Source organism: Streptomyces sp. NPDC026522 (assembly GCF_055567555.1).
On the sequence record NZ_JBVHQF010000001.1, the window covers coordinates 57672 to 170768 of the forward strand.

At 71.7% G+C, this 113097-nt stretch carries 99 protein-coding genes and 1 pseudogene (1 of these 100 cut by a window edge); 56 read left to right on the forward strand and 44 right to left on the reverse strand.

Going from position 1 to position 113097, the window contains the following annotated elements:
• Positions 1–305: 305 nt before the first annotated feature.
• A complete protein-coding gene (locus ACZ4M3_RS00205) occupies positions 306–998 on the reverse strand; it encodes a response regulator transcription factor (protein WP_467730074.1) in 693 nt (230 codons plus the stop codon).
• 11 nt (positions 999–1009) lie between these two features.
• Entirely contained in the window at positions 1010–2257 is a 1248-nt protein-coding gene (locus tag ACZ4M3_RS00210) for a sensor histidine kinase (protein ID WP_467728728.1), read from the reverse strand.
• Between the two features lie 139 nt (positions 2258–2396).
• On the opposite strand from ACZ4M3_RS00210, the gene ACZ4M3_RS00215 reads away from it, so the two are divergent.
• Both ACZ4M3_RS00215 and ACZ4M3_RS00220 read left to right on the forward strand, forming a co-directional pair.
• Positions 2397–3596, forward strand: a complete 1200-nt coding sequence (locus ACZ4M3_RS00215; RefSeq protein WP_467728730.1) for a serine hydrolase domain-containing protein — start codon at positions 2397–2399, stop codon at positions 3594–3596.
• Positions 3597–3658: 62 nt separating this feature from the next.
• Positions 3659–4831 carry a serine hydrolase domain-containing protein gene (locus ACZ4M3_RS00220; protein ID WP_467728732.1) on the forward strand — a complete coding sequence of 391 codons (1173 nt, stop codon included), beginning with the start codon at positions 3659–3661 and terminating at the stop codon, positions 4829–4831.
• A 373-nt stretch (positions 4832–5204) separates the two neighbouring features.
• Here ACZ4M3_RS00220 and ACZ4M3_RS00225 read toward each other — a convergent pair whose 3' ends face one another.
• From ACZ4M3_RS00225 to ACZ4M3_RS00245, 5 genes are all read right to left on the reverse strand, one after another.
• Positions 5205–5693: a CorA family divalent cation transporter gene (locus tag ACZ4M3_RS00225; protein WP_467728734.1), complete on the reverse strand. Its 489-nt coding sequence runs from the start codon at positions 5691–5693 to the stop codon at positions 5205–5207.
• A 238-nt stretch (positions 5694–5931) separates the two neighbouring features.
• On the reverse strand, positions 5932–8952 hold the full coding sequence (locus tag ACZ4M3_RS00230) for a pPIWI_RE module domain-containing protein (protein ID WP_467728736.1): 3021 nt from the start codon (positions 8950–8952) through the stop codon (positions 5932–5934).
• Positions 8953–9034: 82 nt separating this feature from the next.
• Positions 9035–12706, reverse strand: coding sequence for a pPIWI_RE_Z domain-containing protein (locus ACZ4M3_RS00235; RefSeq protein WP_467728737.1), 3672 nt, complete (start codon positions 12704–12706; stop codon positions 9035–9037).
• Positions 12699–13934: a pPIWI_RE_Y domain-containing protein gene (locus ACZ4M3_RS00240; RefSeq protein ID WP_467728739.1), complete on the reverse strand. Its 1236-nt coding sequence runs from the start codon at positions 13932–13934 to the stop codon at positions 12699–12701. Before ACZ4M3_RS00240 ends, ACZ4M3_RS00235 begins: the two co-directional genes overlap by 8 nt.
• Positions 13931–15583 carry a PD-(D/E)XK nuclease family protein gene (locus tag ACZ4M3_RS00245; protein WP_161291185.1) on the reverse strand — a complete coding sequence of 551 codons (1653 nt, stop codon included), beginning with the start codon at positions 15581–15583 and terminating at the stop codon, positions 13931–13933. Before ACZ4M3_RS00245 ends, ACZ4M3_RS00240 begins: the two co-directional genes overlap by 4 nt.
• A 160-nt stretch (positions 15584–15743) precedes the next feature.
• On the opposite strand from ACZ4M3_RS00245, the gene ACZ4M3_RS00250 reads away from it, so the two are divergent.
• Entirely contained in the window at positions 15744–17291 is a 1548-nt protein-coding gene (locus ACZ4M3_RS00250) for a serine/threonine protein kinase (RefSeq protein ID WP_361602083.1), read from the forward strand.
• 8 nt (positions 17292–17299) lie between these two features.
• On the opposite strand, the gene ACZ4M3_RS00255 is transcribed toward ACZ4M3_RS00250, so the two are convergent.
• Positions 17300–19378: an N-6 DNA methylase gene (locus ACZ4M3_RS00255; protein WP_467728741.1), complete on the reverse strand. Its 2079-nt coding sequence runs from the start codon at positions 19376–19378 to the stop codon at positions 17300–17302.
• 723 nt (positions 19379–20101) lie between these two features.
• Here ACZ4M3_RS00255 and ACZ4M3_RS00260 point away from each other — a divergent pair.
• Positions 20102–21199, forward strand: a complete 1098-nt coding sequence (locus tag ACZ4M3_RS00260; RefSeq protein WP_467728743.1) for a hypothetical protein — start codon at positions 20102–20104, stop codon at positions 21197–21199.
• 48 nt (positions 21200–21247) lie between these two features.
• On the opposite strand, the gene ACZ4M3_RS00265 is transcribed toward ACZ4M3_RS00260, so the two are convergent.
• Both ACZ4M3_RS00265 and ACZ4M3_RS00270 read right to left on the reverse strand, forming a co-directional pair.
• Positions 21248–21745, reverse strand: a complete 498-nt coding sequence (locus ACZ4M3_RS00265; protein ID WP_361602092.1) for a very short patch repair endonuclease — start codon at positions 21743–21745, stop codon at positions 21248–21250.
• 167 nt (positions 21746–21912) lie between these two features.
• On the reverse strand, positions 21913–22971 hold the full coding sequence (locus ACZ4M3_RS00270) for a serine hydrolase domain-containing protein (RefSeq protein ID WP_467728745.1): 1059 nt from the start codon (positions 22969–22971) through the stop codon (positions 21913–21915).
• 210 nt (positions 22972–23181) lie between these two features.
• Between ACZ4M3_RS00270 and ACZ4M3_RS00275 the strand changes: the two genes are divergently transcribed.
• Positions 23182–24204: a phosphotransferase gene (locus ACZ4M3_RS00275; RefSeq protein ID WP_467728747.1), complete on the forward strand. Its 1023-nt coding sequence runs from the start codon at positions 23182–23184 to the stop codon at positions 24202–24204.
• Here ACZ4M3_RS00275 and ACZ4M3_RS00280 read toward each other — a convergent pair.
• The 7 genes from ACZ4M3_RS00280 to ACZ4M3_RS00310 form a co-directional block, all read right to left on the reverse strand.
• Positions 24201–25286, reverse strand: coding sequence for a glycosyltransferase (locus ACZ4M3_RS00280; RefSeq protein WP_467728749.1), 1086 nt, complete (start codon positions 25284–25286; stop codon positions 24201–24203). The genes ACZ4M3_RS00275 and ACZ4M3_RS00280 overlap by 4 nt on opposite strands.
• The gene (locus ACZ4M3_RS00285) at positions 25283–25900 is read right to left on the reverse strand and encodes a hypothetical protein (protein WP_467728751.1); all 618 of its coding nucleotides are present in this window, start codon (positions 25898–25900) and stop codon (positions 25283–25285) included. Before ACZ4M3_RS00285 ends, ACZ4M3_RS00280 begins: the two co-directional genes overlap by 4 nt.
• On the reverse strand, positions 25894–26790 hold the full coding sequence (locus ACZ4M3_RS00290; RefSeq protein WP_202515217.1) for a PIG-L deacetylase family protein: 897 nt from the start codon (positions 26788–26790) through the stop codon (positions 25894–25896). Before ACZ4M3_RS00290 ends, ACZ4M3_RS00285 begins: the two co-directional genes overlap by 7 nt.
• The gene (locus ACZ4M3_RS00295; protein WP_467728752.1) at positions 26787–27518 is read right to left on the reverse strand and encodes a glycosyltransferase; all 732 of its coding nucleotides are present in this window, start codon (positions 27516–27518) and stop codon (positions 26787–26789) included. The genes ACZ4M3_RS00290 and ACZ4M3_RS00295 overlap by 4 nt, the downstream gene beginning before the upstream one ends.
• Positions 27515–28426, reverse strand: a complete 912-nt coding sequence (locus tag ACZ4M3_RS00300; RefSeq protein WP_467728754.1) for a phosphotransferase — start codon at positions 28424–28426, stop codon at positions 27515–27517. Before ACZ4M3_RS00300 ends, ACZ4M3_RS00295 begins: the two co-directional genes overlap by 4 nt.
• Entirely contained in the window at positions 28423–29283 is an 861-nt protein-coding gene (locus ACZ4M3_RS00305) for a glycosyltransferase family 8 protein (RefSeq protein ID WP_467728755.1), read from the reverse strand. The genes ACZ4M3_RS00300 and ACZ4M3_RS00305 overlap by 4 nt, the downstream gene beginning before the upstream one ends.
• Before the next feature lie 192 nt (positions 29284–29475).
• Positions 29476–29868 carry a hypothetical protein gene (locus ACZ4M3_RS00310; protein WP_362066731.1) on the reverse strand — a complete coding sequence of 131 codons (393 nt, stop codon included), beginning with the start codon at positions 29866–29868 and terminating at the stop codon, positions 29476–29478.
• Between the two features lie 166 nt (positions 29869–30034).
• Between ACZ4M3_RS00310 and ACZ4M3_RS00315 the strand changes: the two genes are divergently transcribed.
• Together ACZ4M3_RS00315 and ACZ4M3_RS00320 are read left to right on the forward strand one after the other, a co-directional pair.
• Positions 30035–31309, forward strand: coding sequence for a Tat pathway signal protein (locus ACZ4M3_RS00315; protein ID WP_467728757.1), 1275 nt, complete (start codon positions 30035–30037; stop codon positions 31307–31309).
• A 23-nt stretch (positions 31310–31332) separates the two neighbouring features.
• Positions 31333–31911, forward strand: a complete 579-nt coding sequence (locus ACZ4M3_RS00320) for a GNAT family N-acetyltransferase (RefSeq protein WP_467728759.1) — start codon at positions 31333–31335, stop codon at positions 31909–31911.
• A gap of 537 nt (positions 31912–32448) precedes the next feature.
• On the opposite strand, the gene ACZ4M3_RS00325 is transcribed toward ACZ4M3_RS00320, so the two are convergent.
• The 3 genes from ACZ4M3_RS00325 to ACZ4M3_RS00335 all read right to left on the reverse strand — a co-directional run bounded on the left by ACZ4M3_RS00325 (position 32449) and on the right by ACZ4M3_RS00335 (position 34945).
• Positions 32449–33327, reverse strand: coding sequence for a DUF2637 domain-containing protein (locus tag ACZ4M3_RS00325; protein ID WP_467728761.1), 879 nt, complete (start codon positions 33325–33327; stop codon positions 32449–32451).
• 29 nt (positions 33328–33356) lie between these two features.
• On the reverse strand, positions 33357–33980 hold the full coding sequence (locus ACZ4M3_RS00330; RefSeq protein ID WP_467730076.1) for an ATP-binding protein: 624 nt from the start codon (positions 33978–33980) through the stop codon (positions 33357–33359).
• A gap of 71 nt (positions 33981–34051) precedes the next feature.
• Positions 34052–34945: a hypothetical protein gene (locus ACZ4M3_RS00335; protein ID WP_467730078.1), complete on the reverse strand. Its 894-nt coding sequence runs from the start codon at positions 34943–34945 to the stop codon at positions 34052–34054.
• A gap of 240 nt (positions 34946–35185) precedes the next feature.
• Between ACZ4M3_RS00335 and ACZ4M3_RS00340 the strand changes: the two genes are divergently transcribed.
• From ACZ4M3_RS00340 to ACZ4M3_RS00350, 3 genes are all read left to right on the forward strand, one after another.
• Positions 35186–35470 (forward strand): helix-turn-helix domain-containing protein, encoded by a 285-nt coding sequence (locus ACZ4M3_RS00340; RefSeq protein ID WP_467728762.1) that lies wholly within the window; start codon positions 35186–35188, stop codon positions 35468–35470.
• A gap of 119 nt (positions 35471–35589) precedes the next feature.
• Positions 35590–35907 (forward strand): helix-turn-helix transcriptional regulator, encoded by a 318-nt coding sequence (locus ACZ4M3_RS00345; RefSeq protein ID WP_467728764.1) that lies wholly within the window; start codon positions 35590–35592, stop codon positions 35905–35907.
• Positions 35908–35950: 43 nt separating this feature from the next.
• Entirely contained in the window at positions 35951–37198 is a 1248-nt protein-coding gene (locus ACZ4M3_RS00350; RefSeq protein WP_467728765.1) for a tyrosine-type recombinase/integrase, read from the forward strand.
• Between the two features lie 61 nt (positions 37199–37259).
• Here the strand turns inward: ACZ4M3_RS00350 and ACZ4M3_RS00355 are convergent, their stop codons facing one another.
• The 3 genes from ACZ4M3_RS00355 to ACZ4M3_RS00365 form a co-directional block, all read right to left on the reverse strand.
• The gene (locus tag ACZ4M3_RS00355; protein WP_467730080.1) at positions 37260–37889 is read right to left on the reverse strand and encodes a restriction endonuclease; all 630 of its coding nucleotides are present in this window, start codon (positions 37887–37889) and stop codon (positions 37260–37262) included.
• A 53-nt stretch (positions 37890–37942) separates the two neighbouring features.
• Positions 37943–38155, reverse strand: coding sequence for a hypothetical protein (locus tag ACZ4M3_RS00360; RefSeq protein WP_161298244.1), 213 nt, complete (start codon positions 38153–38155; stop codon positions 37943–37945).
• A 399-nt stretch (positions 38156–38554) separates the two neighbouring features.
• Entirely contained in the window at positions 38555–39652 is a 1098-nt protein-coding gene (locus ACZ4M3_RS00365; RefSeq protein WP_467728766.1) for a magnesium and cobalt transport protein CorA, read from the reverse strand.
• A 136-nt stretch (positions 39653–39788) separates the two neighbouring features.
• On the opposite strand from ACZ4M3_RS00365, the gene ACZ4M3_RS00370 reads away from it, so the two are divergent.
• Entirely contained in the window at positions 39789–40919 is a 1131-nt protein-coding gene (locus tag ACZ4M3_RS00370) for a winged helix DNA-binding domain-containing protein (RefSeq protein WP_467728767.1), read from the forward strand.
• 43 nt (positions 40920–40962) lie between these two features.
• On the forward strand, positions 40963–42642 hold the full coding sequence (locus ACZ4M3_RS00375; RefSeq protein WP_467728769.1) for an AMP-binding protein: 1680 nt from the start codon (positions 40963–40965) through the stop codon (positions 42640–42642).
• Positions 42643–42710: 68 nt separating this feature from the next.
• On the opposite strand, the gene ACZ4M3_RS00380 is transcribed toward ACZ4M3_RS00375, so the two are convergent.
• A complete protein-coding gene (locus ACZ4M3_RS00380; protein ID WP_467728770.1) occupies positions 42711–43199 on the reverse strand; it encodes a glutathione peroxidase in 489 nt (162 codons plus the stop codon).
• A gap of 42 nt (positions 43200–43241) precedes the next feature.
• The gene (locus tag ACZ4M3_RS00385; RefSeq protein ID WP_467728772.1) at positions 43242–44108 is read right to left on the reverse strand and encodes a hypothetical protein; all 867 of its coding nucleotides are present in this window, start codon (positions 44106–44108) and stop codon (positions 43242–43244) included.
• Between the two features lie 258 nt (positions 44109–44366).
• Between ACZ4M3_RS00385 and gcl the strand changes: the two genes are divergently transcribed.
• Positions 44367–46154: a glyoxylate carboligase gene (gene gcl / locus ACZ4M3_RS00390; RefSeq protein WP_467728773.1), complete on the forward strand. Its 1788-nt coding sequence runs from the start codon at positions 44367–44369 to the stop codon at positions 46152–46154.
• A 500-nt stretch (positions 46155–46654) separates the two neighbouring features.
• Here the strand turns inward: gcl and ACZ4M3_RS00395 are convergent, their stop codons facing one another.
• The 4 genes from ACZ4M3_RS00395 to ACZ4M3_RS00410 form a co-directional block, all read right to left on the reverse strand.
• Entirely contained in the window at positions 46655–47008 is a 354-nt protein-coding gene (locus ACZ4M3_RS00395; protein WP_467728775.1) for a VOC family protein, read from the reverse strand.
• A 1099-nt stretch (positions 47009–48107) separates the two neighbouring features.
• Entirely contained in the window at positions 48108–49565 is a 1458-nt protein-coding gene (locus tag ACZ4M3_RS00400) for a catalase (RefSeq protein ID WP_467728777.1), read from the reverse strand.
• A gap of 235 nt (positions 49566–49800) precedes the next feature.
• Positions 49801–50700, reverse strand: coding sequence for a 2-hydroxy-3-oxopropionate reductase (locus tag ACZ4M3_RS00405; protein ID WP_467728779.1), 900 nt, complete (start codon positions 50698–50700; stop codon positions 49801–49803).
• A gap of 75 nt (positions 50701–50775) precedes the next feature.
• The gene (locus ACZ4M3_RS00410) at positions 50776–51609 is read right to left on the reverse strand and encodes a TIM barrel protein (protein ID WP_467728781.1); all 834 of its coding nucleotides are present in this window, start codon (positions 51607–51609) and stop codon (positions 50776–50778) included.
• Positions 51610–51735: 126 nt separating this feature from the next.
• Between ACZ4M3_RS00410 and ACZ4M3_RS00415 the strand changes: the two genes are divergently transcribed.
• From ACZ4M3_RS00415 to ACZ4M3_RS00445, 7 genes are all read left to right on the forward strand, one after another.
• Positions 51736–51990, forward strand: a complete 255-nt coding sequence (locus ACZ4M3_RS00415) for a hypothetical protein (protein ID WP_467728783.1) — start codon at positions 51736–51738, stop codon at positions 51988–51990.
• Positions 51987–52385 (forward strand): helix-turn-helix domain-containing protein, encoded by a 399-nt coding sequence (locus ACZ4M3_RS00420; RefSeq protein ID WP_467728785.1) that lies wholly within the window; start codon positions 51987–51989, stop codon positions 52383–52385. Before ACZ4M3_RS00415 ends, ACZ4M3_RS00420 begins: the two co-directional genes overlap by 4 nt.
• A 155-nt stretch (positions 52386–52540) precedes the next feature.
• Positions 52541–53053 (forward strand): 2-oxo-4-hydroxy-4-carboxy-5-ureidoimidazoline decarboxylase, encoded by a 513-nt coding sequence (uraD, locus tag ACZ4M3_RS00425; RefSeq protein ID WP_453354641.1) that lies wholly within the window; start codon positions 52541–52543, stop codon positions 53051–53053.
• Positions 53050–53481 (forward strand): hydroxyisourate hydrolase, encoded by a 432-nt coding sequence (uraH, locus tag ACZ4M3_RS00430; RefSeq protein WP_467728787.1) that lies wholly within the window; start codon positions 53050–53052, stop codon positions 53479–53481. The genes uraD and uraH overlap by 4 nt, the downstream gene beginning before the upstream one ends.
• Before the next feature lie 5 nt (positions 53482–53486).
• Positions 53487–54410 (forward strand): factor-independent urate hydroxylase, encoded by a 924-nt coding sequence (gene pucL / locus ACZ4M3_RS00435; protein ID WP_453354639.1) that lies wholly within the window; start codon positions 53487–53489, stop codon positions 54408–54410.
• 190 nt (positions 54411–54600) lie between these two features.
• Positions 54601–56004, forward strand: coding sequence for an 8-oxoguanine deaminase (locus tag ACZ4M3_RS00440; RefSeq protein ID WP_467728789.1), 1404 nt, complete (start codon positions 54601–54603; stop codon positions 56002–56004).
• A gap of 411 nt (positions 56005–56415) precedes the next feature.
• A complete protein-coding gene (locus ACZ4M3_RS00445) occupies positions 56416–57807 on the forward strand; it encodes a nucleobase:cation symporter-2 family protein (protein ID WP_467728791.1) in 1392 nt (463 codons plus the stop codon).
• Positions 57808–57903: 96 nt separating this feature from the next.
• On the opposite strand, the gene ACZ4M3_RS00450 is transcribed toward ACZ4M3_RS00445, so the two are convergent.
• Complete coding sequence (locus tag ACZ4M3_RS00450; protein ID WP_467728793.1) at positions 57904–58986, reverse strand: Lrp/AsnC family transcriptional regulator; 1083 nt, start codon at positions 58984–58986, stop codon at positions 57904–57906.
• A 128-nt stretch (positions 58987–59114) separates the two neighbouring features.
• On the opposite strand from ACZ4M3_RS00450, the gene ACZ4M3_RS00455 reads away from it, so the two are divergent.
• A complete protein-coding gene (locus ACZ4M3_RS00455) occupies positions 59115–61085 on the forward strand; it encodes an ATP-binding protein (RefSeq protein ID WP_467728795.1) in 1971 nt (656 codons plus the stop codon).
• Between the two features lie 121 nt (positions 61086–61206).
• A complete protein-coding gene (locus tag ACZ4M3_RS00460; RefSeq protein ID WP_467728797.1) occupies positions 61207–62319 on the forward strand; it encodes a saccharopine dehydrogenase in 1113 nt (370 codons plus the stop codon).
• Here ACZ4M3_RS00460 and ACZ4M3_RS00465 read toward each other — a convergent pair.
• From ACZ4M3_RS00465 to ACZ4M3_RS00485, 5 genes are all read right to left on the reverse strand, one after another.
• Positions 62267–62899 carry an ATP-binding protein gene (locus ACZ4M3_RS00465; RefSeq protein ID WP_467728798.1) on the reverse strand — a complete coding sequence of 211 codons (633 nt, stop codon included), beginning with the start codon at positions 62897–62899 and terminating at the stop codon, positions 62267–62269. The two genes, ACZ4M3_RS00460 and ACZ4M3_RS00465, sit on opposite strands and share 53 nt — an antisense overlap.
• A gap of 57 nt (positions 62900–62956) precedes the next feature.
• On the reverse strand, positions 62957–64147 hold the full coding sequence (locus ACZ4M3_RS00470; protein ID WP_467728800.1) for a GDSL-type esterase/lipase family protein: 1191 nt from the start codon (positions 64145–64147) through the stop codon (positions 62957–62959).
• A gap of 291 nt (positions 64148–64438) precedes the next feature.
• Complete coding sequence (gene aceB / locus ACZ4M3_RS00475) at positions 64439–66067, reverse strand: malate synthase A (protein WP_467728802.1); 1629 nt, start codon at positions 66065–66067, stop codon at positions 64439–64441.
• Positions 66068–66330: 263 nt separating this feature from the next.
• Positions 66331–66960 (reverse strand): nucleotidyltransferase family protein, encoded by a 630-nt coding sequence (locus tag ACZ4M3_RS00480; protein WP_467728803.1) that lies wholly within the window; start codon positions 66958–66960, stop codon positions 66331–66333.
• Positions 66909–67190 (reverse strand): hypothetical protein, encoded by a 282-nt coding sequence (locus ACZ4M3_RS00485; protein ID WP_467728805.1) that lies wholly within the window; start codon positions 67188–67190, stop codon positions 66909–66911. The genes ACZ4M3_RS00480 and ACZ4M3_RS00485 overlap by 52 nt, the downstream gene beginning before the upstream one ends.
• 86 nt (positions 67191–67276) lie before the next feature.
• Between ACZ4M3_RS00485 and yczR the strand changes: the two genes are divergently transcribed.
• Complete coding sequence (gene yczR / locus ACZ4M3_RS00490; RefSeq protein ID WP_467728806.1) at positions 67277–68764, forward strand: MocR-like transcription factor YczR; 1488 nt, start codon at positions 67277–67279, stop codon at positions 68762–68764.
• A 5-nt stretch (positions 68765–68769) separates the two neighbouring features.
• Here yczR and ACZ4M3_RS00495 read toward each other — a convergent pair whose 3' ends face one another.
• Both ACZ4M3_RS00495 and ACZ4M3_RS00500 read right to left on the reverse strand, forming a co-directional pair.
• Complete coding sequence (locus ACZ4M3_RS00495; protein WP_467728808.1) at positions 68770–69399, reverse strand: response regulator; 630 nt, start codon at positions 69397–69399, stop codon at positions 68770–68772.
• Complete coding sequence (locus ACZ4M3_RS00500) at positions 69399–70625, reverse strand: sensor histidine kinase (RefSeq protein ID WP_467728809.1); 1227 nt, start codon at positions 70623–70625, stop codon at positions 69399–69401. The genes ACZ4M3_RS00495 and ACZ4M3_RS00500 overlap by 1 nt, the downstream gene beginning before the upstream one ends.
• A 134-nt stretch (positions 70626–70759) precedes the next feature.
• Between ACZ4M3_RS00500 and ACZ4M3_RS00505 the strand changes: the two genes are divergently transcribed.
• Both ACZ4M3_RS00505 and ACZ4M3_RS00510 read left to right on the forward strand, forming a co-directional pair.
• On the forward strand, positions 70760–71842 hold the full coding sequence (locus ACZ4M3_RS00505) for an ABC transporter permease (protein WP_467728811.1): 1083 nt from the start codon (positions 70760–70762) through the stop codon (positions 71840–71842).
• Complete coding sequence (locus tag ACZ4M3_RS00510; protein ID WP_467728813.1) at positions 71839–72522, forward strand: ABC transporter ATP-binding protein; 684 nt, start codon at positions 71839–71841, stop codon at positions 72520–72522. Before ACZ4M3_RS00505 ends, ACZ4M3_RS00510 begins: the two co-directional genes overlap by 4 nt.
• Before the next feature lie 85 nt (positions 72523–72607).
• Here ACZ4M3_RS00510 and ACZ4M3_RS00515 read toward each other — a convergent pair whose 3' ends face one another.
• Complete coding sequence (locus ACZ4M3_RS00515; protein ID WP_467728815.1) at positions 72608–73411, reverse strand: IclR family transcriptional regulator; 804 nt, start codon at positions 73409–73411, stop codon at positions 72608–72610.
• 329 nt (positions 73412–73740) lie between these two features.
• Between ACZ4M3_RS00515 and allB the strand changes: the two genes are divergently transcribed.
• Both allB and alc read left to right on the forward strand, forming a co-directional pair.
• Complete coding sequence (gene allB, locus ACZ4M3_RS00520) at positions 73741–75081, forward strand: allantoinase AllB (protein WP_467728817.1); 1341 nt, start codon at positions 73741–73743, stop codon at positions 75079–75081.
• Positions 75082–75083: 2 nt separating this feature from the next.
• Positions 75084–76199, forward strand: coding sequence for an allantoicase (alc, locus tag ACZ4M3_RS00525; protein ID WP_467728819.1), 1116 nt, complete (start codon positions 75084–75086; stop codon positions 76197–76199).
• Between the two features lie 102 nt (positions 76200–76301).
• On the opposite strand, the gene ACZ4M3_RS00530 is transcribed toward alc, so the two are convergent.
• Both ACZ4M3_RS00530 and ACZ4M3_RS00535 read right to left on the reverse strand, forming a co-directional pair.
• Positions 76302–76655: a maleylpyruvate isomerase mycothiol-dependent enzyme family protein gene (locus tag ACZ4M3_RS00530; RefSeq protein ID WP_467728821.1), complete on the reverse strand. Its 354-nt coding sequence runs from the start codon at positions 76653–76655 to the stop codon at positions 76302–76304.
• Positions 76656–76677: 22 nt separating this feature from the next.
• Positions 76678–77010, reverse strand: a pseudogene (locus tag ACZ4M3_RS00535) (maleylpyruvate isomerase family mycothiol-dependent enzyme); the annotation flags it as partial.
• Positions 77011–77018: 8 nt separating this feature from the next.
• Between ACZ4M3_RS00535 and ACZ4M3_RS00540 the strand changes: the two are divergent.
• The 4 genes from ACZ4M3_RS00540 to ACZ4M3_RS00555 all read left to right on the forward strand — a co-directional run bounded on the left by ACZ4M3_RS00540 (position 77019) and on the right by ACZ4M3_RS00555 (position 80899).
• Positions 77019–77936, forward strand: a complete 918-nt coding sequence (locus ACZ4M3_RS00540; protein WP_467728823.1) for a LysR family transcriptional regulator — start codon at positions 77019–77021, stop codon at positions 77934–77936.
• Between the two features lie 64 nt (positions 77937–78000).
• Positions 78001–78618, forward strand: a complete 618-nt coding sequence (locus ACZ4M3_RS00545; RefSeq protein WP_467728825.1) for a dihydrofolate reductase family protein — start codon at positions 78001–78003, stop codon at positions 78616–78618.
• A 120-nt stretch (positions 78619–78738) separates the two neighbouring features.
• A complete protein-coding gene (locus ACZ4M3_RS00550) occupies positions 78739–79653 on the forward strand; it encodes a DMT family transporter (RefSeq protein ID WP_467728827.1) in 915 nt (304 codons plus the stop codon).
• Between the two features lie 55 nt (positions 79654–79708).
• The gene (locus ACZ4M3_RS00555) at positions 79709–80899 is read left to right on the forward strand and encodes a cytochrome P450 family protein (RefSeq protein ID WP_467728828.1); all 1191 of its coding nucleotides are present in this window, start codon (positions 79709–79711) and stop codon (positions 80897–80899) included.
• Positions 80900–80966: 67 nt separating this feature from the next.
• Here the strand turns inward: ACZ4M3_RS00555 and ACZ4M3_RS00560 are convergent, their stop codons facing one another.
• On the reverse strand, positions 80967–81971 hold the full coding sequence (locus ACZ4M3_RS00560; RefSeq protein ID WP_467728830.1) for a Gfo/Idh/MocA family protein: 1005 nt from the start codon (positions 81969–81971) through the stop codon (positions 80967–80969).
• A 195-nt stretch (positions 81972–82166) separates the two neighbouring features.
• On the opposite strand from ACZ4M3_RS00560, the gene ACZ4M3_RS00565 reads away from it, so the two are divergent.
• The 12 genes from ACZ4M3_RS00565 to ACZ4M3_RS00620 all read left to right on the forward strand — a co-directional run bounded on the left by ACZ4M3_RS00565 (position 82167) and on the right by ACZ4M3_RS00620 (position 92165).
• A complete protein-coding gene (locus ACZ4M3_RS00565) occupies positions 82167–83186 on the forward strand; it encodes a sugar ABC transporter substrate-binding protein (protein WP_467728832.1) in 1020 nt (339 codons plus the stop codon).
• Complete coding sequence (locus ACZ4M3_RS00570; protein WP_453354415.1) at positions 83183–84214, forward strand: ABC transporter permease; 1032 nt, start codon at positions 83183–83185, stop codon at positions 84212–84214. The genes ACZ4M3_RS00565 and ACZ4M3_RS00570 overlap by 4 nt, the downstream gene beginning before the upstream one ends.
• The gene (locus ACZ4M3_RS00575) at positions 84184–85086 is read left to right on the forward strand and encodes an ATP-binding cassette domain-containing protein (protein ID WP_467728834.1); all 903 of its coding nucleotides are present in this window, start codon (positions 84184–84186) and stop codon (positions 85084–85086) included. Before ACZ4M3_RS00570 ends, ACZ4M3_RS00575 begins: the two co-directional genes overlap by 31 nt.
• Entirely contained in the window at positions 85083–86255 is a 1173-nt protein-coding gene (locus ACZ4M3_RS00580; RefSeq protein ID WP_467728836.1) for an ROK family glucokinase, read from the forward strand. The genes ACZ4M3_RS00575 and ACZ4M3_RS00580 overlap by 4 nt, the downstream gene beginning before the upstream one ends.
• Positions 86252–86845, forward strand: coding sequence for a hypothetical protein (locus ACZ4M3_RS00585; protein ID WP_467728838.1), 594 nt, complete (start codon positions 86252–86254; stop codon positions 86843–86845). The genes ACZ4M3_RS00580 and ACZ4M3_RS00585 overlap by 4 nt, the downstream gene beginning before the upstream one ends.
• A 38-nt stretch (positions 86846–86883) precedes the next feature.
• Positions 86884–87516: an MBL fold metallo-hydrolase gene (locus ACZ4M3_RS00590; RefSeq protein ID WP_467728839.1), complete on the forward strand. Its 633-nt coding sequence runs from the start codon at positions 86884–86886 to the stop codon at positions 87514–87516.
• A 30-nt stretch (positions 87517–87546) separates the two neighbouring features.
• A complete protein-coding gene (locus tag ACZ4M3_RS00595) occupies positions 87547–88326 on the forward strand; it encodes an exodeoxyribonuclease III (protein ID WP_467728841.1) in 780 nt (259 codons plus the stop codon).
• A 70-nt stretch (positions 88327–88396) separates the two neighbouring features.
• Positions 88397–88837, forward strand: coding sequence for a DUF6278 family protein (locus tag ACZ4M3_RS00600; protein ID WP_453352985.1), 441 nt, complete (start codon positions 88397–88399; stop codon positions 88835–88837).
• Between the two features lie 105 nt (positions 88838–88942).
• Positions 88943–89686 carry an amino acid ABC transporter ATP-binding protein gene (locus ACZ4M3_RS00605; protein WP_467728843.1) on the forward strand — a complete coding sequence of 248 codons (744 nt, stop codon included), beginning with the start codon at positions 88943–88945 and terminating at the stop codon, positions 89684–89686.
• Positions 89687–89698: 12 nt separating this feature from the next.
• On the forward strand, positions 89699–90619 hold the full coding sequence (locus ACZ4M3_RS00610) for a glutamate ABC transporter substrate-binding protein (RefSeq protein WP_467728845.1): 921 nt from the start codon (positions 89699–89701) through the stop codon (positions 90617–90619).
• Positions 90620–90636: 17 nt separating this feature from the next.
• Positions 90637–91281, forward strand: a complete 645-nt coding sequence (locus tag ACZ4M3_RS00615; RefSeq protein ID WP_467728846.1) for an amino acid ABC transporter permease — start codon at positions 90637–90639, stop codon at positions 91279–91281.
• Positions 91278–92165: an amino acid ABC transporter permease gene (locus ACZ4M3_RS00620; RefSeq protein ID WP_467728848.1), complete on the forward strand. Its 888-nt coding sequence runs from the start codon at positions 91278–91280 to the stop codon at positions 92163–92165. The genes ACZ4M3_RS00615 and ACZ4M3_RS00620 overlap by 4 nt, the downstream gene beginning before the upstream one ends.
• A 35-nt stretch (positions 92166–92200) precedes the next feature.
• Here ACZ4M3_RS00620 and ACZ4M3_RS00625 read toward each other — a convergent pair whose 3' ends face one another.
• Positions 92201–93805, reverse strand: coding sequence for a CocE/NonD family hydrolase (locus ACZ4M3_RS00625; RefSeq protein WP_467728849.1), 1605 nt, complete (start codon positions 93803–93805; stop codon positions 92201–92203).
• Positions 93806–93998: 193 nt separating this feature from the next.
• On the opposite strand from ACZ4M3_RS00625, the gene murJ reads away from it, so the two are divergent.
• Positions 93999–95687: a murein biosynthesis integral membrane protein MurJ gene (gene murJ, locus ACZ4M3_RS00630; protein ID WP_467728851.1), complete on the forward strand. Its 1689-nt coding sequence runs from the start codon at positions 93999–94001 to the stop codon at positions 95685–95687.
• 47 nt (positions 95688–95734) lie between these two features.
• Positions 95735–97042 (forward strand): cytochrome P450, encoded by a 1308-nt coding sequence (locus tag ACZ4M3_RS00635; RefSeq protein ID WP_467728853.1) that lies wholly within the window; start codon positions 95735–95737, stop codon positions 97040–97042.
• Here the strand turns inward: ACZ4M3_RS00635 and ACZ4M3_RS00640 are convergent.
• On the reverse strand, positions 97002–97727 hold the full coding sequence (locus tag ACZ4M3_RS00640; protein ID WP_467728855.1) for a hypothetical protein: 726 nt from the start codon (positions 97725–97727) through the stop codon (positions 97002–97004). The two genes, ACZ4M3_RS00635 and ACZ4M3_RS00640, sit on opposite strands and share 41 nt — an antisense overlap.
• Positions 97728–97840: 113 nt before the next feature.
• On the opposite strand from ACZ4M3_RS00640, the gene ggt reads away from it, so the two are divergent.
• From ggt to ACZ4M3_RS00675, 7 genes are all read left to right on the forward strand, one after another.
• The gene (ggt, locus tag ACZ4M3_RS00645) at positions 97841–99643 is read left to right on the forward strand and encodes a gamma-glutamyltransferase (protein ID WP_467728856.1); all 1803 of its coding nucleotides are present in this window, start codon (positions 97841–97843) and stop codon (positions 99641–99643) included.
• Positions 99644–99661: 18 nt separating this feature from the next.
• Positions 99662–100042 (forward strand): PPOX class F420-dependent oxidoreductase, encoded by a 381-nt coding sequence (locus tag ACZ4M3_RS00650; protein WP_467728857.1) that lies wholly within the window; start codon positions 99662–99664, stop codon positions 100040–100042.
• A gap of 1383 nt (positions 100043–101425) precedes the next feature.
• Entirely contained in the window at positions 101426–102166 is a 741-nt protein-coding gene (locus tag ACZ4M3_RS00655) for a hypothetical protein (RefSeq protein ID WP_467728858.1), read from the forward strand.
• Between the two features lie 168 nt (positions 102167–102334).
• The gene (locus ACZ4M3_RS00660) at positions 102335–103177 is read left to right on the forward strand and encodes a nitrilase-related carbon-nitrogen hydrolase (RefSeq protein ID WP_467728859.1); all 843 of its coding nucleotides are present in this window, start codon (positions 102335–102337) and stop codon (positions 103175–103177) included.
• Positions 103174–104472, forward strand: coding sequence for an aspartate aminotransferase family protein (locus ACZ4M3_RS00665; RefSeq protein ID WP_467728861.1), 1299 nt, complete (start codon positions 103174–103176; stop codon positions 104470–104472). Before ACZ4M3_RS00660 ends, ACZ4M3_RS00665 begins: the two co-directional genes overlap by 4 nt.
• A 14-nt stretch (positions 104473–104486) precedes the next feature.
• Complete coding sequence (gene hydA, locus ACZ4M3_RS00670) at positions 104487–105887, forward strand: dihydropyrimidinase (protein WP_467728863.1); 1401 nt, start codon at positions 104487–104489, stop codon at positions 105885–105887.
• Positions 105888–105896: 9 nt separating this feature from the next.
• A complete protein-coding gene (locus ACZ4M3_RS00675) occupies positions 105897–106898 on the forward strand; it encodes a TIGR03842 family LLM class F420-dependent oxidoreductase (RefSeq protein WP_467728865.1) in 1002 nt (333 codons plus the stop codon).
• Positions 106899–106900: 2 nt separating this feature from the next.
• Here the strand turns inward: ACZ4M3_RS00675 and ACZ4M3_RS00680 are convergent, their stop codons facing one another.
• Positions 106901–107632: an SDR family oxidoreductase gene (locus ACZ4M3_RS00680; RefSeq protein ID WP_467728867.1), complete on the reverse strand. Its 732-nt coding sequence runs from the start codon at positions 107630–107632 to the stop codon at positions 106901–106903.
• 95 nt (positions 107633–107727) lie between these two features.
• On the opposite strand from ACZ4M3_RS00680, the gene ACZ4M3_RS00685 reads away from it, so the two are divergent.
• The 4 genes from ACZ4M3_RS00685 to ACZ4M3_RS00700 all read left to right on the forward strand — a co-directional run.
• Positions 107728–108576, forward strand: coding sequence for a LysR family transcriptional regulator (locus ACZ4M3_RS00685; protein ID WP_467728868.1), 849 nt, complete (start codon positions 107728–107730; stop codon positions 108574–108576).
• 269 nt (positions 108577–108845) lie between these two features.
• Positions 108846–110852: a prolyl oligopeptidase family serine peptidase gene (locus ACZ4M3_RS00690; protein ID WP_467728870.1), complete on the forward strand. Its 2007-nt coding sequence runs from the start codon at positions 108846–108848 to the stop codon at positions 110850–110852.
• A gap of 96 nt (positions 110853–110948) precedes the next feature.
• A complete protein-coding gene (locus ACZ4M3_RS00695) occupies positions 110949–111773 on the forward strand; it encodes an inositol monophosphatase family protein (RefSeq protein WP_467728871.1) in 825 nt (274 codons plus the stop codon).
• 91 nt (positions 111774–111864) lie between these two features.
• Positions 111865–113097: the 5' portion of a phytoene desaturase family protein gene (locus ACZ4M3_RS00700; RefSeq protein WP_467728873.1), read on the forward strand. Its footprint extends 186 nt past the window's final position; 1233 of the gene's 1419 nt are visible here — the first part of the coding sequence; its start codon is at positions 111865–111867; the stop codon falls past the right edge of the window.

Sequence of the window (113097 nt, forward strand, 5' to 3'; positions counted from 1 at the left end):
TGCCCCTGCCCCCGCGTCATCACCGCCCTCGCTGCCCAGCGTGCGCCCGGAGCAGCGTCCCCGAGCCTGCCGGCCCGCGGAACCCACGAGGAGATCTTCTTGAAGTCGTCACCCTCACACCGCTGACCTGCGGAAATCGCCTGAAGAGTCGCCCTGACCTGCGGCGATCCGTCTCTCTGGCCCTTTCGCGGCGCTGCCCGTTGGGGCGGTTGATCCTCCCCAGCCGCTCCCCGACACGGCGTCATTCTCCCCGGATTCTCCCCAGCCACGGCTGCCGGGCGGCCGCGAAGAGGAGCGGAAGCCGATCAGTCGGCGAAGCCCGGGACGACCAGGCCGGACTCGTACGCGATCACGACCGCATGGGTCCGGTTCTGCGCGCCGAGCTTGGTCAGCACGTTTCCGACGTGGGTCTTGACCGTCTCCAGGCTCACCGTGAGGGATTCCGCGATCTCCGGATTGGAGAGCCCGGTGGCCATGAGGCGCAGCACCTCCTCCTCCCGGCCGGTCAGGGCGGCCTGCGGCAGGGCCTTGGCGGAGCCCAGCGGGCGGGGGGCAACCATGCGGCCCAGTGCGGCCGGGAAGAGGACCGCTTCGCCCGCGGCCACCACCCGGACCGCTTCGGCGATCCGGCGGACGGGGAGGCGCTTGAGCGCGAAGCCGCTGGCGCCCGCGCTGAGCGCGGCGGTGACGTAGCCGTCGTTCTCGAAGGTGGTGATCACCACCACCTTCGGCGGTTCGGCCATTTCGGCCAGCAGTTGGCGGGTGGCCTCGATCCCGTTGAGGCGCGGCATCCGGACGTCCATCAGGACCACGTCCGGCCGCAGGCTCCGCGCCCGTTCGAGCGCCTCGACGCCGTCGGCTGCTTCTCCGACCACCGTGATCCCGGGCTGTGCAGCGAGCAGCATGCGCAGGCCGCTGCGGGTGACCTCGTCGTCGTCCGCGATCAGGAGGGTGACGTCGGGGCCGGTGATGGCGGGCAGCGCTACGCCGTCACCCATGTCGGACCCACTCACGCGGACACGCGTACCGGCAGCCGCACGGCCAGCCGCCAGTGCTGCGTCCCGTCCGGGCCGGCTTGGAACTCGCCGTGCAGCAGCCGGACGCGCTCGGCCAGTCCGGGCAGACCGTGGCCGGAGGTAGGGAAGACTCCCCGGGCCGTGCCCGGCCCCGTCCGTGCCCCGGTCCGGTTGACCACCGTGAGATCCAGTCCGCCCGGCCCGGCCGCCACCCGGACCTCGATCGGGCCGCCGGCCCCGTGGCGCAGCGCGTTCGTCAGCGCCTCCTGGAGTATCCGGTACGCCGCCCGGGAGAGCGTCCCCTGGACCTGCGCCCACGCGCCCGACAGCTCCGGTTCCACCACCGCCCCCGCGTGGCGCAGGCGGTCCAGCAGCTCGGGGAGGTTGGCCAGGGTCCGGGTCGGCGCTGTCCCCGACTGTTCCTCGCGCAGCACTCCGAGTACGTAGTCCAGGTCCTCCAGGGCGGCCCGCGTCGACTCCTCGATGCTGCGCATGGCGGCCCGCGCCGCCGCCGGGTCGGCGGAGAGCACCTCACCCGCCACCGCCGCCTGGATGGTGGCCGCCGTCAGTGTGTGCCCGATCGAGTCGTGCAACTCGTGGGCGATCCGGTTGCGTTCGGCCAGCAGCAGCTCCCGCTCGGCAGCCAGCGCGAGCCGCTCGGCGGCCGACGGCCCCAGCAGCCGCGGCGCCGACCACCGCAGGGCCTTCGTCACCAGTACGCAGACGGCCACCGCCAGCAGAATGCACACGGCGGCCACCACCCAGCTCCACCCGCCCGACACCCGGACCGACGTGCCGAACAGACTCGCCCGCACCTCGCCGCCGAGCCAGTTCCCCGGCACAGAAAAGCCCATGACGAAGAGCACCCCGCTCGCCAGCGCCCCCGTCCACCCGACGGCCACGTGCAGCACCAGCCAGAGCGGGGTCCGCCAGCGGCCGAGGCCGAGGGAACCCGGAGTCCGGCGACCGGCCACCGGATTCGGCAGCGGCACCCGCAGCAGCCGGCGGGCGGACACGACCAGCGCCCGCCGTACGGGGCGCGCCAGTCCGACCACGCCGACCAGTACCGCCCAGACCAGCAGGGCCATGGCGATCTGCACGCTCTGCGGTGCGGATCGCCACGACAGCGCCGGCAACAGGGCGAGAGGCAGGAGCGGAAGGCTCGCCAGCGCGCCGCAATAGGCGAACAGCACACCCGAATACGTGGAGCCGCGGAGCAGCAGCCGAATTCCCCTGATCATGGTCGCCAGTATCGCCGGGCAGCCCACCGGCAGCCTCCCCCGATCGGGGGAGCGATTTCTCCTGCCTTCCCGTGATGCGGTCGAAGGGCCCTGGAAACCAGGATCGTGCCCAGACCCCACGATTCCCAGGAGTTGACTCATGCGTGCCCAGACCAGGCAGCGCCTTCGTTCCTCGATCCGGCAGCAGGGCGGCAGGCGGCGACGAGCAGTGTCGGCCGCGACCGTGATGGCCATCGGCGTCATGACGCTGGGCGTCCTCGCCCCACCCGTCTCCGCCTCCAACTCCGCCGCCTCCGCTACTGCCGCCGCCAGGCCGGACGCAGTTCAGCAGGCCCTGAACGTACTCGTGCGCGACGACGGGATGCCCGCCGCGCTGGCGAGCGTTCAGGGCCGTGACGGCCGCCCCCGCACCTACACCGCAGGAGTCGGAGATCTGACCACCGGCTCGAAGGTGCCCAGGGACGGCCAGGTGCGGATCGGCAGCAACACCAAGACGTTCACGGCGGTCGTGGTCCTGCAGCTGGTCGGCGAAGGGAAGATCGGCCTCGACGCCACCGTCGACACCTACCTGCCCGGCCTCGTCCGCGGCGAGGGGATCGACGGGCGCCACATCACCGTCCGACAGCTCCTCCAGCACACCAGCGGGCTCCCCGACTACGGCATCCACGTCGACGACGGCGAGATCAGGAACCGGTACTTCGAGCCCCGAGAGCTGCTCGACATCGCCCTCCGGTACAAGGCCGACGCGACTCCGGGGACGACGTGGGGGTACAGCAACACCAACTATGTCCTGGCCGGCCTGATCGTACAGAAGGTCACCGGCCGCCCCCTCGCCGAGGAGATGGACCGGCGCATCATCAAGCCCATCGGGCTGAGCCGCACCTACTTCCCCGCCCCCGGGGAGGTGACCATCCGAGAGCCGCACCCGCAGGGTTACCACCGCAGCCCGCAGGACGGGCCGCTGCGCGACTTCACGGAGATGGACCCCTCCGCGGGCTGGGCAGCAGGCCAGTTGATCTCCACCAACTCCGACCTCAACCGCTTCTTCACCGCGCTCCTCGCCGGCCGCCTCCTCCCGGCGGCCCAGCTCGCCCAGATGCGCACGACCGTCCCCGCCGGGACCTCCGGCCTCCGCTACGGGCTGGGGCTCACGAGCAGGCCGCTGTCGTGCGGCGGCGTCTACTGGGGCCACGGCGGCGACATAGCGGGCTACGAGAGCCGGGGTGGTGTCACCGAAGACGGCCGGCGCGCCGCCAACGTCACGGTCACCAGCATCCCGACTGAGGAGGCAGCCGTGCAGCACGTCAAGGACGCCGTGGACAAGGCCCTGTGCGGATGAATCAGGCACCCGGCAAGCCGGCAAGCCGAGCAATAGCCCAATGATTCATCAGGAGTTGACTCATGCGTGAACAGACCCGGCAGGGCCTTCTTTCCTCGGCCCGGCATCAGGGCGACAAACGGCGTCGGGCCCTGCACGCGGCAGCCGGGGTGGCCATCGGCATCATGACACTGATCGCCCTCGCCCCGGCCGCCGCCTCCGCCTCCCCCAGGCCGGACGCCGTACAGCAGAGCCTGAACGCGCTGGTGCGCGACGACGGGATGCCCGCCGCGCTGGCGAGCATCAAGGACCGTGACGGCCGCACCCGGCCCTACACCGCAGGGCTCGGCAACCTGACCACCGGCGCACCGGTACCCGTCGACGGACAGGTGCGGATCGGCAGCAACACCAAGACCTTCGTCGCGGTCGTCGTCCTCCAGCTCGTCGCCGAGCGGAGGATGGATCTCGACGCCACCGTCGACGCCTACCTGCCCGGCCTCGTCCGCGGGGAGGGGATCGACGGACGGCGCATCACCGTCCGCCAGCTCCTCCAGCAGACCAGCGGACTCCCCAACTACAGCAACTACCTCGGGGACGACGTCAGGTACTACACCCCCCGCGAACTGCTCGGTACAGCCCTCAAGCACCCGGCCGAGTTCGCGCCCGGGACGAGTTGGAAGTACAGCAACACCAACTACGTGCTCGCCGGCCTGATCGTCCAGAAGGTCACCGGCCGCCCCCTGGCCGAGCAGATCGACCGGCGCGTCATCAAGCCCATCGGGCTGCGCCACACGTACTTCCCCGCCCCTGGTAACGCGAGCATCCGGGAGGCCCATCCCCACGGCTACTACCGGGAATCGGCGGACGCGCCGCTGCACGACATCACGGAGATCGACCCCTCCTGGGGCTGGGCGGCAGGCCAGATGGTCTCCACCGGCTCCGACCTCAACCGCTTCTTCAGCGCACTCCTGGCAGGCCGTCTCCTGCCCTCCGCCCAGCTCGCCCAGATGCGGTCCACCGTCCCCGCCGAAGCGACCTTCGGCCCCGGCGCCCGCTACGGACTCGGACTCGTCAGCAGGCCGCTGCCGTGCGGCGGCCTCTCCTGGGGCCACGGCGGCAGCTTCCCGGGGTACGAGACCCGGGGCGGCGCCACCGACGACGGCCGCGCCGCCAACATCGCGGTCACCATGCAGCTCACTGACGAGGCGGCCCGGAGGAACCTCGAACGCGCAGTGGACACCGCCCTGTGCCGCTGAACCCCGCCGAGGGCATCCCGTGAAAACGACCGACGGGCCCGACGTGACGTCGGGCCCGTCGGCCTCATGTGTGTGCACAGCCGCCACATCGACATCGTCCACGACGTCGACCGGGGCGACCTGGAGGGCCGCCGCCCGGTCCGCTGCCTCGTGATGGGAACTCTCGACGGCCGCAGGGTCAACAAGGGGCGGCCGGCTTCGCCGGCAACCTCGCCCTCGGCATCCTCTGCGAGGCCCCTGACATCAGCGTCCCGATCACGGTCCTGCCGTACGTGAACACCGCCCGTCCGGCCCTGGCAGAACAGCAGGCGAGGAAGCAATGGCCCCGTTCCCCGGTGCTGCTCACCCTCCCACCCCGGAGCAGCGAACTGCGCTACAGCCAGTCGCGCTTTTTGAAGATGACGTACAGGCTGACGCAGACCACTGCCATCAGCAGGAGCGCGAAGGGGTAGCCGGCTGCCCACTTCAGTTCCGGCATGTTCTCGAAGTTCATGCCGTAGATCGTTCCCACCAGCGTGGGGGCGAAGAGGATGGCGGCCCAGGAGGAGATCTTCTTGAAGTCGTCACCCGCACGCCGCTGAACTGCGGAAATCACCCGAACGGACGGTCCGACCTGCGGCGATCGGCCTTTCCGACCCTTTCGCTGTGCTGCCCGTTTGTACGGCCGATCCTCCCCAGCCGCTCCCCAACGGGCCTCATTCTCCCCGGATTCTCCCCAGCGGAGGCTGCTTGGATGGAGGCTTTCCGCTGGCCGGGCGACGATCTGAGCGACGGGAAGGGTTACGCGATGTAGTGGTGGCGGGGCGGGAGTAGACGGCAGAGGTGGCGCCGGCGGTCTGTTACTTTGCCCACCACTCATCATCTGCTCTGAGCGGCCCCGAACAGCGTTGCTACGTCCTCACGGTCCCGCCCCGCCGCCAGCGCGGCCACTGGCCGGAGCTGCAGGACCTCCTGCGTGGACGGCAACGGATTGCCGTCCAACCACCCATAACCCGGACTCTTTCGGATCCGCATCTTCTCGAAAGCGTTCCCCGCTCTGCCGTCGCGGAGCGGGGGACCCACCCGGTCGGCTTCACGATGCGGGTGCTGGCCGTGGGTGGTCAGCTGTCGAACAGCGTCAGCTGGTCGGCTGTCTCGACTACGTCCGCCTCCTCTTCGAGACCCGGTGCCTGGCCCTGTGCAGGGTCGGAGTCTTTGACCGGGTCAGAGATCTCGGAGACTTCCGAAGAGGTCTCAGGAGACGCACGATGCGGCAGCACGTAGTCCTGGCCGAGACCCGCCAAGTGCAGTGGGAGCGGCAGGGACAGAGCCTCCGGGTAGTCCGGGGGCTGCCGGAGCAGGTGGACTGCGGAGGCGAAGGACTCCGGGGCGTCGCCGGCTTCGAGGTGGCAGCCGAGGACTGCGATCTCCAGGAAATCAGGAGTCCATCCGACCATTCCGGTGTCGATGGTGGGCTCACCCTTGCGCTTGCCCATCCGGATCGGGCGTGGCGCGAGCTTGTCCGCTTCGACGGCGGAAGACTTGAACTGCACCGGCTTGGAGTTGGCCGAGTGGAAGACCCGCCCATCGGGGCCATGACCAGCGGGCAGCCACAAGCCGGCTGCAATGCCGTTCGCCCCGCCGCCTGGATGGACGCCCCACCACTGTGGGGTCTCCCTGCCGCGCCCCGTGCGGACGCGCACGAGACGAAGATCGGGGTCGAGGCGCCGGGAATCCGCCTCACCGTCCCGCATGCGGTCGGGTTCGGTACGGCCGTCCTGGAGCCAGGTCCAGTGGGAGCGGGCGTTCTGGGCCTCGGCCAGGAGCAGAGTGGGTTCGCGCCGGAGAGAGGCGCGGATTCGCTGCAGCCATTCCTCGGCGCGACGGCGCTGTTCGGCACGGTCGGCGTGCCAGCTTCGGCGCTTGGGGGCGTCTTCCTCGTCACGCGGCCCGGGCAGCAGAGGACGTACCTCGGCGAGCCGGGTCAGCCTGATCAGCATGGTCGGGTACGGGACCCAGGCCCCTGCGCCGTCGTCGGCATTCGGGTCCCACCCCTGGATCCGGGCCAGCCCCGCGCCCTCGGGGGTCACCAGGACCGCCACCGGTACATCGGTGGCCCACCGGTTCCTACTGGTGCGGTTCCTACGGACCATCCAGACGGCCGCATGGCGCAGGCCGCCGGGAAGACCACTGGCGATGCCGAGCTCGGGATATACCCGTGCGCCGAGCTGGCGCAGCCCGTCGTCCCAGGCCATGCGGGCGCGGTGGTGCTGGTTGTCGACCGTGTTGTAACCCTTGACCTTCTTGGGTACGGCGAGGAACTGGGTGACGTAGCCCGCGTCGGCGAAGCCGAGTCGCAGTGCGAACTTCGGATCGTGTTCGGTGCTCGCGAAATCGTCGGCCCGGTCGATTTCTACCAGCGCGAGCGCGGGAGGCGAGCTCGCCTTCGGCGCACGTCCCTTGACGCCGTTGAGCCAGTCGGCGATCTCTGCCCGACGGGAGTACAGAGCGGCTGACACGACGGCTTCCGGACGCCGCGGTCCTTCGGGGAGCTCCAGGCCGTCGGTGAACGAGACCGTGCTGTCGTCGGCTCGACGGTGGACGGGCCGATAGCAGTTCAGCCGGACGGCTAGTTCAGAGGTGACCCATTCCAGTACAACGGGACTTTCGGCACGGGCGTCGAGATGGGTCGCCTCGTCGTGTTCGGGCGCTGCCTCGGGCAGACCGAGCAGCTCCACGAGCGCCGAGATCGTGGTCTCCCGCAGCTCGGAGGTCTGCCACACCAGCTGAAGTTCGAGGACCGGCCTGTCGTCTTCGTCCGGGCCGTTGTAGGCAGAGACCGCGAGGGCGGCGGCGCGCCGCCGTTCGGCCGTCCTGCGCGCCTCATCGGCAGTCCTGTCCTCGGGCTTCACGTTCGTCGGAGGGGCATTGACCGGGCGATTACCAGACAGGACGGACCGGGAGTGGGGTTGTGCGGCGCCGAGCCCTTCGGGCACCGCCTGCTCCGCCCATTCCGTGAGCCGGGAGACCTGGTCCGGCATCAGACCGGGTCCCACCTCGTGACGGCCCATCGCCGTGCGGTAGACGATGCTGGCACGCATCCCGTCGGTGAGCCATTTTTCGGGAGAGGTGAGTAGGTCGTCGACACCGGGGAGTTCGTCACCGAGGACGACTCCACCGAGGAGCCTGGCGGGGCCTCCGTGTGACCAGCGCTCCGAGAAGGTGCCCGTCTCGCGGTCGCGGTACCGCTCCAGCTGAGCGACGGCGAAGCGTTCGCTCAGCGGCACGCCCGGGAGGACAGGAACCCTGGGGCGCAGCAGTACGGTCGTGCGGCTGCCATAGGGAAGGTGCAGGCGCCCGCTCTTTCCGCTCACGCGCGTCGCCCAGCGGCGGATGCTCCAGTGCAGGTGGTAGCGGGGGAGGGGGTCGAAGGGGACGGTGTGCAGGGTGATGTTGAGGACGATCGCGAACCACCACGTGCCCTTGGAGCCGCCCGGCTCGTACGGAATCGGCTGAGAGACGAGTTCGGCGCCCTTGTCGCGGGGCCCGCGAGGCATGGCCCGGAACCGGAGCGCACCGCCTTCGAACGGGTAAGGGCCGAGATCGAGCACGCGGCGGGCCAGCCAGTCGGGGGTGAGCGTGAACTGGTGTCCGGCCGGGGCGGCGGTGCCCCCGTCGGTGTGGCCACACGCGACGAGTTCACGACCTACGGACTCCCACTGCGGGGTGTGCGCGGCGAGTTGGGCACGCACCTCACGGAGCAGGCCGCGGTGCTCGGGTTCGGGACGGATGTCGCGGAGCCAGTGGGCGATGAGAGTACCGAGGACCTCGGGGGGCAGCGGATCGGCAAGGTCGGCGTCCGCGTACAGCCAGCGTGCCGAGTCACCTTCGGTGCGGGAGCCGAAAGGCCGCGGCATGGCCAGGACATCGGGGGCGTAAGCCTGGATCGCCTGTTCCAGGGCTCGGGTGGGGGCCGTGCGCCAAGGCTCGGAATCCTTGTCGCGGCCGGCGTTGCAGAGTTCGAGGACGCTGTCGCGCCACTCCTCGGGGAAGGGCAGGGCCCGGTATCGGCCCATGACGGAGATGTCCTGGCGGTCAGGGAGCCAGGCCGTGGTGCGCACGTGGCGGTAGTTCACGGGCATGTCAGGGTCTTCCTATGAGGTCGGGACGCACGACGTCGAGGCGTCTGCCGTCCGGTGTGGGAAGGAGCCGTGGGTGCTGTTCTCAGGTGGTGCGGTTGAGATGGTCGATCCGACCGAGGGCGCTGTAGAGCGGGGCGTACAGCAGACGGGCGACTGCGGCGTCGGCCGGGTCCGCCGCTCCGGATTCGGCTCCGGGCGACGAAGTGCCGACGAAGTACGGGGCGAGCACGGACCGCACGGCGTGGAGGAGGCCGGGGCCGGGCCGACGGCCGCCGATGGCCCTGAGCGCGGGGGCCGAAGCCCACGCAGCGGCCGGGGCGAAGGCCGCGTCCACGAAGAGGACCCGGGCGGGTACGCCGCCGCGTACCAGGCGGCCGATGACCTGCCACATGGTGACCATTTGGTCCCAGGCGAAGGCGCGCTGTTCCCAGGGACGGAGGGCGGAGTAGGCGTAGCGGCGGGAGAGCAGCCGACGCCATTCCTTGCGGGCTTCCTGACGCAGCGCATGGCCTGCCTGGTCCAGGTTCTCCGCATTGCGGACCAGATCGGTGAAAGTGGCAGGGCCCACGAGGTCGTCGTTGCGTGATTGGTCGCGGATGAAGCGGGTGATCCAGTCGTTGAGGGCGTACACGGACAGGGACAGGTCGTCGGGCCGGGGATGCGGCCGGGCGAGGAAGACGGCGGTGCCGAAGGCCGCCCTGCCCTGGCCGTTGAGAATGTTGTGGCCGCGTTCCACGGCCATCAACGGGGCCACCAGGATCTCGGCCATGCGGTCCTCGGCAAAGGCGGCGAGGTCGCCCCGGCGGAGGCTTGCCAGCAGGGCCGGGCCATCCACGCCGGGCAGGTGACCCAGGTCGGCGTCGTCCGGCACGAGGACGCGGACCCGGCCCTTCCACCGTTCCGAGCGCTGTCCGTCAATGGTCTCGGCTACGGCGTACGCTTCGCGATAACTGCCGACCAGGACTAGGACGCGTCGGCGGTGGTCGTCGGCGATGCGGGCGAGCTCTTGGTCGAGGACGCTGCCGGCACCTCCGGCGCCGGGCCGGGCGAGCCGGTCGGCCATGGCACGAGCCTGGGGGATCCGAGCTTCGAGCTCGGTGCCGGAGAGCCGCATGGGCTCCCCTGCGGCGTCGTAGAGGAAGTGGGTGGCGAACCGGGTCTGCCCGACACCTTCGAGGGACTTCTCCGACGGCATCAGGACGGCGCCGACAGGAGCGAGGATGTGGGCCCGGGTGGATTCCCCAGCCCAGCTGGTACCTGACATCAGGACGACGTTGGGGCCAGGGCGGCCGATCGCACGGTCCTCGCCGAGACCGGTGAGGGAGAGCAGCAGCTCGCGGCCGACCCCCGTGCAGCGGAAGAAGCGCAGGGTGCCGCTGGTGCGCCCCACCTCGTCGTAGGTGTCCTCCTGGGGCTGGTACTGATAGCCGAGAACGTTGCCCATGGGGGCTTCGGGGATGATCGGCGCGTAGTCGAGCGGTGCGCGGCGGGCCAGTTCCTTGCCCTGCCGGTCGAGGCGGAGAGCCGCTTCCACCATGGGCCACAGATAGGTCAGCCGGTCGAGGCGCTGATGGAGAACGGAGAGGAGGAGCACGAACTCCAGGCGGTCACGGGTGATGCGCTTCCACTCGTCCCGGTCTTCCGGAGTCAAACGGTCGAGGACTGGCGTTCCTGCGAGGAGCGCGTCGAGCAGGGACTGGACCCGGGTACGGGAGGCCGCCGGCGACAGTGTGTACAGCAGGTCCTTCGCGGCGGCGGACAGAGTCGTGGAGAGCGGGTCCGTGAAGTCCCCGTCGCCAAGCGGATCGTCCCGGAAGTCGTCGAGGACGGCGGTGAGCGCGGCACGACGAGGATCGGGCTCCGGCATCGCCGCTGTGGAGTCCTCCGCCCCTTCCGAGTCGTCCTCGTACCCTTCGTAGAGGCTCCGCTCGTCTTCGACTGCCCCTTCGAAGGGTTCGGGGTGTTCCGGATGGCGCGGTAGCTCGAACCATTCCGCGATCAACTTCTCCTGCAAGGCCCAGGGGCTGAAGTACTCCTGGTCCACCCACTCGCGGAGGGTGGTGTCCGAGATGAGCCGTTGGTAGATCCGATCGGCGGCAGTGGCGACCACGGAGAGCGCCGCGTTCCACTGCTCCACGTCCCGGTCGGCGAGCAGAAGCCTGCCACGCCTGCTCAACTCCTCGATCTTGTGCGTGTGCAGCTGGTCGAGCCAGGATTCGGTGCCAGGCTTCACCAGGGTCGCGGAAGGAGCGAAGAGTTCGTCGAAGCGCATCTGGACGGAGTCGGCCTCGTCGACGAAGACCAGGTTGCTGCGCAGACAGGCGAGTTCCAGCTGGCGGAGCCGTTCGTCGTTGAGGTGCGCGGGTACAGGGCTTTGGACGAGGCTGGACGGGTTGGCAACCCAGATGAGTCCGTCGACCTGGTGGCGGGCGGCTCGGTGCCGGGGGCACCGTGACCACAGGGGGCAGCCGTGCGGAGTCGCCAGGGCGGTGCCGTTCGGGCCCCGGTCGGCGGGTTGGCGGGCTGGTGCCGACTGCACGCCCGAAGGGCGCCATGGCGCGGGCAGCGATGCGGCTTCCGTAGTCGTCCCGGCCTCTTGCGTCTCCTTCTCCGGGTGCAGTCGGGTGCACGGCGCATCGCTGTAGGCGAGTGGTTCGATCGCCTCGTTGCCCCGCAGGGCGTCGGCGATGCAGATGGTGCTGAGATTGTCGAAGGCGGGCGCGTGGTGGTCGAGGAGGTTGTCGTGACCGCGGGAGGCGAGTCTGCGGTGGAGGCGCTGTACATGGGTCTCGCGGGTGGAGACGCCGAGCACGGGGACGGCGGGCAGCCCGACGGTTTCGAACAGCTCGCAGAGCCTGAGCTGTTCGGCCGCGTCGCCCACTACGAGAGTGGTCCGCATACCGCGTCGGGCCGCGGTGGCGGCGGCCAGGACCATGAAGGTGCTCTTGCCCGCCCCGACCATGCCGACCAGGTGCAGTGTGCCGTCCAAGACGATGCGGTCGTGCTCGGTGAAATCTCGGCCGTCGGCGTCACGCGGGGCGATGCGTACCTCGGTGAGTCGTTGCTCCCAGCGGCCCGGCCGTACGACGCCCTCGTCCTCCTCTACCTCGTCCATCCACCGTGCGGTATCAAGGAGTTGTTCGCGGGTGATCTCGATCGGGCCCGATCGGACCGGAGGTCCGGCGCTGAGTTCGTGCCCCTCGATGCCGTCCTCGATCAGGTCGGCCGGAAAGCGCACCGACGCCGCCCGGTTGCCCTCCTGGAACTCGCTGCGTCCTGCCGGCGCGAGCGGCAGCGGGCGGCGCACGAAGTCAGGTACCCGCGAGAGCGCCTCGCCGTAGACAGCATGGCGGTCGGCCGCCACGGTGGGGACGATGCGCCGGGGCGGGGTCTGCGCACCGGGTTCCGGCAGGTGGTACGCCCGTAGCCGGTCAGGTACGCGCTCGTACCGGGAAAGGGCCTGACGCCATGCGTGGCTGCGGCGCAGTGTCCACAGCAGATGCCGGCCGGCGATGAGGGCCGTCCGATGCTCCTCGCTGGTGACCAGGCCCGCGGCCTCGGCGTACGGGTATCCGCCAAGGAGGACGTATGCGCTCTCGGCGGGCTGGTCCGGGGCGACGAGTTCGAGAAGGTGCAGGGCCAGTTCAACCTGGCAGAGATGGGAGGGTTTGAGGCCTTCGAGACCGGGGTCCCCCGACCAGACTCTCTTCAGTTCCCGGACGACGGATCGGTTCCACTCGATCTGGTCACGCATGGCGGGCTCCGTCGGGGGTGGTTCGATTCGTGCGGGTCGTGGTGAGTCCTGCGGCCCGGGGGCGGGGGCGCGGGGTCCCGATCTCGCGGAGCCGGGCTGTGGCTCGTGAGACCAGGGCGCGGTCGGTGAGCAGAGGCAATCCGCGGGCGCGGGCCGGCCGGGCACGGGCGAAGGCGGCCAGGTAGCCGGGCCGGGCGGCAACCCGGTACTGGGGAACAACCCAGAACCCGTCGTCGTACGGCGGGTCGGCGGGGACCGGGCGGGCGGAGCGGCCGAGGAATACGGGATGGGCCCAGTCCTTGACGTCGATGGCCCAGCGGTGCCCGTCGGGGAACGTGACCAACAGGTCGTAAGCGTCGTACCCGGGCCACATCCGCACATCGAGACCCAGGTCGAGTAGCTGTCGCTCCAGATCGGCCTCGGCCCGTCCCGGTCCGGTGACGAACTGCCTCAGAGGGCGCTCGAGTTGGACCGGTCGTCCGGTCGCCGCCCGTTCCAGTCGTCGTCCCAGCGGCGCCGGCCCGGTCCGGCGGCAGCGGTCCCGTTCGCACCACCATGAGCCGTCGCGTACGGGAACCAGCAGGGTCAGGCAGCGCCCGCAGGTGGTGTAGTGGTCGTTGCGGAGGTAGCTGTCGGGCACGTCCTGGTAGATGCGCATGATCAGTTCGTGGACGGGTTCGAGGACCAGATCTCCACCGAGAGCCGACAGCTCGGCAACGGTGAGCACCGGGCGCCGCACGAGGAGCCTCCTGAATTCTGTGTACGCCTCCTCCTCGCCGTGCTCCCGGCACAGCCTCAGCGCGGTGTGCACGATCATGCGGTCGCGGAACCGGGCAGCGGTGTCGGGACAGCGCTCGGCCCACTCGTGGCACAGGTCACCGGGCCTCCCCGACACCGGGTCGAGAAGCATGTCCTGCGGGCCTGCCGCGTCGGCGGGCAGGTCGAGGGGCCACTCGGCGAGGGGCAGGGTGCGGCAGCGGTCGATCAGCTCGGCGAGCGACGCGGGTGGTTCCTCACCGCGCACGAGGCAGGCGAGAGCCGTGCGGTCCAGCGCGCGCCGGGCTTCGGCGGGATAGGGCAGGGTGAAGGACTCCAGGTCGGCGGTGTCCTCCAAGATGAGCAGCGCCTGGGCGAGCGTCTTCAGCAAGGGCACGCCCTCGTGGGCGGCCCACTCCTCGGCGGGCAGTGGCAGGAAGTCGTCGCTCATGGGGGCGTTCGGGCGGGTCATGCCGCACCGTCCACGGTGTTGGTGCGTTCGCGGCCCGTGGCGCACCAGCCGTGAACGTCGCATGAGCGGCAGTCGGTCCCGGAGGAGGGCGCGGCCTGGTAGCCGCGGTCGGCGGCCCAGTCGGCAACGAGCTCGCGGAGCAGCGCACGGGCGCGGCCGACGGTACGCGAGTCGTGGGGGTCGAGCTCTTCGAGGCGGGCACCGTCGGGGCGCAACACCTCCAGTTCGACGCGGGAGCGGAGGGCGTCGCCGCCGAGGGCGCCACCTTCGACGAGGAGGACAGCGAGGGCCAGTTGTGGGTACTGCCGCATCAGTCCTCCGCCGTGGGTGTAGCTGCTCGTGGTCGTCTTCGTCTCGCGGACCACCACGCCACCCCGGTCGGTGTGGATCAGGTCGCAGTCCGCGACGAGCACCACGTCGGCCTGTGGGTCGTAGGCGACGATCCGCCGTTGAGGTTCGACCGTCTCGTGATCGGCCAGTCCGTCGAAGGGGCAGTGGGCCCGGTGCTGGTGGAGCATGGCGAGGGCTTCGTACTGCTCGTCGGCTGTGAGACCGGGCAGGTGCTCGGGCAGGGGCACCGCACGGCAGGATCCACGGGCGGGATCTGCATGCCGCCCGTTCAGCCAGGCGTCAACCGCCCTTCCCCGGCGGATGGCAGCGCTCTCAGTGCGTCCGTCGCGGAGCTTGAGTACGCGGGTGGCGTGGTACTGCTCGGCGCAGTTCCCGTAGGCCCGAAGGTCGCTGACGGACAGACTGCGACGTTTCCTTGGAGTGGCGGCCACGCCGAGGAGTCCCGGAACCCGCGGGACGGCCACGCAGTCGGGCAGTCCCACACAGCGGACGCAGTCGGCGCTCGGGCGGGCCTCGGTGGCGTCGGCGAGGTCGGCCATCGAGGCAGCGACCTCGGCTCTCAGATAGCGATGCTCGGTCTCCTCCGCCGTCCAGTCGGCGAGTGTCTCCGTACCTCCGTCGGCGAGCCCTACTCCGACCACACGGATCCGCTCCGGCCGGACGTGAGGTCCGGGGAGGGGACTGGAAGGGGCGCCGAACGGCGTCAGGGAGGGTGTGCCGGTCAGCAGGACGTGGGCGACCGCGGCGATCTCCACCGCCGGCCTGTCCCGCTTCACGGTGCCCAGGGAAGGGATCCAGATCTCGCGTACACGCCCGTCCCGAGAGGCGTACCCTCGCCCCCACACGGTGCGTTCGTACTGCGTCACCCCACGGGCATCCGGCTGCGCCAGCTTCTTGCTCCCGGCGACCCAGGCAGGGGCGACCGGCAGGAGGGGGGACTGGCCTGCTGCGCCTTGCGAAGCTTCCCGGTCGGTCCTGGCCGTCAGGTAGTGGTGGGCGGCCTCGCGGGCCCAGGCGACATGGACCGGGGTGCACTTGCGGAAGTTCGCCGGATCTGCAGCAGCCTCGACGAGGCTCCGGCCGCCGTGTTCGACAGCGTCGAGGAGAGCGAAGAACGGCTTGAAGGAGAAGTCCTCGACCGGCTTGGCAGGGAGCCGTCCCGGCGCCTTGACCAGGGCCCTGGCCCGCAGCGCGCGGCCCAGGGGGCAGCCGGCAGGGTCGGGGCGCACCAGCGAGGCGCCGATCCGCAGCAGGGTGCTGTCCCCGATGGAGTGTGGCGGCTTGCGGAACGCGGTCATGGGCCGCTCCTCGTGGCTGGTCGTCGGTTGGTCCCTCGGTCGACTCTGGAAGAACCATGGCGTGGTGCTGTGAACAAAGTCAAGCGATGCCGTGAGGGTGCGTCAGTTTCCGCTACTCTGTGCCTCGGTCTGGATCACCCAGGAACGGGGAGGCGTCCACGTGGAGCGCGGAAAGATCGTTGATGGACGTTTCCGGATCGACGGAACCCCATCCGTAGGCGGGATGGGTGCGGTATGTCGTGCGACCGACCTGACGGACAACTCCGTTGTCGCCGTCAAGTTCCTCATTCCCGACGCCGCAAGGTCCGCCCTGGACAGCTGGAGCGTCGAGCCGACGCTCACGGAGTTGCGGCGCTTCGAGCGAGAGATTCGTTTGTATGACCGTCTGGGTGGTGAAGGCGTCCCGTTCCTGGTGCACCACGGCCGTTTTCGGCGCCGCCCCTATCTGGTGATGCAGTACATCGAGGGAACTGACCTGCGGAAATACCTGAATACGAACCGCAGGCACGTCGGAGTGGCGGTCTCCGTCGCTGTCCAGATCCTGGAGACTCTGACCCGAGTACATGAAGCGGACACGGTGCACCGTGACGTCAAGCCCCACAACATCCTCTTGGAAGATGCCACCGGTCGTGCCTACCTGGGTGACTTCGGCATCGCCCTGCTCACCGATCACGACGCGACCCGGTACACCGAGGGGCAGACCCCCGGCACGATGGGGTACAAGGCTCCGGAGGTCCTGGACGGGGAGGAGAACCCCACGGGTGCGGCGGATGTCTATGCCGTAGCCTGTCTGTTCTTCGAACTGGCGGCAGGTCGACCAGTCTTCGTCCACCCGGCAAGTGACATCCAGATGGCGCAGGCCCATTTGCATGAACCACCGCCCCGTCTCGACCGGGTTCTGCCTGGCTTCCCCTCCCAGGTGGCAGATCTGGTCGACTGGATGCTCGCCAAGGACCCTGCTCGGCGTCCTTCTGCGCGCAGTGCCGCCGAGGCGTTGCGGCCGTACCTGCCCCAGCCCGACGACCCCGAGCCGGACCCGGCGGTCTACCCCGACCTCACTCTTCCCTTCCGGCGGCCGGCACCTTTGGCTCATCACCAGCCGAAGCGCGCCGCACGTCAGGGGGGCCGTTCCCGGGTTCGGCGCCCCGGGGGAGCAGTTGACCGGGACGGCCTCAAGCACGCTCTCGCCACGGCCTACGACGAGATCCACGGTGCTGGCTCAGTGCCGGGTCCGGTGGCCGAGCGGCTGACGGAGTTGCTTTCTCCGGCACAGAGGCGCTGGGGAGTGTTCGATTCCGATGTGCTCACGGCGCGCGTCCTCGTCGCTGACCGGGAGCGGATCCATCATGACGGAGTTGGCGCGGACAAGCGGTACCGGGACGTCGTCCGTGACCTGAGGGGAGTGGCTCAGCCCGGCGAGCCGGCGTTCGCGGCGCTACTCGCGGCCCGCCTGGGGTTGGTGGAATGCCGAGTGTCGTTGCCCGGCCAACGGGACGAGGCTCTCGCCGAGTGGGCGCGGTGCGCGGCGCAGGTCTGGAGTGCACCTGTAGACGGACTCCTCGGGCAGCGCCACCTGCTGTCGCTCATCCGCGAGCTCGGTGCGTTCATGGCCGAGTGCCCGGAGAGGGACTGCTCGCACTCCGAATGTCGTCCCCCGGAACTGATCGAAGTCGTCCTGAACGACTTGCCGGAGGCAGGTCAGGGCTGAGTCGACGCTCAGCGATACGCCAGGCGCCCCGTCGCCAGGAGCGCGGACAGCCCGTCGCTCAGCTCTCGTCCGACGCCCCCCAATTCCGCGAGTGCCTTTTCCATCTCGACCAGCTTCCTGTGTACTTGGCCGTACGCCTGCTGTTCTTCCAGCGGCAGCCGCAGCGCGTGGAGTCGGCGGACGTCAACCCGCGAGGTGTTCGAAGCGTGGGTACCGGCTCGCCTGGCATTGGACCTCTCCCGCAAGCAGGCGGCTAGGAACCACGGGTCGAGGCGTTCTGGATCGACCCGGAGGCGGTACACGTGGTGGCCCAGAGCTCGCGGAGCGGCCGTCTCGACCCATGCGTCGAAGCCGTGCGCGGTCGCTACGACGACCACGTCACCGAACGACGTCAGCGGGAACAGCCCCTCCTGGTCCGCTTGTTCGGCAGCAGTCCGGTCGAGCCACTGCTGTTCTTCCGGGCCGATCGCGAGGAGACCTGTGACCAGTCCGACCCCGTCGTCCGGGACGTCGCCCCGCCGTACCGTTTCCTCCGGCAAGGCGATGCCGGAGAGGATGCTGAGGGCCTTCGCCCGTTCCAGTTCGGCGACGCTCACGGTCCCCAGACTGACGGTGCCCTGCACCGCAGAGAGTTCGCGCAGGGACCTCCCCGCGTCCTGGGTGGCGAGCAGCCCCTTCTCGTACCGGGTCCAGAGGCGACGCAGGTCCACCGGCCTCGTCGGTCCAGCGGCCGCGGCGTGCCGGGCCGGCGTGAGGTCGGTCTCCTCGCCGAGCAGGTCGGTCACTGGAACGGACACGCTGCCAGGCCCTTCACCGCCCTGAAGTGCGTTGAGGATCCGGTCTCCTATCGCATCCCAGTCGATGGCCGGTAGGCGGGGGGTCGAGACTGTGGATGGTGTGTGGCGGCAGTCCGACGCGTCCACCAGGACCACCGAGTCTTGGGAGCGCGGCGCGGGCGCGGCGAGGACCCACAGGTGGAGTCCGATTCCGTAGGGCGGCGCGGCCCCGGCCGGCAGAGCGACCACTGCGCGGATCACTCCAGCCCGGAGCAGGCCTGCACGGATGCGCCGCCCGGCGCGGCGGGCTGCCACCCCCGGGGGCAGGAGGACCACGGCCACACCGTCGTGCCCGGTGACGCCGGCGCCCTTCCCTTCGTCCAGCATGGAGACGACGTGTTGTACCCATGCGAGTTCTGATTCCGTGCGGGGCGGTTGTCCGTACGTCCAGCGCCGGTCCGTGGCGAGTTCCGTGTGGCCCCAGTCGCGTTCGTTGGCGGGCGGATTGCAGAGTACGACGTCGACCGGTTCGGACGGCGGACGGAAGGTGTCCCGCAGCGTGTCCATGGCGGTGACCGAGACCAACGCCTGCTGTCCGGCCTCCAGGATCAGCCTGGCGTCTGCGATCGAGGACAGAACCGGGTCGCGATCGTTCCCCAGGAGCCCAAGAGGGCGGAGGTCGCTCCCCGCTTCTGGCTCGGACCATCGGCGAGCCGCGGCGAGCAGCAGCGTGCCGGTGCCGCAGGCGGGATCGGCGACCGTCCGCACCGGCGCCGCCCCGCGCGCCGCAGCCGCGATGGCAGCCATAAGGGTGGCGAGCGGGGCCGGCGTGGTTGCGATCTGCCGGACGTGCGTGCCAAGCCACCGGTCGAGCAGGAACCGGAAGGTCTCGGCTCCGCCCTCGGTGCCAGCCATGCGCACGGCCTCGTCCACGAGCGCCTGCTCCGCCGGGTCCAGCGCTACATCCTGCTCCGTGCGGCCGGTCACCAACTCCCCGTCAGCCGCCGGAGCACTTGCGAGTCGTGCGCCGACACCCGCGACCACTCGGCCCATCCGGTCCCGATCACTCAGGTCCGCGACCCGCGGCCACAGCCGATCCAGCGGACCGGCGGTCGCCGCGATCTTGTCGTTCTGCTTCAGCCATTCCTCGACAGCCTCGAGGGCGAACTGAGGGCTGGCATCGGTGCCGCCGACGGGCTCGGGGAAGTCGGGGTGCCTGCGCCGCCAGTTGCTCACCGCCGCGCGACCTACCCCCGCAAGGCGGGCGATCGCCGCTAGGGTCACCGACACTTGATCCGTACGTTGGGCCATCTCGCTCCTCCCGGAACGCCAGGTGCCGACAGCCGTCCGGCATGAGCAAGAACCGGCACGTAATCTGTAGCTTGACTTTGCTTTCAGTATATCGATCCAGGGTGCCGGGCACATCTACCGGATCCGGTGTTCCGACTCACCCGCTCGTTGTGTGTGCCCTTTTCCCATACGGGTGTACAGGATGACGCAGAGACGCCGCTGAGTGGTCGGATGGTGTCCTGGAACCGGCGCAGACTGCGATCTTGGACAGCGCCACGCCAGCCGCCGTTGGGTCGAGCGCCTGCCGCGCGGTGCCCCGACTTCTGCCGGTCCGTGGGGTGCCACTCGTTCACCGGCTTCGCCGCGTGCACCAGCGAGCGGTGATCGCTCAGGCTGTCGTGTCCATCGCCGGTCAGGTCGGCGACCGGGAGGGGGGTCGGCAGCAAGCAGACGGGTGGTGCCATGCGGATGATGGCCAGGGGAGCGACAAGTAGGCGCTTGACGCGATGCAGGGTCACCACCGCTCGGCCTGCTGACGAACCAACCAGAGGTCTGGGAACCCCTTTCGGTGCTGATGGCCGATGATGCCTCGGGTGCTGGCGGTGTACGACGGGAGATTCTGGCCGAAGCGAGGGTCCACGAACGAGCCGGTTCTGTCCCCGTACCTCAGTTCCGTCTGCCAGGCTCGGAGTTGTGACGTACGTAGTGACGGCAGACATCTGTAGCCCGGAAGGCGCGTCGGCGATGGATCCGCTGCAGCGTGCCGGAGCCGCGGCGCTGATCGAGAACGGCTTCGCCTCGATCGACGGCATCGAGGGACCAGACGGCATGGAGGTGGACCTCCTCGACACGATCGTGGCCGTACACCCGAGCGGGGCAGTGCTCAAGGTGTTCGTCGACGCCGAGGCGCTCGAGTTCGCGGAGGACGCGGTCCGGGAAGTGGTAGGCGAGGTGCTGACGCGGTCCGAACTGCTCGCAGACTGGGAGGTGAAACGGTGCGAGGTCGACCTGCATCCGGAGCTCGCCCAGGAGAGCCTCACTGGGGCTGACGGCCCCGACGTTCCGCCAGACGATCCCGCGGCCCGGAAAGCACGTCATTCCGAACCACCTCCAGCTGTCGAGGGAAGCGAATACGACGCTCCGGCGAAGGTTGAGGAAGTGCGTGCCCGGATGCTCGTATTGGCAGACGAGCTGCGTTCCTTCCCACCCGTCATGTTTGGTGTACCCGATGACCTCGAGGGCGAGGACGGCAACGATCGGGACTTCGTCGTATCGCCCGAGGACGCTCGCTTGGCTGCCGGCGCCCTGGTCTACGCCATCGATGTCGTGATCGACGAGTTGTTCGATGACGTGCACACCCTGGAAGGGGAGGAGAGCACCGTCGGGGAGTGCGACGGCTCCCTGTGGCACCTGGAGGACCTGCCCGAGAGGTACGTCCTGCAGTACGACACCCGATTCGCCCGCCGCTTCCTGGTGACAGTGATCGCCATGACCACCCGGTTCACGGCCGGGAACTTCGGCCAGCTGAGTTGCATCGCCGAAGAGCTGGCCCTGAGACTGCTGCTGCGTCAGGCGAATGCGAACCTCGAGCTGTTCGGACTCCTCGAAATGGGCGTTTCGGCTGCCCTTGCGACCTTCGCCGACAGCGTGTACGAGGACATGGACCACGAGTGGCTGTACGACGATTCGATGGACGGCATCGACGAGAGCGTGGTCGGCTCCACCCTGGGGGTGGCGCCCATGTCGTTCGATGCTTGGTTCACCCCGTTCAATGAGGGCAGGTACGTGCACCCGTCAGCGGCAGACGAACCGGGTGCTTCAGCGGGAGCCGTATCGTCCTAGTCAGGGCGATGACGCCGTCGTCCGTGGTGGTGCTGTTCCGGCCTGGTGTCACGTGTCGACGTCCCGGGCGTCCAGCCGCAGGGCCAGGGGATGGCCCCGGGTGGCGAGGGCCGCCGTCACGCGCCGAACAGCACCGTCCACGCTTTCGTGCTCCCAGATGCGGAGTGGTAGCCAGCCCAGGAGCGCGAGGTGCGCATCGGTCTCCTCGTCCCGGTGAACGTTGGTGTCGAACTTCCTGCGCCACCACTCGGAGTTGTGCTTCGGAGCGTGCTGATGTGTCGGGCAGGCGTGCCAGAAGCACCCTTGGACGAACACCGCCGTCCGCCAGCGTGTGAAGGTGACGTCAGCGCGCCGACGCGGCATTCCTGGGATCGGCAGGTCCACGCGGTAACGGAAGCCCAACGCGTGAAGGGCGCGGCGCAGCGCCAGCTCCGGCGCAGTGTCCCGGTTGCGTTGGGCGGTCATCACCTTCCGGACGTTGGCGTCCCGCGGCGCTGGCACGCCCCTACGACTGCCTCTTGTTTCCACCTCCGGACAACTACTCATTGTTCATTCGGTAACCCCGCGGGGTCGCGCTCCCGTGCCTGGTCGGGGTGGAGGCCGCCGCACCGCTGCCGTGGCGTATCAATTCGGACCAACGCAACAAGAGCGACGCGCTACAAAGGACCCTCAGTGAGTTGACGCCTGCGTAAGGCACGCGGACGCAGTTGCAGTCAGGCTTGGATCCTCGGAACATCCACCGGGAATGCGCTGAGACGGTAGCCGTTGCGGATCTCCGCCAGGGGTTCGCGGTCGCGGTTGTAGCGGAGCTTGTTGGTGAGGAGGACGGCCCAGCGGTCCTGGGCCGGGCTGATCCACATGCCCGTGCCGGTGAAGCCGTAGTGGACCCAGATGTCCTCGGCGGGGTCGGTGCCTGGGGCGGGGTGCCAGAAGAGGCCGCGGGCAGGGGTGAGGGCTCCGGTCTGGAGGCGGAGGGAGTCCTTGATCCAGGTGGGGCCGAAGGTGGCCTGGGTGGGGGCGAGCATGTGGTGGAGGAAGAGGGCGAGGTCGTCGAGGACGGAGAAGGTGCCGGCGATGCCGCAGACGCCGCTGAGTAGGCGGGCGGAGAAGTCGTGGGCGGTGCCCTTGAGGTGGGTGCCGGTGGTCTCGTCGTACTCGGTGGGGGCGCAGCGGGCCACCTCGGTGGTGGGGAGGGGGCCGAAGCGGGTGCGGGTCATGCCCAGGGGGTGCCAGACGCGGGCGGTGGCGAGCTGTTCCAGGGGCTGGCCCGAGAGGTGTTCGGCGAGGTAGCCGAGGATCAGGGCGGCCCGGTCGGTGTACTCGACGGCCTCGCCCGGCGGGCGGTGGAGGGCTTCGTGGAGGACGCCGTCGCGGATGTCCTGGGGGTCGGTGCCGTAGAGGTTCTTCAGGTTGGCGCGCAGGGGCAGGCCCGCGGTGTGGGTCAGGAGGTGGTGGGCCGTGGCCCGGGCCAGGGGGTGGCCGGCGACCTCGTCCCAGACGGTGCCCAGAGGGGCGTGGAGGTCGAGCTTGCCGTCTTCGGCGAGCGTGCCGATCGTGGACCAGACGGCGAGGATCTTGGTGAGGCTGGCCACGTCGAAGACGGTGTCCAGCCGCATCGGTTCGTCGGGCCGGTCGGGATCGAGGAGGCCGACGGCTCCGCTTGCGCGGATGCCGTCGGCGTCACCGACCGCCCACACTGCGCCGGGGTAGACCTCCTGGTGAACGCCGGTCTGCAGTAGGTCCTCGATCCGGGCGGTGGAGCGCGTCGTCATGGTCTCCCGATCGTCGTGCGGCCGCGGGTGGTCCGTCGGTCAGGGTAGTGAGGCCGCCAGGACTGTTCCGGCTCCGCCACGGGCGGAGTCAGGCGAGCTGGTGACGGAAGCGATCTCGGCTCGCCTCTCCCTCCGAACTCTCCGTCTCTCCGTGGGGATCCGGGTGACGAATTCGGGTGCGGGATTCGGTGTCGGCGTACCGTGCTGGGGGTGACGGATACGACTCGAGAAGATGCTCTGACGGCAGTGCTGCCTAGCCTGTCCGACGCGTTCGGGCTGGGCGCGGTAAGTGATCGGAGGTTCCTTGCCCACGGCCTGATGAACCAGAACTGGCGGCTTGTGACCGCTGCTGGAGTGTTTGCGCTCAAGGAGATCACCGACGTTCCTCTGCCGAAGGTCCGCAGGAACCTTGCGGTCCTCCTGGACCTGGCTCGCGAGGGCATCCCCGTGCCGGCGCCGCTGAGCGCGGCCAATGGTGACCTCGTGGCGGAAGTCGGTGGTCACGGCTACTGCGTCCTGCCGTGGGTGGACGGCGAGCACCTTCAAGGGACGGATCTCCCGCTCGACCAGGTGCGCGATCTCGGTGCTCTGCTGGGCCGCCTCCACGAGGGCTTGCGGCGGCATGGTCCCGGCCCACTCCCGGAGCAGGCGCCAGTGGCGAAGGTCCGCGATGTGACCGAGGCCGACCGTGCGGCTGCTGCCCTCCTGAGCCGCTTGCCTTCCGCTCCGGTGACGGACTTCGACAAGGCCGCCGCCGAGGCCCTGCACGGCCGCCGCGGCCTCCTCGCCCGGTACGCCGATGCCCGACCGGACGGCGAGGTGCCGGCCGGGCCCTGCGGGTGGACGCACGGCGATTTCCAGTACCGCAACCTGCTTCGCCGCGACGGCCGGGTGGTGGCGGTCCTGGACTGGGACCGGCTCGGGGTCCGTCCGTACGGGGAAGAGGTCGCGCGGACCGTGCAGGTGCAGTTCGGGGTCGGTGGTGTCTTCGACCTCGACCGCATCGCCGCGTTCTGCTCCGGATACCGGTCCGTGATCGATCTGTCCGAGGGGGACCTCGCCGACGCGGTGCAGCGGCTGTGGTGGAAGCGGATGACCGACTTCTGGCAGCTGGAGTTCTACCTCGACCGCCAGGACCCCACCTTCGGCGAGATGTTTCTGACGGACGAGGCACTGCTGAACTGGTGGACCGACCGCGCCGACGAGGTGCAGGCCGCCTACGCGGCCCGTTAGCCGGCGGCTGCTGCCGCCGGGATGAGTCCGGCGGCAGTCAGCTCGGGCAGGCACGGCCGGACCAGCGGCGCTGCCCCGGCGCGGGCCCTCGAGCGGAGGCCGGTCCGGTCGGCCGACTCGATCGCCTGCAGCCAGCCGTCCACGTCGTCGGGGTGGAGGATCACTCCGCCGTCCCTGACCGCCTCGGGAATGCCGCCGCGGGACGAGCCGATCGTGGGGACGCCGTGGAGCCCGGCTTCCACGATCACCCGGGGGAAGGCGTCCTCGACCTGGGAGGGCACGAGCAGCAGGTCGTTCGCGGCGTAGATCGGGCCCATGGCGTAGGTGCGGGGCACCCAGTGCACGTTCGGGTACGCGGTGAACTCGCTGGCCGTGTCCCACCAACCCTCGACGAGGGTGAACCGGAGGGCGGGCAAGCGGCGGATCAGCTGGTGCAGGAGGGCCGCGCCCTTGGCGGGGATGGGATTGACCATCAGCACGCCGCCGGGGACGCGGCCGGCTGTGCCGCGCCCCGAGGCAATGAGGGGTCCGGCGCCTTCGGCCGCCGCGAACGGCGGGTAGAAGACGACTACCTTCGTGTCGGTGTGGGCCTGGGCCCGTCCCGCGACGAACTCCGATGTGGCGAGGGCGACGTGCGGTCGGCCGTGGAGGACTCCCATGCTGTTGGCCGAGACCGAGTGCAGCCATCCGGCGACGCGCGAGGACCGGCGGGCAAGTGCGGCGAGGTCGGCGGCCCGTTCCTGCGAGGTCACTACCAGGTCCGGCCGGGCCTCGGTCAGGAGGTCCTTGAGGGTCGCTTCCACCCTGTCCTGCGGCACGGCCCGGCACGAGACGCCGTTCCACCGGTAGCGGACCTCCCCGCCGGCCTCCTCCCACACGGTTCCGTGGGCCCGGAGGTGGGCGCGCAGGTGGCCGATCTGGGCGGACCCGTTCCAGGGGGCCTGATGGCTGCCGAGGTAGACGACCTGCCACCCGGCCCGGACGAACTCTTCCGCCAGAAGCTGCTGGGAGACCTCCGCGCCCCCGATCAGTAGCGGTGGCGGGGTCCGCCGCCATACGAACACCACCGTCGGGCCGGTCACCGGACACCCGCCCAGTACGTGAAGAGGGCCTGCACCACGGCGGCCGTCTCCTGCCGGTCGCCGTCCCCGGAGGCGATGGCCAACTCCGCAGTCGCCGGGCGGTGGGCCGGGCGGCAGAAATAGTCGCGGAAGTGCGTGAGGAAGGTGGGGTCGTGGAGGAAGTAGTCCGGCTCGACCTCGTGGTGTCCGGCCGCCTTGCGCCGCAGGTGTAAGAGCTCGGGCGTCACGTCCAGGTACAGGGTGTGGTCGGGCCTCAAGTGCGGCATCTCCTCGGCCTGGCGGGTCAGTTCGGGCAGGACGTTGAAGCCGTAGATCTCGTCCATGGCGTGGGCGTGGGCGAGGAGGGTGTCGACGGTCCGGTCCAGGACGACCAGCCCGCCGTGGCGGCGAGCTGCGTCCACGCGCTCGCCCTCGATCTCCATGAACGTCATGAACGCCTTCACCTGCTCGGCTGCCGACCGGGTGGAGGGAGTGGGGATGTCCTCGCGGCGCGCGAACGACTTCACGTAGCAGGAGATGAACAGCGCGTCCTGCATCGCCGCCACCCGGCGCAGCCGCCCCAGGGCAGAGGTCTTGCCCCCGTACGAGGGGCCTTCCAGGCCGAGGATCACCACGACCCCCCGAGCCGGTAGAAGCGTTCCGCGAACTGGCCCCGCGGGCGGCCGTCCGGGTCGGGCAGCAGGTTGGCGGCGACGGTGTGGGCGTGCCGGATCGGCCGGTACATCTTCCGTGCGGGGTGCATCTGTGAGCCGTGCATGTGTAGCAGGGTCACCTTGTCCAGGACGGTGGCCGTGATGTCCTCCAGTTCCGGTTCGAGGACGTCGCGTACCCGCTGGCGGAACAGCTGCCGGTCGCATCCGGACAGACCGTAGGTGGACCAGAAGGCGGCGTCCTCCCAGAACCACCGGCAGCCCAGGCGCCGCGCCGCCTCGTGAACGGCGAGGTGGTCCGGGTGGCGCGTAACGGCGGCCGGTGCGAGCAACTCCGCGTCGCCCATCCCGTCCAGCACCTCGGCGAGCTCGGAAGTGATCCGGTCCACCTGGGCGGGCTCGGGTGCCCGATAGGGCTTCTCGGCGTCCTTGTGCTCCAGGCCGACCCGGGCCGCCCCGAGGGGCAACAGGGACTGGGCGGCTTCGCGGTCGCGGAGTCCGGAGACCACCTCCACGCTGTTATAGGTGTTTTCGAGGGAGGGGTGGACGCTGCGGGAGCGGGTAAAGACGGTCACCACGGTCAGCGGTCGGGGACGGGCGAGGAAGGTTCCGGAGGCGGACAGGACGAAGTCGTCGTGGTGGGGTTCGATGACGACCACCGGCCGCCCGGACGGCTTGCGCGGCTCGATCCAGTACGGCGCGAGGGTCAGCGGCGCCGTCAGCGTCATGATCTCCTTCGCCCCGGCCAGGGAGTCCATCCAGGCCCGGTGCGCGGTCAGGAGGTCGGTGGGGAAGGTGTAGATGCCGTCGGCGTCCGGCAGCGGAAGGCGGGTCACCTGGGGTTCTCCGATCATCGGACGGTGGTGGCGTACCAGTTGCGCCAGAAGCGGGGCGAGGTCAGGCCGAGGCGGACGATCACGGGGTTCTGCCACCAGAGCATCCGGGCCGTGGACCAGGCGTCGTAGCGGCGGGTGGAGGGCCGCACGCGGAGGTCTTCGAGGACCGCGACCGGCCCGCCCGTGCGGTGGCCGTAGGCGGTCAGGCGGGCGAAGAACTCCATGTCCTCGCTCATGAAGTAGTCGGGGCGGTAGCCGTGCACTGCTTTGAAGGCGTCCCGGGTGCAGAACTGGTTGACGCCCTGGGCGCCCCCGTGGCGGGAGCGGTGGTGGTCCCAGTAGGCGCAGAGCAGGCGGGCCCCGAACCGGACGGGGGTGTAGAGCGGTGGGATCGCCCCGCCGACGGCCCCGGCGTCCATCGCGGCGACGGCGGCCGTGATCCCCTCCAGCGGCAGGGCCACGTCGGCATCGACGAAGAACAGCATCCGGCCCTCGGCCTCGCGGGCTCCGGTGTTCCGGGCCAGGCCGATGCTGCGGACCAGCTCCGTCACCACCCTGGCCCCCAGTTCCTTCGCGACGGTCGTGGTGTCGTCGGTGGAGGCGTTGTCCACCACGATCACCTCCCCCACGAGGTCGGAGGTGGCTTCCCAGGCCCGGAGGGAAGCGAAGACGGTGGGCAGGTAGCGGGGCAGGTACTCGGCCTCGTTGTAGGCGGGGATGATCACCGACAGATCGGGGTCGGTCACAGCGCGGTCCTTCCTGAGTGTGGGGACAGGGCAAGGTGCAGGCGGGCCGCCCAGGCGTCGCGGTCGCGGCCTTCCCGGTGGGCGGCATAGGTCCAGCCGCGTACGGCCTGGAAGGCCACGTAGGCGTCCAGGAGTCGGGTGTCGACGGGCCGTCCGTAGCCAGCGGCCACGAACAACCGGTCTGAGGGCTCCAGGGCGTCGCAGGTCACGAGGGTCTGGGCGAGGTCGTACTCGGGGACCTCCACGGTCGCGGCCTCGAAGTCCACGAGGTAGTCGGGGAGGCGGGCCCGGCCGTGTTCGCCGACGGTGAGGCGTCGGTCGCCTCCGCAGATCACGTTCTCCAGGTGGAGGTCTCCGTGGCACCACACGAGTCGTTCCAGGCATGCCCCGGCCGCGATGACCTCCAGGGCGGGAGCGAGCCGGACGAAGACCTGCTTGGGGCAGTGGGCGGCCAGAGCACTGACCTGCTGGCCGATGCCTGGCGCCAGGGGGACCCCGGCCGGGGCCTTGACGCTATGGAAGGCAGCCATCAGCAGGGCTAGCCTCAGCAGTGCCGCCGGACGCGGCATCTGCCCGGCTCGGACGGCATCCCCCAAGGTGCTCGTTCCGGCATCGGTGGTGACCAGGGCAGAGACGGTCAGGCCGGGAACCGGCCCGTACCCGATCACGGTCGGCACCCGCACCCGCCCAGCGGCGGAGACCGCGGCCAGGAGGCGGGCCTCGTCGACGGCGCCGTGGGTGCCGTCGACCGTGAACAGCTTGACCACCACAGGGCGGCCGTCGGCGAGCCGGACCCGGTAGACGGCCGTCTTGGGTCCGCTGCGGATGCGGACCGTCTCAGCCGGAGCCGACCCGGCCAGCTCCGCGCAGGCCCGCTCTACTGCTAGGAACGTGCCGCCGCCGGTCACCGTACGCCCGCCCCGGCCAGGTGCCGCAGCGTGCGGTGCATTTGCTGCCGGTAGGCACGCACGTCCTCCGTGCCGGGGCACGAGCGCATCCACGGCTTCTGGCCCCCGACGAAGTGCACCACGTGCCCGTCCCGGCGGGTGACCGGGCGTCGGAGGACCCGGCGGACCCAGTCCCCCCGCTCGAGGAACCGGTCCACCTCGAACCGGTTGAACACCGGCCTGACCGGGTGCGCGGCCCCGGAGGACAGCAGCCACAGGTTCAGGGCGCACTGGTCGTTGTGCTTGATGTACTGCCGCCCGCCGACCAGGGCCCGCTGGACCCCGGCCCGCATGGGGGCGAGCATCGGCGCGGGGACCCACAGCATCCCGGCGTTGAAGTAGGTGCGCCCGACCAGGTGGGGCCAGCGCTCGGCGACCCCGGGCAGTGCCGGGCACTGGCCGACGGCCGGGTTGAACTCGTCCTGCACTGCGCCGACCCGATTCGCCAGCAGCCCGTTCAAGGGCGTGGAGAGGTCGCCGCGCACGTGCACGTCGGCGTCCACGTAGATCAGGAACGGCCGGTCGAGGAAGCCGGGGGTGAACCCGAACCTCAGGTAGGTGGCGACCGAGATGTAGGTGGTGTCCGCCATAACGCTCTCGGGCGGCGGGGCCTGCCAGCGCAGGTCGAAGGAGCCGAACCCGCAGCGGCGGGCGAAGGACTGCATCACGGCGGCCTGCCCCGGGGACAGGCCGTTGGTCAGTACCCGTACCGCGCTCTCGTGGCGGTCGGCCACCGGCAAGTGGTCGGCGACCGATCCGAGCGTGACCAGGGCGGGTAGCAGGTAGCGGGCATCGACGCACATGCCGATCGCGTACACGCGGGTGCCTCCAGGGCGAGGTTCGACGGGACTGGCCGGCAGGGCCGGGGCATGGTGGCCGACTCCTCGCCCGTATTTGGGGGAGCCGACCGCCTCACCGGTGTCGGCGAGGTGCTGCAGTCATCTGCTGTGGCCGGGCAGGTGGAGGGCTTCCGGCGCCGACGCCCCAGGCAGACCGGCGCCGGAAGCGGTTCAGACAAGCCGCAGGAGGTCCGTGTTCCGGGCGAGGTGGGCCACCGACTTGGCCAGCAGCCGCAGCGCTATCGCCGGATCGCTCCCGCAATCCCGGGCGACCTTGCGGGCGAACCGCACGGTGCCGGCCGCGATGTCCTTGTCCCGGCTCTCCGGCAGCAGGGCCGCGTACCGTTCGGCGGGCACCGCGAGGGTGTGGACGTGCTCGCGCAGCCGCTCCCGCAGCCGTACGGCCGCCTCCCCAGCCGGGTGGTGGTCGGCGAGGGTGAGGGCGGCCTCGACGTCCCCGGCGACGGCGGCAGCCGCGGAGGCGATCACGGTCTTCTGGTTGGCGGAGGTGACCGTGGGCACCTCCGCCGGGGCTGCCGCCATTTCGTGCGCGAGTACGGTCACGATCCCGCTCCCATCCGCCTGCTGCCGGTTCGGCTGTGCGGACAAGTAACCCGTGTGCGAGCCGTGTTGGACATGACGAATCCGCTCGCAGCTACTCGCGTGACCACTGACGAAAAGTCCCGACCTGCGCTACCTCGGATGGCGGCCCCACCTCTACCGTGACTGCATGGTGCGGAAGCGGAACGCGGAATTAGAGACCTGGATGAAGGAACACGGGCTCAGTGCGGGCGCTCTTGCCGAGCAGGTCAACGACGCCATGGCAGACCTCAACGGCCATCGCGGCGTCGTCACCGAACGGACGGTCTACCGGTGGCTGTCGGGAGAGAACCGCTCGCCACAGGACCGCCAGTGGCATGCCCTGGAGGTCGTCTCCGGGCTTCCTGCGACCGACCTGGGGTTCGTGCCCCGAGCCCGCCCCCGCCCCGCAACGCCCTCAGCACGACTGGAGAACCCTGTGCTTGGCCGTCGAAGCTTCATCTCCGTAGCCACCGGCGCCGCCGTCGCCGTGTCCACCGGCACCGCGACCGCAGCCACCCGACCCACCGTCGGGCACTCCGACGTCGACCGCCTGCGCGGTCTGTTGGCCGAACTGTGGCTCCTGGACGACCAGAACGGCGGCGGTCCCGTCCTGGAGAAACGCGCCGCCGACCTCGCCGCCCGCACCATCAGCCTCCAGCAGCACGGCTCCGCCAGTCAGCGCGTCCGCTCCCGCCTCTACGCCGTCGCCGCGTCCTTCACGGCCTTCGCCATGTTCTCCGCCATCGACGCCCGCCGGCTGGGGGAGGCCCAGCGCTACCTGGAGCAGTCCGTCACCCTCGCAGGGCTTTCCGGAGACGGTCAGGTCCAGCACCAGACCTGGCGGTACGCCGCCATGCTCGCCGGACAGCGCGGCCGGTACGCCGACGCCCTCGCCGCGGCCGAAGCCTGCACGGGCACTCGGGTGCACCGCACCGACCCCCTCTACGCCTCGCTGACCCACTCCCGCATCGCCCTGACCGCCGCCAGCCTCGGTGACAAGACCCGGGCCCTCCGCGCCCTGGACCGGGCCCACGGTGCCTACGATCGAGCCGACCCCGCCGAGGCCCGTCCGTCCTCCGTCGCCTTTTACACCCGGGGCGAGCTCCACGGCCTGACCGGCATCACCCACTACCGGCTCGGCGAGGCGGAGAAGGCCGAGTTCCACGCCCACCGGTGCATCGCCGACCTCCGCGACGACCAGCACCGCAACCGCGCCTACTACCTGTCCCAAGCGGCCCTCGCGCAGGTCGCGCAGGGGGACGTGGAGCAGGCCGTGGCCACCGCCACCCGCGTCATCGCCCCGACCGGCGCCGACGCCGGCCGGGTTCCCCACCTCCTGGGCAGCTTCACCTCCGCACTCAACCAGGCGGCCCCCAAGGCCGCCGTCACCCGCCAGTGGAACGACCGCACCCGCACTGCCTGAACCGTCACGCGACAAGGAGCACCATGCCCGCCCCGGAGATCACCCTTCACCGCTACGGCACCGACCAGCTGCCCACCATCCGCCCCACCCTGGTCGGCGTGTACGCCGAGGTGTACGAGAAGGAGATCGGCGAGGACCCGTTCTTCTCCGTCGACCGCTTCGAGGGTCGTCTCACCGGCCACTCCTCCCGCCCGTCCTGGGAGGCCGTGGTCGCCTACGACCGTGGCGAGGCCGCCGGCTACGCCTACGCCGCAGCCCTGCCCCAGAACACCGGCTGGTGGGCCCACATGCTCCAGCCCCTTCCCGAGGCGGACACGATCGAGGACGGCACCCGCACCCTCGCCCTCTTCGAGATCATGGTCCGGGCTCCCTGGAGGGGCACGGGCCTGGCGCACCGCATCCACGAGGAATTCCTGGCAGGCCGCACCGAGGAGCGCGTCACGCTGCTCGTCGAGCCCGGCCACCCGAAGGTGAAGGCCCTCTATGAGGGGTGGGGGTACCAACACATCGGTGACCAGCAGCCGTTCCCCGACGCCCCGGTGTACACCACCATGCTCCGCGCGCTCAGGTGTGATGGCAGTACATCTGCAGGGCGATCCTGAGGCCGGGGACCGCCTTGTGGGTCGCTCGGGCGAAGAAGCTGGCGACGCCGACGGTCGACGGCCCTGGCGGCGGTCGCGACGAGCGCGTGCTCGGCGTCGTGCAGACAGACGCTGCACGCTTTGGAGCGCTGGTCGTCCCTGTGGTGCGTCGTCGTGCACGCGCTTTGGCGGGGTAGCGGAGGTGACGCGGCTTCGCACGCAGGCTGCTGCTCTTCCCTCGGCTGCGATCCGTCCTCGGTCGCTGCCTGGTGGTGCCCCCTGGCTCCGGTCCGCTCCCGCCACTCCAGGGGCGGGATCGGCCGAGATGCTCTCCCCCGACGGGGAAGAGCGTCTTGGCCGATAACTTGCTCCGTCTCGGGCTCGGGTAGGGGTCGCCTGCTGGTGGTCGTGGGGTCTCGTGGTTGTGGGGTCGTCGTGCAAGAGCGTGCCTCCTGGTAGTCGGGCTGGAACGGCTTCGGTGCTGTGGGGATGGGGCGTACGAACGCCAGCTCGCCCCGCGACGGATGCACGGGTGAGCAGCCTGACTTCGGACGGGGCTCACGCGGCATCCGCCCTGCCGCTGTCGAGTTCGACCTGGACCTGCCGGGTGATCTTGTCCCGGCGGTCCCTGCCGATGGAGAGGCCACATGCGCGGACAGCCGTCTCGATGTGGCGGCTTGACGCGCGTCCATCGCGTCCGAGCGGGGCGGTGCGGGCGATGGCGCGGAGTTCGTCGTCGGTGGCGGCGGGCTTGCGACCGGTGCGCTTCTTCGGCGGGACGTGGGCTTCCGCCACTTGAGCGGCCTCTTCCGCCACATCGCCTGATGCGTCCTGTAGGGCGTCAGCCGGAGCGAGGCGGCCACCCTCGCGTGGAGGGCTGTGAGGGTCCACGGGCCCTTCTGGGTAGGGGAGCTGCTCCGTGGCGGGGTGCGCGCGAGGACCGTCCAGGTCCGCGGGATGCGCTGACGATTCCCCTGCCGGACGGCGACTGTGGCGGGAATCGTCGGCGGCGACGTGGCGGTGGATCTGCCGCATGAGGACGCCGAAGGCGAAGAGCGCGGCTGCTGGAGGCACGGCGGCGACGACGTAGTCGAGGGCCGGGGCCGGGACGCCGTTGGTGCTGCTGACGCCGGCGACGTTGAGGGCGATGGACCCCAGCGATCCGGCAGCGGTGAGGGCGATCGCCCACCCGTCGGTTTCCCGGCGGAGGCTGGCCCGGAGCATGAGTACTTCCCCGGCGACGATGAAGGCATCGAGCGTGGCGGGCCACGCCCACTGGCGGGCTGGGGAAGCGCTGAGACCGTGCTGCCCCGCGACTTCGGCGAGATGGGCGTAGGAGAGCCAGAATCCTGCTGCGGTGAGCGCGACGATGACGCAGCCTGCGACGGCCAGGGCGTACCGCTCAGCCGTGTGCGTGCGGTGGGAGGTGGTGGTCAAGCGGGTGGTGCTCCAAAGGGTGGGCGCGTTCAAGCGGCAGGGGAGGTGCGGCGGCGGTCGGCGCCGTCGAGGACGATCCGGTGGGTCATCTCGGCGAGGCGGGACGCGACGCGGTCGCCGAGGGCGGTGCGGAGCTGGGGGATGGGAAGGTTGGTCGTGAGCAGGGTGGGGCGCAGGTACTCGTACCGGTGGTTGATCAGCCGGTAGGTCAGCTCCTCCGTCCACTCGCTGCCCTTGGCGGCGCCGATGTCGTCCAAGAGCAGCAGTGGGCAGCGGGCCAGGGTGTGCAGCTCACGTTCCGCGTCGAGGCCGGGGCGGGGCCTCAGGCGGGCGTACAGGTCAGCGGCTGTGACCGCCTCCCAGCGCAGGCGGACGCCGGCAGCGAGCAGGGCACGGACGGCCCCGTAGGCCTGGTGGGTCTTGCCGGTGCCAGTGGGACCTGCGATCAGCAGCGACGGGCCCTCTGCGATGCCCCGCGTCCCGCTCGGGCCGGGGCGCCCGGCACACACGATCTCGTCCACCCAGGCGGTGACTTGGGGGTGATCGGCGCGGGCGTGCCGGTATCGCGGAGGGATCCGGGCGTCGGCCAGTTCCAGTGCGCTGACAGGTTCGGGCGTGGGCTCCGGTTCCTCCGAGCCGATGACGGGGTCCATGCCCCGGCGGGCCAGGATGCCCGCCACGGCCCGGACGGCCTGACCGGAGGGCTGGGGCAGGGTGGTGGCGGTCAGAGCGCACCCCCGTAGGCAGCGGCGACGTCGATGGGGTTGGTCCAGGGACGGTGGGGGACGGCGGTCGTCGGCGCCCCCGCGTTCATGACCTCGTGCACGACACTGGCCAGGGTCTTCGGGTGAAGGCCCTTCGTCCGCTGGCGGTCCAAAACGGCTCGTACGTGGGCGGGGTCGATGCCCTCGGCGAGGAGCTTCGCGGCTTCCCGTCCGAGTTGCCCGAGCACGCTTGCGGGCGGACGGTGTTCGCAGGCTGCGGCGTACTCGGTGAGGAGGTCCTTCGCCGAGACGGTCTGGGGCGCGGGGGCGCTCGCGCCCCCCAACGGGGTAGTTCCTAGTTCCCTGTTCCTAGGTCCTAGATCCGGACGCTGAGGGTTCACCGCGGCCTTTACGAGCCCTCCCTGAGTATGCGCTGACGACTCACTGAATCGCCCCTGACCAGCAGAGTCTCGGCTCATGGTGGGCTCCGTGTCTTCTCCCGGACCTTTCACGGAAGCCTCAGCGACTGCTCCGCGCATAGGCAGTGAGGTCTCACGAGGAAGGCCGAGGTCGTGGTGCGGGCAGTCCGAGATCCTGCTGGCGCTGGGGCGGTTGATCTTCTGGTGGCGGCCGAAGGCGACGATGTGCAGGTACTGCCTTCCGTCCTCGCCTTCGTAGCGGCAGATCAGGCCGGCAGCGTCGAGCTGCGTCAGGTCGTCCTCGACCTCCACCGGGCCGTGCTCGCGGCGCAGCGACCACAGCTGTCCGGCGATGACGGCGGCCTGGTCGCGGATGCGGCCTTTGTCGTCGGCTTGGGTGAGCAGGCCGAAGAAGGTCCGCTCGGCCGTCAGGGACACGGCCGCCAGGGACTCGGAGGCGAAGGCCTCGGGCTTGATGGTGCGGATACGGGCGATGAGGACCGACCGCCTTTCGAAATTGTGGGCGTGGAGACAGCGGGGCAGTGGTGCGTGGACAACACAGCCACACCCCTCCCCCGGAAGTCCAGAGCTGGTTCTAGGACTCCTGAAAGGTTTTCGGCTGCAGGGTAGACCTGAAATCCCGGTCGCCGAAATCTCCCCTGAAATCTGCTGGCATCGCTCACAGCAGACAGGAAAGCCTTCCGAAGGCTTGGGCGCGCAAGCTACAACACAGCAATGCCGCCACGCCCCCTTGAAATCGGACCCGCCGGACGGGCCGCCGCCCACGCCATCGAACGCACCCGCGTCGCCCGTGGCTACTCCCAGCGCCAGCTCGCTGCCCGCGTCACCGCACTCGGTCGCCTCATGACCTTCACCGCGCTCTCACGTATCGAACGCACGGTCCGGCGCTGCGACATCGACGACCTCGTCGCCATCGCTGCCGCCCTCGGAACCCCTCCGCAGATCTTGCTGGCGACGGTGCCGATCCACCCGGCTCCCGTCGGGGTGGGCGGAATATAGCCGACGATCCCCGATTTCCGAAACCGGGAATTCTCCGGACCATTCGTGGTCCTGTACGTCTTCGCCGCCCATGGCGGCGGGGCGCTTTCATCCCCTTCGTCTGCCTTAAGGATTCTCGCTTGTCTCCTGTTGATCCGGTCTCCTCCGTCAGTGCTGCCGAATTCTGTCACCGTCCGCCCATCAGTCGCGCGTTTCTCGGGGTGCAGGACGCGGCTGAATATCTCGGTATTTCGCCCAAGACGCTCTACGTATGGCGTCACCGGCGCCAGGGTCCGCCGAGTTTCCGCATGGGTGCCCGCGGGCGAGTGACGTACCGGATCGATGCGCTCGATGCCTGGATACGGGAGCAGGAGCAGGCGGATTCCCGATCCAACCCCGCCCTCAACCCGGTGAGCGCCGCACCGCAGCGGCGCGCCGCCTACTTGGCAGTCGTCTGACGCCTCCCGGCCGCCCTCCCGCCCCCTACCTGCAAGGAAACACTTGGCCGGCTACATCGAAGACCGCTGGATCAACAAGAAGAAGGACCCCGTCACCGGCAAGCGCGAGCGCACCGCCCGGTACGGAAAGGGGAGTCGCTACCGGGTCGCGGGCACCCCCGGTGTCCGCGGCATGTCGTTCGACACTCTGGAGGACGCCAAGACGTGGCTCCGCAGGGCCGGCACCGACAGCGAGCGGGGCGAGTTCGTCGACCCGCGCGACGGCTCCATCACCCTCGCCGACTACGTCACGCGCCACTGGCAGGCGGGCGTCCGTGGAGCACCGGGCACGGTCAAGCGGGTCGATGAGCGCGTGCGCCTCCACGTCCTTCCGCACATCGGCGACGTAGCGCTGCGGGACGTCTCCGCGGCCGTCCTGCGCGGCTACATCGCCACGCTCGAAGGCGAGTGCGCACCTCGCTACGCCCGGCAGATCCTCACCACCCTCTCGAACGTCTTCGAGACGGCGATCGACGACAAGCGTCTGGTCCGCAACCCGATGCGCGCCAAGTCGGTGCGCTGGCCCAAGGCTCCCGAGGACCAGCGGGAGGCGTGGCTGCTGGAGACCGCGCAGCGGGTACGGGACGTCATCAACCAGCAGTACCGGATCGCCGTCGTTGTCGCCCTCGGGTGCGGGCTGCGCCAGGGGGAGGTCTTCGGGCTGCCGCCGGCGGACGTCGACTTCGAGCGCGGCCTCATCCGCGTCCGCCGACAGGTCCAGCTCCTGTACGGCCGCTTGTACTTCACCTTTCCCAAGGGTGGGAAGACGCGGGTCGTCGACATGCCACCATCGGTCGCCACCGAGCTGCGCGCACACGTCCTGCAACACCCGGCTGTTGAGGTCGAGCTGCCCTGGGGCGGCCCCGAACCCGACCGGGAGAAGTGCACCTTTCCGCTGGTCCTGACCACGACCTACGGCAACGCGATCCGCGCCAACATCTTCAACGACGAGGTGTGGAAGCCCGCCCTCGCGAAGGCCGGAGTGATCCCCGTGCGGGAGAAGGGCCAACGCTGGAAGGCGTCCCGCAAGGACGGCTTCCACGTCCTCCGGCACACCTACGCCTCGGTCATCCTCGAAGCGGGCGAGTCCGTGGTCACCCTCGCCCGGTGGCTCGGCCACTCCAGCCCAACCATCACCCTCGACCACTACGCCCACTTCATGCCCGAGGCCGGAGGCAAGGGTCGCGCGGCCATCGACGCACTGCTCGGAGTGGCCCCTCAGTACGTCCCGGAAGACCTTGCCCTTACCTGAGAACGGGTGGCACAGCACATACTGTGCCACCCGTTCTCGTTGGCGGGTCACGCGCTGAGTCTTATGCCGCTCGACGCCACGGCAGGCGCGCGCGTCTTGCGGGCAGGCAGAGGAGTTCGTGCAACGCCTTGCCCTCGTGGGCCCAGTGGTTCAGTCGGTCGCGGTCCACCCACCGCACGCCGTGACGGTCGCCCCACGCCATGGCGTCGCGGGTGAATGCGCCGTTGGTGACGACGACCGCGTGGTCCGCCCTGTGTGCGGGACCCGCCGTTCCGTTCACCTGGTACATCACCGACGAGCCGACCTTGCCGCCGACGCGGGTGTGCTTCGCCTGCACCACGATCCGCCCGAGGGGTATCCGGACGCCGATGACGTCCGCGGCCTGGTCTCCGCCACCGCCCACCCTCCTGGCCGCCCAGCCGTCGCGGACGAGGAGGTCGCGCAGCGCGTACTCGAACTGCTGGTCGTCCATCGCGTCCAACTCGGACAAGGTGATGCGCAGACGGGCCAGTCTCTCGCTGTCCGCGCGATGCCGACGGGAGCCCCGTACCCGGAGGCAGGCCAAGCCGACGGCGAGGGCGAGACCGGTCAGGACCAGCAGCGGCCAGGCCGCAGCGACCCTCGTCAGGAGGCGCGATGCGGCCTGTGCGATGGCGACCGCGAGAGCGAGGGCAACGGCTGCCGCACCCAGGACGTCTGTGGTACTGCGCGGTCGCCACCGGATGCTTCGCCGCCGTCGGGCCGTCACTGTCCGCCCGCTGGCGCGGAGACGGCGGGCTTCGGCGCGGGCTGCTGCTCGGCGGAGCTGTCGCCGAACCCGAAGATCTGCCCCCAGAGCCACACCACCGCACACAGGCCGGCCACGGCCCAGACGCTCAGGCCTTTGGCCTTCCTGGGACCTGGCTTGCGGCGGATGTAGCTGCTCACGCGCACGTATCCGTCCGGAACCTTCGGCATGCTGAATCCCTCCCCATCGGTCCGCGCCGTGCGGACCTCCAGATCGGTTGTAGCCGCGGCCACTGACAGAACCTGATGCACCGTCATGATCGTGTCGGCGGCAAGGGCGCAAGTCGGCCATGCCTTCGCGAGTCCCCGGCTGACTGCATGGCCCGCTGGCCTGCGACTGGGCTTTCCGGCTGTGTGTCACGTAGCGGAAATGCAGGGCGGACCGAATGGCCAGTTCCTGCGGAGCGCGGCAGGCGACGACTGCGCCGGGCGCCGCCCCCGTTGAGGCGGGGCCACTGAGCGTGGCCGATCTTCTGCCGCGGATTCTCCCCAGATTCTCCCCACGAGGCCACCGAGGGCTTGATTCGTGGTTCGCTTGCGCTAAGTCGATCAAGCTCGTGCGGTGGATCGCTACAGCCAGTCGCGCTTCTTGAAGATGATGTACAGGCTCACACAGACCACTGCCATCAGCAGGATTGCGAAGGGGTAGCCCGCCACCCAGTGCAGTTCTGGCATAGTTTCGAAGTTCATGCCGTAGATAGTTCCCACCAACGTGGGTGCAAACAAGATGGCGGCCCAGGAGGAGATCTTCTTGATCTCTTCGTTCTGTTCGAAGCCGGCCTCCGCCAGGGCGCGCATTTCGGCGTTCTGCTGTTGGGAGACCAGGGTGGCGTTGACCGTCAGGATTTCGGTCAGGGCCTGGCGGAAGCCGTCCACGCGTTCGCTGGTGTGGGTGACGTGGTCGGCGACGTCGCGGAGGTAGCGCTGGAGTTCCTCGTCCGTGCCGTACTTGGCGAAGCCGGCCATCAGGCCGTGGAGCATGCCGACCAGGGGGCGGGTGGCGCGCTGGAACTCGACCATTTCGCGGGAGAGTTCGTAGATGCGGCGCGAGACCTCGGGGTCGCCGCGGAAGACCTCGGTCTCGATCTCGTCCATGTCGTTCTGGACGCCCTCCACGACCGGGGCGTAGCCGTCGACCACCGCGTCGAGGATGGCGTACAGGGCGGCCTCCGGGCCCAGGGAGAGGAGTTCCGGGGCCGCCTCCATGCGGCGGCGCACCGCCGAGAGGTCGGGGGCGGCGCCGTGGCGGACCGTGATCAGGAAGTCCGGGCCGACGAAGACGTGGAGTTCGCCGAACTCCACCTCCTCCGGGGCGTCCAGGTAACGGGCCGCGCGCAGGACGACGAACAGGGTGTCGCCGTAGCGCTCCAGCTTGGGGCGCTGGTGGGCCTCCAGGGCGTCTTCGATGGAGAGCGGGTGCAGGTTGAACTCCGATGCCAGGGAGTGCAGTTCGGCCTCCGTCGGGCGGTGCAGGCCGATCCAGGCCATCCCCTCGGGCTGTGCGCGCAGCTGCCGGAAGGTGTCGGCGAGGGTGGCGGGGGAGGCCACGCGGCGGCCGTCGCGGTACACGGCGGAGTCGACCACGCTGCGGTGGTCCGACGGTGTCGGCGCGGAGGGTCGCGGTCGGCCCGTGCGCGGCGGGGGGCGGCGGTCTGGGCGCTCCGGCATCGCAGTCAGCTCCCGTTGCTTGGTGAACATACGTTTACGGGCAAGAAGCAGGATATAGGGGCGAAAGGGCACCTCGGGGGCGGTGCCGCCGAAGTCGCGGACCGAAGGTGTCCGCAAGGCGCGTTAGCGTGCGGCCATGGCCTCCACGACCACGCATCCGGTACTCGGCACCCGTGCGCTCAACCGTGCCACGCTCGCCCGCCAGCTGCTGCTGCACCGCGCCCCGATGCCGGCGGCCGAAGCCGTCGCGCACCTGGTCGGGCTCCAGGCGCAGAACGTCCGGCCGCCCTACTTCCAGCTGCACGCCCGCCTCGCCGGCTTCCGTCCCGCCGAACTGGCCGGGCTGATGGAGTCCCGGGAGGTGGTCCGTATGGTCACGATGCGCTCCACCCTGCACACCCACACCGCACACGACGCGCTCACCCTCAGGCCGCTCGTCCAGGCCGCCCGCGACCGGGAGATCGGGAACTTCCGCTCCGGCCTCACCGGGGTCGACCTGGACCGGCTGGCGCGGACCGCGCGCGCCTTCGTGGAGGCCGAGCCGCGCACCATGGGGGAGATCCGGGAGGAGCTCCTCGCCCACTGGCCGGGCGCCGACCCGCAGGCCCTGTCCGTGGCCGCCCGCTGCCGGCTCCCGCTCGTGCAGGTCACGCCCCGCGGCGTGTGGGGCCGCAGCGGCCAGGTCCGGCTCACCACCGCCGAGCACTGGCTCGGGCGTCCGGCCGGGGAGCCCCAGCGCCTGGACGACGTCGTGCTGCGCTACCTCGGCGCGTTCGGGCCCGCCTCCGTCAAGGACATGCAGACCTGGGCGGGCCTGACCCGGCTCCGCGCGGCCTTCGAGCGGCTGCGCCCGCGCCTGCTCGCCTTCCGGGACGAGAACGGCGTCGAGCTGTTCGACCTCCCCGACGCGCCCCGGCCCGGTCCGGACACCCCGGCCCCGCCCCGCTTCCTCCCCGAGTTCGACAACCTCCTGCTCTCGCACGCCGACCGCACCCGCGTCGTCCCCCCGCAGCTCAAGGGCCGCAGCTGGGCGGGCAACCAGGCCTTCCGCACCCTCCTCGTGGACGGGTTCCTCGCCGGGCTCTGGGCGGCGGACGCGGGGGTGCTCACCGTCGAGCTGCTGACCGCGGTGCCGAAGGCGGCCGAGGAGGAGATCGTCGCCGAAGGGGAACTGCTCCTCACGGAGATGGCGACGGCACCGGATGCGTACGGGGGCCCCGCCGGCCCGGGCCGCGTCCGCGTGCGCTTCGGGTCAATCCGCGGCTGACGCCGTCTAGTGATCCACAGCGCCACGCGGCACGATTCCTCACATGACGGAGAACAGCGCCACCGCACAGTTCCTGGCCGCCCGCGACTTCCTGCTCGAACGCCGCGGGGACTACGAAGCCGCCCGGGCCGGCTTCACCTGGCCCCGCCCCGAACGTTTCAACTGGGCCCTGGACTGGTTCGACCACATCGCCGCGGGCAACGGGGCCGACGCCCTGCGGATCGTGGAGGAGGACGGCACGAGCCGGGGGGTCTCCTTCGGGGAGCTGGCCCTGCGCTCGGACTCGGCAGCGAACTGGCTGCGCGCCCAGGGCGTCGCCGCCGGTGACCGGATCCTGGTCATGCTCGGCAACCAGCGCGAGCTGTGGGAGGTGATGCTCGCGGCGATGAAGCTGCGCGCGGTCGTCATCCCCGCCACCCCGCTGCTCGGCGCGGCCGACCTGCGCGACCGGGTCGAGCGCGGGCAGGTGCGCCACGTCATCGTGCGCACCGAGGACACCGGCAAGTTCGACGAGGTGCCCGGCGCCTACACCCGGATCGCCGCCGGTCTCCAGGTGCCCACCGGGTGGCGCCGCCTGGCGGACATGTACCAGGCGGCCGGCGGGTTCACCCCCGACGGCGAGACCCTGGCCGACGACCCCCTGATGCTCTACTTCACCTCCGGCACCACCGCCCGCCCCAAGCTGGTCGAGCACACGCACGCGTCCTACCCGATCGGACACCTGTCCACCATGTACTGGCTGGGGCTGCGCCCGGGCGACGTCCACCTCAACATCGCCTCGCCCGGCTGGGCGAAGCACGCCTGGTCCAACCTCTTCACGCCGTGGAACGCGGGCGCGACCGTGTTCGTGCACAACTACACCCGCTTCGACCCCGAGCGGCTGATGGCGGAGATGGACCGGGGCGGCGTCACCACCTTCTGCGCCCCGCCCACCGTCTGGCGGATGCTGATCCAGTCCGACCTCGGCCTGCTCCGCAACCCGCCGCGCGAGGCCGTCGCGGCCGGTGAGCCGCTCAACCCCGAGGTCATCGAGAAGGTCCGCGAGGCCTGGGGCGTGACCGTACGCGACGGGTTCGGGCAGACCGAGACCACCCTGCAGATCGGCAACTTCCCGGGCGCCCCGGTCAAGCCCGGCTCGATGGGCCGCCCGGCGCCCGGCTACGAGATCGTGCTCCTGGACCCCGTCACCGGCAAGGAGTCCCCCGACGAGGGCGAGCTCTGCGTGGACCTGCGCACCCGCCCCGCCGGGGTGATGACGGGCTACCGCGACGACCCCGAGCGGACGGCCGGGGCGATGGCGGACGGCCTCTACCGCACCGGGGACATCGCCTCGCGCGACGCCGAGGGCTACCTCACCTACGTGGGCCGGTCCGACGACGTCTTCAAGGCGTCCGACTACAAGATCAGCCCGTTCGAGCTGGAGAGCGCCCTGCTGGAGCACGAGGCCGTCGCCGAGGCGGCCGTCGTCCCGGCCCCGGACGCGCTGCGGCTCGCCGTCCCCAAGGCGTACGTCACCCTCGCCGCCGGCTGGGAGCCCGGGGAGGAGACGGCCCGGGTGCTGTTCGAGCACTCCCGGGCCGTGCTGTCCCCGTACAAGCGGATCCGCCGCATCGAGTTCGGCGAGCTCCCGAAGACCGTGTCCGGGAAGATCCGCCGGGTGGAGCTGCGGGAACTCACCGAGGCCGGCTCGACCACGGAGTACGACGAGGCCGACCTCCGCTGAGGCGGGAGCAGGCCGGATCAGTCGGGAGCAGGCCTGATCAGTCCGGATCAGTCCGGATCAGGCAACGATCAGGCCGGCAGCTGCGCCTCGATCGCCGCGATCACCTCGGGCGCCTCGGGCTCGGTGCGCGGGCGGAAGCGCGCCACGACCTCACCGGCGGGGGAGATCAGGAACTTCTCGAAGTTCCACTGGATGTCCCCCGCCTCCCCGTCCGCGTCCGGGGTCTTCACCAGCTCCTGGTACAGCGGGTGCCGGTGCTCGCCGTTGACCTCGGACTTCTCCAGCATCGGGAAGGTCACCCCGAAGCCCGCCGCGCAGAACGTCTGGATGTCGTCCGCCGAGCCCGGCTCCTGGCCGCCGAACTGGTTGCACGGGACGCCGATGACCGTGAAGCCCTTGTCCTCGTACTTGAACTGCAGCCGGGCCAGCCCCGAGTACTGCGGGGTGAGGCCGCACTGGGAGGCGGTGTTCACCACCAGGATCGCCTTGCCCTTGTGGGCGGCCAGGCTGGTGGGCTCGTCGGACAGCGTGGTCAGCGGGATGTCGTACAGGCCCATCGGGTTCTCCTCGGCAGACGCGGATAAGCAATACCCCCGAGATTAGGGCCCCGTGCCGACAAGTGCGTCGGCCGGGTCGTTGACCGGCTGCGGCATGCCCGTGAGGTCCATGACGAACAGCGGTATTCCCAGGTCGTCGGCGCGCGACCGGGCGTCGGAGGTGTACCCGGCGAGGGAGAAGTAGACGCTCGTCGCGGAGGCCGTCAGCCCGTTCAGCCACACGCACTCCACCGCCCGCAGCCCGGCCGGCGCCGTACTCGGGTCCACCTGGGCGACCACGCCGGGAGCCCGCAGGTCCACCGCCGCCGACGGGATCGGCGGCCCGTCGGGCTGCCGTACGTCCTGGAAGCCGAGCCAGCGCAGGTACAGCGCGGCCGTCGCCACCGCGTCCCGGGCCGTACGGATGGTCACCGGCCGGAACGGCGGCCGCGACACCGGAGTCCCCGGCAGCGGGTGGTCCGGATCCGGCCCCAGGTCCGTCCCCTGGTCCGGGCCCTGCCCCTGGTCCTGCCCGGACCCCGGCCCCTGCCCCGGCTGCCGGTGAGCCGCCGGACCGCCGGCGCCGCGCGCCCGGCCGCCGTCGGGCCGTACGCCGCCCCCCGCCCCCGCCGCGCCCCGCGCAGCGGCGTCCGCCCGCGGCGGATCCGGCGCGTGCACCGGAACCAGCACCACGGTCCCGCACGAGCCGCACCCCACCTCCGGGTGCGGCCACTCGCTCTCCCGGCCGCAGGCCCCGCACCGCACGGTCACCCAGCTGTCGCTCCAGGTGCGGTGGGTCAGCGGCAGCGCGGGCGCCGCGAGGTCCAGCGGCGGGGTGATCGGGCTGCCGCAGGCGCACGGGTAGACCGGCGCGGTGTACCCGTTCTCGCGCTGGCACGCCGGGCAGCGCACCGGTACCGCTTCCGCCATGAGACCTGGACCCCCTCCGTCGCTGTGCGTGCCCCCATGCTCCACCACGTGCGACCGGCCGGAGGGGAGCGGGCTCGATTTCCCGCCACCGAGGCAGCTATTTGTGCAACCGACCGACCGACAAGCGGCTTTTGGTGGTTTCCGGGGTGCCGAAGCGCCTTGACGTGCGCAGAACTCGCCGCTTAGCTTGTTCCGTATAGCAGAACAAAACTTCCGTATGACGGAAACTGCCTGACCGCCACACCGCAGGAGACCTCGATGCCTCGTATGACAGCCGCCGCCGCTGCAGTGGAGATCCTCAAGCGCGAGGGTGTCGCGCACGCGTTCGGCGTCCCCGGCGCTGCGATCAACCCGTTCTACCGCGAGCTCAAGAACGTCGGTGGCATCAAGCACACCCTCGCCCGCCACGTCGAGGGCGCCTCGCACATGGCGGAGGGCTACACCCGCACCGCGCCGGGCAACATCGGCGTCTGCATCGGCACCTCCGGCCCGGCCGGCACCGACATGATCACCGGCCTGTACTCGGCCATCGCGGACTCCATCCCGATCCTGTGCATCACCGGCCAGGCTCCGGTCTCCAAGCTCCACAAGGAAGACTTCCAGGCCGTCGACATCGCCTCGATCGCCAAGCCGGTCACCAAGAAGGCCACCACCGTCCTGGAGGCCGCGCAGGTCCCGGGCGTGTTCCAGGAGGCCTTCCACCTGATGCGCTCCGGCCGTCCCGGCCCGGTCCTCATCGACCTGCCGATCGACGTCCAGCTGACCGAGATCGAGTTCGACCCGGAGACCTACGAGCCGCTGCCGGTCTACAAGCCGCGCGCCACCCGCGCCCAGGCGGAGAAGGCCGTCCGCTTCCTGCTGGACTCCGAGCGCCCGCTGATCGTCGCCGGTGGCGGCATCATCAACGCCGACGCCTCCGACCTGCTGGTGGAGTTCGCCGAGCTGACCAACATCCCGGTCATCTCCACCCTGATGGGCTGGGGCGTCATCCCGGACGACCACGAGCTGAGCGCCGGCATGGTCGGCGTCCAGACCTCGCACCGCTACGGCAACGCGACCTTCCTGGAGTCGGACTTCGTCCTCGGCATCGGCAACCGCTGGGCCAACCGTCACACCGGCTACAACCTGGACGCCTACCTCGGCGACCGCAAGTTCGTCCACGTCGACATCGAGCCCACCCAGATCGGCAAGATCTTCGCCCCGGACTACGGCATCGCCTCCGACGCCAAGGCGGCGCTGGAGCTCTTCATCGAGATCGCCAAGGAGCTCAAGGCCGCGGGCGAGCTCCCGGACTACAGCGCCTGGGTCGCCTCGCACCTGGAGCGCAAGGGCACGCTGCAGCGCCGTACGCACTTCGACAACATCCCCATGAAGCCGCAGCGCGTCTACGAGGAGATGAACAAGGCGTTCGGCCCCGAGACCCGCTACGTCACCACCATCGGTCTGTCCCAGATCGCCGGTGCGCAGATGCTGCACGTCTTCAAGCCGCGCCACTGGATCAACTGCGGCCAGGCCGGCCCGCTCGGCTGGACCATCCCGGCCGCGCTGGGTGTCGCCTCCGCCGACCCGGAGAACCCGGTCGTCGCGCTCTCCGGTGACTACGACTTCCAGTTCATGCTGGAAGAGCTGGCCGTCGGCGCGCAGCACAAGATCCCGTACGTCCACGTCCTGGTGAACAACGCCTACCTGGGCCTGATCCGCCAGGCGCAGGGTGGTCTCGGCATCAACTTCGAGGTCAACCTGGAGTTCGAGAACATCAACGCGCCCGAGCTGGGCGTCTACGGCGTCGACCACGTCAAGGTCGTCGAGGGCCTCGGCTGCAAGGCGATCCGCGTCACCGACCCGAACGAGCTGGGCGCGGCCTTCGAGGAGGCCAAGAAGCTGGCCGCCGAGTACAGCGTCCCGGTCGTCGTCGAGGCGATCCTGGAGCGCGTCACCAACATCTCGATGAGCAAGACGGTCGACATGAGCGACGTCACCGAGTTCGAGGAACTGGCGACCGAGCCGGGCCACGCCCCGACCGCGATCCGCCCGATCTCGGCCTGATCCACGGGCTTCACCGCACGGCAGTCCACGCGCCCGGCTGGGGTTTCCCAGCCGGGCGTTTGCGTGGGCGGCCGTTGAGCTGGGCGGCGACCGCGTCGAGGGGGCGCGGGCGGACCTGCTCCGCGCTGCGGCCGGCGGGTGCGGCGGGCGCGTCCCGAGCACAGGGCACGGGCCGGCTCCCGGCGCAGTCCGCCGCGGCCTTGGGCGTGGCGGGACGAAGGCCCGCAGCGCGGGGTGCCGGCCGGTCCTGCCGGAGGGAGCGCGGCCGTTGCGCCACCGCTTCCCCGTCCGGAGGTTGACGCCGACGATCCGGCACGCTTCCCGACTGCTGACGCCTCGCCGCATGAGCGGCAGGTGGGCACGCCGGTCCCTCGGTCAACGAACGGCGTCCCCGATGGACCGAACGGTCCCGATCAGGCGGCTGCGACAGGGCCGGTTCCCGGGCGCGTACGAGGGCCGGGGGCCGGAACCGGCTGATGGGGCCGTCGGGCGCGTGAGCGCTACTGGCGGCGCTGGCCGAGGACGCAGAACTCGTTGCCCTCGGGGTCCGCCAGTACCACCCACGACTGGTCACCCTGGCCGATGTCGACACGCTGTGCGCCATGAGCCACCAGACGGGCCACCTCGGCGGCCTGGTCATCGGGCCTGAAGTCGAGGTGCAGTCGGCTCTTGGACTTCTTGGCCTCGTCGAGCCGGACGAACTCCAGCCCGGGCAGCCGGTCCGGCGCCGGGCGGATCTCGAACTCGTCATCGGAGGAGTGGACCACTACCCAGCCGAGGGCCTGCGCCCACCACTGCCCCAAGGCCGCCGGGTCCGCCGAGTGAACGATTACCTGTTCCCATTCCAAGGTCATCCGCCGATGTTAGAGCTGCGGGGGCTTCGAAAAACAGGCCCTCAGCCCGCCGTTCGGCGCCCGGAGCCGATCCCGGACGGCCGTTCGGCTCGAACAGCCGGCACCCGGCCACCCGCCGCGAAGTGGTGCGGTTCCCGATACCGGCCAAGCCGGCGCGCCCCGCCGACACACGACGGGGACCACATCACGATGCACTGGGTGAGCCGTAAACCCTGTCGTAGCGAGGGCCGCCACCAGGCAATATGAGTCCGGTGAAGGACCTACCCCCCCGGCCTGCCGCCGGCAGACTCGCGCGAGTGGCACAGCCGCCGTTGGTGGGACCAACTGGGATATCTGCGGGTGCGTTCCCCGGCGAACCCGAACTGGCCCCGGGACATGCCGTGGCTGATCGCGCGGTTGCGACGTGAGCGGTCGGCGGCGCTCCCAGCCGATCACTACCTCTACGACAGGGCGATCAGCGCCGCTCAGGGCTATGCACGGACTTCCCGCCCGTCAGGGGACGCCGAACTGCTGTGGGACCGAGTTCTCGAACCCGTCGACGAGTTGCTTGCGAGGCGGCAGGCAAGGCACCTCGACGATGTCCGCAGGGACTCAAGCCGAGCAAGGCGGTGCGAACCATGACCGGCCTCGGCCCGGGGCCGAGGCCGATGATCCCGCCACGGCCCCGACGACCCCGGCCGCCATACGGCTCGCCGCCCGGGCACGACAAAGCGCCGGGTCACGGGACCGTCCGTGACTCGGCGCTTTGGGTTTGACCGCCCGACGGTGCGAGGCTGGCGCGACAGGACGTTCGCGCCGCCGGGCGGGGCTGGGACTCGTGTACAGGGGACTCTGTGCGTAGCCCCTGTACACGAGTGGCTGGGACCGTGGCGGGCGGGCGACGAGAACTCCGGCGCCGTCTCCCTCAGGTCAAGAGACGGGCCTCGGAACCCATTACCACCGCACTGGCTCGCACGCTCGCCACGGTCCTCACGCGGCGCCGGCCACAAGGGCCGGCGCTGTCCGCCCGTACCGCGTACCACCCCTCATCCGGGTCCGCGGTCCGGGCTCAGCACCCGGGGCCTGACCTCCCGTCAGACCCCCGGTACAGCTGGGTGGCTCAGGCGTCGCGCAGGGCGCGGACGGCCTCCTCGACGCGCTTGCCGTAGTCGGCGTCCGCGGCGTGGAAGTGAGCCAGGTTCTTCTCGATGACGTCTTCGAGGGTGACCTGCGACAGGCCGCCCGCGATGTTCGCCACCAGACGCTGCTTCTCGGCCTCCGACATCAGTCGGTAGAGCTCGCCGGCCTGGAAGAAGTTGTCGTCCTTCGTGTGGGCCGGGGCCTCGTGGGTGCCCGTGTAGCCGGAGACGGCCTTCGGGGCGCCCAGCGCCAGGCCGGTCTCGGCCGGACCCTGGTACGAGTTGGGCTCGTAGTTCTTGTCGTGGCGCGAGCCGTTGCGCAGCGCCATGACGCCGTCGCGGCCGTAGTTGTCGGCCTTCGTCGCCTTCGGGGCGTTGACCGGCAGCACGGTGTGGTTCACACCGAGGCGGTAGCGCTGGGCGTCGGCGTACGCGAACAGGCGGCCCTGGAGCATCTTGTCCGGCGAGGCGGTGATGCCCGGGACGAAGTTGTTCGGGGAGAAGGCGGACTGCTCGACCTCGGCGAACACGTTGTCCGGGTTGCGGTCGAGGACCAGCCGGCCCACGCGCTGCAGCGGGTAGTCCGCGTGCGGCCACACCTTGGTGAGGTCGAACGGGTTGAAGCGGTAGTCCGCGGCCTCGGCGGCCGGCATGATCTGGACGTAGAGGGTCCAGCTCGGGTTCACGCCGCGCTCGATGGCCTGGAGCAGGTCCGTCTGGTGCGAGTTGGCGTCCTTGCCGACGAGCTCGGCGGCCTGCTCGGACGACAGGCAGCGGATGCCCTGGTTCGTCTTGAAGTGGTACTTGACGAAGAAGGCCTCGCCGTTCTCGTTCGTCCACTGGTAGGTGTGGGAGCCGTAGCCGTTCATGTGGCGGTACGACGCCGGGATGCCGCGGTCACCCATCAGCCAGGTGATCTGGTGCGTCGCCTCGGGGGCGTGCGCCCAGAAGTCCCAGACGTTGTCCGGCTCCTGCTTGCCCGTGAAGGGGTCGCGCTTCTGGGAGTGGATGAAGTCGGGGAACTTGATCGGGTCCTTGATGAAGAACACCGGGGTGTTGTTGCCGACGAGGTCGTAGTTGCCCTCTTCGGTGTAGAACTTCAACGCGAAGCCGCGCGGGTCGCGGACCGCGTCCGCGCCGCCGAGGGAGTCCGCGACGGTGGAGAACCGCAGGAAGGTCTCGGTCTTCTTGCCGACCGTGTTCAGGAAGGCGGCGCTGGTGTACGCGGTGACGTCGTCGGTCACCTCGAAGTAGCCGTACGCGGCCGAGCCGCGGGCGTGCACCACGCGCTCCGGGATGCGCTCACGGTTGAAGCGGGCGAGCTTCTCGAGGAGCTGCTGGTCCTGGATCAGGAGCGGGCCACCGACGCCGGCGGTGGCGGAGTTCTGGTTGTCGGCGACCGGGGCGCCGGACTCGGTCGTCAGCGTGCGCTTCGACATGGTGACCTTCCGTACGGGTAACTGCTGAGACGGAAGGCGTCTTCCGTCATGCGGAACAGCCTAATTTCGGCGTGAACACGACGTCAACAGTTTGTTGAAAGAAAGAGTGGGGAGGTGATCCGGACGGTGCCGGCGCTTGGGCGCGACAGGACAGGTGTCAGCACCGGCACCATCCGGAAACTCGGATCCCCGCGAACGGGGAAGCGTGCGGCCCGGCGGGCGGGCCGCGGGCTCGTCAGACCTGCGAGCCGGAGAGGCGCTCGACCGCGCGGAGCAGGGCCGAGTGGTCCAGGCCGCCGTCACCCTGGGCGCGCAGCGAGGCGACCAGCTGGGCGACGACCGCGCCGACCGGGAGGGCCGCACCGACGTTGCGGGCGGCGTCGGTGACGATGCCCATGTCCTTGTGGTGCAGGTCGATCCGGAAGCCGGGCTTGAAGTCGCGGTTCAGGAAGTTGTCCTTCTTGCGGGTCAGGACCGTGGAGCCGGCCAGACCGCCGTTGAGGACGTCCAGGGCGGCCTGGAGGTTCACGCCCGACTTCTCAAGGAAGACGACGGCCTCGGCGCACGCCTGGATGTTCACCGCGACGATGAGCTGGTTGGCGGCCTTCACCGTCTGGCCGGAGCCGTGCGGGCCGCACAGGACGATGGTCTTGCCGAGCGTCTCCAGGATCGGCAGGGCCGCGTCGAAGTCGGCCTGCTCGCCACCCACCATGATCGACAGGACGGCCTCGATGGCGCCGGCCTCGCCGCCGGACACCGGGGCGTCGATGACGCGGATGCCCTTCTCGGCGGCGTTCTTCGCCAGGTCGACCGAGGTCTGCGGGGTGATCGACGACATGTCGATGATCAGCGCGCCGGACCTGGCGTTCGCGAGGATGCCCTCGGGCCCGTAGTTGATGGCCTCGACCTGCGGGGAGGCGGGCACCATCGTGATGATCACGTCGGCGTCCTTGACGGCCTCGGCGATCGAGCCGGCCGCGGTGCCGCCGGCGGCGGCCAGGCGCTCCAGCTTGTCCTGCTCCAGGGTGTAGCCGGTGACCGAGTAGCCGGCCTTGATGAGGTTCTCGGACATGGGGGAGCCCATGATGCCGAGACCGATCCAGGCGATCGAGGGAAGCGCGGTGGAGGTGCTCATGATGAGGGTCCTTCTCTTAATGCTTTGTACGAAAAGTGCGGGGGGTGCCTGGCTGATCGCCCGGACTTGGTCCGCCTACTCGGCGGCGCGGGCCGCCGCCGGCAGCCACTCGAAGGACGCGGCCGCGTCGGCGGCCTTGTACTCCAGGCCCACGTAGCCCTCGTATCCGGCCTTCTTCAGCTGGTCGAGCAGCTCTTCGAGGGGCAGCTCGCCGGTGCCCGGAGCGCCGCGGCCCGGCTTGTCGGCGATCTGGACGTGCCCGGTCTTGGCGGCGTACTTTTCGATGACCTCGGAGAGGTCCTCATCGTTCATCGCCAGGTGGTACAGGTCGAGCAGGAACTTGGCGTTGCCGAGACCGGTGGCCTCGTTGACCTTGTCCACGATCTCGATGCCGGCCGGGGCGCTCACCAGCGGGTAGAGCGGCGACTCCGGCTTGTTGAGGGTCTCGATCAGGAGGACCGCGCCCACCCGGTCCGCGGCCTTGGCGGCCGTGACCAGGTTCTTGAGGGCCAGCTCGTCCTGGACCGCGGGGTCCACGCCCTCGACGCGGTTGCCGTAGAGGGCGTTCAGCGCCTTGCAGCCGACCGAGGCCGCGAAGTCGGCGGCCACGTTGATGTTGGCGTTGAAGCGGTCCGACTCCTCGCCGGGGACCGATACCGCGCCGCGGTCCGGGCCCGGCAGCTGGCCGGCGTAGAAGTTCAGGCCCACCAGCTGGGTGCCCGCCTCCTCAAGAGCCTTCTTGAGGGCGTCGAGCTCCGCCTGGGCGGGAGTGGGGGTCTCGATCCAGGGCCACCACAGCTCGACCGCCGTGAAGCCGGCCGCGGCGGCAGCCGCGGGACGCTCCAGGAGCGGGAGTTCCGTGAAGAGGATCGAAAGGTTTACATCGAAGCGCTGGTCCGTGTATCCCATGAGGGGTGTGCGCTCCTTCCGTATTGCGGAAGTTAGTTTCTGCTTGATGGAAGACTGCATCGAGGTTCGCGTGGCTGTCAAGTGCGCACTGCCGAAAAGTCCCAGCTGCGGGGTAGCTTGGCCCGCGTGCGATTGAGAGTGGAGTTCACGACCGAGCCCTTCGACCTCGAAGAGGCTCCCGCCCATGCCGTGGCCGCGCGCGAGGTCATCCAGGAGGCGCGGCTCGACGCGGTGGACGTCGGTCCCTTCGGCAACACCGCGGAGGGCGAGTCCGGCGAGGTGCTGACCGCCGTGGCCGCGCTGCTGCGCAACTCGCTGGAAGCCGGGGCCACGCGCGTGTCGCTCCAGGTCAATGTGATCCCGGAAGGCACCGCCCCATGACCGAGCCCCGCGACCACCCGTTCGTCACCGCCGTCAAGCCGCTGGTCGACGCGATGGGTGGTGAGCTGATGGACCCGGCCCAGGCGCAGCCCGACGACGTCGTGCTCAGCTGGGAGGGCCAGGAGCTGCTCGCCGTACGGCTGCCCCAGCTCTCCGACTCGCTGGACCACATCCTGGCGGCGCTGGAGCGCCGGCACGGCGTACCGTTGGCGCAGCTCGACCGGAAGTCCAAGCAGGACGTGGTGCGCATACTGGAGGCGCGCGGCGCCTTCTCCGTGCGGCACGGCGTGGAGACGGTCGCCGGTGCCCTGGGCGTGAGCCGCTTCACCGTCTACAACTACCTGAACAGGGATTCCAGCCCGCCCAAGGGCTCCGGCAAGAACAGCCGGCAGTGAACGTCCACTGACCCGCTGTGACGAGCCGCCGCCCAATTCACCCGGGCGGCGGCTTTTGTGTACGGGAAGTTTCAACAAAGTGTTGACGGCGTGTTGTCGAGGGCGTTAGCTATGCGCAGCCCGTCAAAAGCAACAACAGGCCACGGAGGCCTACCGTGACTTCGAGTCCGACCCCGGGTCTCACCCGGTTCAACACCTTGGACGACAGTGCGGCCACGGCCGTGCTGCACGAGGTGTGCGCCAGTTCGGCCTGGGGGAGCAAGCTGCTCGCCCAGCGCCCCTTCACCACCGTCGAGGCCCTCTTCTCGGCCAACGAGTCCGCCATGGCGGAGCTCACCGCCGAGGACCTGGCCGAGGCGATGGCGGGACACGCGCCGATCGGCCGCCCGAAGCCGGGAGACCCGACCTCCGCCCGCGAGCAGCGCGGCATGGCCGGCGCCTCGGAGGAGCTGCGGGCCGAGCTCCTCGAACTCAACCTGGCGTACCAGGAGAAGTTCGGCCACGTCTTCCTCATCTGTGCCACCGGCGCGACCGGTGAGTTCATGCGGGACGCGGTCAAGGTACGGATCGGCAACTCGCCGGAACAGGAGCGGGAGATCGCCCGCGGCGAGCTCGTGAAGATCAACCGGATCCGTCTGACCCGACTCGTGGAGGAAGAGAGCGCATGAGCACTGAGACCGCGGCTTCACCTAGTAGCTCGGTGTCCACGCACATCCTGGACACCAGCATCGGCCGCCCCGCCGAGGGCGTCGCCATCTCCCTGTCGGCCCGCACGGGCCTCGACGGGGAGTGGAAGACCCTGGGCGGCTCCGCCACCGACGCGGACGGCCGCTGCAAGGACCTCCCGGCCCTGCCGGAGGGCACCACCCACGTACGTCTCGACTTCGAGACCGAGGCGTACTTCTCGTCCGAGAACGGCTCGGACGAGAACAGTTCGAACAAGCAAGCCGAGGCGCAGCAGGACGCCCCCCGCGTAAGGGACAGCGGTGCGTTCTTCCCCGAGGTCACCATCACCTTCGCGGTGAACCCGGGCGAGCATTACCACGTACCGCTGCTGCTCAACCCGTTCGGCTACTCCGTTTACCGAGGGAGCTAGCAGACATGCCCACGATTCTCGGCCAGAACCAGTACGGCAAAGCAGAGAACCGCGTAGTCAAGATCACGCGGGACGGCGACACCCACCACATCAAGGACCTGAACGTCTCGGTCGCCCTCTCGGGCGACATGGACGACGTCCACTACTCCGGCTCGAACGCCAACTGCCTGCCGACCGACACCACCAAGAACACGGTGTACGCGTTCGCCAAGGAGCACGGCATCGAGTCCGCCGAGCAGTTCGGCATCCACCTGGCGCGTTGGTTCGTCAACAGCCAGGAGCCGATCCAGCGCGCGCGCATCCGGATCGAGGAGTACGCCTGGGACCGGATCCCCACCTCCGACGCCAACTCGAAGTTCATCGGGTCGGACGAGGTGAAGCACTCCTTCGTCCGCAAGGGCATGGAGACCCGGGTCACCCAGGTCACGTACGACGGCACGAACTGGGAGGTCATCTCCGGCCTCAAGGACCTCGTCGTCATGAACTCCACGAACTCCGAGTTCTGGGGTTACGTGAAGGACAAGTACACGACCCTGAAGGAGGCCTACGACCGCATCCTGGCCACCCAGGTGTCGGCCCGCTGGCGCTTCAACTGGTCGGACGACGAGCAGCGGATGCCGAACTGGGAGAAGTCCTACGCCGAGACCCGCAAGCACATGCTCGAGGCCTTCGCGGAGACCTACTCCCTCTCGCTCCAGCAGACCCTGTACCAGATGGGTTCGCGCATCATCAACCACCGTTCGGAGATCGACGAGGTCCGCTTCTCGCTCCCGAACAAGCACCACTTCCTCGTCGACCTGGAGCCCTTCGGCCTCAAGAACGACAACGAGGTCTACTTCGCCGCGGACCGCCCGTACGGTCTGATCGAGGCGACGGTCCTGCGCGACGGCGTCGACGCCCGTATCCCCGTGGACATGACCAACCTCTGATGCGGAACGCGTGTCCCGGGGCTCCGCAGTGGCCCCGGGACGGCGCGACACCTCCACACCTCCTGAATCGGCACCCGGACGCATCACACGGGGCGGCAGTACTGTCAGCTGTCAAGGCCCCCGGCTCCGGCACTCAACTCCCCTGGGTCTTGCCGGGCCCGCACCGCCACTGAAAGCACGAGGACGTCCCATGGCAGCATCGGCAGCCCCGGACAGCGCCGTCGAGCGCATCGTCATCGAGAACTGTGCGATCGCGACCGTCGACGCCAACGACACCGAATACGCCTCGGGTCACATCGTCGTCGCCGGCAACAAGATCGAGTCCATCGGTGCGGGCAGGGCCCCCGAGAACCTTGAGAACGTGGTCCGCCGGATCGACGGCAGCGGGCACCTCGTGACCCCCGGTCTGGTCAACACGCACCACCACTTCTACCAGTGGATCACGCGCGGTCTGGCCACCGACCACAACCTCTTCAACTGGCTCGTCGCGCTCTACCCGACCTGGGCGCGCATCGACGAGCAGATGGCGTACGCGGCCGCCCAGGGCTCCCTGGCGATGATGGCCAAGGGCGGTGTCACCACCGCCATGGACCACCACTACGTCTACCCCAAGGGCTCCGGTGACCTCTCCGGCGCGATCATCCGCGCCGCGTCCGAGATGGGCGTCCGCTTCACCCTCGCCCGCGGTTCCATGGACCGCAGCGAGAAGGACGGCGGCCTGCCCCCGGACCACGCCGTCGAGACCCTCGAAGGCGCGCTCGCCGACACCGAGGCGACGGTCAAGAAGCACCACGACCACTCGTTCGACGCGATGACCCAGGTCGCCGTGGCGCCGTGCTCGCCCTTCTCGGTCTCCACCGAGCTGCTCCGGCAGGGCGCCGAGCTCGCCCGCCGGCTGGGCGTGCGGATGCACACGCACGGCAGCGAGACCGTCGAGGAAGAGCAGTTCTGCAAGGAACTGTTCGGCATGGGCCCGACCGACTACTTCGAGTCGACCGGCTGGCTCGGCGAGGACGTGTGGATGGCGCACAGCGTCCACATGAACGACTCCGACATCGCCGCGTTCGCCCGCACCAGGACCGGGGTCGCGCACTGCCCGTCCTCCAACGCCCGGCTGGCCGCCGGCATCGCCCGGGTACCGGACATGCTCGCCGCCGGCGTACCGGTCGGCCTCGGCGTGGACGGCACCGCCTCCAACGAGTCCGGCGAGCTGCACACCGAGCTGCGCAACGCGCTGCTCATCAACCGCCTGAACCCCGTCCACCGCGAGCGCGCCCTGAACGCGCGCCAGGCCCTGCGCCTGGGTACGTACGGCGGCGCCCAGGTCCTCGGCCGCGCCGACAACATCGGCTCGCTGGAGGCCGGCAAGCTCGCCGACCTGGTGATGTGGAACCTGGGCACGCTGGCCCACTCCTCCATCGCCGACCCGGTCACCGCGCTCGTGTTCGGCGCGGCGGCCCCGGTGACCCTCTCGCTGGTCAACGGCAAGCAGATCGTCGAGAACAACCGCCTGCTCTTCGCCGACGAGGACGCGATCGCCGTGTCCACGCGGGACGAGGCCCGGCGCCTGGCGCGCATCACCGCCCAGGGCTGATCCTCCCGGCTTCCGCCGAGGGACCCCCACCGGCCACCGCCGGGACGGTCCCCCCAGGAGTCCGGCCGGGGGGGACGGCCCCCGGCCGGCGGCCGCGGACCCGAGCGGGGTCCGCGGCAGCCGTTCCCGGGAAGCGCCCGAGGAAAGATTCCGAAGGCGCTCCCGGGCCCGGTGAGTGGTTCACCGGTGACACCGCACCGCACTGAAACCCATTGCGCCACTGCGCCCCCGCCACCCCGCCGCCGTACCGCCCTGCGCGGAACCGACCCGGGCGAACCGTTTCCGCAACTCCCGGGGCACCACGGCACCCAGCACCGACACAACTTAAAACAGGCTCGACTCGCACAGCTTTCGCACCACCTCCCTGACACCCATGTCCCTGCCGACGTGTTTAACCGACCGGAGGAAGCCGTGGCCAAGGCGCCCAGGTTTCGCAAAGATGCAGTCGCAGTAGCGGAGGAGAAGCACCCGGTCGACGAGACCTTGCCTCCGCTGAAAATGTTCACGAGCGGTCTGCAGCACGTGGCCGCGATGTACGCGGGTGTTGTCGCCCCGCCCATGATCGTCGGCCCTGCCGTCGGTCTCTCCGCCACCGAGACGGCGTTCCTGATGGGCGCCTCGCTCTTCACCGCAGGCCTCGCCACCCTCCTCCAGACCCTCGGCTTCTGGAAGATCGGCGCCAAACTCCCCTTCGTCAACGGCGTCTCCTTCGCCGGAGTGACCCCGATGATCGCCATCGGCAAGGGCGAGGGGGTCAATGCCATCCCCGTCATCTTCGGCGCGATCATCGTCGCCGGACTCGTCGGCTTCCTCGCCGCGCCCTACTTCGGCAAGCTCGTCCGCTTCTTCCCACCCGTCGTCACCGGGACGGTCATCACCCTGATCGGCGTCTCGCTGCTCCCGGTGGCCTTCAACTGGTCGCAGGGCGGCAACCGCACCGCCACCGACTACGGCTCGATGAAGAACATCGGCATGGCCGCGCTCACCCTGGTGATCGTGCTGGTGATGCGGAAGTTCCTGCGCGGGTTCCTCCAGCAGATCTCGATCCTGCTCGGCCTGGTCGCCGGCACGCTGATCGCGGTGCCGCTGGGCATGACCAGCTTCGACGCCGTCCGCAACGCCGACGTCGTCGGCTTCCCCACCCCGTTCCACTTCGGCGCCCCGCAGTTCCAGGTGGCCGCCATCATCTCGATGTGCATCGTGATGCTCGTCTGCATGACGGAGTCCACCGCCGACATCCTGGCCCTCGGCAAGATCGTGGGCCGGCCGGCGGACGCGAAGACGATCGAGGGCGGCCTGCGCGCCGACACCCTCGGCAGCGCCCTCAGCCCGCTGTTCAACGGCTTCATGTGCAGCGCCTTCGCCCAGAACATCGGGCTCGTCGCGATGACCAAGGTGCGCAGCCGGTTCGTCGTCGCCGCCGGCGGCGGCATCCTGATCCTGCTCGGGCTCTGTCCGATGGCCGCCTCCGTCATCGGCGTGGTCCCGCTGCCCGTCCTCGGCGGCGCGGGCATCGTCCTGTTCGGCTCGGTCGCGGCCAGCGGGATCCAGACCCTGGCGGGCGCGGCCATGGAGAAGGGCGAGAACGCCCTGATCGTGGCGGCCTCGGTCGGCATCGGCCTGATCCCGATCGCGGCGCCCGGCTTCTACCACGCCTTCCCCAAGGACCTGCTGGTCGTCCTCGACTCGGGCATCAGCACGGGCTGCGTGGTGGCGATCGTGCTGAACCTCGCCTTCAACCACCTCGGCGCGAAGAAGGAACCGGCCGCGGAGGCGGCGGTGGAACCGGTGTTCGTGCACTGAGGGCGCGCGGGAGACCGCGGGCCCGGGTACCGCGTGCGGCGGTACGGACGTCACCCACTGCGGGTGTGACGTCCGTACCGCCGCACGCGCACGCCGTCAGACCGGCCGGGCGGCGTGCTCCGGCGCCGCCCCCGGGATCAGGTCCGCCCAGATGTCCGGCGTGACCGTACGGGTCCGCCGGCCCCGCTCGTCCAGCACCTGTGCCTCCGACTTGCGTACGTGCAGCGCCACCGCGGAGTCCGTGATCCGCATCCCGGGCAGCCGCCGGGACAGCTCCGAGGCGTAGCGGGAGAGGCCTTCGACGGTGCGCAGCCGCGCCGTGATCATGAAGTTCCAGCGCCCGCTGACCGACATGCAGGTCCGCGTTTCGCGCAGCCCCACGGCGGCCGCCGCACACTCGGCCACCTCGTACTCCGGCACCTCCGCCCACAGCGTCGCCGCCACCGGCCACCCCGACAGCGCCGACGCCATGGCGCAGCTGTAGCGCAGGCCCTGCCCCGCCTCCAGCCGGCTCAGCCGCCGCCGTACGGTCGACTCGCTCATGCCGCACTCCCGGGCCAGCGAGGCCACGCTGCGCCGGGCGTCGGCGGCCAGGGCCAGGGCCAGCGGCCGGTCCTCCGCCGTCAGCGCGGCCACGGCGGGCGCCACCGCCGCACCAGGGCCGGGGGAGCGCCGGCTCCGCCCGGTCAGCAGGCCGATCTGGGCCGGCGTCAGCTGGTCCAGGCGCCACCGGTCGGGCGCGTAGTGCACCGCCGTCACCACCGACGAGCGGGTGCCGACCACCCCCGGGATCCGCTGCACCCGGAAGGACAGGTAGCGGTACAGCGCGGGCAGGTCCGGCACGGCCACGAAGGCCAGCAGGTCCCGGCCGCCGGTGGTGTGCTCCAGGCCCAGCGAGTGCGGATCGGCCACCAGGGCCGCGCCCACGGCCGGGGCGGCCCCCGCGTCGCACATCACCTCCACCCATGCCATACAGGGCGCGTTGGTCCCCGTACGCAGGCCCAGCCCCGAGATCCAGGCCTCTCCGGCGCCGGTGAGCCGCTCCCAGCGGCGCGCGAGGGTGTCGGGCCGGGTGCCGAGCACCGGCGCCAGTCGCTCCCAGCTCGCCCGGGGCGCGAGCTGGAGTGCGTGGACGAGCGCCCGGTCGGTGTCGTCCACGGCGGAAACGGCCGAATTCATATCCTCCCCCTGGCGGATCTCCCGGTCAGCGGCCTGTCAACCGGGCTTTCGGCCGATCATCTCTCTTTGTGTCCCCGACCGGTGAATCAGCCGGCCGGGCGCACCTTCGGCACTTCGCGGGAGGACGTGTGGGGGATCCCGTTGCGGGCGTGGGCCAGGCGGTACCCGTCGAGCTGTCGAGCTTCGTCGGCCGTCGCCGCGAACTGCTCCGCGCCGCCTCGCTGCTCGCCACCGAACGCCTGGTCACCCTCACCGGACCGGCGGGCATCGGTAAGACCCGGCTCGCCGTGCGCGCGGTCCGCACCGGGGCGGGTACCGACGGCCTCGACACCGTCTGGGTGGACGTCTCGGCCCTGCCCGGCTTCCGCCGCGTGGTCCTGGAACACCGGCTGATCCACGGGCTCGCGGGTCGTGAGGTGCTGCTGGTGCTCGACGGCTGCGAACAGCTCGGCGAGGCCGCCGCCCTCCTGGTGGAGAGCCTGCTGGCCTGGCTGCCCCGGGTGCGCGTGCTGGTGACCTCGCAGCGCCGGCTGGCCCTGCCCGGGGAGGCGGAACTGGCCGTGCCGCCGCTGTCCTTGCCGCCCCCGCCGCCGGATCCCGCCGCACCGCTGCCGATGGCCGGGATCGCCGGGTTCGCGGCGGTGCGGCTGTACGAGGAGCGGGCCCGCGGCGCCGACCCCTCCTTCGAGCTGACCGACCGCAACGCCGCCGCGGTGGCCGCGCTGTGCCGGGCCCTCGACGGGATCCCCGGCGCGCTGGAGCTCGCGGCAGGCCGCGCCCACCAGTACGCGCCGCTCCAGGCGCTGCGCCGGCTGACCGCCGAGCCCGTGGCCTTCCTCGCGGGCGGCGCCGGCCGGGCCACCCTGGTCGACGCCGAGCGCACCCTGCGGCTCGCCCCGCCCGCCGAGCGGCTGCTGTGGGAGCGGCTCTCCGTCTTCGCCGGCCCCTTCGACGCGGAAGCCGTCGCCGAGGTCTGCGGCTTCGGGGACCTCACCGCGCACACCGCCGCCCGGGCGCTCGCCCGGCTGGCGCCCGCCCTGCTGGCCGACGCCGAGGACCCCGGCCGGTACCGGCTCCCGCTGTCGGTACGGGTGTGCGCCGCCCGGCGGCTCGCGCACAGCCCGGACGGGGACGGACACACCGCCGCGCTGCGCCACCACGCGCGCTGGCGCGCCCTCGCCGGGCGGGCCGCCGCGCTGTGGCGGGCGGGAGACCAGGCGCCGGCGCGGGAGCTGGCCCTGCGGGAGCTCCCGGAGCTGCGGGCCGCGATGCACCCGCTGGCCGCCGCGGGCCCGGGGGCCGCGCTGGAGATCGCCGTCGACCTGTGGTTCCTGTGGTCGGCCTGCGGGCTGGTGGAGGAGGGCCGGTGCCACTTGGAGCGGGCCCTGGCCCTGCACCCGGCGCCCCGGCCGGCCCGGGCGCTGTGGCTGGCGGCCTGGCTGGTGGCGGGATTCGGGGAGGCGGACACCTCCGATCCGCTGCTCGTGGAGGCCTGGAGCACCGCCGTACAGGAGGGCGAGGACGCCTGCCTGGCCTACCTCGCCCACGTACGCGGCACGGTGGCGCTGTGGCAGGAGCGCTACGAGGACGCCGCCGCCGAGTACCGCGAGGCGCTGGAACTGCTGCCCCCGCAGCCCGGGTTCGGGCCCGGCCGCGGTGCGCTGCGGGCCGCCCGGTCACTGGCCCTCGCCCACACCGGCCCGCCGGACCCGCCGCCGCGGGAGGACGGACCCGGCGCGGCCGCGGACCCGTGGGCCCGCTCCTGGGAGCGGTACGCCCGGGCCGTCGGCGAGTTCGGTGCGGGCCGCCCGGTGCGGGCCCGGACCGAACTGCTGGGCGCGCTGCGGACCCAGCTCGTCCTGGACGACCGGCTGGGCCAGTCCCTCTCGGCCGAGCTGCTGGCCGAACTGGAGGCGGCCGGGGGCCGCTACGAACGCTCCGCGCTACTGCTGGGAGCCGTGGGCCGCACCCGCCCCGCGGTCGCGTGCGCACCCCGCGCCCTGCGGATCCTGCGCGAGCGGATGACCCCGCAGGCCCTGCGGGCCGCGTACGCACAGGGCGCGCGCACCGCGCTGCGTGCGCTGCTGCCGGAACTGTGAGCCCCCGAACGCACTGTCGTACTCCTTGCCGAACGCGTGCGGCGAACTGATCCTGAGGCCCGGTCACATGGTGCACGCGGACGCCCCGAGGGCGTCCTGGAGCAGACAGGTGGTACCGCCGATGGCACAGTCACCGCAGTTGTGGATGCGCACCGAGACACGGCCCACCGAACGCCGCGCCCCCCTCACCCCGCACGACGCCGAACAGCTCGTCCGGCACGGCGTACGGATCACCGTGGAGGAATCCGCCCACCGGGTCTTCCCGCTCACCGACTACGCCGACGCGGGCTGCGGCACCGCGCCCGCCGGTGCCTGGGCGGACTCCGCCCCCGGCTCCGCGTTCATCCTCGGCCTGAAGGAACTCCCGCCCCTCCCGGAGCGTTTACGGCACCGGCACGTGTACTTCGGGCACGCCTACAAGGGCCAGGCGGAAGCCCGCGGGCTGCTGCGGCGGTTCGCCGCGGGCGGCGGGACCCTGCTCGACCTGGAGTACCTGGCCGACGCACAGGGGCGCAGGCTGGCGGCCTTCGGCTACTGGGCCGGGTACGCGGGCGCCGCACTGGCCGTCCTGCACGCCCGGGGCCGGCTCGTCGCCCCGCTGGTCCCGCTTCCGCGCGAGGAACTCGACGCGCGATTACGGGCTTCGCGGGCGGTCCCCACCCCGGCCGGGGAACTGCGGGCCCTCGTCATCGGAGGCCACGGCCGCAGCGCCCGGGGCGCCTGTGACGCCCTGGCGGCGGCCGGGGTACGGGTGACCCGGTGGGACCGGAGCGACACCGCCCGGCTGGACCGGGTCGCCCTGCTCGGACACGACATCCTGGTCAACGCGGTGCTCACCACCCGCCCCGCACCGCCGTTCCTCACCCCGGCCGATCTGGACCCGGACGGCGAACGGCGGCTCACGGTGATCGCCGACATCACCTGCGACACCGGCTCGCCGCTGCACCTGCTGCCCGTCTACGACCGGCTCACGGACTGGGCGGTCCCGGTCCGCAGGCTGCGCGCCGGACCCCGCCCGCTGGACGTGATCGCCATCGACAACCTGCCGTCCCTGGTGCCCGCGGAGGCGGCCCGCTCCTTCTCGGCGGACCTGCTCCCGAAGCTGCTGGCCCTGGGTACGGGCACGCCGGACCCGGACTGGCTGCGCTGCCGGGCTGCCTTCACCCGGGCCCTGGCGGGGGTCAGCCGCTCCGCCGGTCGGCGAAGCCGACGGACAGGTGCGGCCATGCCGTGACGAGCCGGGTCAGCTCGGCGACCGTGGCCGCGTCCGTTGCCCGCAAGTCCGCCCGGCCGGGACGGAAGTGCACGGCCGTCCCGGTCGTCCCGTCGCCGGTGAGCGGGGTCAGGCCGGTGGCGGGTACCCCGTGCTCGTACCGCTGCGTCCAGGCCCCCGCCGCGCGGCGGTTGGTGTGCAGGAGCCACTCGCTGAGCGCGGCGACGACCGACATGCCCCGGCGCGGCTGCCCGTCCGGCAGCAGCTGCGCCCCGGGGTGGTCGAAGAACCGCAGGTCCTTCGTCGCCATGACCGGCTTCTTCACGGGCCGGCCGGCGGCGTCGAGCCGGGTGTCGGTGCCCCGCCCGTCGTCCGCGACGGACACCGAGCCGTCGGGGTGGAACGTGACGGCGCACCGCCCGCCGCCGCCCCGGGCCTCGGCCTCGTCGGCCGCGTACGCGATGACCTCCAGGACCAAGTGGCGCAACCCGCCGGGAGCGAAACCGGCCGGATCACTGCGGATGTGCGCGAGGTGCGCGGTGTCCACCGTGGCCGCCCAGTCGTGCGTCGTGTTGCGCCAAGCGGCCGTCGTCCCGTCCATGCGGCAAGTATCGCCCTCAGCAGGCCGGGGTTCAGGAGGGGGGGCAGGAGTGCGAGCTCAGGAGGCGGGGCTCAGGTACATGCCGCTCTGGTCGCCGCCGGGGGTGTTCCTGCAGCCCGAGGCGGAGTTCGCGGGCTGGGCCACGGCCAGGGCGAGGCAGCGCCCGACGGCCAGCTGGCCGAAGTAGTTCGGGTGCATGGACTCCTGGACCAGGCCCTGGGACTCGTTGTTGTCGATCCAGCGGGCCCACTCGCTCGTCCTGGCCGACGCCGGCACCGTCGAACTCACCTGCTTGCTGGCCTTCGCGCACACCTCGCGCCCCTGGAGCATGTCCCGCAGGTCCAGGAACTGCACGCCCTTGGCCGATGCGACCGCCTTGATGCCGTTCGCGAGCTGCGGCACGAGCGAATCCCGCGCCCAGTCGGAGTCCCGGTTCCAGAAGGGACAGCCGCCGCTGTTGAGGCGGCTCCAGTCGCTCTGGGTGTAGCGGTTCTCCGCGCCGCGCGGGATCGGCGACGGGTAGGACTGGAGCACGATCCGGTAGGAGGAATCCGCGTACCCGGCCCCGCGCATCACGGCCCGGATCTCGTCGACCGACTTGCCGACCTTGGCCATGACCCCGTTGATCTTCTGGTCCACGGCCGCCTGCTGGTCGTCGTAGCAGTAGGAGTTCCAGAGGACGAAGTCGTAGGCGCACTCCTTGATGATGTCGGCGAAGCCGAGGTCGTTGCCGCCGATGGACAGCGCGATCACCTTGACGTCGTCGGCCGCGGCCACCGCCGCGAGCTGATCCGCCTGTGGCGCCTCGCCCTTGAAGGCGACACCGCCGTTGGCGGCCCGGAACACGTTGTCCGCCACGGCTCCGGAGCAGGCCAGGTTGACGGCGACGTCGGCCACCGCGCCCGCGCTCAGCACTTCGGCCGCGTCCGAGCGGTCGCATCCGCCGGCCGTGGTTCCGTATACCTTCGACGGGTCGTACGTACTGCCGCTGATCCAGGCGCGGTCCGTGCCGGTCCGACTGCCGCTGTTGGTCAGGCTGTTGCCCTTCCAGCGGCCGGCCTCGCCGGAGATGTAGCTGTCGCCCATGGACACGATGGCGGTGGGCCCGTTCCCGGGACTCGCCGCGGCCGGCCCGGCGCCGCCGGCCACCAGCGCCGTGACGGCGAGCGGCAGGACCATCGCGGCACCGGCCAGTCGTCGCACGCGACGGCGGGCCCGGTCCTTGCTGACGTTGCGGAATCCGATCACTGCGGAACTCCTGCGGTCGGCCACGCGGACGCCAGGAGCAACTGGCGTCGCATGGCTTGGAAGTGGGGGTTACCGCCGGCGCCGGTGGCATCGGAAAGGTGACACGCGGCCGGATGTTACCGCTAGGTACACGCAGATTACGATGACGTAACGACCGACCAATCGGTCGGGAATCGAGCCCCCCGTGAGCCCGCCGCGATCCGGACACGGCTCCGCCCCCGGCGCGTCGGTGCGACGGGGGCGGAGCCGGTGCGTTCGGCTGCTGTGCGTTTCAGCCGAAGTGCGGGGAGATCAGCCGATCAGCCGCTCGTACGCGGGCAGCGTGAGGAAGTCCGCGTAGTCGGCGTCGAGGGCGACCTGGAGCAGGAGGTCGTGGGCCTGCTGCCACTTGCCGGCCGCGAAGGCCTCTTCGCCGACCTCGGCGCGGACCGCGGCCAGTTCCTCGGCGGCGAGCTCACGGGTCAGCTCGGCGGTGGCCGGCACCAGTGCGCCGTCGTGCTCGAACACCACGCCCGCGTTGATCCACTGCCAGATCTGCGAGCGCGAGATCTCGGCGGTGGCCGCGTCCTCCATCAGACCGAAGATGCCGACGGCGCCCAGGCCCCGCAGCCATGCCTCGATGTAACGGATGCCCACCTGGACGGCGTTGCGCAGGCCCTCGTACGTCGGCTTCGCGTCCAGGGAGTCGATCGCGATCAGGTCGCCCGGAGCCACCGAGACGTCCTCGCGCAGCCGGTCCTTCTGGTTCGGCTTCTCGCCGAGCACCGCGTCGAAGGAGGCCATCGCGATCGGGACGAGGTCGGGATGGGCGACCCAGGAGCCGTCGAAGCCGTCGGCCGCCTCGCGGTCCTTGTCGGCCCGCACCTTCTCGAACGCGATCCGGTTGACCTCCGCGTCCTTGCGGGACGGGATGAAGGCCGCCATGCCGCCGATGGCGTGCGCGCCGCGCTTGTGGCAGGTGCGGACGAGCAGTTCGGTGTACGCCCGCATGAACGGGGCGGTCATCGTCACCGCGTTGCGGTCCGGCAGGACGAACTTCTCGCCGCCGTCACGGAAGTTCTTCACGATCGAGAACAGGTAGTCCCAGCGCCCCGCGTTCAGGCCCGCGGCGTGGTCGCGCAGCTCGTAGAGGATCTCCTCCATCTCGTACGCGGCCGTGATGGTCTCGATCAGGACGGTCGCGCGGACGGTGCCCTGCGGGATGCCGACGTAGTCCTGGGCGAAGACGAAGATGTCGTTCCAGAGCCGCGCCTCCAGGTGCGACTCCGTCTTCGGCAGGTAGAAGTACGGGCCCTTGCCGAGGTCGATCAGGCGCTGCGCGTTGTGGAAGAAGTACAGGCCGAAGTCCACGAGGGAACCGGAGGCCGGAGCGCCGTCGATGGTGAGGTGGCGCTCCTCCAGGTGCCAGCCGCGCGGCCGCATCACGACGGTGGCGAGCTGGTCGGCGGCCTTGAGGGCGTACGACTTGCCCGTGCGCGGGTCGGTGAAGTCGATCCGCCGCTCGTAGGCGTCGATCAGGTTGAGCTGGCCGAGGACGACGTTCTCCCAGGTGGGAGCCGAGGCGTCCTCGAAGTCGGCGAGCCAGACCTTGGCGCCCGAGTTGAGGGCGTTGATGGTCATCTTGCGGTCCGTCGGACCGGTGATCTCCACGCGGCGGTCGTTCAGCGCGGCCGGCGCGGGCGCCACCTTCCAGTCGCCCTCGCGGACCTGTGCGGTGTCCGGGAGGAAGTCGAGGCTGGAGGTGCGGGCGATCTCGGAGCGCCGTTCGGCGCGCCGGGCGAGGAGCTCGGTGCGGCGGGGGGCGAACCGCCGGTGCAGCTCGGCCACGAAGGCCAGGGCCGCTTCGGTGAGGACCTCGTCCTGCCGGGGCAGGGGCTCGGCATCGACGATGGCCAGCGGGGACGGCGCTGGTGCGGACATGTATGTCACTCCTTCAGCGGCGGTGCCTGGCGGCCGCGGGGGAATGCTCGCGCGAGACGGCACGCAGTGTCGTCGGGTGTGGAGAGTTCCGCAATACGGTCGCGGGCGCCGTCTGTGGGTTCAGGGCGCTTCTGACCAGTGGATAGTAATTTCCTCATGGTGGAAGTTCAATGGTTTGTTGATGTCGAGATTCTCCTGGTCGACATATTCCGCCGATCGGTGGCCCTCAGTGCCACGCCGGTCACCCCGCGCACAAGGCCGCCTCACCGCAGCCGCGCCAGATCGGGCGGGGTGTCGATGTCGAACGCCTCGGCGATGTCGGCGCACTCCACCAGCGTGAGTTCGGTGGCGTGCTCCCGCAGGTGCACCCGCGCGCCCTGGTCGCCGGTCGCCGTCTCCTCGATGTCGCTCCAACGGGCGGACCCGAACAGCACCGGATGGCCTCGCTCGCCGTCGTAGGACGCGGCCACCAGGCTGGCGGGGGAGCGGTACGCCGCCAGCACCCGGGCCACCGCGTCCGCGCCGATCCCCGGCTGGTCCACCAGCGACACCAGGGCCGCGGCGGCGCCGGTGCCCGCCAGGGAGCGCAGGCCGGTCCGCAGCGAGGAGCCCATGCCCCGGGCCCAGTCCGGGTTGTCCACGACGACGCAGCCCGTCAGGTCCGCGCGCTCCCGGACCTCCGCCGCAGACGCGCCGAGCACCACGTGCACCGGGTCGCAGCCCGCCGCGCGCAGCACCCGTACCGCGTTCTCCACGAGCGGGCGGCCGCGGTAGCGGAGCAGCGCCTTGGGGCGCCCGCCCAGGCGGCGGCCACCGCCCGCCGCGAGGAGCAGGCCGGCGATCACCGGGCGGTCGGCGCCGGACCGGCCGGGGTGCGGGGTGTTGACTGACATGACAGCGATTCTCGCCCCTGCGCGGAGCCGCGCGGCCGTCCCGGCGTCAACCGGCCCGGCGTCAACCATCCCGGCACGAACCGGCTCCGCGCGAACCGGCCCAGCGCGCGCAGGGCGGCCCACCCGGCCGTGAACCGCAGGGGCTCGGAGATCCGCTGCTCGACCGCGGCCACCAGGGCGCGCTCGCCCCGGTCGGTCAGCATCCCGGCGTCACGGATGGTCGGCATCATCGGCATCTCCTTGCCAATCGGGGGCCAATACCGCGAGTGTGGTCCTCGATTGGCCTGGCAGGCAGAGCCAATCAGGGGAGGTTGGCATGGCATCCGGGCGAATCGTCCAGACCGCGGACAGGACCATCGGCAGCCGCCAGCTCGCGGCACTCCTGCCCCCCGGGCTGCTTGCCCGGCCCGGCTACCGGGCGCTCGCCGACGCCGTGCGCACCCTGATCCTCGACGGCCGGATCGCCCTGCACGTACGGCTGCCCGCCGAGCGCGAACTCGCCGAGGCGGTCGGCGCGAGCCGGGCCACCGTCACCGGCGCCTACGACCTGCTGCGCGAGAGCGGTTACGCCCTCAGCCGCCGCGGCTCCGGCACCTGGACCGACCTCCCCGAGGGACACCGTCCCGTCGGCGCCCACGGGGTCCTCGGCGCCGGCGGCCGCACCCCCGACGAGGCCCCCGGTACGGACCTCGCCATCGCCGCCATGGGCGCCCCGGAAGGGCCCCTGGCCGAGGCGCTGGCCTGGGCCGCGGCCAAGCTGCCCGAAGCGGCCCGCACCCCCGGCTACCACCCGTTCGGACTGCCCGCCCTGCGGACGGCCGTGGCGGACCGGTTCACCCGGCGCGGGCTGCCGACCCGCCCGGAGCAGATCCTGGTGACGGCCGGCGCCCAGCAGGCCTTCACGCTGCTGGTGAGCCTGCTGTGCCGGCCCGGGGACCGGGTCGTCACCGAGAGCCCCACGTACGCCAACGCGCTCGACGCACTGCGCCACGCCCGGCTGCGCACCGGGTCGATCGCGGTGTCCGACGCGGGCTGGGACATGGAGATCGCCGAATCCACCCTGCGCCAGACCGTCCCGAGGCTGGCCTACGTGATCCCGGACTTCCACAACCCCACGGGTGCGCTGATGCCGCCGGAGCAGCGGCTGCGGCTGCTGGCCGCCACCCGGCGGACCGGCACCTGGCTGGTGGTGGACGAGACCATCGCCGACATCGCCCTGGACGTACCGGCCCCCGCGCCGCTGGCCTCGCTGACGGCGCCCGGGGGAGCCGACCACGTGGTGACCATCGGCTCGCTGAGCAAAACGTACTGGGGCGGACTGCGGGTCGGCTGGATCCGGGCCACCGCCAAGCTGGTCACCGAGCTGGCCACGGTCCGGGCCGCGGCCGACATGACCGGCTCCGTACTGGACCAGCTGGTCGCGCTGCCGCTGCTGGAGCAGCTGGGGCGCACCCTGCCGGAGCGGATCGGCGAGCTGCGGGTACGGCGCGCGGCGCTGGTGCGGGCGCTCCAGCGGTACACCCCCGAGTGGTCGTGGCAACTGCCGCCCGGCGGGCTCTCCCTCTGGGTGGACCTCGGTGAGCCGGTCAGCTCCGCGCTGGCGGAACGGGCCGCCGCCGCCGGCGTCCACATCGGGCGCGGCGCCCGCTTCGGCGTGGACCCGGGCACCTTCGAACACCGGCTGCGGATCCCGTACACCCTGCCCGCCGACCGGCTGGACGAGGCGGTCCGCCGCCTCGCGGCCGCCTTCCACGACGGGGTCCCGCTCACCCCGGCGGTGCAGCGCCCGCACTGGGTGGCGTAGGGCCCCTACCGGGTGCGGATCAGGCGGCGGGTGGCGGCCGCGGCCACCGCCGCCGTGCGCGAGTCGACGCCGAGCTTCGCGTAGACGTGGACTAGGTGGGACTTGACCGTGGCCTGGCTGAGGAAGAGCTCCTTCGAGATCTGCTGGTTCGACAGTCCGTCCGCGACCAGCTGGAGCACCTCCAGCTCCCGCTTGGTCAGCGCCTGCGCGGGCGTCCGCATCCGGTCCATCAGCCGCAGCGCCACCGCGGGGGCCAGCGCCGACTGGCCGGCCGCCGCGGTGCGGACCGCCGCCGCCAGCTCCTCCGGCGGGGCGTCCTTGAGCAGGTAGCCCGAGGCCCCCGCCTCCACCGCCGCCAGGATGTCGGCGTCCGTGTCGTACGTGGTCAGCACCAGCACCCGCGGGGCTCCCGGGCGCGCCGTGATCAGGGCCGTCGCCGCCGAGCCGTGCATCCCGGCCCCGAACTGGAGGTCCATCAGCACCACGTCCACCCCCGCCGTGGCGGCGAGCTCCACCGCCCGCTCCGCCGTCGCCGCCTCCGCCGCCACCGCGAAGTCCGGCTCCGCCTCCAGCACCGCCCGCAGCCCCGCCCGTACCACCGGGTGGTCGTCGGCCAGCAGCAGCCGGATCGTCATCAGGGGACCTCCACGGGCAGCGGCAGGGTGACGGCCACGGCGGTGCCCTGGCCCGGGGCGGACTCCACGGTGAACAGCCCGCCCAGCGTCTCGGCGCGCGAGCGCATCGCGGGCAGGCCGAAGCCGCCCTCGCCGGAGGGCGCCGAGCCGGGGTCGAAGCCGTGGCCGTCGTCGACGACGTCCAGCGTGACCGAGGCGTCCATGAAGGTGAGGGTGATCTCGGCACGCCCCGCCCGCGCGTGCCGCACCACGTTGGCCAGCGCCGACTGGGCGATCCGCAGCAGCGCCACCTCGTACGGCGTGGGCAGCGCCCGCGGCGCGCCGCTCAGCGAGAACCGCACCCGCGGCCCCGGCGCGGCCGAGCAGAGCCGCTCCAGCGCGGCCGCGAGCGACCCGTGCTCCAGGTCGGGCGGGGTCAGGGCGCGTACGAACCGGCGGGCCTCGGCGAGGTTCTCCTGGGCGGCCCCGCGGGCCCGGCCGATGTGTTCCAGCGCCGCGGCGTCCGGCGGCAGCGAGCGCTCCGCGGCCCGCAGCAGCAACTGGATGGAGGACAGCCCCTGGGCCAGGGTGTCGTGGATCTCCCGCGCCAGCCGTTCCCGCTCCGCGAGGATCCCCGCGTTCCGCTCGGCGGCGGCCAGTTCGGCCCGGGTCGCCATCAGCTCTTCGATCAGCTGACGCCGGCGTTCGCTCTCGCGGTACAGCGCCTGGTAGCCCAGTACGGTCGCCACCGCCACGGCGCCGCCCAGCAGCGGCCCCAGGAACGCACCCGGCGGCACCGCGCCGCCGTCCGCCAGGCCGCCGTGCGCGAGGAAACCGCCGATCGCGGCGCAGGCCGTCACCGCGACGGCCGCGATCCCCCAGCGAAGCCGCAGCAGGTGCAGCTCCAGGAAGTACAGCGGGAAGGCGATCCACAGCCCGTCGGCGGAGACCACGAGCAGCGCCGCCCAGGCGCAGCCCAGCGCCGCCAGCCACACCGCCCCGGCCCGCGGCGACCGGCGCACCGCGGGGGTCAGCACCCCGGCCGCGTAGAGCGCGGCGAGCGCCGCGCAGACGGCCACCACCCACCCGGCGCGGGGCACGGAATCCGTGACGGCCCGGCCGGCCGCCAGGGCGAGCAGCCCGAAGAACAGCGCGTGCAGGCACAGCCGCAGCACGCGGGAGACGGGCGTCAGCGGACGGGAGGCGGCGGAGGCGGCGGAGGCGGCGGGGCGGGGGCGCACAGACATGGCCTGACCAGCGTAAGCGCCGCCCGACGGGACCCGGTCAACCGAAAGTTCGATATCGGGCTCCGCCCTTCGATACCGGGAACCGAACCCCGGCGCGATGCCCCGGGCCCCCGGCCGGCACCAGGGTGGGGACCATGTTCGTCGCATGGAGAGATCTACGGTTCGCCAAGGGCCGCTTCGCCCTGATGGGGGCGGTGGTCCTGCTGATCACACTGCTGGTCGGCCTGCTGTCCGGGCTCACCTCCGGACTGGCCCGGGAGAACATCTCGGCCGTCACCGCACTGCCCGCCACCCACCTGTCCTTCGCCGCGCCCGCCGGCGGCCGGCAGGTGTCCTTCACCAACTCGCAGCTGCCCGAGAGCGCCTGGCGGACCTGGCGGACCCGGCCCGGGGTCCGGATGGCGGAACCGCTCGCCGTCCGCACGGCCAACGCCGTCTCCGGTGAGCGCACCGCCGCCGTCTCCGCCTTCGGCGTCGACCCGGCCGGCCGGCTCGCCCCCGCCGGCTCGCACCTGGCCCCGGGCCGGGTGGTCCTCACCGAGAAGGCGGCCGGGGAACTGGGCGGCCTGCGCCCCGGAGCCGGCCTGAGGGTCGGCCCGCTCGACCTGACGGTGGCCGCCGTGTCCGGCACCGCCGCGTTCAGCCACACCCCCGTGATCTGGATGGACCTCGGCGACTGGCAACGCGTCGGGAACCAGGGCGCGGCCGGCACCGTCGCCACCGTCGTCGCCCTGGACGCCCCGGGCGCCGACCTCGCCGCCGGCGACGCGGCCGCCGGCACCCGGACCGAGACCATCGACGGCGCGCTCGCCGGCATCGGCTCCTACACCTCCGAGAACGGCTCGCTCCAGCTCATGCGCGGTTTCCTCTTCGCCATCTCGGCGCTCGTCATCGGCGCCTTCTTCACGGTGTGGACGATCCAGCGCAGCGGCGACATCGCGGTGCTGAAAGCGCTCGGTGCCTCCACCGGGTACCTGCTCCGGGACGCCCTCGGCCAGGCCGTGGTCATGCTGGCGGCCGGCACCGGGCTCGGCACGGCGCTCGCGGCCGGCGCCGGCGCGCTGATCAGCGGCGGCGAGGTGCCCTTCGTACTCGACGCGGCCACCGTCCTCGTCCCCGCCGTGGTCATGATCGCGCTCGGCGCGCTCGGCGCGGCCCTGTCCATCCGGCGGATCACCGCCGTCGACCCGCTGACCGCCCTCGGGAGCGCCCGATGACCCTGCACGTGCACGACGTCACCCTCACCTATCCCGACGGCGACGGCCGGCTCACCGCACTGGACGGCGTCTGCCTGGACGTGCCCGGCGGCACCCTCACCGCCGTGATCGGGCCCTCCGGTTCGGGCAAGTCCAGCCTGCTCGCCGTCGCCGCCACCCTCGTCACCCCGGATTCGGGGCGGGTGGTCGTCGCGGGCCGGGACACGGCGGGTCTCAGTGCGGCGGAGAAGGCGGCGCTGCGCCGTGAGGAGATCGGGATCGTCTTCCAGCAGCCCAACCTGCCCGCGTCCCTGACCGCCGCCGAGCAGCTCCAGGTGATGGCGCACCTCTCGGGCCGTCCGGCCCGGCGGCTGCGCGGGCGCGCGCTGGAGCTGCTGGACGCGGTGGGCCTGGCCGACAAGGCCGACAGGCGCCCCCACCAGCTCTCCGGGGGCCAGCGGCAGCGGGTCAACATCGCCCGCGCGCTGATGAACGAGCCCTCCGTACTGCTGGTCGACGAGCCCACCAGCGCACTGGACCACGAGCGCGGCGCGGCCGTGCTCGACCTCCTGGTCACCTTGACCCGCGAGCGCTCCACGGCCACCGTGCTGGTCACCCACGACCACGCCCACCTGGAGCGGATGGACGGCACGGCGCGGATGTGCGACGGCCGCCTCACGCCGGCGCTCCCGGCCCCCTGAGCCCGCACGAGAGCCCCCGCCACCCACACGAGAGCCCCGGCCACCCGTGCGTTCGGGCGGTGGCCGGGGCTCTCGTACGTGGCGGCTACGCGGGGCTCTGGCTCTGCAGGGCCACCGACAGCTCGGCCGCGACGCCCTGCAGGATCGGCACGATCGACCCGGTCAGCGCCTCCGTCACCCGGCCGGCCGGACCCGAGATGGAGATCGCCGCGGCGGTCGGGGAGTTCGGCACCGACACCGCCAGGCAGCGGACCCCTATCTCCTGCTCGTTGTCGTCGACGGCATAGCCGACCTTGCGGACCTGCTCCAGGGCCTCCAGGAAGCCCTCGGGCGTGGTGATGGTCTTCTCGGTCGCGGCCGGCATCCCGGTGCGCGCCAGCAGGGCCCGGACCTCGTCGGCGGGGGTGTACGCGAGCAGCGCCTTGCCCACGCCGGTGGAGTGCGGCAGCACCCGGCGGCCGACCTCGGTGAACATGCGCATGGAGTGCTTGGACGGCACCTGGGCGACGTAGACGATCTCGTCCCCGTCGAGCAGGGCCATGTTCGCCGTCTCCCCGGTCTCCTCGACGAGGCGCGCCAGGTAGGGGCGCGCCCAGGTGCCGAGCAGCCGGGCGGCCGACTCGCCGAGCCGGATCAGCCGGGGGCCGAGGGAGTAGCGCCGGTTGGGCTGCTGGCGGACGTATCCGCAGGCCACGAGGGTGCGCATGAGGCGGTGGATGGTCGGCAACGGCAGACCGCTGGCGGCGGAGAGCTCACTGAGGCCGACTTCGCCCCCCGCGTCGGCCATGCGTTCGAGCAGGTCGAAGGCGCGCTCCAGGGACTGGACGCCACCGCCGCCGGCGGTGGGCTTGGCGGAAGCGTCGGTGGTGCTGGCGCTGGACGTCGGCACGGGCGCGGTCCTTTCGGTGCTGGCAGGCAAGGAAGCAGCCTACCGGTCGGTCGGCGTCGGCCCTAGAGCCGGGCGACGCCTTCCCCGCCGGTCAGAGGCGGTTTGTCCGGGAGGCGGACGCCGCTGTGAAGTTACCGGGCGCCCCTCCATGGTGATAGCTACATTCTGTATAGTGAAATCCTAATTCCATCTTGTGGAAACGTCCAAGTCGGTCAAGAGGGGTGTCAACGGTCCGTCCGGACACTCTTGACTGACCTGGGATCGCGGTGAAGACTCCGTCAACAGAACGTTGAATTTCGCTCTGTGGAAGTAGATGGGGAGGTTCCGGCGTGTCCGACGACGTGGAACTGGTACTGCGCTCGACTCGCGTCATCACCCCCGACGGGACGCGCGCCGCTTCGGTAGCCGTCGCCGCCGGGAAGATCGTCGCCGTACTGCCGCACGAGGCCGACGTACCGGCCGGGGCCCGGCTGGTGGACTTCGGCGACGACGTCCTGCTCCCCGGCCTGGTGGACACCCACGTGCACGTGAACGACCCCGGCCGCACCGAGTGGGAGGGCTTCTGGACGGCCACCCGCGCCGCCGCGGCCGGCGGCATCACCACGATCCTCGACATGCCGCTGAACTCCCTGCCGCCGACCACCACCGTCGACCACCTGCGCGTCAAGCAGGACGTCGCCCGCAGCAAGGCGCACGTCGACGTCGGCTTCTGGGGCGGCGCGCTGCCCGACAACGTCAAGGACCTGCGCCCGCTGCACGACGCCGGTGTCTACGGCTTCAAGTGCTTCCTGTCGCCCTCCGGCGTGGACGAGTTCCCCCAGCTCGACCAGGAGCAGCTGGCCACCTCCCTCGCCGAGATCACCGGCTTCGGCGGCCTGATGATCGTGCACGCCGAGGACCCGCACCACCTGGAGTCCGTGCCGCAGAAGAGCGGCCCCAAGTACGCGGACTTCCTCGCCTCCCGGCCGCGCGACGCCGAGAACACCGCGATCGAGAACCTCATCGCCCAGGCGAGGCGGCTGAACGCGCGCGTCCACGTCCTGCACCTGTCCTCCTCCGACGCGCTGCCGCTGATCGCCGCCGCCAAGGCCGAGGGCGTCCGGGTCACCGTCGAGTCCTGCCCGCACTACCTCACCCTCACCGCCGAGGAAGTGCCCGACGGCGCCAGCGAGTTCAAGTGCTGCCCGCCCATCCGCGAGGCCGCCAACCAGGACCTGCTGTGGGACGCGCTCGCCGACGGCACCATCGACTGCATCGTCTCCGACCACTCCCCCTCCACCGCGGACCTCAAGACCGGCGACTTCGCCACCGCGTGGGGCGGCATCTCCTCCCTCCAGCTGGGCCTCCCGGCGATCTGGACCGAGGCGCGCAAGCGCGGGCGCACCCTCGAAGAGGTCGTGCGCTGGATGTCCACCGCGCCGGCCGCCCTGGCCGGACTCGACGCCAAGGGCGCCATCGAGGCCGGCCGCGACGCCGACTTCGCGGTCCTGGCCCCCGAAGAGACCTTCACCGTGGACCCGGCCCACCTGCACCACCGCAACCAGGTCACGGCCTACGCGGGCAAGACCCTGCACGGCGTGGTGAAGTCCACCTGGCTGCGCGGTACGCAGATCGCCGACCACGGCACCCCGACCGGGCCCACGGGCCGACTTCTCGAAAGGCAGAACTGACTGTGACGGCGATTGCATCCTTCACCGGCAACGCGAACCCGTACGGAGGCGGCGACCCGTACGCGGACTACCGCACCGCGGACTTCCCGTTCACCCAGTACGCGAACCTCGCCGCGCGTGCGCTCGGCGCCGGTGTCATCGCCGCCAACGACGAGTTCTTCGCCGAGCGCGAGAACCTGCTCATCGAGGAGCCCGCGCACTTCGACCCCGAGCACTTCGGGCACAAGGGCAAGGTCATGGACGGCTGGGAGACCCGCCGCCGCCGCGGCGTCTCGGCCGAGCAGCCCTGGCCGACCGCCGAGGACCACGACTACGCCCTGATCCGTCTCGGCGCCCCCGGCGTCATCCGCGGCATCGTGGTCGACACCGCCCACTTCCGCGGCAACATGCCGCAGGCCGTCTCCGTACAGGCCACCGCCGTCGAGGGCTCCCCGACCGCGCAGGAGCTGCTCTCCGACGACGTCAAGTGGACGACCCTGGTCGAGCGCACCCCCGTCGGCGGCCACGCCGCCAACGGCTTCGAGATCAACGTCGAGCAGCGCTTCACGCACCTGCGCCTGAACCAGCACCCGGACGGCGGCGTGGCCCGCCTGCGCGTCTACGGCGAGGTCCGCCCCGACCCGAAGTGGCTCGCCGCGCTGGGCACGTTCGACGTCGTCGCCCTGGAGAACGGCGGCTCGGTCCAGGACGCGTCCAACCGCTTCTACTCCCCGCCGACCAACACCATCAACCCGGGCCGCTCCCGCAAGATGGACGACGGCTGGGAGACCGCCCGCCGCCGCGACAACGGCAACGACTGGATCCGGTACCAGCTGGTCGCCGACTCCGAGATCCGCGCCGTCGAGATCGACACCGCCTACCTCAAGGGCAATGCGGCCGGCTGGGCCTCGCTGTCCGTCAAGTCCGGTGAGGAGGGCGAGTGGACGGAGTTCCTGCCGCGCACCCGCCTCCAGCCCGACACCAACCACCGCTTCGTGCTGGACGCCCCGGCGGTCGGCACGCACGTGCGGATCGACATCTTCCCGGACGGCGGCTTCTCCCGCCTGCGCCTGTTCGGCTCGCTGACGGAGGCCGGTGCGGCCGCGCTCGCCGCCCGCCACCAGGAGCTCGGCGGCTGACGCCGACCCGCTCCTGACGGACCGCGGACCGCCCCGGGGGCCGACACCCCCGGGGCCCGCCCCTGCCCGGCGTCTTCCCGTCCCGAGGACACCGCCCGGCGGCTACCCGGCGACGAAACGGCCCCGCCGGTCGCCGTGGAGGTGCCCCGGGGGCAGCCGCCGGCCGTACGCGAGCAGCAGCAGGTCCTGCGCGGCGCCGGACAGCGGCGCCCCGGTGCCGAAGGACCAGTCGAGGTCCGTGGCCCGCAGCTCGGTGCCGCGCAGGTCGGCGCCGAAGAACTTGAGGGTACGGGCGTCGACGGCCCCCAGCAGGATGCGCAGCCGGTCCTCTGGCACCCGGCGGCCGAGGCCCAGCGCGACCGTGACGTCCAGACCGTGGACCACGTCGTGGCCCAACGCCGACACGTACCCGCCCACCGGCGGGGTCCAGGGGTGCTCCGCGTTCTCCCGCAGCATCGCGGCGAGCTCGCTCGTGGAGTGTGCGGCCGCGTCCTCGCGCGCACCGGTCGGTCATCCGGTGGAGGCTGCCCCGGGCCCTGATCAGCTCCCGCGCCACCTTCGGCAGCGAGTAGCGGAACCCCATCGTCATGTGGGCCGCGACCTCCCGTACCCGCCAGCCCGCGCACAAGGTCGGCGCGTCCCACCGCTCGGCCGACAGGCCGTCCAACACCGCCGCCAGCTCCCGGCGTTCGGCCGCGATCGCGGCCCTGATCTGCGTCGTAGTGCTCCGCTGCGTCGTCTTCCCCATGGCCCCAAGGCTCCCGGCGCCCCCGCCACAAGTCCAAGACTTTGTACGTCTCCCGACTAGCATGACCAGTTATGGAGATGCGGCAGCTGCGGTACTTCGTCACCGTGGTGGAGGAGGCCAACTTCACCCGCGCGGCCGCCCGGTTGCACCTGGCGCAGCCCGGTGTGAGCGCCCAGGTCCGCCGGCTGGAGAAGGAACTGGGGCAACCGCTGCTGGACCGCTCCGGCGGATCGGTGACCCTGACCGCGGTGGGCGAGGCGGTACTTCCCTACGCGCGGGCCGCGCTCGCCGCCGCCGACGCGGTGCGGCGCACGGCCGAGGAGTTCACGGGCCTGTTGCGCGGCCAGGTCGCCATCGGCTTCGTCTCGGGCGCCGTCGCCCACGGGTTCGACCTGGCCGCGGTGCTGGCCGGCTTCCACGACGACCATCCCCAGGTGGAGATCGCCCTGACCGAGGACACCTCGGAGCGGATGCTCGCCGCACTGCACCGCGGGGAACTCGACATCGCCGTGGTCGGGCTCGCACGGGAGGAACCCCCGCCGGGCATCCGCCTCCAGGTCGTGATCGACGAACCCGTGGTGGTCGCCGTGGCCCCGGACCACCCGGTGCTCGCGCTCGGAGAGCACGCGGGGATAGCCCTGGCCGAACTCCGCGACCGTCCCCTGATCAGCCTGCCGCGGGGGACGGGCCTGCGCGGGGTCCTGGACCGCGCCTGCGCCCAGGCCGGTTTCCAGCCGCGCGTCGCCTTCGAGGCAGCCGCCCCCCGGGTCCTCGCCCAGTTCGCCGCCCGCGGTCTCGGGGTGGCCGTGGTCCCCGCGCTGGAGAAGGAGACCGCGGCGGCCCTCGGGGTACGCACGCGCGAGATCACCGGCCCGGCGCTGCGGGCCCGGGTCGCCCTCGCCTGGCGTACGGACGGCCCCGCCGGGCCCGCGGCCGCGGAGTTCCTGCGCGTGCTCCGCGCCGCACTCTCCCGCGCGCCGCAGCGATGAGTCGCGGGCGGCCCGGGAGTCTGAACGGTGCAGAGCCACCGGACGGAACAAGGAGCGCGGAGCCATGGGAAAGCTGACCCTCACCACCTTCCTCACCCTCGACGGCGTGATGCAGGCCCCCGGGGGGCCCGAGGAGGACCCCAGCGACGGCTTTCGCTACGGCGGCTGGCTCGTGCCCTTCGCCGACGAAGGCATGGGCGAGTTCGTGACGGAGCTGTTCGGCCGGGCCGGAGCGTTCCTCCTCGGCCGCCGCACCTACGAGATCTTCGCGAGCCACTGGCCGCGCCACGACGACCCGGCGGACCCGGTCGCGAGCCGGCTCAACCACCTGCCGAAGTACGTCGCCTCCACCACGTTGCGCGAACCGCGCTGGGAGCACACCACCGTCATCGACGGCGAACACCTCCAGGCCGAGGTGGTACGGGTCAAGGACACGCTGGACGGGGAGTTCCAGGTGCACGGCAGCGGACGGCTGGCGCAGTGGCTGCTCGCCCGGGACCTGGTGGACGAACTGAACCTGCTGGTGTTCCCGGTGTTCCTCGGCGCGGGCCGCCGGCTGTTCCCGACCGGGAGCCTGCCGACCTCCTACGCGCTGACCGGCCACCGCACCACCGGGAACGGCATCGCCATCCACACCTACCGGCCGACCGGCCGCGCCGCCTTCGGCTCCTTCGCGGACTGACCCGCCCGCACCGCGGCCGGGCGGAAACCGCGTCGACCCGCGTGATCCACTCCGGTACGGTGGGCCGCGTTCCGCGGGAGCCGCCGAAGTCTCCGCCCGCTTCCCGCCGCTGGAGACCCCGTGTCCGCACTCGTCGTCCCCGCTCCCGTCACCGCGCCCCGCCGGGCCTGGCTCACCGATCTGCCGGTGCTGCTGGTGGCCGTCGTCTGGGGCGGCAGCTACCTCGCCGCCAAGGGGATCACCACCCCGCACACCGTGACCGCCGTGCTCGTGCTGCGGTTCGCGCTCGTGGTGCCGGTCCTCGCCCTCGCCGGGTGGCGGCGGCTGCGGGCGCTGACCGCGGCCCAACTGCGCGGCGCGGGCGCGCTGGGACTCGTACTCGGTGGGATCTTCCTGCTGGAGACCTACGGGGTCGTCCGCACCTCCGCCACCAACGCCGGGCTGATCATCAGCCTGACCATGATCTTCACCCCGCTCGCCGAGGCCGCCGTGCGCCGCAGCCGCCCGTCCCGCGGCTTCCTCGGCGCCGCGGCCCTGTCCGTCGCCGGGGTGGTGCTGCTGACCCAGGGCGCCGGGTTCACCGCCCCGGGCGCCGGGGACCTGCTCATCCTCGGCGCCGCCCTCGCACGGACCGCGCACGTGCTGCTGATGGCCCGGATCGAGGCCGTCCAGGACGCCGACTCGCTGTCCTTGACCACCGTCCAGTTGACGAGCGCCGTCGCGGTCTTCGCCGTCCTGGCCGCGCTGCCCGGCAGCGGCGCGAGCCCGCGGGCCGCCGCGGCCGCGTTCGGGCCCGCCGAGTGGGCCGGACTCGCCTTCCTGTCCGTGCTGTGCACCCTGTTCGCCTTCTTCGTGCAGATGTGGGCCGTACGCGCCACCTCCCCCTCCCGGGTCAGCCTGCTGCTGGGTACCGAGCCCCTGTGGGCGGCCGCCGCCGGGATAGCCCTGGGCGGCGACCGCCCGGGCCCGGCCGGTGTCGCCGGGGCCGCGCTGGTCCTCGCCGGCACCGCCTGGGGCCGGCGAGCCGGAAGCTGACCGAATGGCCGAAAGCCGCCCCACCCATGGTCAACTGCCGGTCTAGGGTGACCCCATGCCGATTCTGGACCTCAGTACGATCGCCGAAGACTTCGACGAGAACCCGTATCCGCACTACAAGCGACTGCGGGAGAGCGGCCCGGTCCACCGGGTCAAGGCGGCGGACGGGCAGCAGGTCTGGCTGATCGTCGGCCACGACGAGGCCCGGCAGGCCCTCACCCACCCCGAGATCTCCAAGAACTGGCTGAGCAGCGGCCTCTACAGCGACCGCGAGACGACCGAGGCCAGCGCCAACATGATGCGCTCGGACCCGCCCCACCACACCCGGCTGCGCAAACTGGTCGCCCCCTCCTTCGCCCCCGGCCGGATCGAGGCCCTGCGGCCGCGGATCGAGCAGATCGTCGACGGGCTGCTCGACGCGATGACCGCCCGCACCGATCGCCGCGCCGACCTGATCGAGGCCTTCGCGCAGCCCCTGCCGATGATCGTCATCTGCGAGATCCTCGGCGTCCCGGAGAGCGACCAGGACGCCTTCCGCGCCTGGACCGCGGAGATCGTCGCGCCCACCGGCGTGGAGTCCGAGGGCGCGGCCTGGCGGGACATGACGGCCTACGTGAGCGAGCTGACCGACGCCAAGCGCGCCGCCCCCGGCACGGACCTGCTCAGCGCCTGGACGATGAGCCGCGAGGAGGGCGGGGACCGGCTCACCCGGCAGGAGCTGGTCGCGATGGCCCTGCTGATGATGCTCGGCGGCAACGAGACCGCCGTGCACCTGATCACCAACGGCATCCGGGCCCTGCTCGCCCACCCCGAGCAGCTCGCGGCCCTGCGGGCCGACCCGGACGGCCTGATCGACGGCGCGGTGGAGGAGATCCTGCGCTACGACGGCTCGGTGGAGACCGCCACCTTCCGCTTCGCCCGCTCGGACCTGGAGATCGCCGGGGCCCTCATCGAGGCCGGCTCGCCCGTACTGGTCTCCCTCGCCGGGGCCGACCGCGACCCCGCCCGCTTCGCCGAGCCCGACAGCTTCGACATCCGCCGCCCGGCCAAGGGGGGCGGGCACATCGCCTTCGGCCACGGCATCCACCACTGCATCGGGGCACCGCTGGCCCGGCTGGAGGGCCGGGTCGCGATCCGGGCGCTCGTGGAACGCCTGCCCGGCCTCGCGGAGGACCCGGACGGACCACTGGAGTGGATACCGGGCGCGATGGTCCGGGGCGTCCGGCGGTACCCGGTGCGCTGGTAGCGGCGGCGCCGAGATGTCCGGCGGATCACCCGGCCCGGCGCGGGGCACCCCGCGCCCGGGCCGCCCGTCACAGGTCCGGCAGCTCCGGCGGCCGTACCGGGCGGCGCTCCCGGCGCGAGCGCTCGCAGGCCTCCGCGATCCGGAACGCGGCGAGCGCCTCCCCGCCGTCGCACGGATTGGGGCCCTCGCCGCGCACCAGCCGTACGAAGGCCGCCAGCTCCGCCTCGTAGGCCGGTCCGAACCGCTCCAGGAACCCGGTCCACGGCTTGCTCGCCGGGGGCGGCCCGTGCGGTTCGGTCGAGGCGATGGGCGTGCGGTCGTCCAGTCCGGTGGACACCTGGTCCAGCTCCCCGGCCAGCTCCATCCGCACGTCGTAACCGGCGCCGTTGCACCGCGTGCCGGAGCTGCTGACCAGGGTCCCGTCGTCCAGGGTGAGCAGGGCCGCGCCGGTGTGGACGTCGCCGGCCTCGCGGAAGGCCGGCAGGCCCGCGTCCGTGCCGGTCGCGTACACCTCGGCCACCTCGCGCCCGGTCACCCAGCGGACCATGTCGAAGTCGTGCACCAGGCAGTCCCGGAACAGGCCCCCGGAGGCCGGCAGGTAGTCGGCGGGCGGCGGCGCCGGATCGGCCGTGGTCGTCCGTACGCTGTGCAGCCGCCCCAGCGCGCCGGAGCGTACGAGCGCCCGCGCGGCGGCGTACCCCGCGTCGAACCGGCGCATGAAGCCCAGCTGCAGCACGCCGCCCACCGCCCTGACCTCGCGCAGCACGGCCAGTGTCTGCTCCAGGCCGGGCGCGACGGGCTTCTCGCAGAACACCGGCAGCCCGCCGCGCACCGCCCGGACCACCAGCTCGGCGTGCCCCTGGGTGGAACACGACACGACGAGGGCGTCCACCCCCCAGGTGAAGACCTGGTCCACGCTCGGCGCGGCGGTGGCCCCGAGCCGGTCCGCCAGCCGGGCGGCCCGCCCGGGATCGGCGTCGGCCAGCAGCAGCGAACCGGCGTCCGGGTGGCGGGCCAGCGCCGCCGCATGGAACGAGCCGATCCGGCCCGTTCCGATGATCCCGATGCGCATGCACTCAACGTGACCCCGGACCGGGAGCCTGTCAATCTGCCCGGGAGTGCCCCGATGGGCTCCCATGGTCCACTGTGGCGGATACTGGGCGGCTGGAACCGGAATGGACCGCTTTGACAACGATCGGCTGTGACGGCGACGAGATGCACGACGATGCGCTCGACGAGACGCACGACAAGGGAAAGGCGCGGCGACGTGGCTAGGGTTCGGACAGGGGTGCGCGTCGTGGGCGCGGTGCTCGCGGCGGTACTGGGAGCCTCCCTCGCGGGCTGCAGCAGCACGGGCGGCAAGCGCGCCGAGGAGCGGGCGAAGTCGGCGCAGGCGGGACGGCCCTCGGTGAACACCCCGCGCTGGACCTTCGCGATGATCACCCACGCGGGCGACGGCGACACCTTCTGGGACATCGTCCAGAAGGGCGCGAAGGAGGCCGCGGCGAAGGACAACATCAACTTCGTCTACGCCCACGACGACCAGGCCCAGCAGCAAGCCCAGTTCGTGCAGAACGCGATCGACCAGAAGGCGGACGGCATCATCGTCAGCCTCGCCAAGCCCGAGGCCCTCAAGGACGTCATCGCCAAGGCCGTCAAGGCCGGCATCCCGGTGCTGACCGTCAACTCCGGATCCGCCCAGTCCGCCGAGTACGGGGCGCTCACCCACATCGGCCAGGACGAGCAGGTCGCGGGCGAGGCCGTCGGCACCGAGCTCACCAGGCGCGGCAAGAAGAAGGCCGTCTGCGTCCTGCACGAACAGGGCAACGTCGGCCACGAGCAGCGCTGCGCCGGAGCGAAGAAGACCTTCGGCGAGTCCGGCGGGGTCATGGAGAACCTGTACGTCGAGGGCACCAACATGCCCTCCGTGCAGGCGGCCATCCAGGCGAAGCTCCAGGCGGACCCGTCCGTCGACTCGATCGTCACCCTCGGCGCCCCCTTCGCCCCCACCGCGATCAAGGCCAAGGACGCGGCGGGCAGCAAGGCCGAGGTGGACACCTTCGACCTCAACGAGTCCGTGGCCCGCGACCTGAAGTCCGGCGCCCTCGGCTTCGCCGTCGACCAGCAGCCCTACCTCCAGGGGTACGAGGCCGTCGACCTGCTGTGGCTCAACCGCTACAACGCCGACGTGCTCGGCGGCGGACGCCCGGTGCTCACCGGCCCGCAGATCGTCACCGGCGCCGAGGCGGCCAAGCTGGAGGAGTACATCAAGCGGGGCACCCGATGAGCGCACCGGCCCTCGCCGACGAACGGCTCGCGCCCACCTCCCTGGTGCGCCGCCTCCTCGGCCGCCCCGAGCTGGGCGCGGTCGTGGGCGCGGCCGCCGTCTTCGTCTTCTTCTCGTTCGCCGCGGACAGCTTCCTGCGCGCCTCCAGCCTGAGCACGGTCCTGTACTCGGCCTCCACCATCGGGATCATGGCGGTCCCGGTGGCGCTGCTGATGATCGGCGGCGAGTTCGACCTGTCGGCCGGCGTCATGGTCACCACCTCGGCGCTGATCAGCTCGATGTTCAGCTACCAGATGACCGCCAACGTCTGGGTCGGCGTCCTGGTGTCCCTGCTGGTCACCCTGGCCATCGGCTTCTTCAACGGGTTCATGCTGACCCGGACGAAGCTGCCCAGCTTCATCATCACGCTGGGCACCTTCCTGATGCTGACCGGCCTGAACCTCGGCTTCACCAAGCTGATCAGCGGCTCGGTCTCCACCAAGAGCATCGCCGACATGGAGGGCTTCCGCTCCGCCCGGGCCCTGTTCGCCTCGCAGTGGAACGTCGGCTCGGTCACCTTGAAGGTCACCATCCTGTGGTGGCTGGCCCTGGTCGCCGTGGCCACCTGGATCCTGCTGCGCACCCGCGCCGGAAACTGGATCTTCGCGGTCGGCGGCGGGGCCGACGCCGCCCGCGCCACCGGCGTCCCGGTCGTCAAGACCCGCATCGGCCTCTACATGGGGGTCGCCCTGTGCGCCTGGATCTCCGGGCAGCACATCCTCTTCTCCTTCGACGTCGTCCAGTCGGGCGAGGGCGTGGGCAACGAGTTCCTCTACATCATCGCGGCGGTCATCGGCGGCTGTCTGATGACCGGCGGCTACGGCTCCGCGATCGGCTCGGCCGTCGGCGCCTTCATCTTCGGCATGACCAGCAACGGCATCGTCTACGCCCAGTGGAACCCCGACTGGTTCAAGTTCTTCCTCGGCGCGATGCTCCTGCTCGCGACGCTGCTCAACGCATGGGTCCGCAAGCGGGCGGAGGCGAAGTGACCGTGAAGGACGCGACCGCTGTGACGGTGAACGACGCCACCCCGCTGGTGCGGCTGACCGACGTCAGCAAGTACTACGGCAACATCCGCGCCCTCCAGGGCGTCTCCCTGGAGGTCTCGGCCGGCGAGATCACCTGTGTGCTCGGCGACAACGGCGCCGGCAAATCCACCCTCATCAAGATCATCGCCGGTCTGCACCGGCACGACGGCGGCAGCTTCGAGATCGAGGGCGAGGAAACCGTCCTCGCCAACCCGCGCGCCGCCCTGGACCGCGGCATCGCCACCGTCTACCAGGACCTCGCCGTCGTCCCGCTCATGCCGGTCTGGCGGAACTTCTTCCTCGGCTCCGAGCCCACCCGCGGCCGGGGGCCGCTGCGCCGCCTCGACGTGGGCCTGATGCGCGAAACCACCCGCGCGGAGCTGCTGCGCATGGGCATCGACCTGCGGGACGTGGACCAGCCGATCGGCACCCTGTCCGGTGGCGAGCGCCAGTGCGTGGCGATCGCCCGGGCCGTCTACTTCGGGGCGAAGGTCCTGGTCCTGGACGAGCCCACCGCGGCGCTCGGCGTCAAGCAGTCCGGAGTCGTGCTCAAGTACGTCGCCGCGGCCCGTGACGCGGGTCTCGGCGTGGTCCTGATCACCCACAACCCGCACCACGCCCACCTCGTCGGGGACCGCTTCGTGCTCCTGAAGCGGGGCGCCATGGCGGGCAGCCACACCCGCGACTCGATCACGCTGGACGAGCTCACCCGGCAGATGGCGGGCGGCTCCGAGCTGGACGAGCTGAGCCACGAGCTGGAGCGGGTGGCAGAATCAGGTCCTGACCGCCCGTCCGGCACCACCCGCACCCCGAGGGACGACACGACTCGATGAGCACGTACCGGGACTTCACGCTCACCCACCGGGGGTCGGCGCGGGGCACCGTCCTGCGGACCGTCGGGACCCGTGAGCGCAGGTCGCTGCTGACCGCCCCGCGCGTCCCGACCGTCGGCATCGACATCGGCGGCACCAAGGTGATGGCCGGCGTCGTGGACGCCGACGGCGTCATCCTGGAGAAGATCCGCGCCGAGACGCCGGACAAGTCCAAGAGCCCCAAGGTCGTCGAGGACACCATCGTCGAACTGGTGCTGGACCTCTCGGACCGGCACGACGTGCACGCCGTGGGCATCGGCGCGGCCGGCTGGGTCGACGCGGACCGCTCCCGCGTGCTGTTCGCCCCCCACCTCGCCTGGCGCGACGAGCCGCTGCGCGACGCCCTCCAGTCGCGGCTCGCGGTGCCGGTCATGGTGGACAACGATGCCAACACCGCCGCCTGGGCCGAGTGGCGCTTCGGCGCCGGCCGGGGCGAGGACCACCTGGTCATGATCACGCTCGGTACCGGCATCGGCGGCGCCATCCTGGAAGGCGGCCAGGTCAAGCGCGGCCGCTACGGGGTGGCCGGCGAGTTCGGCCACATGCAGGTGGTGCCCGGCGGCCACCGCTGCCCGTGCGGCAACCGGGGCTGCTGGGAGCAGTACAGCTCCGGCAACGCACTGGTCCGCGAGGCGCGCGAGCTGGCCGCCGCCGACTCCCCGGTCGCGTACAACATCATCGCCAAGGTCGGCGGCAACGTCCACGAGATCACCGGCCCGCTCATCACCGAGCTGGCCCGCGAGGGCGACGCCATGTGCGTCGAGCTCCTCCAGGACATCGGCCAGTGGCTGGGCGTCGGCATCGCCAACCTCGCCGCCGCCCTCGACCCGTCCTGCTTCGTCATCGGCGGCGGCGTCAGCGCCGCCGACGACCTGCTGATCGGCCCCGCCCGGGACGCCTTCCGGCGCCACCTCACCGGCCGCGGCTACCGCCCCGAGGCCCGGATCGCCAAGGCCCAGCTCGGCCCCGAGGCCGGCATGGTCGGCGCCGCCGACCTCGCCCGGCTGGTCGCCCGCCGCTTCCGCCGGGCCACGCGCCGGCGCGTCGAGCGGCACGAGCGCTACGCGCGGCTGGGCCTGCGCGACACCGCCGGCCCGACGGGCCCCGAGAAGCAGGACGGGCAGCCGTGAACCCGCCGCCCCTGCTGCCCCGCCAGGCCTCCGCCCCGGACGAGGGCGGCGCGCCCGCGTCCCCGGCCGAGGACCGCCGGCACGTGGTCCGGCGCCGCTGGATCACCGCGATCATCATCCTGCTCCTCGTCGGCGTCCCGGCGGGTTACCTCGCCGTCTCGGCCCAGCAGAGCCGCGAGAGCGGCCGCGACAAGGCCGCCAAGGTCGGCGCGGTCAAGGTGCGCAAGGCCTGGCCGTCCGCCGTGCAGCGCAGCATCTACGAGGTGCCGATCCCGATGACGGCCACTTTCGTCGGCTTCCTGGAGACCAACAACTGGCACACCAGCCGGCTCTACACGCAGTTCGCGCTGACCCCGCAGGAGCTCGACACCTTCCTGGCGGACGTCGGCACCGGCAAGGGCGCGCTGACGCCCGGGGTGTCCATCTCCGCGCACGACGCGAAGGTCGCCGGCTGGAGCTGGAGCCCCAAGCACAACTGGTACGGGATCACCCTCGACGCCAAGGACCCCCGCCCCACCCGGGACATCACCGTGGACTTCACCAATCCCACCTACCCCCGGGTGTACGTGGTCTCGACGGCCGTTCCCTAGCCCCGTTGCGGCGGGCCGCCGGGCGCTAGCCTGGGATCATGAAACTCACCAAGCGCCTGCACTCGTGCGTTCAGCTGGAGAAGGACGGGCGCGTGCTCGTCATCGACCCGGGCGCCTTCAGCGAACCCGACGCGGGGCTGGGGGCGGACGTCCTGCTGGTCACCCACGAGCACCCCGACCACTTCGAGGAGGGCCGGCTGCGCGCCGCGCTCGACGCGAACCCGGGGGCCGAGCTGTGGACCCTGCGCAGCGTCGCGCAGCAACTGGCCGGCGCCTACCCGGGCCGGGTGCACACCGTCGGCCACGGTGACGCCTTCCGGGCCGCGGGCTTCGACGTCCAGGTGCACGGCGAGCTGCACGCCGAGATCCACCCGGACCTGCCCCGGATCACCAATGTCGGCTACCTCGTGGACGCTTCGCTCTTCCACCCGGGGGACGCGCTGACCGTGCCCGAGGTGCCCGTGGAAACCCTGATGCTCCCGGTGCACGCGCCCTGGAACAAGGTCGCGGAAGTGATCGACTACCTCCGCGAGGTGAAGCCCCGCCGGGCCATCGACATCCACGACGCCTACCTCGCCGACCTGGCGCGCCCCGTCTACGACAACGTCCTGGGCGCCCTCGGCGGCACCGACCACGGGCGGCTCACCGCCGGGGACGCCGCGGACCTGTGACCGTCGGTGCCGGGCGGTAGGTTGGTTGGCATGCGTATCGCCACGTACAACGTCAACTCGATCACCGCCCGGCTGCCGCGCCTGCTGGCCTGGCTGGAGAGCTCCGGCACGGACGTCCTGTGCGTCCAGGAGACCAAGTGCTCCGCGGAGCAGTTCCCGCACGACGAGCTGCGCGAGCTGGGCTACAAAGCCGTGGTCAACGCCACCGGCCGGTGGAACGGCGTCGCGGTGATCTCCCGGGTCGGGCTGGACGAGGTGGTCGTGGGCCTGCCTGCCGGCCCCTCCTACGAGGGCGTCGAGGAACCCCGCGCCATCTCCGCGACCTGTGACGGCGTACGGGTCTGGTCGGTGTACGTGCCCAACGGCCGCGAGGTGGCCCACGACCACTACGGCTACAAGCTGGACTGGTTCCGCGCCCTGGCGGCGGCCGTCGCGGAAGACGCGGCCGGCCCCCGCCCGTTCGCGGTGCTCGGTGACTACAACGTGGCGCCGACCGACGACGACGTGTACGACCCGGCGGTGTTCGAGGGCCTGACCCACGTCACCCCCGCCGAGCGGGCCGCCCTGGAGGCGCTGCGGGGCGTGGGGCTCCACGACGTGGTGCCCCGCCCGCTCAAGTACGACCACCCGTACACGTACTGGGACTACCGCCAGCTGGCCTTCCCCAAGAACCGCGGCATGCGCATCGATCTGGTGTACGCCAACGAACCCTTCACCAAGGCCGTCAAGGACGCCTACGTCGACCGCGAGGAGCGCAAGGGCAAGGGCGCCTCGGACCACGCTCCGGTCGTCGTCGACCTGGAGCTCTGACCGGCGGCCCGCGATTCCGGTCCTGCGCGCCCTGTGGCCAGGCGGGGACGGCGGTGCGAGGCTGGTCCGTATGAACATCCCTTTCCTGGCCAACTGGTGGAACCGGCACGAAACGGAACAGGGTGCGGGACTCGCCGCCGCCCTCGCGGAGGATCCCGAGGGTGTCGCCGAGCTGTTCTCGGAGTGCCAGATGCTGCGCGCCCAGGCGAGGTCGGCCGGGCTCGAACTCGACGGGAGCCCGGCCTCGTTGGAGGCGCTGGACCAGCTGATGCCCCGGTGGCGGCGGGACCCGGAGGCCGTGCCGTGGCTGGGGAACGACGCCGGTTTCTACCTCGGGACCCTGATCGTCCGGACCATCCCGGGGGCCCGCTGGCAGGTGTGGCCGAACGGCCAGCCCGTGATCCGGCTCGCCTCCGGCCGGGAGCTGAACGTCGTCGAGTCGGGCGTGTCCTGGGCCGTGACGGGCTCGCCGGAGCTGTCCCAGGCGTACGCCGAGGCCTCGGAGGGCTGATCTCGGAGGCCTTTATGTCGGCTTTAGGCGTGTCGCGGCGAAGTGCCCTTCGGCGGCTGGATAGTTTGCGCTGACCTCGACACCGACAAGTGGGCAGGGCAGCGTATGGCCGTCGATCCGTTGATCGAGCTGCGGGACGTCAACAAGCACTACGGGCAACTGCACGTCCTCCAGGACATCAACCTCACCGTCGGCCGCGGGGAGGTGGTGGTGGTCATCGGCCCCTCCGGTTCGGGGAAGTCGACGCTCTGCCGGGTCATCAACCGGCTGGAGACCATCGAGTCGGGCTCGATCGTCCTCGACGGCCGCCCGCTGCCCGCCGAGGGCAAGGAGCTCGCCGGGCTGCGGGCCGAGGTCGGCATGGTGTTCCAGTCCTTCAACCTCTTCGCCCACAAGACGGTCCTCGCCAACGTCTCCCTCGCGCAGATCAAGGTCAGGAAGCGCAAGCGGGAGGAGGCCGACAAACGCTCGCGCGAACTGCTGGACCGGGTGGGCCTCGCCGACCAGGCCGACAAGTACCCCGCCCAGCTCTCCGGCGGCCAGCAGCAGCGCGTGGCGATCGCCCGCGCCCTCGCGATGAGCCCCAAGGCACTGCTGTTCGACGAGCCCACCTCGGCCCTCGACCCTGAGATGATCAACGAGGTGCTGGAGGTCATGCGGCGGCTCGCCGCCGAGGGCATGACGATGGTGGTCGTGACGCACGAGATGGGCTTCGCCCGCTCCGCGGCCAACCGCGTCGTGTTCATGGCCGACGGGAAGATCATCGAGGACCGGACCCCGGAGGCGTTCTTCACCGCACCCGAGAGCGACCGGGCCCGTGACTTCCTCTCCAAGATCCTCAAGCACTGAGGGGGACGGTCCGTGAAACGCCTCATCGCCTCCCGCCTGTCCGGCTGCCTGCTCCTGCTCGCCCTGCTGGGCGCCGCCGCCGGCTGCGGCAAGCCCGGCAGCCCCCCGGTCAAGGGGCCACAGCCGGAGGCCCTGCCCGTCTACCACGTCGCCACCGGCTTCAAGCTGCCCGGCTCCCCGACCTGGGAGGCGGCCGAGCGCCGCGGCCACCTCGTCGTCGGTGCCAAGGAGGACCAGCCGTACCTCGGGGAGAAGGACCCCTCCAGCGGCCGCTACTCCGGATTCGACATCGAGATCGCCAAGATGATGTCGGCCTCCCTCGGCTTCGACCCCAAGACGATCGAGTTCAAGACCATCGCCTCCGCCAACCGGGAGACCGCCCTCCAGAACGGCCAGATCGACTTCTACGTCGGCACCTACACCATCAACGCCAACCGCAAGAAGCAGGTCGGCTTCGCCGGCCCCTACTTCATGGCCGGCCAGTCGCTCCTCGTGCGCAAGAACGAGAAGGGCATCAAGGGCCCGGCCGACCTCGCCGGCAAGAAGGTCTGCTCCGCCGCCGGCTCCACCCCCTACCAGCGCCTCCAGCGCGAGTACCCCCAGGCGGTGCTCGTCGCCTACGACACGTACTCCGCCTGCGTCGACAACCTGCTCACCTACCAGGTCGACGCCGTCTCCACGGACGACTCGATCCTGCTCGGCTACGCCGCCAAGGTCCCCGAGGAACTCAAGGTCGTCGGCGCACCCTTCTCCGAGGAGCCCTACGGCATCGGTGTCCCGCGCGCCGACAACGCGCTGCGCTTCGCCCTCGACGACGCCCTCGCACAGAACGAGCAGAACGGGAACTGGAAGAAGGCCTATGACGCCACGCTCGGCCTCTCCGGCGTGCCGGCCCCGAAACCGCCCGCCATCGACCGCTACCCGGCGGGCTGAGGGGAGAGCGCACCGCCATGTACGTACTGACCCAGAACTTCCAGGTCTACCTCGAAGGCTTCCTCGGGACCCTGCAACTCACCGTCTACGCCTCCCTCCTCGCCCTCGTGCTCGGCTTCGTGATGGCTTCCTTCCGGGTCGCCCCCATCGGCTCCCTGCGCGTCTTCGGCACCGTGTGGGTGACCGTGCTGCGCAACACCCCGCTCACCCTGCTGTTCTTCGCCGTCCTGCTGGGCCTGCCCCGCTTCGGGCTGGTCCTGCCCTTCCAGGTGTTCGCCGTGCTCGCGCTCGGCTGCTACACCTCCGCCTTCATCTGCGAGGTGCTGCGCTCGGGCATCAACACCGTGCCCAAGGGCCAGGGCGAGGCGGCCCGCAGCCTCGGCATGTCCTTCGCGCAGACCCTGGGCGCCGTGGTGCTGCCCCAGGCCTTCCGCTCCGTCATCCCACCGGTCGGCTCCACCCTGATCGCGCTCGCCAAGAACTCCGCGATCGCCGGCGCGTTCAGCGTCACCGAACTGCTGGGCACCTACAAGACCCTCAACGAACTGGGCTACAACATCATCTGGACGTTCGTCTGGATCGCCGTCGGCTACCTGATCATCACCCTGTCCATCAGCGCGCTGTTCAACGTGCTGGAGAAGCGCTGGGGAGTCGCCCGATGACCGCGCACGCGCTGCACGGGGACACACGGTCCACCGCCCTCTACGACATCCCCGGCCCGCAGGCCCGGCGCCGGCACCTGATCTACGGGATCCTCTCGACCGTGCTGATCCTGGCGCTGCTCGGCTGGATCGTCTACCTGCTCTTCGACACCCAGCAGTTCACCGCGGCCAAGTGGACCCCCTTCGAGTACGAGGGCATCCAGGACCTGCTGCTCACCGGCCTCGGCAACACCCTCAAGGCCTTCGCCTACGCCTCGGTGCTCTCCCTCGCGCTGGGGGCCGTGCTCGCCACCGGGCGGCTCTCCGTCCACCGCCCGGTGCGCCTGGCCGCCACCGTGTGCGTGGAGTTCTTCCGGGCCATGCCCGTCCTCGTGATGATCTTCTTCATCTTCGTCGCCCTCAAGGTCCAGCCGCTCCCGGCGCTGGTCGCCGGGCTGACCCTGTACAACGGCTCGGTGCTGGCCGAGGTCTTCCGTACGGGGGTCAACGCGGTGGAGAAGGGCCAGCGGGAGGCCGCGTACGCCCTCGGCCTGCGCAAGACGCAGGTGATGAGCTACGTGCTCGCGCCGCAGGCGGTCCGGGCCATGCTGCCCGCGATCATCAGCCAGCTGGTGGTGGCGCTCAAGGACACCTCGCTCGGCTTCCTGATCACCTACGAGGAGCTGCTCGCCGCGGGAAAGCTGATCGCCTCGAACCTGGACTACGACCTGCCCTTCATCCCGGTGGTGATGGTCATCTCACCGGTCTACATCGGGATGTGCATGCTGCTGTCCTGGTTCGCGACCTGGGTGGCCGGACGCCAGCGCCGCAGTCCGAAGACCGAGGCGGTCGACATCGCCCCGGCCGACCCGGGCACGCTGCTGCCGGGCACGCCGCTCCGGTAACCCCCGGAACCGGCCCGGCCGGCAGCAGCCGCGGATCACTGCTCGCGCAACGGCACCGAGACGTACGAGGGATCGGTGCGCGGTGAGGAGAAGGTCAGCTGCGCGCCGGCCGGGTTGTGTTCGATGTACAGCGGGTCCACGGTGTCGATGACGACGGCGAGCCGGTGGCCCGCGGGCACGTCGTAGGCGGTGGAGAAGAGGTCCAGGTCCACGCCGAACGACTGGCCGGGCGTCTTCCCGTGGAAGGAGTACGGGGCGTTGGTGACCAGCTTGCCGACCCCCAGCGGGCCGACGTCGTACAGGTAGGCGACGAAGGTGCCGTCCCCCGCGGTGGGGGTGACGGTGGTGTGCAGTCCCACGGTGCCGCGCACCCGCCGGTCGGCCGCGTAGCGCTCGGACTGCCAGACGGCGGCGAAGGCGCGGGGGAGCAGCGGGATCGAAGCGGCCGGGGGCGCCTTGGCGAGCTGGTCGAGGACGCTGGAGAGGAAGACGATCCCGCCGTCGGCGCCGGAGTCGACGTTCGCCCAGACGTGCTCGGTGTCCTGGAGGGCGAGCTTCTCGGTGCCGCCCGCGCCGACCGACTTCCAGGTCGGGTAGCCCTCGTAGCCGCTGTCGGTACGGGACTTGATCTGGACCGGGGCCTCGGTGTCGACGCCGTTGCGCTCGCCCTTGAGGTAGCGGTCGAACCAGCGGTGGGCGTTGGTCCAGGTGTCGTTGGGGAGCCCGAACAGGCCGGTGGCCTCGGCGGTGGCGTGGTCGCCGGGGCGGAACTCCAGGCGCTTGGGGCCGGTCAGCTTCTCGAAGAAATCCGCGTACTGGTTGGGCGGGAAGATGGTGTCGCCCCAGGCGTTGCCCATCATGACGGCGGGGCCGTTGGCGTTGATCCGGTCGACCTGGTAGGCCGCCGAGCGCGCCTTGCCCCATTCGATCATCTGTGGCTCGCGGTCCAGCCGGGAGCCGAGGAAGTCGCCGAGGATGCCCTGGAGTTCGGGTCCGGGGCGGCCGGTGAGGTAGCCGGCGGCGCCGAGCAGTCCGGCGGCCTGGAGGTGCTGGGTGCGGCCGGAGTAGATGGACCGGACGATGTCGGCCCAACCGCTGAGCGCGACCACCGCCTTGATGCGCGGGTCGGAAGCAGCGGCCAGCAGGCTGATGCCGGCCCCGTACGAGACTCCGCCCAGGCCGATGTGCTGGGCGTCGGCGGGGGTGTGGGCGAGCGCCCAGTCGATGACGGCGGAGACGTCGGCGACGTCGGGCGGCCCCGCGACCTCGATCTGGCCTCCGGAGAGCCAGAAGCCGCGCGAGGTGTAACTGACCACCACATAGCCGGAGTCGGCCAGCTGTTTGGCCTGGGCGATGTATTCGATCTGCGGCAGGCCCCAGCTGGTGGGGAGCACGATCAGCGGGTATGTCCGGCCGCTCCGGGCGCCGGCCGGGGTGAAGACGTTGCCCTTGAGGGTGATCCCGCCCGAGCCCGGGACGTCGTAGAAGCGCAGTTCCGACGAGGAAGCGGATGAGGTGTCGGAGGCGTTGGCGGTGGCTGCGTCCACGGCCGCCGCCTGGGCCCGATGGGGGGCCAGGCCCAGGGCGGCTGCGGCCAGCAGGGCCGCCACGGCTGCTGCGGTGCTGATGGTGCGGGGCATCGATGCTCCTCGCGTACGCCGGTGACAAAGTGTGCCGACGGTAACGGGAGCGACTTACCGTGGGTAACCCGTGAGTAAGTTACGTACGGGTAACGATTGACTTCATGTCAACAGCGGGCCCGGGATACCCTCGGTCCGGATCAGCGACGAAGTGGGGGACCCTGATGGACCGGTACACCGACACGAGCGGCCGGTGACGGCCACCGGAGCGGAGCGGCTCACCGAACGCCCCGGCAGTGCGCCTCCCGCGAGCACGCCCCGGAAGTCCTCGGTGCGGCGCAGCGGCGCGCTCATGGCGGCCGGCTCGATCGTCTCCCGCGCCACCGGCTTCGTCCGCTCCGCCGTCGTCCTGGCGGCCCTGGGCACCCAGATCCGCGGCGACAGCTACGCCGTCGCCAACACCGTCCCCAACATCATCTACATGCTGCTGATCGGCGGCGCGCTCAATGCCGTGTTCGTGCCCGAGCTGGTCCGGGCCGCCCGGGAGCACCCGGACGGCGGGACGGCGTACACCGACCGGCTGCTCACCGCGTGCACCGCGGCGCTCCTCGCGCTGACCGCCGCAGCCGTCCTGGCCGCCCCGGCGGTCATCTCGGCGTACACCCCCGCCGCGTACACGCCGGCCGAGGTGGACAGCACCGTGGCCCTGGCCCGGTTCTGCCTCCCGCAGATATTCTTCTACGGGATGTTCACCCTGCTCGGGCAGGTGCTGAACGCCCGCGGCAGGTTCGGCGCGATGATGTGGACCCCGGTCCTCAACAACCTCGTGGTCACCGCCGTGTTCGGGCTCTTCCTCACCTTCTCGCACACCGGCGCCCACGGCTTCACCTCCGGCGAGACCCGGCTGTTCGGCATCGGCACCACCGCGGGCATCGTGGTGCAGGCCCTCGCCCTGGTCCCGTCCCTGCGCTCCGCCGGCTTCCGGTGGCGGCCGCGCTTCGACTGGCGCGGCAGCGGCCTCGCCCGCCCCCTGCGCAACGCCGGCTGGCTGGTCCTGCTGGTCCTCAGCAACCAGTTCGCCTACTGGGTCGTGACCCGGCTCTCCACCACCGCCGGGAAACTCGCCGACCACGCGGGGGTCGCGGGCGGTGCCGGCTACGTCGCCTACACCAACGCCTACCAGTTGTGGATCGTCCCGCAGGGCATCGTCACCGTCTCGCTGATCACCGCCCTGATGCCCCGGATGAGTTCGGCCGCGGCCTCGGGCGACCTCCGCGCCGTCCGCCGCGACGTCTCCTACGCCCTGCGTACCGGCGCCGCGCTCATCGTGCCCGCCGCCGCACTGTTCGCGGCGCTCGCGCCCTGGCTCACGGCCTGCGTCTTCCAGTACGGCGAGGTCAAGGCCGCCGACGCCGAGGTGATGGCCGGGATACTCGTGGCCTTCGCGCCCGGCCTGATCGCCTTCTGCGCCCAGTACGTCCTCTCGCGCGGCTTCTACGCGCTCTCCGACACCCGGACCCCGTTCCTGCTGAACCTCGTCATCGTCGCCCTGAACGCCGGACTCTCCTACGCGGCCTACGAAGTCCTCCCGCCGCGCTGGGTCGTGACCGGCATGGCCGCCGCCTCCTCGGTCGCCTTCACGGCGGGCGCCGCGGTCACCGCGTACGCCCTCGCCCGGCGGCTCGGCCCGCGCGCCCCGGCCGGTACCCGGCGCCGCGCCACGGCGGTGGGCACCCACCTGCGGCTGCTGGCCGCCTGCGGGCCCGCGGCCGCCGCCGCCCACGCCGCCGCCCGCGCCTGCGCGGGAGCCGGCCGGTTCGCCGCCACCGGCGCCGGGACCGCGGTCCTCGTCCTCGGCGTCCTCCTGCTGGCCAAGCCGCTGCGCCTGACGGAACTCACCCGCCTGACGGCGTCCTTGCGCCGCAAGCTGCCCGGCCGGTAGCCGCGCCCCCTTGCGGGGACAGGGGCGCGGGCGCCACCGTGGCTGCCATGACCGACGCCCCGGCGCCCGGCGCCGACGACGTCCCCGACGTCTTCGACCCCCGCCTCTACGCCGCGGGCATCCCGCACGAGCGCTACCGGCTCCTGCGCGAGCGGCACCCGGTGGCCTGGCAGCCCGAACCGGAGGTCCTGGGCTGGCCCGCCGGCCCCGGGTTCTGGGCCGTCACCCGGCACGCCGCCACCGTACGGGTCCTGCGCGACCACGCCACGTACTCCTCCTGGCTGGGCGCCACCCAGATCCGCGACCCGGACCCGGCCGACCTGCCGTTCCTGCGGCGCGCCATGCTCAACCAGGACCCTTCGCCCAGGCCCTGCGGACTCGGGGAGACCCCGGCCGGGCACGGCAGGCTGCGTCGGCTCGTCGCCCGCGCCTTCACCCCCGCCCGCGTCGACGCCTTCGCCGCCCGGGTGCGCGAACGCGCCCGTACGCTGCTGCGCGCGGCCCGCGACGGGGCCGTGGACGGCGCCGCCGACATCGTCGCCGCCGTCACCGACGAGTACGCGCTGCTCAATCTGACCGACCTGCTGGGCGTCCCGGCGGCCGACCGGGGGCTGCTGCTGGAGTGGACCGTACGGATCATCGGCTACCAGGACCCCGAGGACGCGCCCGCGCCCCCGCTCGGCCCCGACGGAAAGCCCCTCAACCCCCGCTCGCCGGCCCTGCTGGGCGAGATGTTCGACTACGCCCGCGAGCTGGCCGCCGTCAAGCGGGCGCACCCCGGCGAGGACGTGATGACGACCCTCGCCGAGGCCGGACTGGCCCCGGGGGAGCTGGAGATGTTCTTCTTCCTGCTCACCGTCGCGGGCAACGACACCGTACGCAGCGCCGCGCCCGGCGGCCTGCTCGCCCTGGCCGGCTCCCCGGACGCCTACCGGCGCCTCGCGCGCGGCCGGGTGCCGGTGCAGCGGGCCGTGGAGGAACTCCTGCGCGTCCACCCGCCGGTGCTCAGCTTCCGCCGGACCGCGGCCGTCGACACCGTGCTCGCCGGGCAGCCGATCCGGGCCGGCGACAAGGTGGTGGTCTTCCACGCCTCCGCCAACCACGACGAGCGCGTCTTCGCCGCCCCGGGCCGCCTCGACCTCGGCCGGTCGCCCAATCCGCACGTGTCCTTCGGCGACGGCCCGCACGTCTGCCTCGGCGCCCACTTCGCCCGGCTCCAGCTGCGCGCCCTCTACGAGGAGTGGCGCGACCTCATGCCGGCTCCCGAACCGGCGGGCCCGCCGCGCAGGCTGGTCTCCAACTTCATCAACGGGATCACACGGCTGCCGCTGCGGGTGTCCGGGCCGTGCGGGTGACGTCGGCCAGCAGCTCGACCACGTCCGGTCCGTAGGCGTCCGAGTTGATCACTTTCAACACCACGCAGAAGGAGTCGCCGCCGTACTTGCGGGCCAGCGCCTCGTGGTGACGGGCCAGGTACCGCGCCCCCGCCTGGTTGCTGATCGCGGTCTGCCCGGAGATCAGGAACACCGGCCGGGTCCCCGGGCCGGTCGTCAGCCGGGCCAGCAGCACGTGGTCCACCTGCCCCTTGGCCCAGCGGAACGTCTCCTCGCCGACCCGGATCGCCCCCCGGTCGGGCCCCGGCTCGGTGGACACGTCGACCCGCACGCCCGGCAGCATCGAGGCCAGGTGCGCGGCCGTGCGCGCGTTGGAGACGGGCCCTCCCACACAGAACTCCGCGCGCTCGCCGAAGCCCTGGCGGGCCGAGTCGTGCGGAATGATCTGCAGGTTCGCCCCACAGTCCTTGATCAGCGCGGATATCTCCAGCAGGGCGAAGGCGTCGTTGCGGTGCACCGACCCCTCCGTGCCGCCCATCTGCCGGTTGACCACGAACACGCAGTCCGAGCCGGTGGGAAGGCCGAAGAAGGCCTGCTTGCGGCGGAGTTTGCGGCGCCACAGGTACGTCCGGGAGAACCAGCCGAAACCGCCGCTGATGGCGGTGGCCACCACCCCGAGCACGATGTTGCGCACGTCGTCGTTCATGGCGCGGATGTTAACCCGCCCCAGGCGGTCCTGACGTGGGGGGTGCGGTGAAGCTACAGTGCCGGACCGGGCCCGTCACAGGGGATCTGACGGGCTGTCGACTGGAGGTACGGATGCGTCGTCCCGCCGCACGTCAGTTCGCGCTCGTCGCCCTCGCCGGGGCGCTGGTGTCCACCGGCGCCGCCGCCCCGCCCTCCGCGGCGGCCGGTGCTCCCGCGAAGGTCCCGGTGGCCGTCGGCTACGGCGGGGCCGTCGCCAGCGTCGACGCCGACGCCTCGGCGGCCGGCATCGAGGTGCTCCGGTCGGGCGGCAACGCCGTGGACGCGGCGGTCGCCACCGCCGCCGCGCTCGGGGTCACCGAGCCGTACTCCGCCGGGGTCGGCGGGGGCGGCTACTTCGTCTACTACGACGCCGCCTCCCGCCGGGTGCAGACCATCGACGGCCGCGAGACCGCCCCGGCGACCGCGACCGCCACCCTGTTCCAGGAGAACGGCGTCCCCATCCCGTTCGCCGAGGGCCAGACCAGCGGCCGCGGCGTCGGCGTCCCCGGTACCCCGGCGACCTGGCAGAGCGCGCTCGACTCCTGGGGCACCCGGCCGCTGGGCCGGCTCCTGGAGCCCGCCGAGAAGCTGGCCCGGGGCGGCTTCACCGTCGACGCCACCTTCCGGGCGCAGACCGAGCTCAACCAGGACCGCTTCAAGGACTTCCCGGACACCGCCAAGCTGTTCCTGCCGGGCGGGGCGCTGCCCGTGGTCGGCTCCACCTTCAAGAACCCGGACCTGGCCGCCACGTACGCCGAACTCGGCCGCAAGGGCACCGGAGCCCTCTACCGGGGCCCGCTCGCCGAGGACATCGTCCGCGCCGTCCGCAAGCCCCCGGTGAGCCCGGCCGCCACCCGCACCGTCCGCCCGGGCGACCTGACCACCGGGGACCTGCGGGCGTACGCGACCAAGCGCCAGGCCCCCACACAGGTGCGCTACCGGGGCCTGGACGTCTACAGCATGGCCCCCTCCTCCTCCGGCGGCACCACCGTCGGCGAGGCGCTGAACATCCTGGAGGGCACCGACCTCGGCGGGCTGACCGAGGCGCAGTACCTGCACCGCTACATCGAGGCGTCCCGGATCTCCTTCGCCGACCGGGGCCGCTGGGTCGGCGACCCGGCCGCCGAGCAGGTCCCCACCCGCGAGCTGCTCTCCCAGCGGTACGCCGACAGCCGCGCCTGCCTGATCCGGCCGGACCGGGCGCTGACCAGCCCGCTCGCCCCCGGCGACCCGCGCGACCCGCAGCCGTGCGCCACCACCGGCCAGGCCGCGCCCACCACGTACGAGGGCGAGAACACCACCCACCTCACGGTCGCCGACCGCTGGGGCAACGTGGTCTCCTACACCCTGACCATCGAATCCACCGGCGGCAGCGCCATCACCGTCCCGGGCCGCGGCTTCCTGCTCAACAACGAGCTGACCGACTTCTCCTTCGCCCCCGCCGCCCCCGGCGTCCCGGACCCGAACCTGCCCGGCCCCGGCAAGCGGCCGCGCTCGTCGATGGCGCCGACGATCGTCCTGGAACACGGCCGCCCGGTCCTCGCCGTGGGCTCCCCGGGGGGTGCCACGATCATCACCACCGTGCTCCAGACCCTGCTCGGGCACCTGGACCGGGGCCTGCCGCTGGTCGATGCCATCGCCGCGCCGCGGGCCAGCCAGCGCAACCAGAGCGCCACGGAGCTGGAGCCGGGACTGTGGGACAGCCCGGTCCGGGGCCAGCTGGAGGCGCTCGGCCACGTCTTCCGGCAGAACCCGGAGATCGGCGCCGCCACCGGGGTCCAGCGGCTCCCGGACGGCCGCTGGCTGGCGGCGGCCGAGACCAGCCGCCGGGGCGGGGGATCGGCGATGGTCGTACACCCGCACGGGCGTCCGTAGAGGCCCTAAGGTCGGGGCATGACCGTTGAGGAGCTCGGCCGGGGCAAGTACGTCAGTCTGACCACCTTCCGCAAGGACGGCACCCCCGTCGCCACGCCCGTCTGGGCGGTGGCCGACGGGGGCGAGCTGTACGTGTGGACGCGCAGTGATTCGTGGAAGGTCAAGCGGATCCGCAACGACGGGCGGGTCACCGTGACCGCCTGCGACGTGCGCGGCCGGGTACCGGAGGGCGCGGTCGCCGTCGAGGGGCGGGCGCGGCTGCTGGACGAAGCGGGGCTGCGGCGGGTGCGCAAGCTGATGTCACGCAAGTACAGCTGGCAGTTCTGGGCGGTGGACCTGCCGGCCGCGCTGGTGCGGCGGGGCAAGCGGCCGCACACCGGCATCGCCGTCAAGCTTTGAGATTCCCGTAGCCCGCCCGTAACACGGGTGGGGTGCAATGCGGGGATGGAGACGGCGACCTCGCTGCTGACCGGTCAACTCGCGCAGTACTTACGCGGGTTGACGCGGAGACTGGATCCCGGGGCGGGCTGGTACGGGGAGTTCCTGCGGCGGGACCCGGAGGGGATGCGGGCCTGTCTGGAGGGGGCCGCGATACCGCCCTGGGACGTGCTGGCGTCGCTGCTGCTGGACGGGGCGGCCGCGGCGGGGGAGGTGGAGTACGCGGCCCGGCTCCGGGACGCGGCGGCCGCCGCGTGGGACCGGGCGCCGGGCGGTGCGGGGGAGCTGCGGGAACTGCTGGCGCGGGCCGCGGAGCAGCGGGCGGCGTCGGAGGCGGCCCTGGCGGTCCTGACGGAGCGGTTGGCCGCGGCCACGGACCCGGCGCGGGTGCGGGCGCTGACGCGCGAGCTGTCCTGGGTCCAGGACGACACGGCCCGCGCCCACGCCCGCCACGCGGACCTGACGAGCCGCCTCGCCGCCCTGTCGGCTGGCCTGCCCCGGCCACGGCGGGACGGCGGCCCGGAATCCGGGCACGAGTACCCGCCGTCCCCGTCGCGGACGGGTACACCGGAGTCCCGCCGCCCGGACCTGAAGGCCGGAGCCGCCGGCCGGGATGACCCGCCGACGCCGTCGTGGGCCGACGGGCCGGAATCCCGTCGCCCGCCGACCGGCCCCGCGGCGCAGCCGCCGGAGTCGCTCTCGCGGTTGGCGGAGCCCGAGCACGCGGCCCCGACGCCCGGGCCCGTGTCGCAGCCGCCTGAGGGCCGGCCAGGGGATCCGGGGTCTGCCCTGTCGGCGCCGGAGCGCCCGTCGGCCGGCCCGGTGTCGCAGCCGCCCGGGGCGCTCCCGGTGTTACCGGGGTCCCGGTACGAGGGCCCGGCGCCGGATCCCTGGCGGGCGGGCCCGCCGGGCGGCCCCGCGGCGCAGCCGCCGGAGGCGTTGCCGGAGTTCCGGTACGGGGGGCCGGGGGCCGCGTCCTTGGCGCAGGAGGCTGAATTGCGGCCGGAGGGCCCGTCGGCCGGCCCGGTGTCGCAACGGCCGGACGAGCCCTCGCTGTTGGCGGGCCCCTGGCTGGAGGACCCGGCGGGCGGGCCCGTGGCGCAGGCGCCTGAGGCCTGGCCGGGGGATCCGGGGGCTGGTCTGTCCGGGCCGGAGGGTGTCGGTTGGCCGGAGGGCCCGTCGGCCGGCCCGGTGTCGCAACGGCCGGACGAGCCCTCGCGGTTGGCGGGGCCCTGGCGGGAAGTCCCGGCGGATCCGCCCGGGGCGCGGGCGGCTGCGGGCCGGCCGGGGGAGGACGGGGCGGAGTTGCTGGGCGGGGTGCCCGGGCAGCGGGGTGGGGGGCCCGTGGGGCGGGCCGAGGGGCGGTGGTTGCGGGGCGGGCGCCGCGGCGGGGGCGCCCGGTACGCGGGGGCGCCGGCCGAGGCGGCGCCGCCCTCGCTGCCCGACGAAGCCCCGCGGGCCCCCGAAGCCGCCCCGCGCGGCGCCCGGTTCGCCCTCGCCCCGGCGAAGCCAGCGGCGGCGGCCCCTCCGACGGCGCCCCCGGCGCAGCCCGCCCCGGCGGCACCCGAGGTGTCCCGGGCCGTGGCCCGGTTGGTCGGGCTGCGGGCCCAGGGCCACGGTGGCGAGGCGCACGCGCTGCTCTGCGAGGCCACCGGATGGCCCGCCCCGCTGCTCCCGGAGTTCGCCGCCGAACTGGACCGCGCCGGGCTCGGCGCGGACCGGGCCACCCTGCTCTGGGAGGCCGCCTCGCTCCCGCCCGACCGGCTCGCCGCCGCCGCGGCCGCCCTCGGCGAGGCCGGCCGGGACGGCGACTGCGTCGCGCTGCTGCGCCAGGCCGCCGCCCGCCCCACCGCCGAGATCGCCGAGGCGGCCGGCCTCCTCGGCGCGGCCGGCCGTGACCGGGAGGCCGACGCCCTGCTCGCCGCCTTCGTCCGGCTGCGCACCGCCGACGAGGCCGCCGCTCTGGCCCGGCGGGACCCCCACTGGTTCGCCCCCCGCCTGCTCCGCGCGGCCGCCGCGCTCGCCGGCGGCAAACACCGCGACCTGTCCCACGCCCTCCGCGTCGCGGGGATCCCGCTGCCCTGAACCGCCCGCCGCCTGATCGCAAACGATCACGTATCGACGTAACGTGATCGACTACTCCAAGACCGCACGGCGCTCTTGCCCCGCGCTGTGACGCGGCCTACGTTCTACTCCCTACGGACACCGTCTACGTGCGTAGAAGTCGGCGTTCCCGTCGCGAGGAGGCAGCTCATGGCCCAAGTCGTCCGCGCCGCGCTGGTCCAGGCCACCTGGACCGGAGACACCGAGTCGATGATCGCCAAGCACGAGGAGCACGCCCGCCGGGCCGCTGCCGAGGGCGCGAAGATCATCGGCTTCCAGGAGGTGTTCAACGCGCCCTACTTCTGCCAGGTCCAGGAACCCGAGCACTACCGCTGGGCCGAGGCCGTCCCCGACGGCCCCACCGTCCGCAGGATGCAGGACCTGGCCCGCGAGACCGGCATGGTGATCGTCGTCCCGGTCTTCGAGCTGGAGTCCGAGGGCTTCTACTACAACACCGCCGCCGTCATCGACGCCGACGGCAGCTACCTCGGGAAGTACCGCAAGCACCACATCCCGCAGGTCAAGGGCTTCTGGGAGAAGTACTACTTCCGCCCGGGCAACCTCGGCTGGCCCGTCTTCGACACCGCCGTCGGCCGCGTCGGCGTCTACATCTGCTACGACCGGCACTTCCCCGAAGGCTGGCGCCAGCTGGGGCTCGCCGGAGCCCAGCTGGTCTACAACCCCTCCGCCACCCACCGCGGTCTCTCCGCCTACCTCTGGCAGCTGGAACAGCCCGCCGCGGCCGTCGCGAACGAGTACTTCATCGCGGCCATCAACCGCATCGGGCAGGAGGAGTACGGCGACAACGACTTCTACGGCTCCAGCTACTTCGTCGACCCCCGCGGCCAGTTCGTCGGCGAGCCGGCGAGCGACAAGGAGGAGGAACTCCTCGTCCGCGACCTCGACTTCGACCTGATCAAGGAAGTCCGCGACCAGTGGGCCTTCTACCGCGACCGCCGCCCCGACGCCTACGGAGGACTGGTACAGCCGTGAGCAACCCGATCCCCCTGCACAGCCGCCACCGCGCCGTCCTGCCGGACTGGCTCACGCTCTACTACGAGCGCCCCGTCGAGCTCACCCACGGCGAGGGCCGCCACGTCTGGGACGCCGAAGGCAACCGCTACCTCGACTTCTTCGGCGGCATCCTCACCACGATGACCGCCCACGCCCTGCCCGAGGTCACCAAGGCCGTCTCCGAACAGGCCGGCCGGATCATCCACTCCTCCACCCTGTACCTGAACCGGCCGATGGTCGAGCTGGCCGAACGGGTCGCCGCGCTCTCCGGCATCCCCGACGCCCGGGTCTTCTTCACCACCTCCGGCACCGAGGCCAACGACACCGCCCTGCTGCTCGCGACGACGTACCGCCGCTCGAACCAGATCCTGGCGATGCGCAACAGCTACCACGGCCGGTCGTTCTCGACCGTCTCCATCACCGGCAACCGGGGCTGGTCCCCGACCAGCCTCTCGCCGCTCCAGACGTACTACGTCCACGGCGCGGTCCGCACCCGGGGCCCCTTCGCCCACCTCGGAGACGCCGATTTCACCGCGGCCGCGGTCGCCGACCTGGAAGACGTACTGGGCCAGGCCCGGGGCGGGGTGGCCGCGCTCATCGCCGAACCCATCCAGGGCGTCGGCGGGTTCACCTCCCCGCCCGACGGCCTCTACGGCGCGTTCCGCGAGGTCCTCGACCGGCACGGCATCCTGTGGATCAGCGACGAGGTGCAGACCGGCTGGGGCCGCACCGGCGAGCACTTCTGGGGCTGGCAGGCGCACGCCCAGAACGGCCCGCCGGACATCCTCACCTTCGCCAAGGGCATCGGCAACGGCATGTCCATCGGCGGGGTCGTGGCCCGCCCCGAGGTGATGAACTGCCTCGACTCGAACTCCATCTCCACCTTCGGCGGCTCCCCGGTCACCATGGCGGCCGGCGTCGCGAACCTCGGCTACCTGCTGGAGCACGACCTCCAGGGCAACGCCCGCCGCGTCGGCGGCCTGCTGCTGGAGCGGCTGCGGGCCATCGCCGCCGCCGTGCCCGCCGTACGGGAGGTACGCGGCCGGGGCCTGATGGCCGCCCTGGAGCTGACGAAGCCGGGCACCGACCGGGCCGACCCCGAAGCGGCCGCCGCCGTACTGGAGGCAGCCCGCGCCGGAGGCCTGCTGCTCGGCAAGGGCGGCGGGTACAACACCAGCGTGCTGCGCATCGCGCCGCCGCTCTCCCTCACCGTCGCGGAGGCGGAAGAGGGCGCCGAGATCCTCGAACAGGCCCTGCGCGGCCTGAACCAGTAGCGAGGGACACGTACATGAACACCCGCACCCTGATCCGCGGCGGACTCGTCGTCACGGCCGCCGACGAACTGCACGCGGACGTCCTGATCGAGAACGGCCGGGTCGCCGCCCTCGCGGCCCACGGCTCGCAGGCCGCCGACGGCTGGACGGCGGACACCACGATCGACGCGAGCGGGAAGTACGTCATCCCCGGCGGCGTCGACGCCCACACCCACATGGAGCTGCCCTTCGGCGGCACCGCCGCCTCGGACACCTTCGAGACGGGCACCCGGGCCGCCGCCTGGGGCGGCACCACCACCATCGTCGACTTCGCCGTGCAGAGCGTGGGCCGCTCCCTGCGCGCCGGGCTCGACACCTGGTACGACAAGGCCGACGGCCGGTGCGCGATCGACTACGCCTTCCACATGATCCTCTCCGACGTCAACGAGGGCACCCTCAAGGAGATGGACCACCTCGTCGGCGAGGGCGTCACGTCCTTCAAACTGTTCATGGCCTACCCGGGCGTCTTCTACAGCGACGACGGGCAGATCCTGCGGGCGATGCAACGGGCCTCCGGCAACGGCGGGCTGATCATGATGCACGCCGAGAACGGCATCGCGATCGACGTCCTCGTCGAACAGGCCCTGGCGCGCGGGGAGACCGACCCCCGCCACCACGGAGAGGTCCGCAAGGTGCTCCTCGAAGCCGAGGCCACGCACCGGGCCATCCAGCTGGCCCGGGTGGCCGGCTCGCCGCTGTACGTGGTCCACGTCTCGGCCGAGGAGGCGGTCGCGGAACTCGCCGCGGCCCGGGACAAGGGGCTGCCCGTCTTCGGGGAGACCTGCCCGCAGTACCTGTTCCTGTCCACCGACAACCTCGCGGAGCCCGACTTCCAGGGCGCCAAGTACGTCTGCTCCACCCCGCTGCGGCCGCGCGAGCACCAGGCGGCGCTGTGGCGGGGCCTGCGTACCAACGACCTCCAGGTGGTCTCCACCGACCACTGCCCGTTCTGCTTCCGCGGCCAGAAGGAGCTCGGCCGCGGCGACTTCTCCAAGATCCCCAACGGTCTGCCCGGTGTGGAGAACCGGATGGACCTCCTCCACCAGGCCGTTCTGGACGGGCACATCACCCGCCGCCGCTGGATCGAGATCGCCTGCGCGACCCCGGCCCGGATGTTCGGCCTCTACCCCCAGAAGGGCACCATCGCGCCGGGCTCCGACGCCGACATCGTCCTCTACGATCCGCACGCCGAGCAGGTCATCTCCGCCGAGACGCACCACATGAACGTGGACTACTCGGCGTACGAGGGCAAGCGGATCACCGGACGCGTCGACACGGTCCTCTCGCGCGGCGAACTCGTCATCGACCGGCGCGAGTACACCGGCCGGGCCGGTCACGGGGCCTTCGTCCCCCGCTCGACCTGCCAGTACCTGTAAGGAGCCGTGATGGACTTCGGCCTCGTCCTGCAAACAGACCCGCCCGCCGCCCAGGTCATCAGCCTGATGAAGCGCGCCGAGCGCAACGGCTTCCGCTACGGCTGGACCTTCGACTCCGCCGTGCTGTGGCAGGAGCCGTTCGTCATCTACAGCCAGATCCTGGCCAACACGCAGAAACTGCACATCGGCCCGATGGTCACCAACCCGGGCACCCGTACCTGGGAGGTGACCGCCTCCACCTTCGCCACCCTCAACGACATGTACGGCAACCGCACGGTCTGCGGGATCGGCCGCGGCGACTCGGCGATGCGGGTCGCCGGACGCAAACCCAACACCCTCGCCCGGCTGGGGGAGGCCATCGAGGTGATCCGCGACCTCGCGGAGGGCCGCGAGGCCGAGGTGGACGGCAACCCGGTCCGCATCCCCTGGATCCGCGACGGGAAGCTCCCGGTGTGGATGGCGGCGTACGGCCCGAAGGCGCTGGCCCTGGCCGGGGAGAAGGCCGACGGCTTCATCCTCCAGCTCGCGGACCTCTACTTGACGGAGTGGATGATCAAGGCGGTCCGGGAAGCCGCCGCCCGGGCCGGCCGGGACCCGGATGCGATCACCATCTGCGTGGCCGCTCCGGCGTACGTGGGCGACGACCTCGCCCACGCCCGCGACCAGTGCCGCTGGTTCGGCGGCATGGTCGGCAACCACGTCGCCGACCTCGTCTCCCGCTACGGCGAACACTCCTCGATGGTTCCCGACGCCCTCACCGAGTACATCAAGTCCCGCGAGGGCTACGACTACAGCCACCACGGCCGCGCCGGGAATCCCGACACGGCCTTCGTCCCGGACGAGATCGTGGACCGCTTCTGCCTGTTGGGCCCGACCGGGGCCCACATCGAGAAACTCCGCGCCCTGCGCGACCTCGGGGTCGACCAGTTCGCCGTCTACGCCATGCACGACGCCCGGGAGAAGGTGATCGAGGCGTACGGACAGCACGTCATCCCGGCGATCAACAGCTGACGTCACCAGGGAACTACGCCGGCATCCTCGAAGAACGCGCCGGTCGGGCCGTCGTCGGGCAGGGTCGCGAGCGTGATGGCGATCGCGGCGCCCTGCTCGGGGGTGCGCACGCCGTGGAAGCCGTTGAGGTCGGTCGCGACGTAGCCGGGGCAGCCGAGGTTGATCAGGATGTTCGTGCCGGCCAGCTCCCGGGCGTACTGGAGGGTGACGGCGTTCAGGAACGTCTTCGACGGCGAGTAGGCCGCGGCCACCGGACCCGTCGTCTGCTCAGCGGCGGATCCTGACTGCCGGGTGAGGGAGCCGACACTGCTGGACATGTTCACGATCCGCGGTGAGGCGGAGCGGCGCAGCAGCGGCAGCATCGCGTTGGTGACGCGGATGACGCCGATCACGTTGGTCTCCACGACGGTCCGGATGGTGGCGGGATCGACCCGGGTGGGCTCCTGCGGCATGCCGCCGGAGATGCCCGCGTTGTTGACGAGTACGTCGAGACGCCCGGCCCGTTCCTCGATCAGCCGGGCGGCGGCGGTCGCGCTCGCGTCGTCGGTCACGTCCAGCGGTACGCCGAACGCGTCGACGCCGGCCGCGCGCAACCGCTCCACCGCGGCCTTACCGCGCCCGTCGTCGCGGGCGCCGACGCCGATGCTCCAGCCGAGGGCGCCCAGGCCCGCGGCGATCTCGTAGCCGATTCCCTTGTTCGCGCCGGTGACCAGCGCAATCGTTCGTTCGCTCATGGGGACCATGCTGCTCTTGGACCCTGGTAGGCGTCCAAGACCGATCGGGTGGGCAACGATACCGTCAGGGTATTGACCGGGGTTAGCGTGTTCGTATGGAGACCCGGGAACTGCGGTATTTCGTCGCCGTCGCTGAAGAGCTGCACTTCGGGCGCGCCGCGCAGCGGCTCGGGATCGCGCAGCCGCCCCTGTCACGGGCGATCCGGCAGCTCGAACGCCGGCTCGGGGCGGAACTGCTGGACCGGACCGGCCGCACCGTCACGCTGACCGAGGCCGGCTCGGTGCTGCTGGCCGAGGGCCGGGCGGCCCTCGACGCGGTCGACGCCGCCGAGCGCCGCACCCGCCGCGCCGCGCTGTCCGGGACCGGCCGTCCCGGCCTGGTCCTGGTCACGAAGGCCAGCGCGTCCAGAGAACTGCTGGCGAAACTGCTCGACGCGTACGCCGCCGAACCCGGCGCGGTTCCCGTCGACGTCATCCTGTGCGGTCCGGCCGAGCAGGCGCGACTCCTGCGCGAGGGCCGGGCCGACGTGGCGCTGCTGCACCGGCCGTTCGACTCCACGGCCGGCTTCCACACCGAAGAACTCAGCACGGAGGGCCAGGTCGTGGTCCTGCCGGCCGGGCATCCGCTCACCGCCCGGGCCCATGTGCACATGGCCGACATCGCCGATCTGCCGGGCCTGCCCCTGCCCCGCTGGCCCGACCCGGACGGCAGCTACCCGCCCGGGCCCGGCCCGCTGGTCCGCGACCAGGCGCAGCTGTTGCAGCTCGTCGCGCTCGGCCGGGCCTGCGCACTCTCACCGGAGTCGGGCCGGGCCCAACTGCACGACGACCTCGCCGCCGTGCCCGTGCTGGACGCGCCGCCGGTCACCACCGTGATCGCCTGGCCCCCGCACAGCCGGTCCACCGCCGTCGCCGACCTCATCCGGACCGCGACACGTCTCTAGGGGGTGTCTGACGGACCATGGCCGGGCCCGGCCCGCCTGGTGCCGCGCCTTGCCGCGTTGTCGTCGGTCACCGACGTCCCCCGGCTACCTCCCCCAGACTCCGTCCGGGGGCCCCAGAGGTACCCCCACCGCGGTGGCTCCCTCCTCCGCCGTGCAATCCACGGCACCAGCCGACCCGGGCCATCCGACCCTGATCCGCCAGACGCCCCCTAGCCCGGCCTTCGGGACGCGCGCACGCAGCAGCCGTGGGGGAGGCACAATCGCTCCTCGTGACGGATGACGACTCGTACCTGTGGCTCGAGGAAGTGGAGGGCGCCGACGCGCTCGCCTGGGTGGCGGAGCGGAACGCGGAGACGCTCGCCGCGCTCGCCCGCGGGCCCGGCTTCGACGCGTTGCGCGAGGAGGTCCGGGAGGTCCTCGACGCCTCCGACCGGATCCCCTACACCGTCCGCCGGGGCGCGTTCCTCTACAACTTCTGGCGCGACGCACCCCGGCCGAAGGGGGTGTGGCGGCGTACGACGCTGGAGCAGTACCGCAAGGACGCCCCCGAGTGGGAGCTGCTCCTGGACGTCGACGCGCTCGGCGCCGCCGAGGGCGTGGAGTGGGTGTGGGCCGGGGCGCAGGTGCGCTACCCGGACTACGGGCGGGCGCTGGTGAGCCTGTCCCGGGCGGGTTCGGACGCCGTCGTCGTCCGGGAGTTCGACCTCGGTACGCGGGCGTTCGTCCCCGGCGGCTTCGAGGTGGCGGAGGCGAAGACCCGGATCGGCTGGATCGACGCCGACCACGTGTACGTCGGGACCGACACCGGCCCCGGCTCCCTCACCGACGCCGGCTACCCGCGCACCGTACGCCGCTGGCGCCGCGGCACGGCCCTGGCGCAGGCCCGGACGGTCTTCGAGGTCGCGGCGGGCGACGTGTCGGCCACCGGCTGGCACGATCCGACGCCGGGCTTCGAGCGGGACTTCGTCTCCCGCTCCCGGGACTTCTGGCACGACGAGCTGTTCCTGCTCACCGGCGACGGCACGCCGGTACGCGTCGACGTACCGGACGACGCGGGGAAGTACGCCTGGAAGCGGTGGCTGGTCGTCACCCCGGAGTCACCCTGGCTGGGGCACCCGGCCGGCTCGCTCCTCGTCTTCGATTTCGAGGCGTTCCTCGCCGGTGACCGCACCGCGTCCGTGCTGTTCGCCCCGGACGGGCGCACCGCCCTGGCCGGGCACAGCTGGACCCGCCACCACCTCGTCCTGGAGACCCTGTCCGACGTCGCGACCCGGATCGAGATCCTCACGCCCGGCCCCGGCGGGCAGTGGTCGCGCAGGCCGCTGGCGGACGTGGCGCCGCTGTCGTCCGCGGGCGTCACCGACACCGATCCGGACGTCTGCGACGAGTACTTCCTCGACGTCGACTCCTTCCTCCAGCCGTCCACCCTCTACCGGGGCGAGATCGGCGGCGCCACCGAGACCCTCAAGCAGGCCCCGGCCCACTTCGACGCCACCGGAATGAGGGCGCGGCAGTACTTCGCCACCTCGGCGGACGGCACCCGGGTCCCGTACTTCGTCGTCGGACCCGAGAACGCGTCCGGTCCCGGGCCGGTGCTGCTGTACGGGTACGGAGGCTTCCGGGACCTGCAGACGCCCTCCTACAGCCCGGTCACCGGCCGGGCCTGGCTGGCCCGTGGCGGCACCTACGCGGTGGCCAACATCCGCGGCGGCGCCGAGTACGGACCGGCCTGGCACTGGGCCGCACTCGGCGCCGACCGGCCCCGCGCGTTCGAGGACTTCGCCGCCGTCGCCCGCGACCTGATCGCCCGCGGCGCCACGACCCCCGGGCAGCTCGGGGCCGTCGGCGCCAGCAACGGCGGCCTCCTCATGGGTGCCATGCTCACCCGCTACCCGGAGCTGTTCGGCGCGATCGTCGCCAAGGTCCCCCTGCTGGACATGCTCCGCTTCCACAAGCTGCTCGCGGGCGCCTCCTGGACCGGCGAGTACGGCGACCCGGACGACGAGGCCGACCGCCCGCACCTGCGGGCGATCTCCCCCTACCACCAGCTGGCGGCCGGCCGGCCCTACCCGCCGCTGCTGCTGATGACGTCCACCCGCGACGACCGCGTGCACCCGGCCCATGCCCGCAAAACGGCCGCCCGGCTGCGCGAACTCGGCCACCGGGTCCACCTCTACGAGAACACCGGCGGCGGCCACGGCGGCGCCGCCGACAACGGCCAAGCCGCCTTCAACCAGGCGCTCGCCCACACCTTCCTCTGGCAGCACCTCGGCTGACCGGCCGGGGCGCGGTCACCCGCCGTCCACCCGGAGTGCCCCCGCCCGCCGGGCCGGCGGGTGGGGTTTGTCAGTCGGGCGTGGTGTGATGGAGGCATGATCACAGAATTTCCGGCCGTCGACCTGTCCGCCGTCGAAGAGGCCGTCCGCAAGGCGGCCGCGGTCGAGATCATGCCGAGATTCCGGCAGCTCGCCGAGCACGAGGTGGACGAGAAGAGCGGCCCGCACGACCTGGTCACCGTCGCCGACCGCAAGGCGGAGGAGCACCTGACCGCTTCGCTGACCCGCCTGCTGCCCGGCTCCGCCGTCGTCGGCGAGGAGGCCGTGCACGCCGACCCCACGGTGTACGCGGCGCTGCGCGCCGACGCGCCCGTCTGGATCGTGGATCCCGTCGACGGCACCCGGCAGTTCGTCAGCGGCGACGCCGGCTTCTGCACCCTGGTCGCGCTGGCCCACCGCGGGGAGATCCTCGCCTCCTGGACCTACGCCCCGGCGCTGGACGAGCTGGCCACCGCCGTGCGCGGGGAGGGGGCGTACGTCAACGGCGAGCGCATCCACAGCGGTTCCCCGGAGCCCGGCGCCGCGCTGCGGGTCGCCATGGCCCACCCGCTGTACACCTCCGACGAGGACAAGCGCGCCCTGGCCCGGCTCGACGTACCCGGGGTCGGGGCCCGCCCCTGCGGATCGGCCGGCCTGGAGTACCTCAAGGTGGCCCGCGGCGAGATGGACGGCCTGGCCTTCACCTGGCCTTCGGCGTGGGACCACGCCGCCGGGCTGCTGCTGGTCGCGGAGGCGGGCGGCGCCCAGAGCACCGTCGCCGGGGTGCCCTTCCGGGTGGACCGGGACAACGCGCTGCCGTTCGCCGTGGGCCGTGACGAGGCCACGGCGGTCCGGATCCGCGAGCTGCTGCGGGGCGAATGACCGGCCGGATCCGCCATCTCTTCAATACAGTGCCGCCTGGACGCACCGCCGCCTCATACGCGGTGCCGCCGCCGGACGAAGGAGTCGTAAGGTGCCCTCGATTCTCGATGCGGTCGTGGTGGGGGCCGGCCCCAACGGGCTGACCGCCGCCGTCGAGCTGGCCCGGCGCGGGCTGTCCGTGGCCGTCTTCGAAGCCGCCGGGACCGTCGGCGGCGGCGCCCGCACCGAGGAACTCACCCTCCCCGGCTTCCGGCACGACCCCTGCTCGGCGGTGCATCCGCTCGGCGCCGGCTCGCCGGTGTTCGCGACGATGCCGCTGCGGCGGTACGGGCTGGAGTGGCTGCACGCCCCGCTGCCGATGGCGCACCCGTTCGACGACGGCACGGCGGCGGTGCTGTCCCGCTCGGTCGCCCAGACGGCGGCGTCCTTCGGGGCGCGCGACGCGGGCGCCTACCGCCGCCTGGTGCAGCCGTTCCTCGGCAAATGGGACACGCTGGCCCGGGACTTCATGTCCCTGCCCTCGACCGCGCTGCCCAGGGACCCGGTGACCCTGGCCCGCTTCGGGCTCGCCGGGCTGCCGCCCGCCACCTGGCTGCTGAGCCGCTTCCGCGACGACCGGGCCCGCGCGCTGTTCGCCGGCCTCGTGGCGCACGTCATCGCACCGCTGAACGGGATCGGCACCGGCGCCGTCGGCCTGGTCTTCGCGCTCGCCGCGCACGCCAACGGCTGGCCGATGCCGCGCGGCGGCTCGCAGTCCGTCTCGGACGCCCTCGCCGCGTACCTGCGCGACCTCGGGGGCTGCGTGCACACGGACTTCGAGGTCAAGCGGCTGGACGAGCTGCCTCCGGCCCGGGCGTACGTCTTCGACACCTCGCCGACCGCGCTGGCACGGATCGCCCGGCTGGGGCGGGCGTACGACGGCTACCGCTACGGAGCTTCCGTCTTCAAGATCGACTACGCGCTGGACGGCCCCGTCCCCTGGACCGCCGAGGAGGCCCGCCGGGCCGGCACCGTCCAGATCGGCCCGCGCACCCGCGACATCGACGCCGCCCTGCAGCTGGCCTCCGGCGGCCGCGCCCCGCGCAACCCCTTCCTCATCACCGCCCAGCCCAGTCTCGTCGACCCGAGCCGGGCGCCGGAGGGCAAGCACGTCTTCTGGGCGTACGGGCACGTACCGGCGGGCTGGGACGGGGACCTCACCGAGGCCATGGAGCGCCGGCTGGAGCGCTTCGCCCCGGGCTTCCGCGACCTCGTCCTGGCCCGCGCCACCGCCGGCCCGCCGCAGCTCGCCGCGCGCAACCCCAACTACGTCGGCGGGGACATC

Bases quoted from the DNA above. Each gene is read 5' to 3' on its own strand.
- ACZ4M3_RS00215 (WP_467728730.1), top strand. From the start codon at position 2,397: ATGCGTGCCCAGACCAGGCAGCGCCTTCGTTCCTCGATCCGGCAGCAG.
- ACZ4M3_RS00440 (WP_467728789.1), top strand. From the start codon at position 54,601: ATGGCAGCATCGGCAGCCCCGGACAGCGCCGTCGAGCGCATCGTCATC.
- ACZ4M3_RS00395 (WP_467728775.1), bottom strand. From the start codon at position 47,008: ATGACCTTGGAATGGGAACAGGTAATCGTTCACTCGGCGGACCCGGCG.
- ACZ4M3_RS00530 (WP_467728821.1), bottom strand. From the start codon at position 76,655: ATGCTGCGGGAGAACGCGGAGCACCCCTGGACCCCGCCGGTGGGCGGG.
- ACZ4M3_RS00600 (WP_453352985.1), top strand. From the start codon at position 88,397: ATGAACATCCCTTTCCTGGCCAACTGGTGGAACCGGCACGAAACGGAA.
- ACZ4M3_RS00265 (WP_361602092.1), bottom strand. From the start codon at position 21,745: ATGAGTAGTTGTCCGGAGGTGGAAACAAGAGGCAGTCGTAGGGGCGTG.
- ACZ4M3_RS00405 (WP_467728779.1), bottom strand. From the start codon at position 50,700: ATGAGCACCTCCACCGCGCTTCCCTCGATCGCCTGGATCGGTCTCGGC.
- ACZ4M3_RS00260 (WP_467728743.1), top strand. From the start codon at position 20,102: ATGGATCCGCTGCAGCGTGCCGGAGCCGCGGCGCTGATCGAGAACGGC.
- yczR (WP_467728806.1), top strand. From the start codon at position 67,277: ATGGCATCCGGGCGAATCGTCCAGACCGCGGACAGGACCATCGGCAGC.
- ACZ4M3_RS00340 (WP_467728762.1), top strand. From the start codon at position 35,186: ATGCCGCCACGCCCCCTTGAAATCGGACCCGCCGGACGGGCCGCCGCC.
- ACZ4M3_RS00410 (WP_467728781.1), bottom strand. From the start codon at position 51,609: ATGGGATACACGGACCAGCGCTTCGATGTAAACCTTTCGATCCTCTTC.
- ACZ4M3_RS00660 (WP_467728859.1), top strand. From the start codon at position 102,335: ATGGCCCAAGTCGTCCGCGCCGCGCTGGTCCAGGCCACCTGGACCGGA.
- ACZ4M3_RS00225 (WP_467728734.1), bottom strand. From the start codon at position 5,693: ATGATGAGTGGTGGGCAAAGTAACAGACCGCCGGCGCCACCTCTGCCG.
- ACZ4M3_RS00685 (WP_467728868.1), top strand. From the start codon at position 107,728: ATGGAGACCCGGGAACTGCGGTATTTCGTCGCCGTCGCTGAAGAGCTG.
- ACZ4M3_RS00420 (WP_467728785.1), top strand. From the start codon at position 51,987: ATGACCGAGCCCCGCGACCACCCGTTCGTCACCGCCGTCAAGCCGCTG.
- ACZ4M3_RS00675 (WP_467728865.1), top strand. From the start codon at position 105,897: ATGGACTTCGGCCTCGTCCTGCAAACAGACCCGCCCGCCGCCCAGGTC.
- gcl (WP_467728773.1), top strand. From the start codon at position 44,367: ATGCCTCGTATGACAGCCGCCGCCGCTGCAGTGGAGATCCTCAAGCGC.
- ACZ4M3_RS00210 (WP_467728728.1), bottom strand. From the start codon at position 2,257: ATGATCAGGGGAATTCGGCTGCTGCTCCGCGGCTCCACGTATTCGGGT.
- ACZ4M3_RS00360 (WP_161298244.1), bottom strand. From the start codon at position 38,155: ATGCCGAAGGTTCCGGACGGATACGTGCGCGTGAGCAGCTACATCCGC.
- pucL (WP_453354639.1), top strand. From the start codon at position 53,487: ATGCCCACGATTCTCGGCCAGAACCAGTACGGCAAAGCAGAGAACCGC.
- ACZ4M3_RS00595 (WP_467728841.1), top strand. From the start codon at position 87,547: ATGCGTATCGCCACGTACAACGTCAACTCGATCACCGCCCGGCTGCCG.
- ACZ4M3_RS00460 (WP_467728797.1), top strand. From the start codon at position 61,207: ATGGCACAGTCACCGCAGTTGTGGATGCGCACCGAGACACGGCCCACC.
- ACZ4M3_RS00230 (WP_467728736.1), bottom strand. From the start codon at position 8,952: ATGCCCGTGAACTACCGCCACGTGCGCACCACGGCCTGGCTCCCTGAC.
- ACZ4M3_RS00560 (WP_467728830.1), bottom strand. From the start codon at position 81,971: ATGCGCATCGGGATCATCGGAACGGGCCGGATCGGCTCGTTCCATGCG.
- ACZ4M3_RS00235 (WP_467728737.1), bottom strand. From the start codon at position 12,706: ATGCGTGACCAGATCGAGTGGAACCGATCCGTCGTCCGGGAACTGAAG.
- ACZ4M3_RS00245 (WP_161291185.1), bottom strand. From the start codon at position 15,583: ATGACCGCGTTCCGCAAGCCGCCACACTCCATCGGGGACAGCACCCTG.
- ACZ4M3_RS00290 (WP_202515217.1), bottom strand. From the start codon at position 26,790: ATGATCGGAGAACCCCAGGTGACCCGCCTTCCGCTGCCGGACGCCGAC.
- ACZ4M3_RS00555 (WP_467728828.1), top strand. From the start codon at position 79,709: ATGCCGATTCTGGACCTCAGTACGATCGCCGAAGACTTCGACGAGAAC.
- ACZ4M3_RS00240 (WP_467728739.1), bottom strand. From the start codon at position 13,934: ATGACCCGCCCGAACGCCCCCATGAGCGACGACTTCCTGCCACTGCCC.
- ACZ4M3_RS00370 (WP_467728767.1), top strand. From the start codon at position 39,789: ATGGCCTCCACGACCACGCATCCGGTACTCGGCACCCGTGCGCTCAAC.
- hydA (WP_467728863.1), top strand. From the start codon at position 104,487: ATGAACACCCGCACCCTGATCCGCGGCGGACTCGTCGTCACGGCCGCC.
- ACZ4M3_RS00545 (WP_467728825.1), top strand. From the start codon at position 78,001: ATGGGAAAGCTGACCCTCACCACCTTCCTCACCCTCGACGGCGTGATG.
- ACZ4M3_RS00315 (WP_467728757.1), top strand. From the start codon at position 30,035: ATGGTGCGGAAGCGGAACGCGGAATTAGAGACCTGGATGAAGGAACAC.
- ACZ4M3_RS00380 (WP_467728770.1), bottom strand. From the start codon at position 43,199: ATGGGCCTGTACGACATCCCGCTGACCACGCTGTCCGACGAGCCCACC.
- ACZ4M3_RS00635 (WP_467728853.1), top strand. From the start codon at position 95,735: ATGACCGACGCCCCGGCGCCCGGCGCCGACGACGTCCCCGACGTCTTC.
- ACZ4M3_RS00320 (WP_467728759.1), top strand. From the start codon at position 31,333: ATGCCCGCCCCGGAGATCACCCTTCACCGCTACGGCACCGACCAGCTG.
- ACZ4M3_RS00510 (WP_467728813.1), top strand. From the start codon at position 71,839: ATGACCCTGCACGTGCACGACGTCACCCTCACCTATCCCGACGGCGAC.
- ACZ4M3_RS00620 (WP_467728848.1), top strand. From the start codon at position 91,278: ATGACCGCGCACGCGCTGCACGGGGACACACGGTCCACCGCCCTCTAC.
- ACZ4M3_RS00580 (WP_467728836.1), top strand. From the start codon at position 85,083: ATGAGCACGTACCGGGACTTCACGCTCACCCACCGGGGGTCGGCGCGG.
- aceB (WP_467728802.1), bottom strand. From the start codon at position 66,067: ATGTCCGCACCAGCGCCGTCCCCGCTGGCCATCGTCGATGCCGAGCCC.
- ACZ4M3_RS00575 (WP_467728834.1), top strand. From the start codon at position 84,184: ATGGGTCCGCAAGCGGGCGGAGGCGAAGTGACCGTGAAGGACGCGACC.
- ACZ4M3_RS00270 (WP_467728745.1), bottom strand. From the start codon at position 22,971: ATGACGACGCGCTCCACCGCCCGGATCGAGGACCTACTGCAGACCGGC.
- ACZ4M3_RS00680 (WP_467728867.1), bottom strand. From the start codon at position 107,632: ATGAGCGAACGAACGATTGCGCTGGTCACCGGCGCGAACAAGGGAATC.
- ACZ4M3_RS00205 (WP_467730074.1), bottom strand. From the start codon at position 998: ATGGGTGACGGCGTAGCGCTGCCCGCCATCACCGGCCCCGACGTCACC.
- ACZ4M3_RS00640 (WP_467728855.1), bottom strand. From the start codon at position 97,727: ATGAACGACGACGTGCGCAACATCGTGCTCGGGGTGGTGGCCACCGCC.
- ACZ4M3_RS00590 (WP_467728839.1), top strand. From the start codon at position 86,884: ATGAAACTCACCAAGCGCCTGCACTCGTGCGTTCAGCTGGAGAAGGAC.
- ACZ4M3_RS00615 (WP_467728846.1), top strand. From the start codon at position 90,637: ATGTACGTACTGACCCAGAACTTCCAGGTCTACCTCGAAGGCTTCCTC.
- ACZ4M3_RS00365 (WP_467728766.1), bottom strand. From the start codon at position 39,652: ATGCCGGAGCGCCCAGACCGCCGCCCCCCGCCGCGCACGGGCCGACCG.
- ACZ4M3_RS00220 (WP_467728732.1), top strand. From the start codon at position 3,659: ATGCGTGAACAGACCCGGCAGGGCCTTCTTTCCTCGGCCCGGCATCAG.
- uraH (WP_467728787.1), top strand. From the start codon at position 53,050: ATGAGCACTGAGACCGCGGCTTCACCTAGTAGCTCGGTGTCCACGCAC.
- ACZ4M3_RS00605 (WP_467728843.1), top strand. From the start codon at position 88,943: ATGGCCGTCGATCCGTTGATCGAGCTGCGGGACGTCAACAAGCACTAC.
- ACZ4M3_RS00505 (WP_467728811.1), top strand. From the start codon at position 70,760: ATGTTCGTCGCATGGAGAGATCTACGGTTCGCCAAGGGCCGCTTCGCC.
- ACZ4M3_RS00385 (WP_467728772.1), bottom strand. From the start codon at position 44,108: ATGGCGGAAGCGGTACCGGTGCGCTGCCCGGCGTGCCAGCGCGAGAAC.
- ACZ4M3_RS00400 (WP_467728777.1), bottom strand. From the start codon at position 49,565: ATGTCGAAGCGCACGCTGACGACCGAGTCCGGCGCCCCGGTCGCCGAC.
- ACZ4M3_RS00480 (WP_467728803.1), bottom strand. From the start codon at position 66,960: ATGTCAGTCAACACCCCGCACCCCGGCCGGTCCGGCGCCGACCGCCCG.
- ACZ4M3_RS00650 (WP_467728857.1), top strand. From the start codon at position 99,662: ATGACCGTTGAGGAGCTCGGCCGGGGCAAGTACGTCAGTCTGACCACC.
- ACZ4M3_RS00500 (WP_467728809.1), bottom strand. From the start codon at position 70,625: ATGTCTGTGCGCCCCCGCCCCGCCGCCTCCGCCGCCTCCGCCGCCTCC.
- ACZ4M3_RS00450 (WP_467728793.1), bottom strand. From the start codon at position 58,986: ATGAATTCGGCCGTTTCCGCCGTGGACGACACCGACCGGGCGCTCGTC.
- ACZ4M3_RS00570 (WP_453354415.1), top strand. From the start codon at position 83,183: ATGAGCGCACCGGCCCTCGCCGACGAACGGCTCGCGCCCACCTCCCTG.
- ggt (WP_467728856.1), top strand. From the start codon at position 97,841: ATGCGTCGTCCCGCCGCACGTCAGTTCGCGCTCGTCGCCCTCGCCGGG.
- ACZ4M3_RS00255 (WP_467728741.1), bottom strand. From the start codon at position 19,378: ATGGCCCAACGTACGGATCAAGTGTCGGTGACCCTAGCGGCGATCGCC.
- ACZ4M3_RS00330 (WP_467730076.1), bottom strand. From the start codon at position 33,980: ATGGACCCCGTCATCGGCTCGGAGGAACCGGAGCCCACGCCCGAACCT.
- ACZ4M3_RS00465 (WP_467728798.1), bottom strand. From the start codon at position 62,899: ATGGACGGGACGACGGCCGCTTGGCGCAACACGACGCACGACTGGGCG.
- ACZ4M3_RS00375 (WP_467728769.1), top strand. From the start codon at position 40,963: ATGACGGAGAACAGCGCCACCGCACAGTTCCTGGCCGCCCGCGACTTC.
- ACZ4M3_RS00540 (WP_467728823.1), top strand. From the start codon at position 77,019: ATGGAGATGCGGCAGCTGCGGTACTTCGTCACCGTGGTGGAGGAGGCC.
- ACZ4M3_RS00495 (WP_467728808.1), bottom strand. From the start codon at position 69,399: ATGACGATCCGGCTGCTGCTGGCCGACGACCACCCGGTGGTACGGGCG.
- ACZ4M3_RS00695 (WP_467728871.1), top strand. From the start codon at position 110,949: ATGATCACAGAATTTCCGGCCGTCGACCTGTCCGCCGTCGAAGAGGCC.
- ACZ4M3_RS00485 (WP_467728805.1), bottom strand. From the start codon at position 67,190: ATGATGCCGACCATCCGTGACGCCGGGATGCTGACCGACCGGGGCGAG.
- ACZ4M3_RS00625 (WP_467728849.1), bottom strand. From the start codon at position 93,805: ATGCCCCGCACCATCAGCACCGCAGCAGCCGTGGCGGCCCTGCTGGCC.